This window comes from Occallatibacter gabretensis (assembly GCF_001449115.1).
In the GTDB taxonomy this organism is placed as follows: domain Bacteria; phylum Acidobacteriota; class Terriglobia; order Terriglobales; family Acidobacteriaceae; genus Telmatobacter; species Telmatobacter gabretensis.
On sequence record NZ_LAIJ01000001.1, the window covers coordinates 1 to 115,343 of the forward strand.

Consider the following 115,343-nt stretch of genomic DNA (forward strand, 5'->3'; position numbering starts at 1 on the left):
TCCATATGACGGAGGCCGAGTTCGAGCAGACCGGCCGTGCCGGTGCGCACATCTGCTCCTGTCCCACAACCGAACGAAATCTCGGTGACGGCATCTTCCCCGCCGATCGTGCTGCACGTCTCGGTATTCCTATCTGCCACGGGACCGACAGCCAGGCCCAGATCGACATTCTCGAAGATGCCCGCCAGACCGAATATCATCTACGCTTGCTCCATCATGAGCGCGGCATCCTCGATGCCAACGGCAACATAGGCTCGTACCTGTTCCATTGCGCCACGGCATGGGGCTACAGTGCCCTGGGCCTCAATGGAGGGCTGCTTCACCCCGACTTGGGCCAGCCTGCCGACTTCTTCACCGCAGACCTTAACGACCTTGCACTCCTCGGTGCAGACAAGCAATCGCTCGCCGCGCAAGCCGCATTCGCTCTCGGCCGCCCCGCCATCCGCGACGTCGCAGTCGCCGGTAAACTCGTCCTCGTCGATGGCCATCACCCGCACGAAGAAGCCATCCGCACCCGCTACCAGTCCATTCAGCGTCAATTCGCGCAGGAGGCCCCATGAATCTCACCGAAGCTCGCATTATCCGTGCCCCTCGCGGAACCCAACTCCGCTGCAAAGGCTGGCAGCAAGAGGCCGCGCTCCGCTGCCTCATGAACAACCTCGATCCCGAAGTCGCCGAGCGTCCCTCTGATCTAGTCGTTTATGGTGGCATCGGCCGCGCCGCGCGCAACTGGGAGTCCTATCACGCCATCGTCCGCGAGCTTGAGCAGCTCGGCAACGAGGAAACTCTCCTCGTCCAATCCGGCAAGCCCGTCGCCGTCTTCCCCACGCACGATCTCGCCCCGCGGGTCATCATCGCCAACTCCAATCTCGTCGGCAAATGGGCCACTTGGGAGCACTTCCATGAGCTCGACCGCAAGGGCCTCATCATGTATGGCCAGATGACTGCCGGCAGCTGGATCTACATCGGCACGCAGGGCATCCTGCAGGGAACATTCCAGACCTTCGCCGCTCTCGCGGACCGTCACTTCGGCGGTTCCCTGAAAGGCAGGCTCGTCGTCACCGGCGGTGTAGGGGGCATGGGCGGAGCGCAACCACTCGCCGTCACACTCAATGACGGCGTCGTCCTTGCCATCGACGTGGACCGCTCGCGCATTCAGCGGCGCGTAGACACACGCTATTGCGACACCCTCACCGAAGATCTTGACGAAGCCCTTACTCTCTGTGAAACCGCCCGACGCGAAGGCCGTCCGCTCTCCGTCGGTCTCGTCGGAAACTGCGCCGAAATCCTTCCTGAAATCGTTCGTCGAGGCGTAGTCATTGACGTCGTCACCGACCAGACCTCCGCCCACGATCCGCTCAACGGCTATGTTCCGCAAGGCTTCTCGCTTGAGCAGGCCGCACAACTCCGCACCGGCAATCCTGAAGAATACGTGCGCCGCTCCACCGAAACGATGGTCGTTCACGTCAACGCCATGCTCGCCTTGCAGCGCGCCGGTGCCATCACCTTTGATTACGGCAATAACATCCGCCGCTTCGCCTTTGACGCTGGCTGCACTGATGCATTCCTCATTCCCGGCTTCGTGCCCGAGTACATTCGTCCGCTCTTCTGCACCGGCTCTGGTCCCTTCCGCTGGGTCGCACTCTCTGGCGACCCTAAGGACATTGAGCGCACCGACCAACTTGCCCTTGAGCTCTTCCCGGAAAATGAAATCCTTACTCGCTGGCTGCGCCTCGTTCGAGGCCGCTTCGCTTTCCAGGGTCTGCCTGCGCGCATCTGCTGGCTTGGCTACGGCGAACGGCAGCGTATGGGCGAAGCGATAAATGACCTTGTTCGCAAAGGTGAGCTTGCTGCCCCCGTTGCTATCGGACGCGACCATCTCGACACCGGCTCGGTAGCCAGTCCCTACCGCGAAACTGAAAAGATGCTTGATGGCTCTGACGCTATTGCCGACTGGCCGCTCCTCAACGCGCTGCTCAACACGGCATCCGGAGCCACCTGGGTCAGCTTCCATCACGGTGGAGGAGTCGGGATGGGCTATTCGCTTCACGCCGGCCAAGTCACCGTCGCTGACGGCACAGACAATGCTGCCAAACGCATCGCCCGCGTTTTGAACAATGATCCTGGCATCGGTGTCGCCCGCCACGTCGACGCTGGTTACGATCTGGCCAAACAAACCGCCAGCGAACGCGGCATCCACATACCCATGGCAGGGAAGTGACGTGTCCCAAGCGCTCGCCATTGTCAACATCGGTCAGCTCGTCACGCTCTTCGGGCCATCGCATCCGCGCGTGGGAAGGGAGCTGGGCGAGCTTGGCATCATCCCCAACGCTGCCATCCTTATCGAAGATGACCTCATCACGGCTACAGGTACATACGCCGACCTCAGGCTGCAAATTCCGCCCGACGCAGCCATCATTGATGCCGAAAGCCGTTGTGTTACGCCCGGTTTCATTGACGCTCACACCCATCTAGTCTTTGCCGGCAACCGCGCCGCCGAATTTGAGCAGCGTATCGCAGGCGAGACCTATCAGCAGATCGCAGCCGCTGGCGGAGGCATTCTCTCGACTGTCCGCCAGACTCGCGCATCCAGCGAAGAAGATCTTCTCGCCGCTGCCTGCGTTCATCGCAACTGGATGCTTCGCACAGGCACCACCACCATCGAAGCCAAGTCCGGCTACGGCCTTGATCTCGACACGGAACTCCGCATCCTCCGCGTCCTAAAGCGCCTCCACGAAGAAGGCCCCACACACATCCTGCCCACACTCCTCGCCGCACACACCGTGCCGCCGGAGTTCACGCAGAATCGTGCTGAATACATCCAGCTCGTAGTCGAAGAGATTATCCCCGCAGCCGCATCGCAACGCCTCGCTCGCTACTGCGATGTCTTCTGCGACGATTATGCTTTTACCGTCGAAGAATCCCGCATCATTCTCGAATGCGCTAAGCGTCACGGTCTTGGCCTTCGCATTCACGCCGAGCAGTTTCGTCCCGGCACCGGGGCCTCTCTCGCAGCCGAACTCGGCGCAGCTACGGCCGATCACCTTGAAACTGTTACTGAAAACACACTCCAACAACTCAAAGCAGCAGGCGCGCAGCCTGTCCTGCTTCCCGGCTCTGTCTTCGCACTCAGCCGCACGCAATACCCGCCCGCTCGTGCCATGATCGAGCTCGGCCTTCCAATCGTTCTCGCCACGGATTTTAACCCCGGCTCTTCGCCCGTCACATCCATGCCGTTTATTCTCTCGCTGGCTTGTCTGCAAATGCGCCTCACGCCTGCGGAAGCCCTCACCGCCGCCACCATCAATGCCGCACACAGCCTCGACCTCGGCGCACGCATCGGTTCTCTCGAAGCTGGCAAGCAGGCCGACCTTCTTATTCACGGATTTCACGATTATCGCGAACTAGCCTACTTCATCGCCGCGCCCGCACGCCCTCGCGTTTTCATCGCAGGCAAGGAAGTCACAACATGAATGCCGCAGAAATTCTCCGTGAGCTTGTAGCGATTCCGACTCCCTCTGCTGTTTCTAATCTTCCGCTGATCGATTGGGTGGTGAATTATCTTCAAACGCGAGGCTGGCAAGCCAGCCTCTTTCCCTACACAGATGAAAGCGGAATAGATAAGGCCAATCTCGTCGCGCGCCCATCGGGAACGTCGACGCAGGCGGCCATCGCTCTTGCATTCATCTGTCACACTGACACCGTACCGTTCTCAACTTCCTGGACTGAAGCGCTTCAACTCCGCCAGGAAGGCCAGTTTCTTCATGGCTGTGGCGCTTGTGATGTGAAAGGCTCTCTAGCCTGCTTTCTCGCAGCTGTTGATTCCATCAGCGCACAGCAAACGCGTTACGATATTGCTCTCATCCTCACCGCCGACGAAGAAATCGGCTGCAAAGGTATGGAGCGCCTGCTTGCACAGACAAATTTGCACATCCGCTCAGCAATCGTAAGCGAGCCTACCTCTCTGCGCCCCGGTATTGCCGGCAAAGGCTACGGCCTTGCCCGCATCACTGCTCGCGGAGCCGAAGCTCACTCCGCTTTTCCATCTGAGGGCAGTTCCGCCATTGTTGCAGCTGCCGAGCTTATTGTCCGTATTCAACAACTTGAAACCGTCCGCCAGCAGCCGCCTGACACCCTCTTCGACCCGCCCCACACAACGATCAACGTGGGCACCATACATGGCGGCACGGCTAAGAATATTGTTGCTGGGGAATGTACATTTCTCGTCGAGTGGCGTCCCACGCCCGATGATCCGTCACAAGCAGTACTGCAAGCTTTGCAATCACTCGCCGCATCTGCCGAAACCGCGAACCCCCGCATCCATATTCAAGTTGAACTGCTTCGCGCCGAGTCGGGTTTTTCTCCATCTGCGTCAGGTCCGTTACGCCAGCGTCTCGAAGCTCTTGCCCCTCGTACTGCTATCGGTATCAGCTTCGGTTCAGAAGCCACCCGAATCGCCCGCGTTGCGCAGGAAGTTATCGTCATCGGTCCGGGCGACATGCACACAGCGCATTCCGATCGCGAATGTGTTCCAGTGGCAGAGCTTGATGAGTGGACTGCAATCCTGCGCTCATTGATTACACGCGTGGAGTCATAACACCGCACGTCAAGCCGCAGACACAGCCTTCCTTTGTTTTCGCTGCTCCAGCAGAAACACCACCACGCCCGCACCCATCAGCACTGCACATCCGCCGACCACTTTTACGACTGCCAGAAGCTTGTTTGGCTCATCTTCAGCGGGAATCGCAGAAAGCACGATCGTTGCCGCTGTACTCACTAGCCCAAGTCCTGCCAGCGCAATCGCTACCGGCTTTCCGCCAGGTACGCGTCGCACCTCCGGCCCTGCGGGCCTCGCCTGCAGCCGGATCATGGCGCCGAACAGAAACAAATACGGCACAAAATAGGAGAGAAATCCCATTGCTACCAGCACGTCATAAGCCCCGCGAACACTGGTTCCCGCTTGCCCTAACAGAGCCACCACAATCCCTGCCAGTCCGTACACCCCAATCGCTACCCACGGCGTCCGGTATCGCGGATGAATCTTTGCGAATGCCTCCGGTAGATACCGGTCAATCCCCGCCACAAATGGTAACCGCGAAGTTGACGAGAGATACGCTGCTGCTCCTCCCACTGCATTCAATGCCACCAGCAGAGCCACCGGCGCTACGAGCCATCCCATGCCCAGCTTTCCACTCAGCATGTGAATTCCATTCACAAACCCATCTGGTCCACCTACCGCATCGCTGGGTAGAGCCACCAGCAGAGCGGAAGTTCCCGCCATGTATGCAAATGCCAGGATGCTTCCCCCCGTCAGGATCGCCAGGGGAATGGTCTTTCGCGGATTCACGATCTCATCGCCCATCGAGGAGGCCGATTCGAATCCACCAAACGCAAAAAACACGCTGGACCAGAAGATTGCATTATTCAGGGTCCAATGTGGTATCAGCGCAGCACGGTTAAAGTGCGTTACCGAGCCAAACCGCAGATACGCAATCACACCCAGCACGAGCAGAATGCCCATCGGAATAAGGGTGCCAATTGCGGCAGTGTTGTTCAGCCACTTGCCCACATTTACACCGACAATGTTCGCAAGCGTGATCACTGCCAGCCATACTGCAGCAAAACAAAGATAGTAAACCGCACTTGCACGTAAGCCCTGAGCCCGAGTTCCAAACGCAAACAGTACGCTCGCCGCGCCAAAGTACAGCACGCCGGAAAAATACGGCAGGTTGCTCATCCAGTAGGTCCAGGCCGTAATAAATCCTGCGAAGTCTCCAAAGGCCTCGCGAGCCCAGATATAGATTCCACCTTCTTCCGGATGCCTGGACGAAAGCTCCATCACGCTCGCTGCCAACGGGACAAAAAATCCAACCAGCGCTGCCACCCAGACGATCAGAATGCTCGGCCCAGCGGCCGCTGCTGTCGCCGTCCAGCGGATGCTCATTCCGCTCATTACATAAAACAGCACCAGGTCGCGGAAGCGAATGCCGCGTTTCAGGGTAGGAGCCGTGGCCATATATTCAGCGCAGCATAGCAGAGCGAGCTTAGAGCGCGAATCTAGATCGTATGAAGATCCTTCAGAACCGCCATTGCCGCATTGCGCCCATTCACGCCGATCACGCTTCCACCCGGATGCGTGCATGCCCCGCAGAGATAGAACCCCGACATTGGCGTTCGTGCCGTCAGCCGCCTGTGCCACATGTATGCAGGCAGGCACTCGCCCTGAAAGATATGACCACCTGTCAGACCTACCTTCTCTTCAATATCAGGTGGTCCCATCACCTGCGCGTCAATCACCGCTGTATCGATATTCGAGCAGAATCGCCCTAGTGATCCTAGAGCCAGTGCCCGCACTTCATCGCGCCGCGTATTCCAGTTACCGCTTGCAAAGGTGTATGGCACATACTGCGCGAAGACGCTCATGGTATGCGTTCCTTTTGGCGCGATGCTCGCATCATGCACGCTCTGGAAATACAGCTCACACCACAACTGCTCCGGCAGTTCTCCACGCTTTGCCGCTGCGAAGCCTGCCTTCCACTCATCCTTCGTCAGCGGCGCATTGATCTGGCCATAATGATGCGCCTCATTTGTTCCGGGTCTAGCTGTAAAGTTCGGCAGTTCGCGCAAGTGCACATTCAGTTTCACCGTGCAGCCTTCAATGGGGACCTGTTCAATGCGTCTGCGCCACTCTGCATTTGCCTGCGCGCCCAGCAGCGACAGGGTTCTCACCGGGTCTGCATTCGATACGACCGTTCGCGCTGCAATCCACTCGCCGCCTTCGAGGCGGACTCCCTCGCCGGGCACAATCTCCGCGACTGGTATGCCGGAAATTACTGTCGCGCCCGCTTCCTGTGCCGCATCGCAAAAGTAGAACGACACCATTCCCATGCCGCCCTTGACGTAGCCCCACATTCCCGGCATTCCGCCCAAGCGGCCCGACGAATGATGAAACCGGATCGATGCCGTCCCTTTATCGAACGGGCTTGCATTCGTGCCAATCACGCCCTGTCCCAGATAGGCGGTCTGCAGCCGCTCATCGCTGAGGTACCGTTCTACAAGCTCTGCCATTGACCAGTCGAACAGCAGCCCGCGTGTCTCTTCGTCGGAACCCAGCCGTTGCTCAATCTCTTCCTCGGTCGGCGCATCGTTCAGCCAAAGATCACCATCGCCGGCGGGTCGTAGTGTATCTCTCAGCCTGCGAATTATGTCGTTCATTGCTTTCCAACCATCCACATCGCCGGGAGCAAGCGCGCGCACCTCTGCTTCGCAGCGTGCGTCATCGTCCCACAGCTGGATGCTTGTTCCATCCAGAAACGGCACAAAGAGACCATTCACCGCCGGAGTCCAGTGGAACCCCCGTCGCATTAACCCAAGATCTTCAATCACGCGCGGATGCAACAGTCCTGCCAGGTAGGCGCACGGCGACATCCTCACGCCGGGAAATGGTTCTTCAATCGTGCAGGCGCCACCGACGCGCTTTCGGCTTTCAATTACCAGCACGCGCTGCCCCGCCTGGGCGAGATAGGCCGCACATGCCAGGCCATTATGCCCAGCGCCAACAACGATTACGTCCCAGGTTTTCGCAGCCAGTTCGCGCACTGGGACCGGCAAGCCGATTTCGCCCAGGACTGCGGCAGTCGGTGAACCCATCTTTCTCCCCGTTACAGTCTGCAGATCAGCAATTCGCGCTCGTAAATCATTTCCGGCGGTAAGTGATCATGCAGATCGATAAACAGTCCTTCGTGATCGATCACTTCCTTGCGCCACGCAGCATGGTCTACCTTCATGAGCTCGTCAAATTCCGCCCGTTCAAACTTTAAACCGCTCCAATCGATATCTTCATATCGCGGAACCCACCCGATCGCTGTCTCACGGCCATGGGTGTGTCCTTGCACCCGTTCCACGATCCATCGCAGGACGCGCATATTCTCGCTGAATCCCGGCCATAGAAACTTGCCGTTCTCATCCTTGCGGAACCAGTTCACATGAAAGATTCGCGGCGTTGTGTCGAGCCCTCGCTGCATCTTCAGCCAGTGCCGGAAATAGTCCCCCATGTGATATCCGCAGAAGGGAAGCATTGCCATCGGATCGCGCCGCACACGTCCCACAGCGCCAGTTGCAGCTGCTGTCGTTTCTGATCCCATCGTCGCGCCGATGTAGACGCCACTGCTCCAGTTGAATGCCTGGTACACCAGCGGCAGCGTGGTGCTTCTACGGCCGCCAAAAATAATTGCACTGATTGGCACGCCCACCGGCGACTCCCAATCTTTATCCATCGTTGGGCACTGTGCAGCCGGCGCCGTAAACCGCCCATTCGGATGAGCGGCTGTACGCCCGGTCGTTTCGCCGATCTCGGGCGTCCACCGTTCACCGCGCCAGTCTTCGCATTCCGCGGGAGGCTGGTCTGTCATGCCCTCCCACCACACGCCGCCTTGCGGCGTGAGTGCCACATTGGTAAAAATAGAGTTCTTGCTCAGGGTTGCCATTGCTGCCGGATTGGTCTTCGCGCTCGTGCCCGCTGCGACGCCGAAAAATCCTGCCTCCGGATTGATTGCTCTCAGTTGCCCGTTGGCATCCGGCCGGATCCACGCAATATCATCGCCCAGCGTTGATACTTTCCAGCCCTTCATGGCTTTGGGCGGAATCATCATTGCGAAATTCGTCTTTCCACACGCCGAAGGAAACGCCGCTGCTACATACGTCTTCTCGCCATCAGGGCTCTGCACGCCTAGGATCAGCATGTGCTCAGCCATCCAGCCTTCGTCGCGAGCGATATTCGAGGCAATGCGCAGCGCAAAACATTTCTTGCTCAGCAGCGCATTGCCGCCATATCCCGAGCCAAACGACCAGATCTCGCGCGTTTCCGGAAAATGTGCAATGTACTTCTCGTCGTTGCAGGGCCATGGCACATCTTCGTCGCCCGGCTCCAGCGGCATGCCTACGCTGTGCATGCAGGGGACTACGCGCTTGATATCTTTATCAATCTCTGCAAAGACCGGCGAGCCAATCCGCGCCATGATCCGCATGCTCACCACAACATAGGGCGAGTCCGTCAGCTGCACGCCGATTCCTGACATCGGCGAGCCCACTGGCCCCATGCTGAAGGGCAGCACATACATCGTTCGCCCGCGCATGCAACCCTTGAACAACTGCTTCAGCTTCCGACGCATTGCATATGGGTCTTCCCAGTTGTTCGTTGGTCCCGCCGCGTCTTTAGAGAGGGAACAGATGAACGTGCGGTCCTCCACCCTTGCTACATCGCTCGGAGCAGACCGCGCCAGAAAACATCCGGGCCACAATTTCTGGTTGAGCCGGCGAAACGTCCCGGCCTCTACCAGGCGGTCGCATAGAAACTCATACTCAGCCTGAGAGCCATCTACCCAGTGGATCGCGTCGGGGCGGCAAAGCTCTGCCATCTTCTCCACCCAGCGGATCAGATGTTTATTGGTTGTGAGAGTTTTTGTTCCAAAAGAAGGGCGGCGGGCAGGGGAAGCAACTTTCATTGGTGCGATAAGCTCCTGCAGAGCATTTTACGCGCCGCGCCGTCGTCTTATCGCGAGCCCGAGGCTAGCTCTTCCATACTGTCAGCGATCACGATGAACATGCGCGACTATGGCTGTTGTCCAATAGGTGCATCGCAATGTGATACGCAGGGCAATGCAGGGCGGGGAATGTGGTTCCTTGTTGGCCGAAGGCGCCGGTACAGAAGTACAGAATTACAGAGTTAATACTCAAAAAATAGCGTTTTTCTTTTAATTTTTCGTTTTTAAGTATAATTGAATCAACTATTTAAATGCGAAATTAAGTGTGCGAAAATACGTCCAAATCCCGGTGAAACTGCATCTTTTGTGACGGTTTTCAGGCTACTTCCTGACGAATGAGAAGGTTGTGGAATTTCGCTATGGTTTTAGTGTGGCAGAATCCGCGAATTAATGTGCAAATTATCTGAAAGAAAATTTGAGTGAGACAGTCTCTGACGAACCGAGTGGTTACTTTCTCGATTCGTCAGAGATTGACTAGTACCGCCAGCTCGTCAAATCTGACCCTGCTGGAGCTGTCTTCTGAATTTGCTCCAGTATCTTCGGCAGATACATGGTGTTGTAGTGCAGACGCGAAAGCGCGTTTGGCAGCGTGGGATCGCCATTCCAACAATGCTCAGCCCGCGGCCCATACGTCACTTCGCCGCCATAGGGAGGGTTCTTTGTGTCCTTGAGGAAATCCTCCATCCGATATACCGCGTTATTCAGAAAATAGGTATCGTCTGACCCCACATAGATGTGAATCTTGCCTGTGAGCTTCGGTCCGTTCGTTGCCCACTCCCGCTCAAGCTTCGCCTCCAGGTCATAGTGCTCGCGCCAGTAGTCAGCTACCTTGTGGTCGATCTCGCCTGTCTCTTTGTTAAAGATCGGCTGCGGATAGCCATCCTCGCCTACAGGTCCATAGACCGCCTGCCATATATCGAACTGCTCTCCGCTGCGCCCGTGGTCGCCCAGCGCCAACTCATAAGCGTTGTTGTCTTCTGTGGTGATCAAGGTGTGTCCGAGATAGTCGCGCATGGCGGGCTGTGCCACGCGCTTATGTGCGCCCTGGAGATAAAACGCATTCTTGTCGTTGTAGAGGTCGATATTCATATATTCGTGAAAATCAATCGGGTCCGGGCAGGCAGCAAATGCGCCGTTGTAGTGGTCCGGATAAAACTCCTGCACCGCCAAGGCCTCCCACCCGCCTGTGGAGCCGCCATACGCAAACCGCGCCCAGCCTTGACCGATTCCGCGAAACTTCTTTTCGATAGCAGGAATCAGCTCATTCTCGATTGCGTCGCCATACGGTCCAACGTTTGCTGAGTTCACTGCATACGAATCGTCATAAAACGGGTTTGCATGTTGGATCTTCACGATCAGCACGCGAGGAAATTTTGGCGAAATCCACTGCTGATAAAACTTGTACGCTTCTTCCTGCTGAATCCGGTTGTACCCGGCCAGGTGAAAGCGCTGGCTGTAGTCCGGCTTCAGATTCGGGTCTGGTGGCGTGGTGCGGAAGTCATCGAAACCGCTCACAAAATGATCGTGGAAGATGATCAGCGGAAAATGCGCTTCCGAGTGCTGATCGAAGCCTTCAGGCACCAGCACAACTGCGCTTACAAACATGGGTCGGCCCCAAAACTTTGTCAGCGCCTCGCTCTGGATGCGAATGTGGCGGATGTACTTGGTGTCAGCCTTGTTCGGAATTGGCGGAATCGTCTCCGTAAGCGCAACAGAAATCGGCGCTCCGTCTCGTCCAACGTGCACCTTTACTGGCTTCGAGTAGAGATTTCCCGGTGAAATGTTCCAGTGCTGTCCTTCGCCCTGGTCCATGTGCAGCTTTACTGTTTTTCCGTCGGCGCGATGAAAGGTTTCGTACTTGTTCAGCACGGCCTGCAGGGTGTAATCGCCCGGTGGCACATCCTTCAGGCTTTGTATCGGATAGCCCCATGCTGTTGCATCGACCGTTGCAGCCTCGCCCGGCTTCCATGCATCTACCGTCAGCCCGAAGACCATCTGCGATCGCGGCGTATCGTTGATCTGGTTACGCGGCTCATCGCTGGGATCGGTCGAAAGCAGTAAAAGCAGCCGCCCATCGAGCGGCTGCGAGCTTACTTCTTTGGGAAATGTCACGGTGAATGTTTGCGCCAAAGCAGAAAGCGGCGCAATCAGAAGCATCAGGGCCAGTGCTGTGCGATTCATGCTCGCTACTATACACAACGCTGGCCCATTTGCTTCAGATCCGTCGTGCTTAGTTTGAAAAGCATACCTCAGGGGCTAAAGCCCCATCATTTTTGCTCCCTGGGGAGCCGAGGATAAATCCCCGGCCTACCTGCCGAGCTTGTTACAGAACAATTGAAATTTTTATGTCTTACTTTGTATCCGCTACTGTGCGGCGGATGAAGTCAGCCACTCTGTCATGCAGCTGCTTCAGACTCGGGTCGTTCACATAGACCATATGTCCTGACTCATACCAGGAGTATTCAATGTTCTTTGCCAGGCTTTGCGGAATCGGTAGATGTTTATCCTCGTACTGCGCAATAAAGAACGGCGTAGCCAGGTCGTAGTAGCCACCATTCACCATCACCTTGAGCCGCGGGTTTGTCTTCATCGCCTCAGCCAGATCGTTCGCCACATTCACGGCCACAGGATTCCCATTGTGTTTGAAATCCCACTGCGCGCCGCCAAACAGCGCCGATGGCAAATATGTTTGATCTTCCCCATACTTCAAATCGCGCCGCACGTAATCGTTGAAGAGTGACACATATGCCGAAGAGATCGCCGAGCTTTGCGGATCGTACTCTGCGCCTTCACTTAGCGGATTCAGGTTTGGCCCGGAGTAGCGTGTATCCAGCCGCCCTGTCGTGAGGTTCTCATCGTCCTGCAGCGTCTTCTCAAACTGTCCGCCACTCACGCGCAGATTCGCCTTGATCCAATATGCCGCCGGTATCCCTGTATAACTGTGCAGCTTCTCTGCCACAGCCTGCTTCTCGTCCTGCGTTATATCTGTTCCCAGAGCCAGCGCGTGCTGATAAGGCCCCATCGCAAACTCTTCCACTTCCTTCAGAAATGGTTCCAGCGCCGCAGGCTGAGAAGGAACCTTCTTGTGATACCAGGCCGTCGCCGCGTACGTCGGCAGTCCCAGGGTGTAGGGTAAATCCACTCCCGGGTTTCCAGATGGACCATCAATATCCGTTGTGAAGTTGAAGATCTGCGAGAGGAGAATCACGCCGTTAATGTCGAGTGAGTGGCTATTCTCCAGAATGTCTACAAGCACCGACGACCGCGTAGTTCCATAGCTTTCGCCGAAGATGAACTTCGGAGAGTTCCACCGGTTGTACTTTGTGATGAACCGTTGAATGAATCGCGCAAACGCATTTCCATCCTGGTCGATGCCCCAGAACGCTTTCTCCGGATCCTTGCCCAGCAAGCGCCCAAAGCCCGTTCCCGGCATATCGATAAACACCAGATCGCTTGTATCGAGCAGCGTGTATGGGTTATCCGCCAGCTTGTACGGGGCTGCAGGCAGATGCTGGTCTCCAGGTGTCGGCACGTGCTTGGGCCCGAGCGAACCCATGTGCAGCCAGACGGTCGAGCTGCCCGGGCCGCCGTTGTAGAAGAAGGTAATCGGGCGGTCTTCGGCCTTGGCGTCCTTCTTGAAGTAGGCCACGTAAAACATGCGTGCTGTTGGCGGTGCGTCTTTTGGTTTCTCCGGCGCATTCAGCGCGAGCGGGCTGCCTGGCTCAGGCTTGCCGTCCAGTCCAAGCTGCGCGTCTTCGATATCCGTGGCACCCACGGTGATCGTGCCGGCTACGGAGCTATAGTTGATCTGCTGGCCGCCTACGCTGATGGTGCCGGTCGTCGTGACCTCAGTTGGCGCAGGCTTGTCGGCAGGTTTGTCAGACTTCGATTTATCATCCTGCGCGCATAGCATCGCAGGCACAGAGAACAGGGAAGTGGCGATTGCAGCCACTTGAAAAGCGCGACTTACACGCATCAAAAATGCCTCCACGAACAAAATGCTGAAATACTAATTGGCGTTACGGCTCTTCTTCGGCAGGAGTTCCCTTACTTCTTTACCGGTTTATCGAATGGCTGCTTGTCTGTAATCTTTGGCCGGTCCTCTGCCTGCAATTGCTTTGAGACTTCCTGCACCTGCTTGAACACTCGGATCAGATTGCCGCCCAGAATCTTGCGGCAGTCTTCTGCCGAGTAGCCCCGCTTCATCAGCTCCGCAGTAATCTTCGGCAGATCGGCCACCGAATCCATTCCCTCCGGCAGCTGTCCATCTACGCCGTCAAAGTCTGAGCCGATGCCCGTATGATCGACGCCCGCTACCTTGGCTATGTGATCGATCTGATCGATCAGTGCCGACAGCGGCGGCCGGGGAATCCGGTCAGCGTATTCGCGTTGAATCTTCGAGATCTGCTCGTAGTTCACTTCTTTGCCTTCAGATTTTGCCTTGTCTTTGAAGTCCTGGATTGCCTTATCGACTTCGGGTTTCTGCGCTATCTGCGCATCGCGATAGGCCTGCGAAACAAAGGCAGAGAAGAAGTTCACTTGCACCACGCCGCCATTGATGGCTACCTGGCGGAGCATATCGTCTGTCATATTGCGCGGCGCATCGCTGAGCGCCCGAGCGCCGGAGTGCGAAGCAATCACTGGAGCCCGCGTAATCACCAATGTGCGATAGAAGGTCTTGTCCGCTACGTGCGAGATGTCCACCATCATTCCCAGGCGGTTCATCTCATACACCACATCCTTGCCAAGCTCTGTAAGCCCGGAATCGGTATGCGGAATTTTCGGATCGTCATAATCGCCTGAGCTGTCTGCCCAACTTGTTGAATTCGACCAGGTCAGCGTCATGTAGCGGACGCCGAGCGCGTAATACTGCCGCAGGAGAGCCAGCGAATCCTCAATGGAGTGTCCGCCCTCAATGCCCATCAGGATTGCGGTCTTGTGCTCCCGGTGCGCTTTCTCAATGTCCTCGGGAGAAGTCGCAAACATCAGTTGATCCGGATGCTTGTCCACCTGCTGCTTCACAGCGTCAATCAGCACCAGGGTTCGCCGCGCAAACTGACCCTTATATAGCGAGGGCTCTACCCAGATCGAAAAGAACTCCGCGCCCAGGTTACCCTTTTTCGCGGATTCCAGATTCCAGTTGCCGCCCTTGAGGGCATCGCCAAGGTCGTAGTTTTCATCCACAAACCGCTGCGGCGTGTCGGCATGCGAGTCGATCACGATTGCGGAGCGGTGTACTTCTTCCGGCGTCAGTTTCGTTGTCATCTTTTTTGTGGTGGTGGGTGTAGGGGATTGGGAGGCAGGCTTCGCAGTGTCCTGGGCCATCATCATACCCGGCAAAGCTGCAAACAATGTAAGAGTCAATACCTGGTTGCGCATAGGCTTGGCGTAAGTATAGCCCGCCGTCGCACAGACTTGGCCCGGATAGAGGTAATACGCGGCTATTCTCGTCTTTTCCGCGCGGACTTCTTATGCGCCGCCGTTGCGTGTCCTTTTTTCAGGCTGGCCTGTCGCACCGTGCCGCCGCTTGCCCCACGCCCGTGCCGTCTGGGTGGCCGCAGCACTGCACTTATTCGACGCTCTGCGCCTGTTGGGCTTGTCGCGTAGCGTGGGTCGAACATTGCAATCACTGCTGTTGCCCGCTCACGGTAGAGCCGCGCCCACTGGCTCTCTACCAGGCTCTTCTGCACATCGTGCCAATACTCGGCGCCTGGTCTAACCGCAACGGGGTTGCCAAGCTCATCCAGGCTCTGCCGGTTGATCAGCCCAAGAAACGTGCTGAACTCTTCCAGATTCACGCCCATCTGATACACCAGCTGCGTTAATCCCATCTGCTGCGCGGCAGTCAATCCATCAAAATACCGGCAATACGCCCTGGCATTGATTGCCGCCTGGATAATCCCGATGCGGAGCAGCGCATTCGCATCCCCAGGCGTAATCTGCGGTTCCATTGCTGTCATCTGGGAGCGAAACCCGTACTTTGACAACGTGTCCAGGCGCCCATGAAACTCCCCGAGAACTACTTGCAGCCGCTCCGGTGGAAGTCCCGCTGCCTGCCAGAGGTCTGCCGAGGACGGTTCCAGAAACGCATTCGCATTCAATGGGTCATGCTGCAGGTGCTCGCGGGCAGGAAGATCCAGGCTGAACCCCGCGCCGATCAGCGGCTGCGCTGTCTTCGGATCGGGATACGCAGTGAGCACCCAGCCCTCATGCCGCTTGTCGCGCAGAATGTCCATCAACTGCTCAACGCCAAACTTCACGTCCGACTCGTGAAAGGACAGTAGCCGCTCCACATCAGCTGAAGCCGTAGCTTCCCGCGCGGTCGTTTTCGCAATCTGTGCAGGTATTGTCGGAGCCTGAGTTGTAGCTGGAAGCGCGGGTGCAGGGATCGCCGGATTCTGTGGGGACGTGGGCGGAGTGTTCGGATACGACGGCAAGGACTGCCCACGGGCGGGGATGGCTGTCGCTGCCATCAGAACGGCCGCTGCAATCTGTACTCGTCCTCGCGTAAAAGCTGCCTTCACGCATCTCCCCTTGCAATAACGATGCCGCAAAATCAGCCCTTAGACAACCTGTAATTCAGCGAACACTCATAAAGGTAATCAGAAAGACCACAGGAAGCTGACTCGATCTTAAACCAATTTCGTCCCCTGATTTCCTCATCCCGCTCCGCCTCCTCCAATCTCGAAGAGAACTAAAATCGATATATCGCCATGTCTGAGTTCACTCATCTCCATCTGCACACTGAATACTCCCTCCTCGATGGCGCTTGTGATATCACCAAGCTCATTGACCGCGTCGCTGCCCTTGGTCAGAAGTCCGTTGCTATGACGGACCATGGCAACATCTACGGCGCGGTCCACTTTTTTGGCGCTGCAAAGGCCAAAGGCATCAAGCCTATCCTGGGCTGTGAGCTCTACGTGTGCAAAAACGAGGATCATCGGGCCCCCGCACAGGGCGATGATTACAACCACCTCCTCGTCCTGGCCGAAAACGAAGAAGGTTATCGCAATCTCATCCGTATTACGTCGGAAGCGTCGCTCCACGGGTTTTATCGCAAGCCCCGCATCTCCAAGCGCTATCTCGCGGAAAACTCCAAAGGTCTCATCGCCACCTCAGGCTGCCTCTCCGGCGAGCTTTGCGAAATCCTCTCCGGTGAAGCACCGGGAGGATACGAAAAAGCAAAAGCAGTTGCACAGCAATATCAGGACATCTTTGGCCGTGGCAACTTTTATCTGGAAATCCAGGACCAGGGCCTTGAAGCCGAACTCAAAATTCAGAAGGATCTCTTCCGGCTTGAGCAGGAACTTGATATTCCCATGCTCGCCACCAACGACTCGCACTATCTCTGCGGTGACGACTCCCACGCGCACGATGTGATGCTCTGTGTGCAGACTGGCGCAAAGGTACATGACGCGAACCGCTTCAAGTTTGACTCTGATCAGTTCTTTGTCAAAAGCGCAGATGAAATGGGGCGGCTTTTTCCGGACCACCCCGGCCTTCTCACCCGCACGATGGAGATCGCCGAGCGCTGCAACCTGAAGCTCAACGCCGTCGAGAATCCCTTCCCGCAATTTGACGTCCCCGCCGGAGAGACCATTGACAGCTTCTTCGAGCAGGTCTGCCGCCAGGGCCTGCAGAAACGCATCGATACATCGATCCGCCAATTACAGGAACGCGGCCAGCTCCGCAAATCCATTGCCGAATACGAAGCTCGTCTGAACTACGAGATTGGCATCATCAAGCAGATGAAGTACGCCGGCTACTTCCTCATCGTCTGGGACTTCATCAAGTATGCCCGTGATAACGGCATCCCCGTCGGGCCCGGCCGCGGTTCCGCCACCGGTTCCCTTGTTGCCTACTGCATGGAGATCACCAATATTGATCCCATGCAGAACGTTCTCCTCTTCGAGCGGTTCCTCAATCCCGAGCGCGTCACGATGCCTGACGTTGACGTGGACTTCTGTATGAACCGCCGCGGCGAGGTCATCGATTACGTCACACGCAAATACGGCCGCGAGCAAGTAGCGCAAATCATCACCTTCAACACCATGGCCGCCAAGGCTGCTATCAAAGACTGCGGACGCGCACTTGACATGCCTTATGGCGATGTCGATCGCATTGCCAAGCTCATCCCTGCCACCGTGGGCATGACCATCGACAGGGCGCTCGAAGATGTTCCCGACTTAGCCAAGATTTATAACAGCGAGCCACAGGTTCGCGAGCTGATCGACACGGCGAAGAAGCTGGAAGGGCTGGTGCGGGGCGCAGGCGTGCACGCCTCAGCGGTGGTCATTGCGCCGCGGCCGCTCACGGAGCTGGTGCCGCTGAACAGGACTAAGAATGACGAAATTGTAACCGCGTACGACATGAAGGCCGTCGAGAAGATGGGCCTGCTCAAGATGGATTTCCTGGGTCTGGCCACGCTGACAGTCATCAACGACGCGGTCAAGCTGATTGAGCAGACACGCGGCCAAAAGGTCGACATTGAGATGATCCCCGTGGATGACTCGGAGACATTTCGGCGAGTCTTCCATACCGCTCTCACCTCAGGTGTCTTCCAGTTTGAATCCTCCGGCATGCGAGACATTTTGCGGAGATATAAGCCGGACACGGTTGAGGAACTGACGCAGTTGAATGCGCTCTATCGTCCCGGGCCGATGGATATGATCGACGACTTCATCGAGCGCAAATGGGGGCGCAAGAAAGTCGAGTACCTGCTACCTCCCTTAGAGGAAATCCTGAATGACTCCCTCGGCGTCATCGTCTATCAGGAGCAGGTGATGCGCATTGCGAACGTGCTCGCAAGCTACTCTCTTGGCGAAGCCGACCTGCTGCGCCGCGCTATGGGAAAGAAGAATGCGCAGGCAATGGCGGAGCAGCGCGAGCGATTCTTGAGCGGCGCAGCAACGCTGGGTTATGCAAAGGGGCCGGTGGAGGAAATCTTCGAGCTGATGGCGAAGTTTTCCGGCTACGGATTCAACAAGTCGCATTCGGCGGCCTATGCGTGGGTCGCATACCAGACGGCGTACCTCAAGACGCATTACCCGGTCGAGTTCATGGCAGCGCTGCTTACCTCGGAAACCTCAAAGCCCGAAAATGTCGTCAAGTATATCGGCGAATGCAGGGAACTGGGTATCCACGTTCAGCCGCCGGATGTGCAGCTCTCGGGCGCGCAGTTCACCCCATACGGCGACGCCATCCGCTTCGGCCTTGCTGCGGTCAAAAATGTCGGTGGCAATGCTATCGACTCGATCCTGCAGGCACGCGAAGCCGTCGGGGGCCAATTCAAAACTCTCTGGGAGTTCTGCGAGAAGGTCGATCTGCGCGTTATGAACAAACGCGTCATTGAATCTCTCATTAAGTCCGGCGCGCTTGACTCCCTCGGCAAGCGCGGCCAGCTCTTCGCCGCCGTCGATAAAGCCATGGAGCGCGCGCAGAAGGCTCAGAAGGACGCCGCGCAAGGGCAGGCCGGCCTTTTCGGCCTCTTTGATGACGCACCGGCTGCGCACATTGCCGATGATCTACCAAAAGCTCCCGACTGGGAAGAATCCGAGCGCCTTGCCAATGAAAAAGAGGTCCTCGGCTTTTTCGTTTCCGGCCATCCGCTCGACAAATACGCCGAAAAACTTCGCAACCTCTCCGGCGTCATCCCGATCTCGGAAGCCCTTGAACGCAAACCCGCTGAGCGCCGCTGGGGCAGGGAATCGGACCCCGCTGACGAGCTTCAGATCGCCGGCATGATTCACGGCCTCAAAGTGCAGAAGAGCAAGCGCGATCAAAAGCTCTATGCCCAGGCCGGGCTCGAAGATGCGACGGGCAAGATCGAACTCATCGCATTCAGCCGCGACTATGAGCGACTTGCTGAGCAACTCAAAACTGAAGCTCCCGTTCTCATCCGCGGTACGCTCATGGGCGAAGAAGACTCCGCGCCCAAGCTGTCCATTATCTCCATCCAGGCGCTCGATTCCGTGCAGGTCAAGCTTCCCTCCGGCATTCGCATCCGTATCAGCCTGGACCGCGCTACGGAAGAGATGCTTTCCACGATCCGTTCAGCAGCCGACGCCGCGCCTGGCCCCGGTAAAGTCATGCTTCATCTCGAGAAGAAAGGCGAGTACGCGATCATCCTCGAGCCTGAGCAGATGTCTGTCGCCGCCGACAAGGGATGGATCGAGCGCGTCGAGGAACTCACCGGCAAAGGAACTGTCCAGATCGTTGGCTAGTTATTGCCGGCCCCAAATTTCTAGCCAGCCTCTCGAAGACGTGAGATAATTTGCGCGCTGATGGCTTAACTCTGGGGCTTGCCATCAGTACGTTTCGCTACAAACTGTTCCGCCACAAAATTTTGCCGATTTCCTCATAAGGAAAGGTCGAAGGCATTTCTATGCTCCGTTCGCGTCTTGTCTCTCTGGGTGCAATCGCTACAGTTCTGTTTGCTTCCATGCTGCTTAAGGCTCAGCAGTCCGTGGTTTCTCCGCGTATAGTCGCGCCCATCGATGAGTCAAAACTCATTGCGCTTCCGGGCGGCGTGCCATTGCTCGCCCGTTCAGAGTTTGATCTCGGACGTGCGTCCGCCAGCACGCAGATGACCTCCGTGCGCCTGGTTCTCTCTCTCTCGCTTCAGCAAGAGGCAGCACTCAAGAAATTTATGGCAGAGCAGCTCGATCCGGCCTCGCCGAACTACCGCAAATGGCTTACACCGGATCAATTCGGCAAGCTCTATGGGGCTTCGGACACGGATATTCAGGTCCTCGTTACCTGGCTTGAGTCGCAGGGCTTCACGGTGCAGCCCGTTCCCCAGGGTCGCGTGAGCATTTCCTTTTCTGGTTCCGTCAGTGAGATCGAGGCTGCGTTCCACACGGAGATTCACTCCTTTCGTGCGAACGAACAGGAGTTTCTGTCCAACATTTCCGCTCCCAGAATTCCTTCCGCGCTCGCGCCGGTTGTCTCTGGTATTGCGGGGCTCAATACGATTAAGCCCCGCGCGCACAACGCTTCAGCCACCTCTGGCACATATGATCCAAAGCAAAAGCGTTTCATTCCAGCGGATAGTGACGCCTCAGGGCCCAGGCCTTTCTTAACCATTGGAAGCGCTACTTCCGGGTATAGCTTCTATGTTGTTCCCGCGGATGCGGCCACCATTTACAACACGCCCAACAGCTTCAATACCAGCTTTAGTAGCGGAAGCAGCTATACAGGGTCGGGCGTTACCATCGGCATCGGCGGAGATGCGCCCATTCAAGCGGGCACTGTCGCCAGCTACCGCTCTCAATTCCTCGGCAACTCTACCCAGATCACCATTACGACCGTAGGCACTGCTCCTACCAGCACAAACGACACGGATGAAGCCTACATCGATACGGAGCTTTCCGGTGGCCTGGCTCCCGGAGCCACTATCAACTTCTACACTGCCATTAACCTCAGCGATGCCATTAACCAGGCGATTGAGGACAACAAGGTAGATATCTTCAGCCTCAGCTTCGGCAATTGCGAGGCCAATTTAACCACCGCCGACAATCAACTCATCAACAGCTGGTGGCAGCAGGCTGCCTCTCAGGGGATTGCCGTTACGGTCTCCACCGGCGACTCCGGGGCAGCAGGTTGCGACAACGACAACACTGAGGAGGTCGCGCAGTTCGGCCTCCAGGTCAATGGTTTTGCCTCCACGCCCTTCAACATTGCTGTTGGCGGCACGGATTTTTCAGCCCTTTTGAGCAATTTTGGTTCGTATGTAAGTACCAGCAATGGAACTTATTACGAAAGTGCTGTAAGTTACATTCCGGAATCCACCTGGAACGATTCAGCGGTCACGGATGGCCTGCTTGCGCAAAATACGCCCTACGAAAACTCCAAATTACAAACCGACATTGGCGGCGGCAGTGGCGGCGCAAGCTCCTGTTCCACAAACGCGAATAATGCGACAAACACGACTATCGCCACCTGCACCAGCGGCTACGCCAAGCCGTCATGGCAAACCGGAGCCGGAGTGCCTTCGGATGGCGTTCGTGATCTGCCTGACATATCCCTTTTCGCCAGCAATGGCTTTGATGGAGCAGCCTGGCTTGTGTGCACAGACGGCACTTTTACTCAAAACGGCGTCACCTACACGACGAATTGCGAAACACAGAGTGGCGGGGGTTTTTCTTTCACAGGCTACGGCGGAACTTCCACCTCGGCGCCCGCCTTCGCCGGCATTCTGGCTCTTGTTCAGCAGAAGACAGGCAGTCGCCTCGGTCAGGCTGCCAAGAACCTGTACGGCCTCTATAACGGGCCCAATGCCTCTGCGGTCTTTCACGACACCACCACCGGCAATATTTCAGTGCCATGCAACTCTGGCACGCCCAACTGCAGCAAGAACACCGCGGGCTACTACTTCCTTACTGGATACAACACCACTACTGGATACGATCTCGCTACAGGTCTTGGCAGCGTGAATGTGACTAACCTTGTTAACTACTGGGGCGCGGCCACCGGCACCAACAAGGCCACGGTCTCGGTGACGCCGGGGTCATCTTCCATCACAACAAGTCAGTCTCTGACTGTTACAGGCTCGGTCACTGGTACCGCGGGCACGTCTACGGGCACCGTCACACTCACCTCCGGGACCTACACTTCAACAGCAGCCACGCTCAACGGTAGTGGTAACTACAGCATCACCGTTCCCGCCGGCTCGCTGATTGCCGGTACGGATACGCTCACGGTTAGCTATAGTGGTGACTCCAACTACGCCACTGCCACGGGCACGGGCAGCGTTACGGTCGCCAAAGCCACTCCTGCGCTGACGGTATCGCCGGCCAGCACAGTCGTCACCGGTGCTATTACCAACCTGAGCGTCACTATCACGGTGAACGGAGGTTCGGTCACACCTACGGGCACAGTCACCCTCTCCGCAACCGGCGGATATTCCGGCAGTCCATGCACTCTCGCCGCTGGAGCCTGCACCTTTTCTGTTCCCGTCTCCTCGCTGCCGCAGGGCACGGTTACTCTTACCAGTTCGTACAGTGGCGACAGCCTTTTCAACTCCACCTCAAATACCGCAACCATCACGGTAAACATCTATCAGCCCAAAATTAGTTTTACCCTGCCTTCAAACGTCACCACCACTTCTACATTGCAAATCCCCGTCACAGTCACCGGGGTTTCCGGCGAGCCAGTTCCGACCGGCGGGGTGATCTTGTCTGGTTATTTCGGCGACTACGGAGATGGCGTCAATCTCGCCAACGGAACTGCTACCTACTCTTTTGCTCCCGGCAACTTTGACGGTGGCACACTCACGCTCAGCTTCGCTTACTCTGGCGATACTTATTACAGATCAACTACTGTTACCGGAACCATGACAGTGAGCAAATCCGCTGCTACGCTCACCATCGTTCCAAGTTCCACGGCTATCCAGACTAACCAGGCTCTTACTGTCACAGGCAGCATTTCCGGAGGAGCCGGAATCCCGAGTATTCCCGGCACCGTCATCATTTCCGGAGGGGGCTATACATCTTCGGCAATGACCCTCCTTGTCACGAACGGCACGTACTTCGTCACGATCCCTGCAAACAGTCTCAAAGCCGGCGCAGATACATTAACTGCCACATTTAGTGGCGATGACTTCTACAACTCTGCCACTAGCTCCGCAGCTGTTACTGTTACTACTCCACCTACACCCACGATCACCGTTACCCCCGCATCCTCCACCGTTGACAGCGGACAGTCCCTGGCGGTCGTCATCAATGTCGCTGGAATTTCCGGTTTAGCTGCACCTACCGGCACGGTTATCCTCACCGCAGGCAGCTACACCTCCAGCGCAACGTCGCTTTCCTCGGGAGCGGCCAACTTCACCATCCCTGCAAACAGTCTTTCCGCCGGTACCGACAGCATTTCTGCTGCATACAGCGGAGATGCTGTTTACTTATCCGCCAGCGGTTCAGCTTCAGTCACAGTCACGGCCTCGGCCTTCTCGCTCAGCAGCACTACGCCGAGTTCTGTTTCGCCTGGCACGGTGACCCAAGCCACTATCACTGTCAGCAGCAGCACCAATTACAGCGGGAGCATTTCTCTTTCCTGTTCTCTCACCACCTCGCCCACGGGTGCGGCCAATGGGCCCTCCTGCTCGGTCACGGGGTCCCCGGTAACACTGAGTTCTTCCACGACCAGCGGCACTGCCACAGTCAATTTCTCCACGACGGCAGCCTCCGCGGTTCCCGGCCAGGTCGCAAGACTTGGCTCCGGCAGGCCGGACCCAGGGAAGTCAGGCTGGACTAAAGCAGGAGCGGCCACATTGCTCGCCTTTCTTGTGTTTCTGGGCATTCCTGCACGTCGCCGGGCGTGGCGTGCTGTCGTTGGAGTGCTCGTCCTTATTGCAGCTCTCGGAACCCTTTCCGCTTGCGGCGGCGGAAGCAGTAGCGGAGGAGGGGGTGGTGGCGGCAGCACTGGAACCACGGCTGGCGCGTATACATTCACAGTCACAGCCACTGGAACTCCGGCCGTGTCCCCAGCGCCCACGGCGACCATTACCCTCACGGTCAACTAATCTCCAAACGCAAATCGGCCCGTCCATTGTGGACGGGCCGATTTATTTTTGCAGTACTTCAAGAACATGAGAGAGCAGGGAATCGGAACCAGTCTTCTGGTTCCAGTGCCCGGATCTCTTTTCCGGTTTCTACTTCACGCTTCGCAGTTTATTCAGCAGATCCTGCGGATGCACAGGCTTGGCAAGAATCTCAAAGTCGTATCCTTGCGCTCGCGCCTTTTCCAGCAGATCGGCCGTCGCCGCCTGGCCGGAAAAGAGCAGAATCTTAATGCTGGGCAGAAGCTCGCGAATCTTGATTGCGGCGTCAATACCGTTCAGGTCCGCCATAATTACATCCGAAATCAGCATCTCCGGCTTAAATTCCGGCGCGAGTTCCAAGGCCTTTTCGCCGGTATATACCGCGCGCGCCTCAAAGCCGCTCTGGTTCAGAATCATGGCCAGCGTATCGGCGATAACTCGTTCGTCATCGGCGACAAGAACTTTGGGTTTGGGGGATGGTTCGGGCATAGTCTCCTGTATTTCGGGTCGATTTGCTGTCCACTTCAGAATCAATCAAACGCAAGCGGAATCATGGCGGATGTCCTGCTTTGACAAACCCGTGCAGCGAATGAGACGTTTAACCCAATGATACGCTGATTCCAGGGAACGCAAAGCAAAAGGTTCGGCAACGCAAATTCACAATCTGGCAAACGCAATCCATCCGGGGTTTCTCCCTCGTGATGTCTAAATTCACTCGTCTGCAACTCTGTCATTCTACACTCGCAACATCGTTTGCAGTTGAATTTTCATCTTGAATGCTGACACCCCCACCGGGCCTCCTGAGGGCTCTGCAATCGGAGATTCGCGTATGACCTCAGCCACCACTCCCGCGCTCCCCCAGGCTCCGGCCGGCGAAGCGATCATTCGTGCGGAAAAGATAGAGAAATACTATTCGCAGCCCAGCGAAAATCGTATCCAGGTCATTTCCGCAACCGATCTTGAGATCGTTCCTGGCGAAATTCTCGCTCTCCTCGGCCCCTCCGGCTCCGGCAAATCCACCATGCTCCGAATGCTTACCGGCCTTTCACGTCCCTCCGCCGGCCAGGTCTACTGGCATGAGAAGCCCATCGCCGAAGCCCAGATCAACGTCTCCATTGTCTTCCAGAGCTTCGCACTCTTCCCCTGGCTTACCGTTCTTGAAAACGTAGAAGCTCCGCTCCAGGCCCGCGGCGTCTCGCCTGATGGGCGCCGTGAGCGCAGCCTCCGCATGCTCGATACCGTCGGGCTGGCCGGTTTTGAAGCGGCTTACCCCAAGGAACTTTCCGGCGGCATGCGCCAGCGTGTCGGTTTCGCCCGAGCGCTCGTCGTCGAGCCCGAAGTTCTCTTCATGGATGAGCCATTTTCAGCCCTGGACGTCCTCACCGCCGAGAACCTCCGCTCCGAACTCCTTGAACTGTGGGCTAACAAAACCATGCCTACCAAGGCCGTCTTCATCGTCACCCACAACATTGAAGAAGCCGTTCTTCTGGCCGATCGCATTATCGTCCTGGGCCGCAATCCTGGGCATATCCGCACCGACTTCCGCGTGCAGATCCCACAGCCTCGTGACCGTAAAGCCGAGGCCTTCACGCAACTCGTCGACTACATCTACAAGGTCCTCACTCGTCCCGACGTCGTGCCGACGGAAATTCCCACCCATCCTGACGGCAAAAAAGTTCGCGACCAGCGGCAAATGCGCTACCAGATGTTGCCGCATGCCCGGCCCGGGGGCGTCGCGGGACTCCTCGAACTGGTCCTCGACAAGGGCGGGCGCGACGACATCTACCGCCTCGCCGATGATCTCGCCTTCGAAATCGACGATCTGCTTCCTATCGTCGACGCCGCTCAGCTTCTCGGTTTCCTCAAGGTTGAGGAAGGCGACGCTGCCATCACGGAATCCGGAGCTGAGTTCGCTAACTCTGAAATCCTCCATCAGAAGGAGCTCTTCCGCGAAGCAGCCACAGCCAACGTCCTGCTTCTGCGCCAGATCGTGCGGGCGCTCGAAGCCAAAAGCGACCACTCCGTGCCGGAAGACTTCTTCCTCGACATGCTCGACGAACAATTCTCCGACGAAGAAAGTCTCCGCCAGCTTGAAACCGCCATCACCTGGGGCCGCTACGCTGAACTCTTTGACTTCGACGCAGCGCGCCGCCGCTTCTTCCTGCCAAAAGAAGAGGAAGAGGAAGCCGAAGCCGCCGGAGGCGTCGAGTGAAGATTTACCATCCCTTCGCCCGCTCGCTCGTCACCGTTCGCAGCTGGCCTTTTTTCATTGATCTCGGGGTGGCGTTCTGCGGCCTCGCGCTCTTCTTCTGTGTTCTGAACACGGCTCGTTACTGGATGACCACGGCTACCCCCGTCATCCCCATCTCGCACTCCATCAGTGCGCTGCCGATGTACGCCGTCTACTCCGTCGTGCGTATCGGCATCGCATATCTGCTCAGCCTGGTGTTTGCCATCGCCTATGGCTACACCGCTGTCTATAACCCGCGCATTGAAGGCTGGATGGTGGCTGTCCTCGACATCCTGCAGTCGATCCCAGTTCTCAGCTTCCTTCCACCCATTGTTCTTGCCATGGTCAGCCTCATCCCTGGCCGCCAGCTCGGTATTGAGTTAGCAGTTATCTTCCTCATCTTCACTGGCCAGGTCTGGAATCTTGCGTTCAGCTTTTACTCCTCGCTCAAGAGCATTCCGAAGGAGATGACCGAGGCTTCGCGCATCTACCGCTACTCGCCCTGGCAGCGCTTCTGGCAGCTTGAAATGCCCTATGCCGCTATAGGCCTGGTGTGGAACTCCATTGTCTCGGTCGCCGGTGGATGGTTCGCCCTGATGCTCTGCGAAATGTTCACCATGGGTGACCGTAACTTTCAGCTTCCCGGCCTCGGCAGTTACATGCAGTCTGCGGCAGAATCCGGCGATATAACTGCCCTTTTCAGCGGCATCGGCGTAGTCGTTCTCATCGTTGTTGCCACCGATCAGCTTGTCTGGCGCCCTCTTATCGTGTGGAGCGACAAGTTCAAATTCGAGCAGGTAGAGTCCGCCGACCGGGCCACCTCGCCCATCCTTGAACTTCTCCGCCGCTCGCGCCTCTCTTTGCTGCCGGGTCAGCTGTGGGCTCGTATTGAGGAACCGGTCTACCGCCGTCTCGCCCACACCCGCGCCTGCCAAGTTGTAGAACCTATCGACGACGACAGCAGCAAACGCAAAGGGGCCGTTCTTTTCTGGGCTCTCGTTGTGGCTATCGTCATCGCCGGCGCGTGGGCCGTCATGCAGGCTCTCGTGATGCTTCGCACAGTCAGCTGGGCGGACCTTCGCGGCCTGCTGGCGGGCGCTCTGGCCACCTTCCTGCGCGTCAATGCCGCTCTGCTCATCTCCGCTGTCTGGACTATCCCCGCGGGCGTTGCTATCGGGTTCAACCAGCGGCTTGCACGCATCGTGCAGCCCGTCGCGCAGGTTCTCGCTTCTGTACCCGCTTCAGCCTTTTATCCGGTGCTTCTGCTGGGCCTGATGAAAATTGGCGGAGGGCTCGGCATCGGCTCCGTTGCGCTCATGCTTCTCGGTACGCAGTGGTACATCCTGTTCAACGTCATCGCCGGAGCCATGTCCATTCCGTCTGATCTCAAAGAGGTCACGCGGCTTTATGGCTTTACGCGCTACCAGCGCTGGACGCGTCTCATTCTGCCGGGAATTTTTCCTTATCTCATTACCGGCATGGTCACAGCCTCTGGAGGCGCCTGGAACGCCTCCGTAATGGCCGAATACGCGCACGTAAAAACAGGCATCATCCAGACTGTCGGGCTGGGCGCAGAGATCAGCTCAGCCACAGATGCGGGCAAGTTTCCGATCATCCTACTGGCCACCATCCTGATTTCGCTCATGGTTGTCACCATGAACCGTCTGATCTGGCGCCGTCTCTATCGCCTGGCTGAAACCCGCTACAAGCTCGAAGGCTAAGCTCCGGCAGCTGGGCTATTTGCCCTTGTAATCGAAGAAGAGGTCAGGGAACTCCTTCTTCAGCGCTTCGATCTTTGGCCGGTCACAGACCAGGATGTAAGGGTTGTTGGGGTTATTCAGCGCATAGTCCTGGTGATAGGACTCCGCATCGTAAAAGCCCTTCAATGGCGTCACTTGCGTCACAATCGGTTTCGGAAAGACGTGGGCCGCATCGAGCTGCGCAATGTACGCGGTGCTGATCTTCTTCTGCTCGTCTGTCAGATAAAAAATCGCGGAACGATAAGAGCTTCCTATGTCCGGTCCCTGCCGATTCAGCTGCGTCGGGTCATGCGCCACCGAGAAGAAAATCTGCAGCAGCTTTCCATACGTAATCTTCGAGGGGTCATAGATGACCTTGACTGACTCCGCGTGCCCAGTCATCTCTGTACCCACCTGTTGGTAAGTCGCAGTATCCGCCGTGCCACCTGAATAACCAGCCGTCGTCGAAGTCACGCCCTTGACCCGCTCAAAGACCGACTGAATGCCCCAGAAGCATCCTCCAGCAAAAACAGCCTCCACTTTTCCACGCGCATTGGCAAGCGGCGCGTCCTGCTGCGGAGCCGGAACCCCGAGGCGGGTTTGTGCCGGCGAGCAACCTGCGAGGGCGAGCACGAGGACGGCAGTTGAAATGGTCCAGCGGACGGAAAGGGAGCGAATCATGAAAACCTCCAGGCACTGCATCTTATATACGCTTCAACAAGCATAGAAGTTACGCCAGGTCATGTCTTTGGCTGGTTTACTCTTTCTTCAGAGGGCCTTCTCCATGATTCGCGTCGGTTTAGTCGGCTTTGGTCTCGCTGGCCGTGTTTTTCACGCCCCGCTACTCGCCTCAGTCGATGGCTACGAACTGGTTTCTGTCGTTGAACGCACCACCAACGAGGCTGAAACCCGTTATCCAGGGATTCAAACGGTCCGGAGTTTCGATGACCTGCTGGGCGATTCCTCGCTCGACCTCGTCGTCATTGCCACGCCCGGCGGCACGCACTTCGATTTCGCCCGCCGCGCTCTTGAATCCGGCAAGCACGTCGTCGTCGACAAGCCGATGGCGCTTCATTCGGCGGATATAGCCCGGATCGCCACCTTCGCTACTTCGCGAAAACTGCTCGCCGTGCCGTTTCAGAGCCGCCGCTGGGACAGCGACTTCCTGACACTTTCTCAAGTGATACATGAAGGTTCGCTGGGCCGTATCGTGAGCCTCGAATCCCGCATGGACCGCTGGAGTCCCGGCGCAACGCGCAAGCCCTGGAAGAACATACCGGAAGAAGGAGGCATTCTTCTCGATCTTGGCACGCACCTCGTCGATCAGGCTCTTGTCCTCCTCGGTAAACCTCTTGGAGTCTCCGCGGAAGTCGACCGCGAACGCTCGGGCGAAGGTTCAAACGACGCATTCACTATCCGCCTCCGCTACGCCACCTACCGCGTCACCCTCGGCTCCAATGTGCTGTCCTCGATCCCTGGCTTCCGCTATAGCCTGCGCGGCACGAAGGGGAGCTTCCGCAAGCACGGTATCGATCCGCAGGAAGCTGCTCTGGGCAAAGTCACTCGCATTGCGAGCGCCACCTGGGGACATGAGCCGATGCATGACTGGGGAGTGAAGCATATCGACCTCGATGGCGGCATTGACACGGAAACCGTCGAATCCATCCCTGGGGACTATCGCCAGTTCTACATCCGGCTACGGGAGGCCATTGCCAATGGTGCTCCGCCGCCGGCTATTCCGACTGAAGCCTGGCGCACTGCGCGCGTGCTTGAGTGGGCTGCGCAAAGCTCTGCCGAACGCCGGGAAGTTGAATGTGACTGGGATGGCGAACCGGCCTGAGAAACCTTACAGCTCCCGTCGCCCTTCCATTGCTCGCGCCATTGTTACTTCGTCGGCGTATTCAATGTCGCTGCCTGCTGGAACTCCTGTTGCAATCCGCGTGATTCGCACCGGTGTGCTTTTCAGCGCGCTGGCCAGCCACGACGCCGTTGCTTCACCTTCGAGGGTTGGGCTAGTTGCCAGGATGACTTCGTCAATCTCTCCGGCTTCCACGCGCTTTACCAGTCCTGCCGCTCGCAACTGATCCGGTCCCACGCCGTGCAGCGGGGAGAGTGTCCCATGCAGCACGTGATAAACGCCCATGTATCCACGCGTGCGCTCAACTGCCGCGATGCTCGTGGGTTCTTCCACTACGCAGACCAGCCGTTGATTGCGTGCAGGGCTGGCGCAATACACGCATGGGTCCACATCCGTCACGTTGTTGCAGATGGAGCAGAGGCGCAAGCTGTTCTTCAGGCCCTCGACGGCTTCGGCCAATGCTTTGGCGTCTGCATCTGAACCGCGCAGAATATGAAACGCGAAACGCTGAGCGCTCTTGGTGCCCACGCCGGGCAGCTTCTTCAGTTCCTCAATGAGCCTCGCCATGGGTTCCGCGTAACGTGACACGCCGCGCCCCTATCCCAATCCCGGTATGTTCAGCCCGCCGAGCAGGCTCTTTGCGCTGGCCTGCATGGCATCCTCGGCGCGGCGACCTGCGTCGTTGACTGCAGCTACGACCAGGTCTTCGAGCATCTCCACATCGGCTTTGGAGCCGCTCAGGCTCATGACAGCCGAGGGATCGATCCGGAGCTTGAGCAGCTGTTTCTTGCCGTTCATGGATGCCGTGACTGCGCCGCCGCCACTTGAGCCTTCTACGACGATCTGCTCCAGCTTATGCTGCATCTCGTCCTTCATTTTGTTGGCCTGCGACAGCATCTCGGCCATCTTCAGCGGATTCATCATGGCAAATACTCCCTACTTGGTCCGCAAATCCACTACACTGCGAACCTCGGCGTTGAAAATCTCCTTCGCCTTCTGCACCAGAGGATGATTCATGGCCTCTTCCTGGATGCTTCCGGCCAGCGGTACGGCTGAAACCGGCGCCCCAGCGGATCCGCCTTCGCCCGGCACCACCATGAAGCGGGCCGGTCCGCCAAGCCTCTGGAGCTCTCCGCGAATAATCTTCTCTGCCGGCTGATTCACTGTCAGCGCCAGCATCTTCTTGCCGAGACCTGCTGCTTCGATGCGGAGATTTCCTGCATCGAGAATCCAGTTTGCCGCGCCCAGCAGCGTGGCCGCCGACTGGTGCCCGCCACTGGCCAGCGCCTGCACGACCGCGCTGCGAAGCGCGTCCACGCTCGGTGCTTCTCCGGTTGTCGAAACCGCTTCTGGCCGCACTGCCGGCGCGGGTGCCTCTTCCACTGCTTCTTCCGGAACTGCCGCACCTACCAGGAATGGCATGGGCGCTTTGGCAGGCTCTGTCGCAGGCTCTTTGGGAGCGGTTACGGCAGCAACGCTGCTCACTGCAGTTGTCGTCGCGCTCTGCTTCATCACCGATCCGCTGTTACCCCAGCTTCCACTTCCTCCAAACGGTGAAAGGGAAGGCGTGGCACTTGGAGCTGCGGTTGGGCTCGAAGCTGGAGCGGAAGATGCTGGCCTTGGAGTCGAGGCGGGAGCAGGTCTGGATGTTGGACTGGGTGCTGAACCTTTTACCGGGATGCCCGCTGCAACGCCGCTCAGGAACTCTTCGAGCGGCAAGAGGCGCTGCGCGTGGACGAGCTTTAGAAGGCCGAGCTCGAGGTGGAAACGCTGCTCTTGCCGGAAATTCAAATCATCAAAGGTCCGCAGAACAATCTGTAGATTGCGTGTGATCTCTTCTTCTGTAAACAGCGCTGCTGTCCGGGCCGCGCGCGTGCGCTCGTCTGCTGAAATCTGCAGCAACTCCGTCTCCGCGCCGCCCAGCTTTGCCATCAGCGCATTGCGCAGGTAGCGGACCATCTGACGCGCGAGCGAGAGCGGGCTATGGCCCGCATTCAGCAACACATGCAACTGCTCCATCAGCGGCGCGGCCTGTCCTTCGGAAACCGCTTCCAGCAGTCGCTCAAAGACGGCATTCGGAACCGATCCCATCAGGTCCCGAATCTGCTCCGTCGCCAGCTTCGGCTTCCCATTTTCCAGGGGAGCCGACGCAATGGCCTGATCCATGATCGAAAGCGCATCGCGCATCGACCCGTCGCCTGCCTCGGCGAGCAATGCCAGCGCTGGCTCTTCGGCATCTACACTTTCGGCGGTGGCGATGGTCTTGAGCTGGGTGAGAATGTCTTCAAACTTCACGGCATGGAAGCTGAAGTGCTGGCAGCGCGACCGTATGGTCTGTGGAATATTCTCCGGCTCCGTCGTCGCCATCATGAAGACCACGTGCGAGGGGGGCTCTTCCAGCGTTTTGAGCAGGGCGTTGAAGGCTGCGTCTGTGATCTGATGGGCTTCGTCGAGGATGTAGATTTTGTATTTATCGCGCGCCGGGGAGTAGCGGGCGGCATCCCGCAGTTCGCGGATTTCGTCGATGCCGCGGTTGGTGGCTGCGTCGATTTCGATCACGTCGACGGCGTTGCCCTGGCGAATCTCGATGCAGGAGTCGCAGGTTCCGCATGACTCCGGTGTTGGCCGATTCTTGCTCCCAATTGCCGTGCGGCAATTCAGCGCACAGGCAAGAATTCTCGCGATTGTTGTTTTCCCGATTCCGCGATGTCCGCTGAAGATGTACCCATGGGCAATGCGGCCCTGGCTGAGCGCATTCAGAAGCGTCCGCGTTACATGGTCCTGGCCCGCCACATCGGCAAACCGCTGCGGACGATACTTTCTGGCCAGAACCTGATACCCCATAGCACTCGCTCCCTGTCATGTTCTCAAGCGATTGTATCGTTCCAGCCTAAGCGAATTTTTCACATGATTGCTACCATGCCGAGTGCGGCGCAGGATCTGCTGCCAGTCTTACTTCTTTGCTTTTTTCCGCTTTTTCACTTCTTCCACGGAAAACATTGTCCCCTTGCACTTTGGCGCTCCGCAGTTGCAGATCTGCTCATCGTCGTCGCCGTCGTAGAGGTGGTAGTCGTAGGTAATCTCGGTCCCCGCAGCAATCTCCTTGATGGCCTTGATCCACACGCGGCCCTGCACTACTTCCGTCTCGCAATTTGGCTCACAGCTATGGTTAATAAACATGGCCGTGCAGTGGCCGTCTATAACGACATCGCCTTTTCCGAGTCCAAAGAGATAGGTGAGCGGCGCGTCCTGGTACATCTCGTCCGCCTCGTCTTTGCTGATGCGCGGGCCAGTGTACTCGGCAATGCGTCTGCCCCTGCCAATGCGTGTTGTTGTGTAGCAGCCGGCGGCGTGAATTGCGGATGAGCGGACGATGAGTGCCATGCGATTGTGCGATGCTTTCCTTAGGGTGAATTTTCCGGTTGCAGACTGGACCGTATGGAACGCATCCTAACATTGATTCGCTGGTTGTAAAGGAGCAGTTGCAGTTGTCATGAATCAGCGGCATACACATCGCGCCGTTTTTGCCCAAAGATCCTGTGTATCTTTGATCGGCTTTGCGTTGTTTTTGCTGGCCGCAGGGAAGGGAATTGCCGCACAGCAGGCGCCCGCGCCCGCGCAGCAGCCCCAGCAGGCTCAGCCTCAAAAGCCTGCCGGCAACAATGATTTCCCTGAGGACACGAATAGTGTCCCCGTTGTGCCGTCGAATGGCATCAATCCTGCGGGCAACGCGTCGAACTCCGCGCCCGGCTCCGCTTCTGCTCCAGTCCCCGTTATGGCTCCGTCTGCGCTGCCCGGTGAGGATGCCGATCCTGTCCGCTCCCCCGAGGACCCGGTTGCTGAGGGACCTGCTGCGACGGGAGATGCCTCCAGCTCCAGCAGCACTGCGGGCTTAGGCCGCGCCCTTAGTCCGCCCGACGAAGATACTACCCCCCTCAACCCGGATATTGACCAGGGGAAACGCCGCCGCGGCCGCAACGCGGCGCCCCAGCCGGCTGAGCACAAAGAAACCGCTAAGGAAGACATCGACGTCGGCAATTACTACCTCAGCACCAAAAACTGGAGAGCCGCGCTCTCGCGCTTTCAGTCCGGCGTGATCCTGGCTCCGGAAGAGCCTGATGTCTACTGGGGACTTGCGGAAGCGCAGCGGAATCTTAAGGATTATGCCTCCGCCAAGGCTAACTACGAGAAGATGCTCGACTACGACCCGGATAACAAGCACGCTAAAGATGCCCGTAAGGCGCTGAAAGATCCCGATGTGGCTAATGCTACGCCGCAGAAGTAGCTAGAAGCCTGCCCATCGCAGATATGTTGCAATGATCTGCTGGCCCCACAGGCTGCTTACGATTCCGCCGATGCACAGGAAAGTTCCCAGCGGTAGTTTGCGGGTGGCCCAGGCTTCGTCATTACGCTTTGGCATTAGCAGCATTGTTACTCCCATCCCTGCGCCTATTACTACGCCGATGAAGAGCGCCAGCAGTGCTCCCGGAAGCCCGAGCCATGCTGCGAGCATTGCCATGAGCTTGACGTCGCCGAGGCCTAGGCCTTCTTTGCGGCGGATTAGCCAGTAGAGCCAACGGATGAGCAGAACCAGCGCTGCGGCAAGAAGGGCGGCGAGCAGCCGACTCAAAAGCTCTCGAAGTGGTCGAGCGGGCGTATCAAAATGCCATGCCAGCTCTTCATAAGTTGCCGCATAGACAAGCCCCAAAAGGATCGCTGGATACGTAATCAGATCGGGCAGCCATAGATGTTCGGCATCGAGTACAGCAAGGCCGACAAGAATGAAAGAAAAAATAGCGCTTCCGAGAGCGGCGACGATTGCAGCATTTTGAAATTTAGGCAAGTCGGAAATATGGACGAAGAATCTGCTGCATGCAATGCCCCACCCCCCCCCCACTGCCAGCTCCACCACCACATACCGCGCGCCAATCCACGCTCCGCATATTCGGCACCTGCCGCGCAGTGCCAGCCAGCTTACTACCGGCACATTTTCCCACCACGTCAGCGTTCTTCCGCACGCACGGCAGCGAGAGCGCGGCTTTACCACGCTCTCGCCTTCCGGCCAGCGGCTCAGGCAGACGTTGAGAAAGCTGCCAAAGACAAGTCCGAAGAGGCCGGCAAAAATTGTTCCCAGAATTCGCATTGCAGAGAGTCGAGTATAACCACCCCACGCGACAAAGTTCATCGCGTGGGGACCCCGTCTACGTTCTAACGACGCATACCCGTCCTCATCCGCTTAGCTTTACGGCTCGATGTGTAGCTTGGGTTGCTTGGCCGCAGGCAGGTTCACGCCCATAATCCCTGCTACTGTCGGCGCAATCTGCCGCATGTCGATCACGCCCAGGTCGCGCCCCTTCGCTAAGCCCTGACCCATCGCGAAAAACGAGGCCCGCATCTCCGGCATCAGTGGCCAAAAGCCGTGTGTTCCATGCACCGTCGTCTGCTCCACCACCATTCGCCCGCTGGTCGCCGCGCCTGCCACATATCCCGGCTTCATGACCACGAGAAAGGACGCGTTCGGAAACCCGCCGTGTTCGGAAACCTGTTTGTCATCGAACACCTGGTCAATCCCGTTTGCCTGGTCCGCGGCCAGCTTGTCGAGAACAGCTTTTACCTGCTCGCGTGTTGCCGTGTCCATCTTGTCCTTAAGAATGACTGCAGTCATTCCGCCGGAAGACCAGAACTGGGCTTTCCACGTAGCTGCTGGCCCAGCTGGCGTTAAATCCATCAATCCGGCCTGCGCAAAGGGGATTCCGAGATTCACGCTGTGGGTTACGTTCAGAAATCCGTGGTCGGAGACAATCACAATCTTCGTCGTTGGATCGTTCTTCAGCGCTGCTGCCATCAGTCGCGCCACCATTCCGTCTACTGCCTCTAGCGTCTTTGCCGCTTCCGCACTGAAAGCCCCGTGCTCATGTTCGGAATCATCCATCGCGCTGAGATGGATGGTCATGAATCCGGGCTTGCGGCGCCCTATAATATCGAGCGCGTACTTGGTGCGGATCTCGTCGCCGCCCTCGACTGTCGTGTTGTTACCCAGCATGTAAGGCCCAAGCCGCTGTTCCATCTCATCTAGCGCGCCCACCGGGCGAGAAATAGCGTTCATCAGGTAGCGGTCCTGTGGGTTCGTACCGCCGCCCACATTTGTTGCCCGCCAGTACTCGGGAATCAACGAATCCACGCTCGTCGCATTCACGCTGACCGGCCAGCTCACGCTGGCTGTACCGATGCCTGCCTGGTGCGCTACATCCCAGAGTGTGGCTACCTTGATGCTTTCGGCGTACCAGTACCACGCTCCGGAAAACTTCTTTTCAGGGTCAAAGAGCTGATTGTTCAAAATTCCATGTTCCGCCGGCCAGACGCCCGTAATCAGTGTTGTGTGGCTTGGATACGTCACTGTCGGCAATACGCCCACCACGCCGTCCGCGTACACGCCCTCGGTCATGAAACGCCGCAGTGTTGGAATCCGCAGCCCATGCTCATCCGCGTGGGTCACATACTCGGGCTTCAGACCGTCAATGGAAATCATCAGGACCGGAGCGGCGGCCCATGCCGTGCTGGCTGCAAATACGGCGTAGGCGAGCGCAAAAAGACGAACCACACGAAACAGCTGGCTTTGCATCATGAGACTGATTGAAACGTCTGTGATCCCTGGTTCGCTTGAAAGCCGGATGAAAAAAGTTTCGTCAACGTCTCTCTGCGGCTCCGATGGTTAGGGCTTGACGTCAAGATGGATTAATAGGCTCGGGAGGATGGCAGGCTATAAGAAATTGCACTGCGTAGGAGGACAGGTAGAAATGTTCTCCTGAGGTACGGCCGCGTTCGATACTCCACATCTGGAAGCGGGTCAGCTCATCCATGATGAGGGCGAAATTTTGTCTGTCTAATTCGTCCTGAGCAATCTCTTCCGGAAGGGAACTGCTGGTAATGAGCGTGTCCGGCGGGAACACAGTTGCTCCGATTTGTCCAAAGAGGTTGAAGAGGCCGTCGTAGTTGCCCAGATCACTCAGTGTGACTGTGCGGATACGCATGCTGCGAGGTGGGACCGCGAAGATTCCTTTGCCGGTGTATTCAATGCCCAATTCGCTTGCTTTTGCCGTGATGGCCGGTTGCTTGCTGGCTTTTGAAAACACGGCATCGAGAAATCGCGCAACCTCCGGAGTCATGAGCTTGAGCGTATCTGCAAACGAAGGACGCACGGAGCCTTCTGCGTCTGGATTTGCGGCGTTGGCCAGTAAGGCAGCCCATTTGTCGTGCAGGTCTTCGTTTTCTTCAAGCGATGCGCCTTCAAGGAGCGAAAAAAGCAGCTTGGTTGAAACTGCCTTTGGTGTAAAGCCCGCGTCAACAGCCATTTGCTCAGCTTTCTTCAAAAGCGATAGCTGTCGTCCATAGCGGTAAATGCGGATTTCATCGCGCACACGTTCTGCAATCTCGTCCGCCGCCGGCCCGAGAATTTTCTTCACGACAGCCGTAAAGGGGATCGCCATGCCAACCGCCGAGCCTGCTTTCACGAGGTCTGCGCTGTGGCGAAATATCTCGCTTGGGTCCATAGTTTTTTAATCATACGCCGAAGGTTAAGAGCGCCAGCCGGCCCGCTTCGATCGCAAGTTAAAATGAAACCAATGGACGATGTACGAAGCACAGGTAGTCCAAAACCTTCTCCTGCTGCATCAGATTCCCCACTGACTACAGATCATGGGCGGGCGGCGGCTTTATTTGAGGAATCTGTCTCCATCATGGCGCGGCTCCGTGCGCCCGATGGCTGCCCCTGGGACCGCGAACAGACTTTCGACACCATCCGCAAGTACACCCTCGAGGAAACCTACGAGGTTTTCGACGCTATTGAGCGGCGCGATTTTCCGCATCTGGCTGAGGAGCTTGGCGATCTCCTGCTACAGGTGCTCTTCTACGCCGAAATGGCTGCGAATGAAGGGCACTTCACAATCGCCGATGTGCTGGATCACCTGAACCGAAAGCTGATTCGGCGGCATCCGCATGTCTTTGGTGAGGAAGCGTCTCGCGCTGCTGGGAATCAAGCCTCTGTGGACTCCAACGCTGAGAATTCCACGCAGGTTCTGCGGAACTGGGAAGAAATTAAAGCTGCCGAAAAGGCCGCTGCTAACAAAGCCGAAGATTCTCGCCTCGACAGCGTCAATCGAGGGCTGCCGGCACTGGCTGAGGCCGCTAAACTCGGCTCTAAAGCCGCAAAATCCGGTTTTGACTGGCCTAACTGGCGCGATCTGTTACCCAAAATTGCTGAGGAGACTGCGGAGCTTGAGGTCGAAGCCAATGCCAATCCGTCCGACAAACAGAGGGTCGAATCCGAGCTGGGCGATCTTCTCTTCACCGCCGTCAATCTGGCCCGGCATCTTGGCGTCGATGCTGAGATGGCCCTTCGCGGCTGCAACCTCCGCTTTCGTCAGCGTTTTGCGGAAATGGAGCGCACTGCCTCCGGGCCTTTAGAAGAACTTTCTCCTGCAGAACTTGAAGATCTCTGGTCTAACGCAAAGAAAACATTGGCGAAAGCCAAAATCGAGCCATGACCCAACAAGCAGACTCTATCCTCATCCGCTCCTGCCAGGGCCGCGATGAATTCGAAGCCTGTGTCCGGCTCCAGATTGAGATCTGGGGCTACGACCCTGCCGACCTTATCCCCAATCGATCCTTCATGCTGGCCCAGAAGATCGGCGGGCAGGTGATGGGAGCCTTTGATACCTCGCTCCCTGGCGCGCCCGAGCAGGGGAGTGCCGCTTCGCTTATCGGCTACGCCTATGCCATTCCGGGAATCAAACCCAATAGTGAAGGCCCGCAGAGCTATCTTCATTCCCACATGCTGGCTGTCAGTGCCGCGTATCGCAACCGTGGACTCGGGGTCAGGCTCAAGCTCTCCCAGCGTCAGGAAGCCCTTTCCCGCGGTCTTCGCCACATGGAATGGACCTTCGATCCATTGGAGATCAAGAACGCTTTCCTCAATATCCACAAGCTAGGGGCCATCATTCGCCGTTATTATCCAGATTTTTATGGTGTATCCTCATCTCGTCTCCAGGGTGGGCTCCCAACTGACCGCCTGGTGGCCGAGTGGTGTCTGGATTCGCCTCATGTGATGGCAGCCGTTGAGGGCAAAGCCGGTGCCCAGTACAGAGTTGAGGAACGCATCATCGTTCCGGCTTCCATCTACCAGTGGAAGGCATCGGACAAAGACCGGGAACGCGCCGCGGCGGTTCAGCTTGAAAACCGTGGCAGGTTTCAGCAGGCCTTTGCGCGCGGGCTGGCCGTGACTGGCTTTGACCGCGACGCCGAAGGGAACGGAATCTACGAGCTTACGCAACTATCCCAAGTTGAAACGCGTATTCCATCTGTATAAGGACTTATCCAGATCATGAAAATTGACGGCATTGTTCTCCGCGAACTTCATATTCCCCTTCTTCGTCCCTTTGAAACCAGTTTCGGCGTGACGCGCGATCGTCGCGTGCTGCTTGCGGAAATCCGTTCGGAAGGCCTGACCGGCTGGGGCGAATGCACCGCGGGTGAGCATCCGCACTTTTCCTACGAATCCACTGACACTGCGTGGCACATCTTACTCCACGAGCTCGGACCTTCACTCGCCGCGGCCGAACAGGTTGAGCATGGTGGTGAAATTCCAACGATCTTCAAGCTTGTCCGCGGCCACCGCATGGCCAAGGCCACGCTTGAAAACGCCATCTGGGATCTCGAAGCCCAGCGTGAAGGAATTACGTTGGCGAGCCTTCTTGGGGGCGTGCGGGATATCATCCCCTGCGGTGTCTCGCTCGGCATTCAGAAAAGCATTCCCGATTTGCTCGCCGTCATTGAAAAAGAGCTCGCCGCCGGTTACCAGCGCATCAAGCTCAAGTGCAAGCCCGGCTGGGACGTGAAGGTCTTCGAAGCTGTGCGCAATCGATTTCCGGGGATTACTCTCAGCTGCGACGCCAATTCCGCTTACCGCCTCCGCGATGCCGATCACGTCGCTACCTGGGATGCCTTCGACCTGCTGATGATTGAGCAGCCGATGTGGCACGACGATTTCTTCTATCACTCCATTTTGCAGAAAAGACTCAATACGCCCATCTGCCTCGATGAGTCCATCAACAACCGCCGCGATGCTCTGGCGGCTATCGAGAATGAGTCCTGCCGCATTATCAACATCAAGCTTGGGCGCGTGGGGGGATTCTCTGAGGCTATCGCTGTTCACAACGCATGCCTCGAGCGCGGCGTGCCTGTCTGGTGCGGTGGAATGCTCGAGTCGGGTATTGGTCGCTCGCACAATATTGCTATTTCTTCGCTTGAGAACTACTCGCTGCCTGGGGATGTTTCGGCTTCTGCGCGGTACTGGAAAGAAGACATCATCGAGCCCGAGGTGACTGTTACGCCGCAGGGCGAGATTATCCTGCCGGATACGCCAGGGCGTGGGTATGAGGTTCGGTACGACCTGATTGAAAGGCTTACCGTCCGTAAGGAAATTGTACGTTCCTTAGTCACCGTCTAGACAGGCCATTTCTGTTCAGTGTCACTCGTAGCCTGCGGAATGGGAACCTTCGGTTCCGATTCCGCGTACACTATCCCGGCAGGGCAACTTCCGCCGCAAATCTGCGTCTCAATCCGGAGAGGCAGATTGTGCAGCAAGTCAGTATCTGCCGGAGGAAAACCTTAAGTGACTCCCCAGGAACAGCAACTCCTGACCCAGCTTACCCAGCGCATCAACCAGACCCAGCTCCAGGACAAGGATCCCGACGCCCAGAATCTTTTGGGCAAGGAGCTTGGCGCCAACCCTGACGCGCTCTATATCCTGGCGCAGACCGCCCTGATACAGGACATGGCGCTGCAGCGCGCCAACTCTCACGTTGCCGATCTCGAGAAGCAGATACAGGATCTGCAGCAGCAACTTGAGGAAGATGAGCAGCAGATTGACCAGCTTCAGCAGGTGCAGCAGCGGCAAACTCCGGCGAAGCCGACGAGCTTCCTTGGCCGGCTATTTGGTGATCCGCAGCCCGCTCCTGCGCAAGCTCAATATCAGCCCGTTCCGCAGCCCCAGCAGGGTTCACCTGCATATCAGCCTGTGCAGTATGCGCCTCAGCAGGCGCAATACGCTCAGCCGCAGTATGTTCAGGCCGTACCGATGCCGATGGGCGGTCCTATGATGGGCGGCCCGATGATGGGTGGTCCTGGCATGATGGGCGGCCAGCCGAGCTTCCTTCGTTCTGCCATGCAGACGGCGGCGGGTGTTGCTGCCGGAACGCTGGCGGTTGAAGGCATCGAATCGCTCTTCCATGGCGGGCATTCCGGCTTCGGCGGCTACGGCGGTGGTTTTGGTGGTGGCTTTGGTGGCGGCGAGCGCCCTGTTGAAGAGGTCGTCAACAACTACTACGGCGATTCTCCTGAGGACGAACGCCACGAGGGCGGCGGTGGTGATCGCTACGAAGGGGAACATCGGGAAGGCGGTGAGCGCTTCCACGACGCCAGCTATGAGACTTCGGGCAACTATGACCGGGGTGACGATCGGGGCAACGACCGCAACTACGACAGCAGTCTCAGCGACGATACTGCCGCCGCCGACGACAGCGTCTCCGATGTGCAGCTGGACGACAGCGGCAGCTACGACGACAACAGCAATGTGCAGTAGGCTTGTCGCAACAGCACTGCTTCGATAGCGTCGCAGGCGGAAGCTCTACCATCTTCCGCCTGCATCGCCTGCTGCATTTCGCCGGCCCGCCGCGTAAATGATTCCTCTTCCAGCAATCGTTTCAGCGCCTTTGCCGCTCGTTCCGCTGAATAATGTTTACGCGAAATCGTAAGCCCCGCGCCGGCGCGCACAATCCGTGCCGCCTGATCCGGCTGATCCCATCCATACGGAACAATCAGCATCGGCTTTCCCATGCGCATCGCCATCCCCGTCGTTCCCGCGCCGCCCTGGTGCACGATTACCGCGCAGCGCGCAAACACCTGCGAGTACGGCGCGTATCGCGTCACAAATACGTCCGGCGCCGTGGCGTGCTGGGACTCATCTGCCCCCACCAACAGCGCGCGCCGTCCAAGCTTTCTGGCAGCCTGAATGCTCTCCGAGTAAAAACTGCCGGGGTTATACACCGCTGTCGATCCCTGCGTAAAGGCAATCGGCGGCGCGCCATTTGCAAGAAAGCTCTCCAACTCACTTGAAAGCGTCTCTCCGGCGCTCGATTCGTCATGAAACATAAACCCCGGCTGCACCGTATTCACAGGCCAATCCGGCTGCGGCGCGGCCAGCTGCTGCGAAAACAGCGCCAGCACCAGCTCCGACGAAAACTTGTCCGCAAACAGCGGATTGCGTCCCGGCCGCAGGCCTTCCTGCTTGCGCAGGTCGCGAATCGGCTTCCACCAGTGGTTGATCGCCACCGTGCCCATACGCAGCATCGCGCGATGCGCTCGCGGCCCCATCCAGCGCAGATATTGGAGCTCCGGCACATTGGGCAGCACGGGAGGGTCATACACGGAGAAGAGTGTGCAGGGCGAAAGAATCACCGAAGCCCATGTCAGCCGCAGTTTTTCCGCTACCAGCGGAGCGGGGTACACCATCTCGCCCGCAATCATCATGTCCATCCCGTCGGCAGCTGCCAGCAGATCGGCGTATGTATCGCGCAAATGCGGCAACACCAGCTTGCGCAGCAGAATCTCCGTTCCGCGCCGCATGTCTTCGCATTGCGCTATCAGCTCCGTGTCCTGCGGATTCCAGTCTGGCCGCAACGGCCGGAATCCAAGGCCTAATCCCTCGATCTTCTCGCGGTAAAACGGCGTGCTGGCAATGTAAACGATGTGGCCACGCTGCTTCATCTCCAGTGCTATTCCAATCACTGGATGCAGATCACCCAACGAGCCAAGGCTCGTGAACAAAATTCGATATTGAGATCTCTCTATGGTCATAGCTAATTCAGTGCGTGCTTGTCGTTGCGTCCGTTGCATCAGAGCTTGTAGTCACAGCCCCTCAGTTCCGGCGTCGCCCAGTCCCCGTCCTCTTTGTTATACTTAGAGGGTTTGGCGCACAGCTGCGCTTCATATAATTACCAACACGTACTCGAGGTTTTCCCATGTCCGGCCATTCGAAATGGGCGACAATCAAACACAAAAAGGGCGCGCTCGATGCCAAGCGCGGCAAGACCTTCACCCGCCTGATTAAGGAAATCACCATTGCCGCCAAAGGTGGCGGCGGAGATCCTGACGGCAACCCGCGACTTCGCACAGCCGTCCTGGCGGCCAAAGCTGAAAATATGCCCGCCGACAACATCAAGCGCGCCATTCAGCGCGGCACAGGCGAGCTGGAAGGCGTCAACTACGAGGAAATCACCTTTGAGGGCTACGGACCCGGCGGCGTGGCCGTTGTCGTTGATACTCTCACCGACAACCGCAACCGTACCGTCAGCGAAATCCGCCACACGTTCTCGAAGAATGGCGGCAATCTCGGTTCCACCGGTTCGGTTCTGCACATGTTCTCGAAGAAGGGTCTCATCGCCATTGAAAAATCCGCGGCGGATGAAGATGCCCTGATGAACATCGTCCTTGAGCACGGTGGCGAAGACCTTAACGATGAGGGCGATAGCTGGGAGATTCTTACCGATCCCGCCTCCTACGAGTCCGTATCGGAAGCCATCAAAGCTGCCAAGATTGCCACTGTCGCCAGCCAAGTCACCATGATCGCCTCCACCTACACCAAGCTCGAAGGTGCGCAGGCCAACGCCATGATGCGCCTGCTCGACGCTCTTGAAGACTTCGACGACACTCAAAACGTCTACTCGAACTTCGACATGGATGAGGTCGAGGTCGCAGACTGAGCCGTTTCTTCAAACCAGTGAAGAAAGGCCGCCTGCATCCCCGGGCGGCCTTTTTCATGAGATGCTGAGGTCCATACCTTGCGGAGAACTACGTTGAAACCATTTCGAAATCTGCTTCTGCTCGTGCTTGCGCTTCTTCCCCTGAATCTCGCCGCTCAGGCCGCTGATCCCGTGAATCCCGTCGCAGAGGTTCGCTCGGAGAAGCCCTGGGGATTTACCCCGTTTCTCAACTATGGCAACGGCGTTGCTGACCGCTCCGACTACCGCTTCCTCATCGGCGGCGTTGAAGTGACAAAGCCCATTACGCCCGTCGTCCATGCCGGGCCGCTCAGTGGCCAGTTTGAGTTCGGCGGCAGCATTATTCCGCTTTGGCAGGCTTTTACTCCTGCGCCGCATGTGCAGACTTACAACCCGTGCCCGATTCCACTTCCTACAAACCCACAAGGAGGCTGCGAGCTGGAGGTTGGCGGCGGACATTACACCGGTTTCAGTGTTGTTCCTGTCATCTTCCGCTGGGATTTTCTGACTCATTCGTCGCGGTTTCAGCCGTGGTTCCAGGCTTCTGCGGGTGTCATCTACACCACGCACAAGTTTCCGCCGGATTACCTGGTGCCACATGGATACACCGCCGGTACTTCCGTCTGGAATTTTTCGCCTCAGGGCGGCATCGGCATCCGTTACTTCACGCGTTCCCGTCGTTCGATCGACTTTGGCGTGAATGCCGTGCACATCTCCTCCTCCTCGCTGGGTGACAAGAACCCAGGCGTCAACGCCAGCATCCAAGTTCAAGTTGGTTACACCTTCTGGAAATAGAGAAACAGTGATTCGTGGTCAGTAAACGCACTGGCATTAGCACTGACCACGAATCCCTAAGCACGCATCACTACCCACTGTTGATGAGCGAAGCGAATCCTATCGTCGAGTGTGTCCCCAACTTCTCTGAGGGAGCGGATTCGCGCAAGGTCGAGGCTATTGTCTCCGCCATGCGCGTCGATGGCGTGCATCTACTCGACTGGTCTCTGGATCCCGACCATAATCGCTCTGTTGTTACTATTGCCGGTCCGCCTTCAGCAGTTATCGAATCCGCCGTCCGTGGAGCAGGGAAGGCTGCCGAGCTCATTGACCTCACTGTCCAGCAGGGCGTTCACCCTCGCATTGGCGCGGCAGACGTCATCCCTTTCGTCCCCATCTCTGGCATCAAGCTTGATCAGTGTGCTTTGCTTGCCCGCCAGGCCGGTATGGAGATATGGCGGCGTTTTGGCGTTCCCGTCTACTTCTATGAAGCCGCCGCTTCGCGTCCGGATCGCTCCAACCTTGAGGATGTCCGCAAAGGTCAGTTTGAAGGCTTGCGCGATGTCGTTCGCAAGGATTCCTCGCGCCGTCCCGACGTCGGCGGTCCCACTCTCCATGCCACCGCCGGAGCCTCTGCAGTAGGCGCTCGCAAATTCCTTGTCGCCTACAACATTTTCCTCAACACTTCAGATGTCGCTATCGCCCGTGCCATCGCCAAAGATATCCGCGCCTCTGCCGGCGGCCTCAAAGGCGTCAAAGCCCTCGGAGTTCTGGTCCATGGCCGCGCCCAGCTCACGATGAACATCACGGACTTTGAGGTTACGCCGATCTCGCGCGTCCATGCTCGTGTTACTGCCCTTGCTGCACGCCATAAAACCGCCCTTGCTGAAGGCGAAATCATAGGCCTGGTCCCCAACGCCGCTTGCGAGCATAACTCCGACTGGATGGGGCAACTCGGCCACTTCGATCCCGCCACTAAAATTCTCGAGCGGCGCCTCGAAAACCCGCTCCCATGGCCAAATGGCGCCAGATAAACCTTTCCGCGGCAGCATTTATGAGCGGCTAAAGTAGCCGTCGCGTCTTATTTGGTAGAACGGTACAATAAGTATCAGAAGGAAACCTGCTCTTGCGTAACTCTTTTAAAATCATTCCCGCCCTCGTCCTCGCGCTGTGTGCTGCAGCTTCTCATGCCGCCCAGCTCTCCTCGGACGCGCGCGCTGCCATTCCCCGCGACGTTCGCCAGCTCGTTGTCATTGACTATCGCGCCATGCAGAACTCCGACACGGCCATGCAGCTCCGCGACCGTGTCATGCCCCCCGAACTCAAGCAGTTCGACGAGGCGCTTCGCAAGTCCGGCCTCAATGACAACCACGATGTCGATCAGCTTGCCTTTGCGCTCTTCCATGCCGCCAGCAGCAAGGATGCCGACGAAAATGTCACCCTAGGCATCGCCCAAGGCCAATTCGATACGGATACCGTCATTGCCGGCTTCAAAAAGCGCGCGGTCAAGCCCCAGCTCATCCGCACGAACAAGATCTACCCCATGGCCAAGTCCGGCATGATGCTCTGCTTCCTCGATCAGTCCACCATGATCTTTGGCGGGATTGACGCCATCAAGGCATCTCTGGATGCGCATGACGGGAATCAGCAGAGTCTGCTTGCCAACCAGGCCCTCATGGATGCGATGCACTCCACTGACTCGGAAGCTCTGTGGAGCGTCCTTGACGCAGCGGGCACGCAGAACATGATGAAATCGGTTCTCGGCGAAGCCGGGTCCGTCGCTGACTACGAATCTGTCCGTAAGCGCCTTCAGGTCTCCTGGTATGGCATGGACTTTACCCATGGCGTCAAGTTCAATCTCACTATTGTGACCGGCGACAGCTTTGCCGCCGCAACCATCTCCTCGCTGCTCAACGCCGCCGTCCTTTACAAGAAGACCACTGGCGATACCACGGAAAAGGTAGCTCTGGCCGACACCAACGTCACCTCCAGCGCCGGTAAGCTCCTGGTCTCGTTCTCCGCTTCAGACTCGGACTTCGCCAGCCTGCTTAAATCCTCTCTCTTCCAGAGCATGGTTCGATAAATCCGAGAGAACGGAATCGAAAACCCAAGCCTCGCGGATCATGGTGAGGCTTTGGTTTTTTGTGTCTGGGATGGACTTTATGGTTTTGTTTTTATCTATAGCGAGATTTCCATTTCTTCGGTTCCTCGCCTCGCGTGTTACTGTGATTCCTTAGATACATGGGCGCCGAATTCGACACTAGATTCTTGAAGCAATGAGCTCACCTGCGGAGCAGCTTTTCAGCCAGGCCATCGATATGTCTCCCGAGCAGCGCGCGGAGTTTCTCGCAGCCGCCTGTCAGGGTGATCCTGCGCTCCGCCAGACTGTAGAAACTCTCCTCGTCGAAAATGATCGGCGTGAGAATCCTTCCGTTACTCCGCTGCTTGATAGCAATGCCACTGCGCCTCCGGTCGATTTTCTCGCCGACGGCAGCCGCATCGGCCGCTACACCATCGTCCAGCCGATCGGCATGGGCGGCATGGGCGTTGTCTATCGCGCCCGCGATGAAAAGCTCGAGCGCGAAGTTGCCATCAAAATGCTTTCTCCCGGCGTGCTGTCGAATAGTGAAGCCCGCCGACGCTTCCGCATTGAAGCTCTCGCCCTGGCCCGTCTTAATCATCCTCATATTGCCGCCGTCTATGACGCGGGCGAACAGGACGGCCAGGATTACATCGTGATGGAGCTGGTTCACGGCGAGACGCTCTCAAACCGCCTTCGCAGCCGTGGCCCACTCGACATCTACACTGCCTCGCAGATCGTGCTCGAAGTTTTGGACGCTCTTCGAGAAGCTCATGCTCAGGGCGTCGTGCACCGGGACCTCAAGCCGGGCAATATCATGGTTAACTCCCGCGGCCATGCCAAGGTCCTCGACTTCGGCCTGGCCCGCATACTCCAGGCCGACCCGAGCGCCACGCAAACCCAGGGCATTGCCGGTACGCCGATGTACATGTCGCCCGAGCAGGCCCTTGGGACGCCAGTGGACGCCCGCACAGATCTCTGGAGTCTGGGCGTTATCTTCTACGAAACCCTCACCGGCCAGCCGCCCTTTCGCTCAGAGAGCACTCTCGGCCTTCTTCGCGCCATCACGCAGTCCCCGCTTACCCACGCGCGCCAGCTCCGCCCTGATCTCCCGCCCATTGCCGACGCCATTCTCACCCGTGCGCTTGAAAAAGATCCCGGTAAGCGCTATCAGTCCGCTGAAGAGATGCATCGCGATCTCGCGTCTCTGGTCAAGCCGCCTGAGGCTGTAGCCCGTCCTCGCTGGCAGCAGCCGAAGTGGATGCTTGCGGGCTTCGCGCTCATTCTTGTCGCAGCAGCCATCGGCGGGTGGGTCCTTTGGCGTCACGTTGCAGAGCAGCGTTGGGCGCGCGACGAGGCTCCTGCACAAATCGAGGCTGAGTTCTCCGCCTGGCATCCGCTCGAAGCGCAAGCCTTGCTCGCACGCGCGCAGAAGGCGCTGCCCTCTGATCCCGTGCTTCAGCAGATCGAAGAGAAAAACACGCTCCTTGTAACTGTTACTTCCGATCCCGCCGGAGCCACCGTCGCCATCCAGGACTACGTTCTTCCGCAAAGTCCATGGAAGACACTCGGACCCACGCCGCTCACGAAGATCCGCATCCCCAAAGCACAATTCCGCTGGAAGCTGACCGCGCCCGGTGGGCAGGAAACCATCCTCGCCCCGCCAACGGATGAAGCGATGAACTTCCCGCTTGCCAGGATCTCCGCCGCGCCTGCCGGCATGGCTTACGTCCCGGCTGGAAACTTCGCGGACTACGTTGTATTTCTCGGCTGGCTTGCTCCAGCACCGCTGCCCGCCTTCTACATCGATCGGACAGAAGTTACCAATCGTGCTTATCAGCAGTTCGTCGATGCCGGGGGCTACTCCAACGCAAAGTACTGGCCCGTGCAGATTGAAAAAGATGGCCGCTCGATCCCATGGAGCGTTGTTGCCGCTGATTTCACGGATGCCAGCGGCCGCCCCGGTCCCGCAACATGGACCGCCGGTCACTACCCGGAAGGACAGGCCGATAATCCCGTTGCCGGTGTCAGTTGGTATGAAGCCGCAGCCTACGCCGCATGGGCCGGCAAGAGCTTGCCCGTGCTGAGCCAGTATTACCGCGCCTCACCGCCGGAACTCACAGGCCCCACAGCCGCCATGAGCAATCTCGGCGGATCCGCAGTCGCACCCGTCGGCACATTCAAAGGCCTCGGTCCGTACGGCACCCTTGATATGGCCGGCAATGTCCGCGAGTGGATCGCCAATACCGTCGACGACCAGCTGCGCTTCGCCCTCGGAGGTTCATGGCAGTCCGCGGCCTACATGTCGAACGAGCCGGAGGCTTTCTCGCCTCTCGATCGCACTGCGGGCACAGGATTCCGCTGCGTGCGTAACCTCGGGCCGCTTCCCGATTCCGCAGTCAGGCCTTTCCACCGCACTTTGCGTGATTTCTCCGCTTACAAGCCTGCCAGTGACGACGTCTTTCGCGCCTACAAAGTCATGTACGACTACATCAAGACGCCGCTCACCCCGCAAGATCTCGGCATTGTGAAAGAGACCGCCGACTGGCGCGAAGAGAAGATCGTTATCGACACGGCGTACAACGGCGAGCGCATGGCCATCTACCTCTTTCTGCCCAAGCGCGTGCAGCCGCCCTATCAGACTGTGCTCTTCTTTCCCAGCGCGCGCGTCTACTTTCAGCCGCCGGATTCTGCTGACCTCGGAGATATCCAGTTCTTCGATTACGTTGTGCAGAGTGGCCGCGCTGTCGCTTATCCCGTTTATGAAGATACCTATGAGCGCCGTCTCAAGTACTCGATGCCGGGCGGCTCACAGGCCCTCGCCCTCACCGCCGATTGGTACAAGGACGCGGCGCGCACCCTCGACTTTCTCGAAACCCGCAAAGACATCGATTCCAGCCGCCTGGCCTATCTAGGCGTAAGCATGGGCGCAGCAGATGGCGTCATCGTATCCACGCTTCTGCAGGACCGGCTCAAAGCCGTCGTCTGGCTCGACGGCGGCTACTTCATCGAGCATCCACCTGCCGGCGGCGACCAGGCCGACTTCGCCCCGCGCATGAAGAAGCCCGTGCTCATGGTCAACGGCAGGTATGATTACGACTTTCCGCTTGATCAGGCGCAGACCCCGCTCTTCAACATGCTCGGCACGACTGCCTCGGATAAAAGCCATGTCGTTATGGACACTCCGCACGATGTCACGGAAAACCGCCCCGTCCTTGTGCATTCGGTGATTGCCTGGCTGAATAAATACCTCGGCAAGATCTCCGAGTAGTCGCCGTCCCTGCATTGATCTGCAAAAAATTCGGCGGACTGCAAATCAAAGTGATTCGCAGCCCGCTGAGTCGAGTACCATCCTGCCGTTTATTTTGAAATCAGCAACAGGAGCGACTGGCCGCACTGTCCGTAGGTTGTGCCCGCAGGGCCAATCAATGTTTCGTTGCCCGGCGTGACAAACGTGTTAGGCCCGTCATTCCAGTCGCAGGTATCGGTCACGCGATACCAGTTGGTGCCCGTAGGCGGCTGGGGCAAAGTGAAATTCATTGAAGCGGACCAACCGTTATACGCGATGTACATCGCGTTCGAATCTCCGAAGGACGACCCGTTCACGGTGTAAGCAATCGCGTAGTTTGAAGTGTTGTTCCAGTAGCTGCTGTTAGCTTGCGTGCCACCTGGCTCCCACCACTCCACCTGGCTTGACGTGTACCAAGTCACAGGCCGCAGCGCCGGATGCGCACGCCGGAAGGCGATTAGCCGCGACGCGTAGTTATCGAAGTTCTGCTGATTCGTGCTCCAGCTCCAGTTGAGCCAGTTGCCGGGCGAGTCTAGATTGTAAGCATTGTTGTTGCATTGCAGCGTGCGCAAGAACTCATCGCCGCCCTGCATAATAGGTGTTCCCGCAGAAAGCATCGTAAAGGCTAGTCCCGTGCGTGCCGCGCGGCGTTGATCATACGCAGTGCCGGTTCCAGCGCTCAGGCCCTGGTCCCAGCTGTAATTCGTGGTGGTGCCGCCGTCAGATGGTCCCCACGGCCACGCCTGTGAATTATTTGAGCCGTTGCAGGAGTACACATCATTCAGCGTCAGCCCGTCGTGAATATCGATAAGGTTGGTCGAGTTCCATGGCGAGCGGCCGCTTGCCTGAAACAGATTCGACGATCCTGTGAAATCATTCGCATCCTGCGTAATGTAGATCGTTGTAGTACCTAGTTCGTTCTGCGCCTGGCGCAACGAGTCGCGGAACTGGCCATTCCACTCTGACCAGCCGTACGGAAAATCTCCGAGCTGATAAGCGCCGTTGCCGCTCGCAGCCCACGGCTCTGCGTAGAGATCCAATCCGCGGCCGCCCGCAGCCGGACGCACCGTAAAGTTGGCGAGAATGCGGTTGATGGCGACATTCGGATCAGAAGCATCAAAGTTGAATCCACCACCCGGACAGTTGGGCGCAGCCGCTTCATACGATTGATTAAGGCAGTTGTTGCCAAGCACCGCGCCCAGATCGAAGCGGAAGCCATCCACTCCCATGGTCTGGTTCCAATAAGCCAACGAGTCGATAATTAGATTCTGCGCAACGGCATTATAGGTGTTGTAATTCGCGCCCGTTCCCGTGTTGTCGTAGTAATACTGGTTGTCCGATGTCAGCTCGTAGTACGTAACGTTATCCAGCCCACGCCAGGAGTAGACATTGGCGGTCGTCGGGTCCGATGAGTTCCACAGCGCGCCCTCGCCCGTGTGGTTATAAACCACATCCATGTACACCTTGATGCCCACGTTGTGAAAAGCCTGCACCATCGCCTGAAATTCCTGCGTTGGTCCGCCCGCAGACTTGTTATGAGCATAGCGGCGGTCTGGAGCGAAGAAGTCTTCCGTCGCATAGCCCCAATAGTTCTGATTCGCATCGGAGTTGGGCGTCACATCGTTCGCATCATTCTGCGTTTCCATCACGGGCAGAAACTCCACTGCCGTAACGCCGAGGCCCGCGAGGTAGTTGGCCTTCATTGCAGCGCCCGCGTATGTTCCCTGGTATGCCGTCGGAACCGACGGGTCCTGCTCCGTCAATCCGCGCACATGCACTTCATAAATTACGTCGTCTTTTTGCGCCCGGGTCGGTTTGGTCCCGGTGCTCTGGCTGCTTACTGCAAGCACAACTCCTTTGGGGGCATAGGTTCCGCTGTCAATCGTCCGGTAAGTTGCGCCGGAGGCAAAGATGCCGCCGTTGGTCGGGTTCTGTGGATTCAGCGGGTCCTGGCTGATCTCGCGTGCATATGGGTCCAGCAGCAGCTTGTTCGGATTGAATCGATTACCGTTCGCATCTACATCGGAAATAAATCCAGCCGACGATCCCTTCGTCCAGCTCGGGCTGTAAGGCCAGTTAGGTCCCCATGCGCGATAGCCGTAATACACTGCGCCGGTAATCCCCGCATTTTGAATGTCGGAAACTGAAACCGTGGTCTGCCACACCAGATCGCTGCCCTGCGTCATCGGATAAACCGCGAATTCCTGCGCGCCATATCCGGAAGAGTAAAGGTAAAGACTCACTTGCGTGGCCTGCGAGGAATACACACGGAAAAGAATGCTCGATCCGCCTGTACTATATTGCGCGCCCAGGTTCATGCTGTTGATTTGGGCATGGAGAGGACTTGCGGCTGCTGCCAGGCCTCCGCATACGAGCGCAGCGGCTAAAAGGCCCTTCCAGATTCGCGTTACTTTGCGTTTCATTTCCGTTTCCCTTCTCGATGGACTGGATAGCACGCTTGTAGAGCGGCAGCACGGAGAGTCCTCCGATTAGTGAGATCAGGGCAATCGTTATTTCATCTTTTTCTTCACAATTTGTGTTGAACAGATATATGGTTTGTTTTCAGTTCGCTGCTGGCATTCTTCTTCAGCTCTGGAACTGTGCATAATGAAGGATGCAGAAAGGGCCTAATGAACAACATGCCTGACAACTTCGAGAACGAACCTGTGGAGCAAGCCGGCGATGATTGCATCCTGCTCGACCGCAGGAGTTTTTTGCGGCTTGGCTCCGCCGCCGCCGCAGTTTCCGCATTGGAGAAGAATCGCGCACACGCGCAGGGAGGCGCACAGATGGGTAATGTTCCGCGCGAGAACTGGAGCAGCACTTTGCGTTATCACACCGACCACGTCTTTCAACCGGAAGACATTGCCGCAGTGGTCAAAGACGTCACCTCAACTGCTCACCTCCGCGCGTTGGGAACCCGGCACTCATTCAACGCGATTGCGGATTCCAACTCTGCGCAGATTTCCATGCTGGGTCTCAAAACAGTCGAGGTCAATGCCGCTGCTCACACTGTTAGGGCCGGCGCAGGGGTTCGCCTCGGTGATCTCGCCATTGAAATCGACAGACAGGGCTGGGCTCTGCATAATCTACCCTCGCTGCCGCACATTTCGCTCGCCGGCTGCATCTCTACCGGCACTCACGGCTCAGGCATTCATAACGGCAATATCTCTACGGCAGTGCGTGAGGTCGAATTCGTGGGTGCGGATGGCAAGCAGCACAAGCTCTCACGCGAGCATGACCCTGCAACCTTTCCCGGCGCGGTCGTGGCCTTGGGAGCCATCGGCGTGATCACGCATCTCACGGTGGACGTGCAGCCTCGATTTGAAGTAGCGCAGGTTCTCTATGAGAATCTTTCGTTCGACGCCCTCGAATCGCATTTGACTGACATCATGGGGGCAGCTTACAGCGTCTCGCTCTTCACACATTGGCAGGGCAACAAGGCAGATCAGGTGTGGCTCAAGCATCGCGTTGCTCAGGGAGCTAAACCGCCCATGCCCGCCACTTTTCACGGCGCAACCTTGGCGGACAAAAAGCTGCATCCTGTGGGCAGGGAAGTGGACGCTACCCCATGCACAGAGCAGGAAGGCGCCATCGGCCCATGGTATGAGCGGCTACCGCACTTCAAGCTGGCTTTCACGCCCTCCGTCGGACACGAAATTCAAACTGAATACTTTGTTCCGCTCGACAAGGGTTATCAGGCTATTCGTGCCGTCGAGACTCTACGCGACCGCATCACGCCGCATCTTCTCGTCACTGAACTTCGTACCATAGCTGCCGATGATCTCTGGCTCAGCATGGCTTATCAGCGTCCCTCGCTGGCAATTCATTTCACATGGAAGCCCGAAGAAGCTGCCGTGCAGGAACTGCTTCCTCAGATTGAAGCCAAGCTTGCGCCGTTTGATCCGCGACCGCACTGGGCCAAGGTCTTCACGATTCCGAAAGAGCAACTCCAACGTACTTACGTCCGCTCGAATGACTTCCGCAAGCTCGTGCAGACCTACGATCCGAACGGCAAGTTTACGAATGAATTCCTGCGGCGGTTGATTCTTTAACGAACAGAATCATTCTTCTGATGCGTTCAAGACTGAGTGCTCAGGAGTGTCGCTGTGAAAAATGCGTGCCCTAGCTCCGTTATCCTGTATGAGCCAGAAAAATCTATGGTTTATAGCGATCCCCAAAGCATGATTCATCTTTTAAGTTTGATCCAGAAGAAATTTAGTTCACATCTGCGGATTCGGGATTTTGCAATATCATGCTATATTTCGTGTGCCGCAAGTTGGCAGGCTCTCTGTCATTCTGAAAAAATCGACTCTATCGGGGTAAGGCGTTGGCCAGAATTGTGAGGTTCCCATGTGCACTTCTTTCACGGGCCCCAGAATCGTCCTTCTGCGTTCGTCTCTCTTCAAGAGCTTTTTTGTTATAGCAGCTTTTGCGCTGGCGCTCGCGATCAGCAGGCCAGCCTTTGGTCAGGCTGTGACCACCACGACGTTATCGGTGACCACCGGCGGCAGTGCGACCACGTCCGTTCAAGCTGGTACAGTGATTACCCTGACGGCGACGGTTGTGTCAGGATCTACACCGATTATGCCTGGTCAGGTAGCATTCTGCGATGCGTCGGTGAGCTATTGTACTGACATTCACCAGGTTGGTATCGCGCAACTCACAACCAACGGGAAAGCAGTGTATAAGTTTCGTCCCGGCGGCGGTAGCCATAGCTACAAAGCCGTATTCCTTGGCACCCATATCTATGCGGGAAGCTCTTCCAGTGCCTCATCGCTCGACGTAACAGGGCCGTTCATAAGTGTAACGAGCATCTCGGCCGCTGTAACCAATGGAGACGATTGGGTTCTGAATGCCAGGGTATCGGGCGGCGTCTCGTTTTCGGGATCATCTTCACCCACAGGCACGATATCTTTCCTGGACACCAGCAATTCTGATGCTGTTCTGGCAACTGCGCCACTGGCTGCGAGCACACAGGAACTGGGCTTTGCCTCAAGCTACTCTCCGTCGCCACAACCAGAGGCGATAGCGGACTTTAATCTCGATGGAATACCGGATATTGTGGATGCTTACGGCAACGTCTTACTGGGTAAAGGAGACGGAACATTTTCTCCAGACCCCGGCGAGAGTAGCTTCAATAGTAACTTCTATGGCGTGAATGCTATCGCGGTTGCGGACTTTAACCTCAAGCGGCAACCCTGGAATAGTCGAGACGCTTGGAACGGAAAGTTACAACCTGCTGATGCTTCCCGGCAATGGAGATGGAACATTTGGCGTGGGCCAGATGACAGATATCGGGTGTGAAGCCAACAGTCAGGGTTTGGGTTGTGGCCCGTTGTCCATAGCCACGTCTGATTTCAACGGAGATGACATTCCAGATCTGATTCTTGCTTACGGTGGCTACCCGTATGTCTATAACAGCGAGATATTGGTCATGCTGGGCAACGGCGATGGAACATTCAATGGCTCGTGGGGGCACTCCTTGGCCATCGAGAGCAGCCCCATTTACGTTGCCATCGGGGATTTCAATCATGATGGCATTGCTGATCTGGCGGTGACGGATTTTTTCAGCAATGCTATCGATATTTTTCTCGGGAAAGGGGACGGGACCTTCCCCGATTCTCCAAATAGCACTCTTCCATTTTTCTCAACTGGTGTTACGACGAATCCGGCGCTCGTCGTCAGTCCTCAATCCATCGCAGTCGCGGACTTCAGAGGAAACGGAATACTGGATCTCGCCGTGGCCAACGGCGGCAACAACAGTATTTCCATTTTTCTGGGCCAGGGAGATGGAACCTTCACTGCGGGGCAGACGATGCCAGTCAGCGCCGGCGTGGACTCCGTTGTTGCGGGGGATTTCAATGGAGACGGCATCGTGGACCTTGCCGTCGGGACTGGCAGTAGCACCAGTGTAACGATTCTTCAGGGCAAGGGCGATGGCACGTTTATCGCGGTAAACGTTCTTGGACCAAGCCAGAGCGTAAGTGGTTTGGTCTCCTCAGCTGACTTGAATGGCGATGGCGTGTCTGATCTAACCAGCGCGGGTGCAGTCGTGTTGACGCAATCAGGTCATACAGCGGCAGCGTCCAGTTCTGTGGCCACCGGTAGCGGAGTTCATCTGGCTGAGGCCAGTTTTCCCGGAGATAGCAATTACGGTCCCAGTACGTCAGGGACCGTCAACGTTGCGCCGGTACAGCTTGCTGCGATGATTTCGCCCGTGCCGGGCAGCGTGCTTCCGGGGTCTGCCGCCCAATTCTCCTGGACTGCGGGCAGCAATGTGACCGCATACTCACTCTCTGTCGGAACTACAGGACCGGGCTCCAACAACATCATAGGCCTGCCTCCTCTTACCTATACTTCCACCCATGTCTCAGGCCTGCCGGAAAATGGAGCTACCCTCTATGTAACACTGAGCTCGGAGGTCAACGGGGTCTGGGAACCCCAATACTACACCTATACGGAAGCCACATCTGTTGTGCCTCCGATGCTGACATCTCCCGTGCCCAGCAGCCAACTCTCCGGATCTACCGTCACCTTTACGTGGGCTGCTGGAACTGATGTAACAAACTATCAGCTTTATGTTGGTTCGAAGTGGCCCGGCAGCTATGACATCTATGCTTCGCCGATCAGTGCATCCACTTCGGTCACAGCGACCGGCCTGCCCGCGGATGGAGTCATTCTTTATATCACTCTCCGGTATCAGATGAATGGCACCTGGGGCGCGATCAATTACACCTATACGGCGTCTGGTTCTCCTACACCTCCAGCGCTGACAACGCCTGCGCCGAACACTCACCTTGGGAGTTCTACTGTTACCTTCCAGTGGTCGCCAGGCAATGGGCCTACCGCGTATCTGCTGAACGTAGGAACCAAATGGCCGGGTTCAGATGACATCTTCGGATCAGGTGTTACGACGGCGACCTCAGCTACTGTTTCGGGCCTGCCTACCGACGGCGTCACCATATATGTGATGCTGCGCTATGAGATCCAGGGCGTCTGGAGCACTCTCAACTACACCTACACAGCAGAGGGTTCTACCGCTCCGCCGGTGATGACGACTCCCGCGCCGGGCAGCGTGCTTCCCGGTTCCAACGTCACGTTCCAATGGACACCGGGCAGCGGCGTTACGGCATACGCGCTCTCTGTAGGGACATACGGGCCGGGCTATTTCAACATTGGTGGTTCGCCAACCCTCACAACGACTTCGTTCACGGTGCCCAACATTCCAACAAACGGCAAGCCTGTTTATGTCACGCTCCGGTATCAAATCGATAGCGTTTGGCAAACTACTTCTTACACCTACACCGCGCAATGAGGCTTGCGCGGGTGCCCATATCCCTGTTTTTGAGGACATAGTGCACCACAACAGCCCATTTCTACCGCAGACGAAAATCCGCCTTGTCACCCGGCAGTAGCACAATCGCGAGTGTGCCTTCCTGCTTCTCTACAAGTGCAGGTCCTGTAATTTGCGCCTGGTGCCGATCCGGAGCTGTGTACTCGATCTTCACTTCTCCCGAGCCCTGCACCTGGATGCTCGAATGCACTATCTGCCCTGCCGCCATAGAGTTCACGCCAAAGCTTGCACTTGGGTAGTCCACCTCCAGCAACCGAATCTCCGCTCCGCTCCGGTTCTCCACTGTGATCTCAACGTGATGCGACCTGCATCCCGCAAAGCCCATGAAGAAGGGAAGGGAAGCTACGGCAAACAGAGTTTTTATATAAATTTTCAAGCCTTTTCTCCCAGCTTTTTTTCCAACCTGTCCAGCCGCTTCAAAAGCTCCGGCAACCGCTGGAAGACCGTGACTGCTCGCAGCCAGAGCCGATTATCAAACGCCGGCGACCCGGAAATCATTTTTCCCGCCGGCACACTATGGGAAACCCCCGATTGCGCCGTCAGAATTACCCCGTCGCCCAGTTCACAGTGGCCCGCCACGCCCGTTTGCCCGGCCAGAATTGCTCTTGAACCCACGATAGACGACCCGGCTAGTCCCGCCTGCGCGCACAGCATCGTGTCTTCACCAACCCTCGATCCATGGCCGACCTGGACGAGGTTGTCTACCTTCGTTCCCGCGCCGATCTCCGTCGCGCCCACCGTTGCACGGTCGATACAAGCGTTGGCCTGCACATCCACCCGGTCACCGATCAGCACCGGCCCCGACTGCGGGATCTTCTCCCACTGGCCCAGGTCGTTCTTGGCAAACCCGAAGCCGTCCGCTCCGATGATGACTCCATTTTCGAGCGTTACGTGATCGCCCAGCACGCATGCCTCGCGCACTACGGAATGAGCATGAGCAAAGAAATGGTTTCCGGCCCGCACTCCCGGATAGAGCACTACGTGCGGCAGAAGCGTCGCACGCAAGCCAAGCTTCACACAGGCTCCGATAACGGCATACGCACCAATATGCGCGCCTTCGCCGATTTCGGCCGTCGGATCAATGACAGCGGTCGGGTGAATTCCCGGCGGATACGCTGGAGGCTGGTAAAAGAAGCCCAGTGCGCGGGCAAAAGCATAGTAGGGATTCTTGATTCGCAGCGTTGCTGTTGCAACCTCTGGAAATTCCGGTTCGACCAGAACTGCTGCCGCACTCGTCGTCTTAGCCAGCCCCGCATAACGCGGGTTGGCTACAAAGGTTATCTCCGAGGGGCCTGCTTCTTCTATTCCGCGTACACCTGTGATTTCAAGCAGAGGATTGCCGCGCAGTTCCGCACCGAGCCGATTTGCCAGTTCGCCTAATTGCATCGTGCTCGATTGTAAATGGCCGGTAGTAAAGATGAGGATCAGCCGCGGCTTGCCGGTTTAGTCGTACTCAATCTCAAAGCAGTTCTGATAGGTCTCCACGCGGTTACGTCCCGCGCGTTTGGCCGAATAGAGAGCCCTGTCTGCGAATTGGATGAGATCTGTTTCATCTTTTCCAGCGTCCGGAATCATAGCGGCTACGCCAATGCTCACGGTAACGATTCCCGGCGTGTAGGGCATATGAGAGATCTGCGCGTCTGCTACAAGCTGCCGTACGCGCTCGGCCAGTGTTACGGCTCCCTGCGCAGAGACGCGCGGCAGAATTACGGCGAACTCCTCGCCTCCATAGCGGGCTACCAGATCGCTGGTTCGCAGAGATGCACTGGCGAGAATGGATGCGATGCGCCGCAGGCAGTCATCGCCGGCCAGGTGTCCGTAATGGTCGTTGTACAGCTTGAAGTGGTCGATATCAAGCATCAGCAGCGCCAGGCTGGTTTGCTGGAGCGCAGCGTTCTGCCATTCCAGTGCAAGGTGGCGGTCAAAACTGAACCGGTTCGCAAGACCTGTGGCATGATCCTGAGTTGCCAGCGCATCAGCTTCATGAAACGCCGCTGTAATTTCCTGGTGCATTTTGTCGCGCACGCCGAGCGCGGTATTCACGGCGTAGACAATCACCAGATTGACGCAGAGAAAGAGCTGCAGGATGAAAAATCCGTGCTGCGCGAGCGTTGCGCCGGAGAGCATGAATGCGCCATGCGCCCGTTCCGTCATGTAAACCGCAGGAGCAGCCATGAGCAGGATGCCAATTGCCGCCCCGGTAGCGCGCAGCCGGAAGACCGCCACTAGAAGCACGGGAATGACAAGGAAATCGATGGGCAGGCCAGTCTGTGTGAAGATAAGGATGGAGACGAGCGTAATCGCGGTCCAAATAGCAACGGTCTCCCATCGCTTTTGGGGCGCGAAGAGCGCTTTCAGTTCCGTTTTATCGATGGCCAGGAATAGCGGCGCCATCAGAGCCATTCCCATCACATCACCGGTGAACCAGTTTGCCAGCAACTCTGGATGCCGCGGATAGGTCCACACAGCCAGAATCATCTCCAAAAAGCCTGTAGAAGCGAGCGGAGCAAGGAACACTCCGAAGAATAGAAATCGCCCCAGAGTGCGGAAATTTGTCAGGTCCGGCTTGCGATTGTCCTTAGTGGCCAGTAGAGAAACGGCGATGATGACTTCAACTGTATTCGCCGATGTAAACAGGATGGCGCGGCCCGGCGAAAAGCCGAATGACATATGCACCGCGATGTTTACGAGGATGCTCGAAGTCAGGTAGACGGACCAGTAGCGCCTGGATGTGGATAGCAGGAATGCGAGCAGCATTCCATTCGCAGGCCAAATCAGGTCCGCCACTGCGGGCGTGCGCGTAAGCGCATTCCCGCCCCAGGAGGCGCCAATGTAGAGCAGCATGACAATAGCAAAGCGGGAAATGGAGTCAGGGAGGACCACTTCAAGGGCGCGCGCCAGGAATGGAGAATCAGAAGGACTGGCTGGGTCCGCATCCACGGCGGGGGAGAATGCCTTCATTGGGAGCTGTCAGCCTCCGCAGCAAGATATGCTGCGCCTGGCAGCATTTGTTAATAACCAAGGAAGAGCATGTGTCCAACCTACCTTGCAGGCTAATCGTTTTCGAAGTTCAAACATGACGGTTCGAGTCACGATCCCAGTGGCTAACCTCGCCATGTTCCTGGTTTTCAAGTCCTGTATTTACATTCAGGATAGCCGGAATTCATGCACAATGGAAGGCAAATCGGCAAACAGGTCTCATCCGAAAGCGACCATAGCAAAACGTTGTTATGCGAAATGAATACGGCCCTTTTGATCGCTGCGATTACCTCGGCGCCGGTTCTGCGGAGTCAGCCAGTGCATATGCCAGTACTGTCATCACGGTCGCGTTCTGGTTCAGGTGGACGAAATCGATCTTGTCAAAGGTGTCCGCCGGCGTGTGGTGGTAGTTGAAGTAGAACCGGCTATCCTGAATCGGCGCGAAGCTCGGTACGCCGTTCTCGGTCAGCCCGTTGATATCCTCGCCGGTCTCGGGCGAATCCTTCAGGACTTCTGCTCCGATTGGTTCCAGGATCGCTGAGAGCGGCCGTAGATACGCTCCCAGTGCTGGTTTGCCCGCATAGTAGATGCCCGTAGGATGATCAGCGCCCAGATCGCTCTCAATTGCGCCAATGTGGTTGCTGAATTCCGCCTTATGTTCTGCCATATATGCGGCAGCGCCCTGCGACCCTTCTTCTTCACTCATCCACGCCACGAAACGGACCGTCCGCTTTGGATGAATTCCGAGCTCTTTGAGCATGTGAATCGCCTGCATGGAAACCGCAACGCCAGCCCCATCGTCAATCGCGCCTGTGCCGAGATCCCAGGAGTCCAGATGGCCGGAGACAATGACGACCTGCTCGGGATGTTCGGTTCCTTTCCAGTCGGCGATGACGTTAAAGCTCGGCGCGTCCGGCAGGGTCTGGGGCGTCAGCGTGAGGTGAAGCTTGATCGGTCCCTGGCCGGCCAGATTCTTCAGCAGCTCCGCGTCCTCGGCGGTGACTGCGGCGGCGGGAATCTTTGGCGTTCCCGGGGCGTACTCCGTCATGCCTGTGTGCGGAATGCGGAAGTCAGCGCCGCCGACCGAGCGCACCAGCACCGCCGCGGCTCCGGCGGTGGCTGCGAAGATGGGTCCTGCGCCGCGATAGACGACTCCATTGCCGTATGCGTTCAAGCCATCGCCATTTGCTGCCAGTTCTTTATCAAACTTGTGGTTGAAGAGCAGGATTTTGCCCTTGACGGCTCCGGCGGGCAGAGCCTGGAGCTGCTGGAAGTTCTCGACTACAACAACTTCAGCGGTAATTCCATCCGCGGGTGTTGCTACGCTGCCGCCGAGCGCAGTTAAAACTACCTTCTGCGTGGTTCCGGGAGTCTGGCCCGGCCAGCTTACCAACTGGGCGGTTTCCTCGCCGCGAACCCAGTGAGGCACCATTGCTTTTTCGAGCGTTACCTCTGCGCCTAGCGCGCGCATCTCTGCCGCTACGTAGTCCACTGCCTGCTGAGCCTGCGGAGACCCGCTCAGGCGCGGGCCGATGTTGTCCGTCAGGTGATGCAACTCGTTGTATGCGTACGGGTCTTTCATCGCTGCATCGCGCAGCCGTTCCATCGTGGCCAACTGCTCAGGAGTCCATGCGCTCTTTCCGCCCGTTCCAAGGAAGGCGTTCAGGCGGTCCATCATGCTTGTTGGAGCGGCGGGAGATGGCTGCTGCTGGGCCTGTGCCGGAACGCAAGCCAATGCGGCGGCAGCACACATGGAGGCAGCTGCAAGTGCAGGTGTCCTGAAATGGAAGGTCATGCCGGATGTTACCACGTAACCTCTGGGTGATTCAGCCGTCGCAGAGAGGTGGGCGGATTTTCGATTTCGGTATAAATGCATGAGTCATCTGTGCAGGGGTGATTTCGAAGTGGTTTAGTTTTAGCGTGTTGCGGACTTCCGCACAGTTCTTACGTAAATCTTTATGCGATCTTTATTTCGGGGCTGTGCAACCGGACTGTACTGCATTACGGCTTTTGCACTGATTCTGGTGCAGTGGGGATGGGGGAGGGGGAGGGGTCCTTCCCTTACAAAAACGGCCACGGCCCGAACCAGTGGAGGCTCGAGCCGTGGCTGTTCTTCTCTTGATTATAAGTAGAGCACAAACGAGGTTAATAGTACGCAAAGTTTCCGCGAGAGATGGGGTTACGAAAGGACAATGGACGAAAGTAATGTGCGGGTGGAGCGGGGACAGGAAAAGTGAAGGCGTACCCGTCCATTACGTACAGAGATGCTTCTGAGGAAATGCGTCCGACCGGATGGAGAATTGATACGTCTATAACATTGTGGGTAGTGGGTCAGTTCGGATAAAAATCTTCCCCTCAGGGGCTAAAGCCCGATTGATTCAGAGGCGTTTTTTGATGTACAGGCTGAAGCCCGTACCCTTCAAACTGAATCACTATCTAATAAGGCCGTGCGACGGACAGCAAAGGCGCATGCTGGCTATACTGATGAAATGACAGACCCAGCCGCAGGCTGGCAATAGAACGAGGTTCTGACACTGATGAAATCTTTTCTTGAACGGCTGCGCACACGCCGTCTCGCAACGGCATTTGTGGTGTTGGCCGGTCTTTCGGCGGCAATTCTTTGTATCTCCTATGCCGCGCATGGTGTCAGTGGGCAGGAGATGCAGAACGCGAGCAGCGATGCGACACCACTGAAAGTGTCCAACTCGCCTGTCGCTGCGCCGAATGAGTTTGTCAAGATCGCCAAGCAGGTTGGTCCGGCTGTGGTGAATATCAATACGCAGACCCTTCCCAAGCAATCCAGCAGCCGCATGCCGCATCGCCTTCCGCATGGCAGGACTGCGCCCCAGCCGCAGAACCCGGACGATCAGGACAGCCCGGACGGCGGTCAGGGCGGAGGGCAGGATGGCCAGGGCGGCTTCCAGGACTTTTTCAATCATTTCTTTGGCGGACAGGGGCAGGATGGCGAAGGGGATGATGGCCAGGTGCGCGAGTCGCTAGGATCGGGCTTCATTGTCGATTCCAAGGGATACATCATTACCAACAACCATGTCATCGAGAAGGCCGACAAGATCTTCGTCAAGCTCTCGACCGACCCCGATACCCAGGACCTGGGACGTCCGGCGCGCGTGATTGGCGTGGATAAAGCCACCGATATCGCGGTCATTAAAATCGATATGAACACGCCGCTTCCGACTGTGAAGCTGGGCAACAGCGACAATACCCAGGTGGGTGACTGGGTTGAGGCGATTGGCAGCCCCTTCGCGCTGGCGCAGACGGTTACCGCGGGCATCATCTCCGCCAAGAACCGCACCATTGAGCCCGGGCAGCAGGGCCAGTTTCAGCACTTTATTCAGACCGATGCCGCGATCAATCCAGGCAACTCCGGCGGACCGCTGCTGAATATGAACGGCGAAGTGATTGGCATGAATACTGCCATTTACACGCAGAGCGCGGGCTACCAGGGTATTGGCTTCGCGATGCCTTCAAACACCATCGTGGACATTTACAACGACCTTGTCAGTCCCAGCCATAAGGTGGTGCGTGGTTCTATCGGCATCAGCTTCAAGCAGGGACTCCCTGGCGCTGTGAACCGCATGTATGGCTTCAAGAGCGGAGTGTTGGTGCAGTATGTGCAGCCGGGCGGTCCTGCGGAGAAGGCCGGGCTGCAGCCGGGCGACATTATTGTGACCATTGATGGCCGCTCCATCAAGGATGGCGATGACCTGGTCAACGACATTGCCGCGCGCCGGCCTGGTTCAAGCGCGCGCCTGGGCTATATTCGCGAGGGCAAGCAGGCTGATGCTACTGTGACGATCGGCGACCGCGATAAGGTCTTTGCCGAGCAGGCTGCCGCACCGGCAGGTCCTGAGCCGGATCAGACCGTGAATCCGGGAGAAAGCAAGCTTGGCATTGTGGTTCGCGAAGCCACGGCTGACACTGTGGCCAAGCTCCATCACCCCGGCGTGGCTGTGCAGTCTGTGGTGAATGGGGCATTTGCGGATTTGCAGGGAATGGAGCCGGGACTGGTGATTATCCGCATCAACCGGCAGCCCACGGGCAACCGTGACCAATTCAATGCAGTGGTGAGCAAATTGAAAACTGGCGACGATGTGGTTTTCGAGGTTATGGACCCTCGTCACCCGAACGATGGAATTAACTATATTGGCGGAACTTTATAACGATGGACGGCGACTGAGGCGCAATGCACTTTGCACTGCGCCTTGTCCCGTTTTGATACAAGGATGGTTCGAAAGCAAAACTTTTGTGTCGCATTGGCGGGGGATTCCAGTACACTTGCCCCGGTTGATACGCCGCAAATTTTTATCGCAGTCTTAGCGGAGGTATTTGTTTCGTGCGTTTTTATCGTAATCTGGGCCTCATACTTGTTACGGCTTTTGCAACCATTACGCATGCGGTTGGAGTCCGTTCCCAACACACAGCATCTACGACTGCTCGCGGCTCATCGCATGTGAAGAGCGGGCACAAGTCAACCGCGACTGCTGCGAAATCACACAAGCTTCATGGCCAGCAGGCCATTGCTCCGGAGCGCGTGAGCGAGATTCAACAGGCGCTGATTCGCGAGCATTATCTTCCCGGTCCGGCTAACGGTGAGTGGGATGAAACCACTGTGAATGCGATGCAGAAGCTTCAGTCGGATCAGGGCTGGCAGACCAAACTGATGCCGGACTCTCGCGCGCTGAAGAAACTAGGCCTTGGGGCTGACTATTCGAATGCGATCAACGCCAAGGGATCATCTTTTGCTGCTCCACCTCCCGCCAGTACGATTCCCGCGGCGCAGGCTGCGGGCTTTACTGCGGCTTCGGGCGTGCATCAGTAATCTGCCGGTATTTGCATCACAACAAAGCCCTCGCATTGGCGAGGGCTTTGTTATTTCCAGTGCATATTTTTAGCGAAACGCTGGAGGCACGGGGTTGGCTTCCAGGAACTCATAACGGGCGCGAAGCTGATCTGGTCCCGAAGTGATTGTGGAGTTGAGATGAATCAGCGGGAAGCTGGCGTCGTTGTACTTTGGCCACGCGGGTACGCCGGGACCATTTGGATCGCCTGTTTTGGCAAAGTTGGTCCAGTAGGTCATCATCTGATCGCTTAATGTACGGTCTTCCGGGCGAACGGTTTCGCCGGGACGCGTATCGAGCGTGCCGAAGACATATTCGATGTCATCGGAGTGGAATGCGTATGTTTCCGGATGGAACTTACTGGGCAGCGCAGCCAACTCAAAGTGATAGCGATAGACGGGCGACTGGCCGGTCTTGCGATGAGCCTCGATCCAGCGCCACGTGCTGAGCGCGATGAAGGTATCGCTTCCATAATCGATGGCGGAGCGCAGCGCCTGAGCATCGTTATCAGCGGGATACAGCTTGAGGAAATTGGGCGCCTTGTCCTTGAAGAGAGTGGCTGCATAGGCCTTGTACTGATCCACCGTTGTGCCGCGCATGGCGACGAAGCTGCCCTCGTCGGAGTTCCATCCGGCCAGCAACGGCACGTGGAACTGATTGCCGATTGCATAGGTTTCCGCGATGGGTTCGACCACTACTTTTCCATCGATATTCGGAGGGAAGTTTACGCCTGGCTTGACGGCTGCAAGAATTGTGGCTGCTGGCAGAGCGCGCAGATCGGCCAGAGAATTGACGTTGAGCGTTGCAACCCACTTGTCATCTTTGGTGGCACGAACGGTCAGCGGTTCATAGGTAAGCGCGCCGGTGCCCAGTGCTCCTCCGCTTTCGCCGATGGCCTTCTGAAAGAGCCCTTTCGCGGGCGGTGCCACCATGAGTGTGCTCACTGCAAACGATCCTGCGCTCTCGCCGAAGATGGTCACGTTGTCGGGATCGCCGCCGAACTCCTTGATGTTGGCTTTTGTCCAACGCAGAGCGGCGATCATGTCCATCAAGCCGTAGTTGCCGGCCGTGCCGCTTGTTTCTTTCGCAAGATCAGAGCTTGCAAGGAAGCCGAAGACGCCGAGCCGATAGTTGATGGTGATGAGCACGACACCCTTGAGCGGGAGGAAATCTCCGTTGTGGCGTGGCTCATTGCTGCCGCCGCCAGAGAAGCCGCCGCCGTGAATCCAGAACATGACGGGAAGCTTACTCTTGGCTGTTGCGTTGGCGGGCGCATAGACATTGAGAAATAGGCAATCTTCGCTGTCGCCGTTATCCTGAAAAATCATGTCATCGAAGACATGATTCTGCGCGCAGTGCGCGCCAAACTTCGTCCCGTCGCGCTCGCCGGGCCATTTTGCAGCCTGCTGGGGAGCTTTCCAGCGTAGATCGTTTACGGGCGGAGCTGCGTAAGGAAGTCCCAGCCACGCGTTTACTTTGCCGTCGTTGAGTGTCTTGCCGTGAACCTTACCCTGCTCGGTTTTAATGGTGAGCGAGTCAGCATGGGCAAGGGAAGAGAGCGTAAGCAATGCCGCGGCCGCTGAGGCGCGCAGCATTCGAGAACCAAAATGCATTGAAAATTCCTCCCGGAACACGGTAACAGCAAGGGGTTGTGACGCGGGAGTGGCTCTCGATGAGAAAGTGAGCGGCTTAAGGAAACTTAAGAGATGCGGGACGCGATGGGCCTCAGATGATTTCTGTAGCCAGTAGGTCCGCGATTGTTTCCCGACGGCGAATCAGGCGGGCTTTGCTTTTTTCTACGAGCACTTCGGCTGGGCGGGGGCGTGTGTTGTAGTTGGAGCTTTGCGCCATGCCGTATGCGCCTGCATCTAGCAATGCGATTAGATCGCCGGGCTGTATGGGGCCGAGCGCGCGGTCGCGTGCGAAGAAGTCGCCGGTTTCGCAGACTGGGCCTACGACATCCACGGCGCGTGGCTTGCCTGCGCGTGGTTTTACCGGGACGATCTCGTGATATGCCTGATAGAGCGCGGGGCGGATGAGGTCATTCATTGCTGCGTCGGTGACCACGAAGGTCTTTTTACCGTTGCGTTTTACGTTTACTACGCGCGTAAGCAGCGCGCCGGCCTGGGCTACGAGAAAGCGTCCGGGTTCGATGAGGAGCTTCCCTTGGAAGCCGTGTAGGGCTGTGTTGACGGCCTTTGCATAGGCCTGGACGCGTTTTTCCGGGTCGAAGGCGCGAGCATGGTAATCGATGCCGAGGCCGCCGCCGGCATCGATTGCGTTGATTGCGATGCCTGCACGTTCGAGTTGGCGAACCAGCGTGTGCACTCGGTCGAGCGCTGCGCCGAATGGATCTGCGGAGGCAATCTGCGAGCCGATGTGAACGCTGATTCCGTGTGGTTCGAGCCAGCGGTTTTGGGCTACGCACTTGTACATTGCCAGTGCTGTCTTCATCGAGACGCCGAACTTGTGTTCATGAAGGCCGGTGGAGATGTAAGGATGTGTTTCGGCGAAGACGTCGGGATTGACGCGGATTGAGAATCGCGCTTTTTTGCGGAGCTTTCGCGCGCGGTCTGCGAGGAGGTCTAATTCGGCTTCGCTCTCTACGTTGAAGGAGAGAATTTCTGCATTCAGAGCGAGATCGATTTCTGCCGCTGTTTTGCCCACGCCGGAGAAGACTACGCGGCATGTGGCCTGAGGGGCTGCGGCGAGCACGCGCTCAAGTTCGCCGCCGGAGACGATGTCAAAGCCTGCGCCGTGCTCTGCGAGCAGCTTTAGAATTGCCAGCGATGAGTTGGCCTTGACGGCATAGCAGACGAGGTGTTCGCGCTGCGCGAATGCAGCTTGAAACATCTGCAGACGCTCGATGATCTGGTCGGCTGAATAAACATAGAGCGGGGTACCGTATTTCTTGGCCAGCGTCTCCAGCGAGACCGCGCCGCAATGCAGCGAGGAGCCTGGACGGGGATAGGAAAAGGGGCGTGCAGAGGAGGTGCGATCAGTGGCGGCGGGTGCGGTCAACGGTGGCTTCCCAGGAGAAATTTCTCTCTTGAGCGTATCGCATTTGCCTGCTGGGTCGAATGATCGGGCTTATTGCGCGAGTTGCCTTTGACGCATCCATGCCAAAAAGATTTCCGCGACTTGTTGCGGCTGCTCGTATGCGGCGAAGTGTCCTACGTCCGCGAGGAGATGAAAATAGCATCCCCCCGGTGCTGCTTTGAGCGCTTCCATTTCTGCTGCGGTTACGGCGGGATCTTCTCCGCCGGCGATTGCGAGGACTGGGACGGTGATGGACGCTACGGTGGGAAGGGAATCGGGGCGTGTGGCTAATCCGGCCTGCACGGCTATGAGCGCCTCTGTGTTGAGCGTCATGTGGGAGCGTACTTGAGCGACGATTTCTGGGTGCGTGGTTTGTGCGGTTTTTCCAACGAGAGATTTGGCCATGCCGTCAAAGAGTGCGGCGACACCTTCTGCGCGTGCATGTGCAATGTTTTCGGCGCGCTTCGCTTGACCTTGCGGCGTGTCGGGCTGCGGCTTGGAGCAGATGAAGGCCAGCGCCTGAATTCGCTGTGGAATCTGCCGCCACAGCTCCAGCAGGATGTACCCGCCGATGGAGCAGCCGGCGAAAATTGCGCGGTCAAGTTGCAGGTGATCGAGTAGCGCTATGATGTCCGCCGCATACTGCGCCATGGAGAGCACCGGCGCATCCGGTGCGAGGGAGAAACCGCCCCTTGGCAGATCTGTTCCGAGTTCGGAGGCGCCGTGGCCGCGAAGATCAGGGATAATTGCGCGTATGCCGGAAAGCTGCTCCGTAAGCGGACGCCAGTAGTCGTGATCTAGAGGCGTGGGGTGCAGAAAGACGACGGGAAGGCCTGGTCCCTGATCCCAGTAGCTCAGGTGCGCGGTGCCGGAGGTATATGCGGCTCTCATGCGTTTGGTGGAGGCGGCGAAAACGGGCCGGCAACTGGGCCTGGAACAGCTCCGGGCATGTTTCCTGGCATTGCCGGGAATTCTTCCGGAATCCCGACCCAGCAGGCTATGTATGCCACTGCGACCGCTCCGCCGGAAAAGATGAGGCCGAGGACGGCGAGCACACGAATCAGGCTCAGATCCCAGCCATACGCCTGCGACAAGCCGATGCAGACTCCGGCGACCTGCCGTCCGATGATCGGGCGCACCAGCGGGCGCGCAGCCGCATAGGGGGCTGCGATGGTTGCGCCGCAGCTGGAGCAGAATCGCGCTCCTGCAGGAAGTCCTGTACCGCAACGAGTGCAGAAAACACCCACGTTTTGCCTCCTCTCAAGTCCACTCAAGCATACGTTGGAATCGAGCGCATGGTTCCATAGAGCGTCTAGTTTCGTAAAGCATATGGATCCGTGCGATCTTTAGCTTCCGTGGTACGGGGACCGCAGATACTTCCGCGCGGTATCGGCACGGCTGGTCTCAGGTCCCGCATCAATCGCCATCTGGTAGTCGCGCACGGCAAGCTGCCGCTCATTCAGCAGATCGTGGCATTGCCCGGCGGAGAGCAGGGTGCGTATTTTGAGCTCCAGCGAAACGCCCTGAGACGCGGCTGCTTTTTCATAGGCATCCGCCGCCTCTTTGTACAGGCGCTGGCCGCGGAGGGCATCGCCGAGGCCGAAGTATGCCAGCTCCAAACGCGCCGAGGCGAAGTAACCGGGCTTATCCGCACTGGCCAGAAGCTCGCGATAGGCATCGACCGCGGCCATCCCTTCCCCGGCGTCCTTGCGGAGATTTGCCTCTTCCAGGCAGAAGAGAAAGTCGCGGGGATATTGCGCCTTGAGGACGCGAACTACCTGAATCGCGTCCTGATATTTGGATTCGCGCCGCAGAAAGAGCGCAATCACGGTGCGCGATTCCACGCTGGTGATCGTGCCGTGTTCGCCGGCATCGTGCAGCATAGCCAGACCTTTGGACTTTGAACCGGTGATACCTGCGAAGCCGATGAAAATCTTGAAGGGAAACGGCAGCGCACCGACTACGTATTCATAGACCCCTGCGACTAGATTGGCGTCAGCGTAATTGGGGTCGAGCCGGAGGACCTTTTCGTGATCCTCCCTGGCCTTTGTGGCCAGTCTGAAGCCCGCGCTGTAGGAACGCTCGACCATGCCCATGTAGGCCACGCGCAGAGCACGCACCCAGCCGCGCGCAAACAGCGCATCTATGTCATTTGGGTTCTGCTGGATGCGCCAGTCAGCTTCATGTACTGCTTCATCGGCGAGTGCGAAGATGCGATCGCGGACTTTGGGATCTTCCTGTGTGGCGTGCTTGCCGGAGAGAAAGCCATCGTTGGCGTAAAAGGTTGTGTCCAAGAGGTCCTGGCGGTAGAGCTCCTGAAAGACCACTGCGTCGAGCAGGAGGGCGGTGGCTTGCGGGTCGCCGGGGTGCAGCTCGTGGAAATGCTCAAAACGGGAGACAGCTCCGGGATAGTCCAGCAGGTAAAAGTGCTCAAAGGCTTCCCGGACCAGAGGGTCGAGGTTGAGTGGATTGGTGTGCGCAGGCGAGGCACTAGGGCTGGCGAGGGCGTGCAGAGGCTGGGTTGCGTTCCATAAAGCTATGAGAACTGTAAGGGCTATAACGAAACGCGATGCCTTCATGCCTGAGAGACTCCCCTTGTATTGCACTGGTTTAATTTTAGGGGAACAAGGGACCGAGGGAGCCTGACCGTTTTCTCTTGCTGCTCACAAGGCGTCTGACAAAAGTAAGACAGAATCAACGAAGGCATTAACATCCTTGACTAACGATGACTCCTTGCGCCAAGCCGAAGATGCCGTGACAGAGCGAGTACTCGAGTCAGATTTGACTCAGGCGAAAGGCTCGCTCCAATTCGTCCAAGGCGAGCGCGACAACCAAAGTGAGGCGGTGAAGCGTTAGGATGATGTCCGCAGTGCCGAACGATGATTCTTGTCCGAACAATACGCGGTAGGTAGCCTTTCCCTGATCTTTGACCTTCGGGTTCTTTGCTCCCCGGATGGGGTGGGAGGCGATCTTTCCGGGCACAACCAGCCAATCATCGACGAGGTACAAGCCTTTGTCATCCTCAATGCTGATTCCGCTCACGAATCTGAGTTCCGTACTTGCAATCAGTAACCTATGCTTGTCTTCGATGTCGAGTTCGTCAAGACACCAAATGGCATCCCCGTTCCCTCTCTTGTAGGGCTGGATTATGTCCACGATACAGTCTATGACCTGTTCGGGGACTTTCTTTTTCAGTCCGCCATTGATGGCTACCACAAGCCCATCCTTGGTGTCATGAATGGGGAACTTCGTGTACTTTGTCCGTTTGTTTCCGATAATAAATTCGATTTCATTTATGGCGTAATCAAGAGCCGTGCGAAGGTTGTGCAAGGCATCCCCCAAAACGAGGACGAAGCTATCAGTAAGGTTTTTGGTCCCTTTGACCTTCAGCAAATCATCGCCACCATTCGGGTCGTGATCGATAAAGACGAGGTACGTGTTGTCATTGACGAAGTCGCCAAAAAGGCGATTAAGATCGTTGATGTGCTTTTTGGCCCGCTCGATCTTTAGCCTTGCCTCTTTGAAGAGAATATCCACTGTTTTGTATCCCCAATCAAAAACTACGCTATGATAGCGCCATGAAGGCGAAGCCACAGTCTCCCGAATGCGAGGCCTTTGAGAATCTGCTCGGCTCTGTCCTTAGCGTTTCCAATTAAGCGGCAAAAATCTCCCACAGAATTGTCAATAAATTTTCAATGTGGCCTACGATATAACTATGGCCATTCCCGGAGTTCATTCCTATCTGCACCATGCGGCTCCTCAGGATGAGGCCCGCGAGCGAGCCCGTCAGCGGCTCATTGTGGCACTGGATGCGCCGGATGCCGCCTCCGCACAGGCAATGGTTGACCGGCTGGAAGGTAGATGCGCCTGGTTCAAGGTCGGTCTGGAGCTTTTTGTGGCTGCCGGTCCTGCCGTTATTGAGCCGCTGCAGAAGCAGGGCCATCAGATCTTTCTCGACCTGAAGCTGCATGACATTCCGAATACCGTGGCGGGAGCTGTGCGGTCAGCCGCTGCGCTGGGTGTAAAGCTGCTGACGGTTCATGCCGCCGGAGGGCCGGCAATGCTGGCCGCCGCGCAGAATGCGCTGGCAGGCGTAGCCAATCCGCCGGACCTGCTGGCTGTGACGGTGCTGACGAGCATGGATGAGTCGCAACTGAAGGCGATCGGGGTGCACCGGTCGGCGGCGAATCAGGTGGAGTTAATGGCCAAGCTTGGACTGGAGGCGGGGATTCGCGGGTTTGTATGCTCGCCGCTGGAAGTGGCCACGCTGCGCCAGATCACCGGCCCGGAGGGCGTACTGGTGACGCCCGGCATTCGACCAGCGGATGGCGCGGCCGGCGACCAGAAGCGCATTGCCACGCCCACCGAGGCGCTGCAGCAGGGCGCCAGCTACCTGGTGGTAGGACGCCCGATTACGCAGGCTGCGAATCCGGCGCAGGCGGCAGAGGCGATTCTGGAAGAGATGGCACAGGTGGTTTGAGGCGAAATCGGAGTTTTGCTCCGGTTCTGCTGAAGGAAGCCGGCTTCACGATACGAATTGTCCAGCGATGTTTTCGAGCAGTTGATGGATGCGGTACGCCGCGTTGATTCACAGTGCAGGGTACAATTCCTCCATTTAGACGGTATGAATCCCCGGAGGATGAATGAAAAAATGTTCGCTCTGCGTTGTTGTGATCTTCCTCTTAATTGCGTGCGCTCATGCGCAGAATAAGACCGATGAGGCTGCCGTCCGCGCGATTCCCCAGGCGTTTGTAGCGGCCTGGGCCAAGCATGACGGACATGAGCTGGCAAAAATCATGTCTGAAAATGTGGACTTTGTAAACGTGGGCGCCGATTGGCTGCATGGCCGTCCTGATTTCGAGCTCTATCACACGCGTTTGCTTTCAGGCCGGTTTAAGCAGTCCTCACTGACGCTGCTTGATACCGCTATCAGCTTCCTCCGTCCTGATCTGGCGGTTCTTCATTGGACATGGCGCATCACGGGGGATGGGCACGAAGACCCAGCCACGCATGAGCCGCAGGGGCATGTTTACGATGATCGTTGAAAAGCGAGGCGGCGTTTGGCTGGTCGCGGTGGCGCAGAACACCAATCAGATGACTGGACCGAACGCCGAACTGGAGGGAATCAAGCCCCCGATCGCTTTTCCTCCAATGACGAAATAGATCGCACCTTGAAAGACCGCCTCGACTCATCGCCCGTCAGCGGTGTATGGAGATGTTAACTGGAATCCGGAGTGAACGATGGACTATAGCCATCTATACGAGTTCCTTTCGCAGCGGCGTCTTGCGTGCTTGTGACGACCTCCGCGAATGGAACTCCGGAGTCTGCATTGATGGGTATTGCGGTCACGGCTGAGTTGGAGATTGTCTTCGATACGCTTACGTCTTCCCGCAAGTATCCGAACCTCATTGCTCGTCCAGCATGCTCATTGGTAGTTGGATGGGAGAACGAGGAGACAGTGCAGATAGAAGGAATCGCCAGAGCGCCGCTTGGGGCAGAGCTCCAGCGATATCAAGAGAGGTACTTTGCAGTATGGCCAGATGGGCAAAATCGAATGAGCTGGCACAACATTGCTTATTTCGTGGTTAAGCCGCACTGGGTTCGGTATAGCAATTTCGGAAGCAATCCTCCGCAGATCAGCGAGGGCATTTACTAATTTGTAATTGTGCTGTCGGTTGAAGCCTGCGGACTGGTCACTTGCCAACCACTGTTCGTCTTTACCAGCGTAGCGGTTGCGCTCTGTTGGCCTGAGGTGTCATTCGCGACCTTGGGAAATGCCGTCTTCATCTCTGCTGAATTAGCCCAGTCTGGAACGCTCGCAACATCATAGTGGTAAGTCACTGTGAACTGCGTGGCATCGGGATTATCCGCAGGGGTAAAGCTATCGACAGTGGTTACCTCACGGTGGCCGAAACAGAAGTTACCGTATCCGGGTTGCGTCTGATCCGCTGTCCAGGTGGTGCGGCCCTTGTCGGAGAGATCATAATCGTTGACCTGCTTGGAGCCGATGAGGAAGCGTTTCTTCTCCGCTGACTTACGCACCAGGAGGCCTGCATCGGTAAGTGCGTCGAAGCCCTTGGTCTGGTCGTCATTCGATGTATCGGCCTGTGCCGGGAACTTCTTCGGGCTCGACCACACGCACGCCTGCCGTGCCTGGTAATAGTCGTTGATCGCCGACTTGAATGCGCTCTTATCTACCATATTTGTCTTGCGGCATCCTGCTGCGATCAGCATGGCGCCGCATGCTGCCAAGCCAAGAATATATTTTGCTTGCATTGAGAAAATCTCCCTGCACGCTATGATGCAAAACCGGGCGTGGTGGCAGTCCGCGATGAAAATACTCAAAATAACAGCGCACTGACAGATCTGATCGTAGGTATCCTTCACGCCGCGCTTTCGCTCTTGAAGTACACTGCTTACGAGCAGGTCAGATCGCTTATGGCGGTTTGTTAAACGGGAAGCTGGTGAAAATCCAGCGCTGTCCCGCAGCGGTGATGGGAACGAAATGTTGCACGGCGCAAGCCAACGCACTGCCTTTTGCGAGGTGGGAAGCGGCAACAGAGTAGGCAGCCCAGAGTCCGAATACCGGCCTGCCGCCACCACCACGGAAGCGCTGGACGCTGACCGTGGGTGCGCTGAGGATGCCGTTCTCGTGGACTGGGCCGGTGACCACTGCCTGCTTGTGCGCGTTGCTGCGCCGCCAAGCATGCCTGCGCATGGGTGGTTCTTTCATGCAACAAGGAGAGAACCAGATGCCTGCAGATACCGCACTTGATATTTCTAAACTTAAAACCGCAAATCTTGGATTTCCTCGCATGGGCTCACAGCGTGAGCTGAAGTTTGCACTGGAAGGCTACTGGGCAGGCAAGCGTACGGAGGCTGACCTGCTTGCGGTGGCGAAGGGCCTTCGCGAAGAGCACTGGAAGCTGCAACGCGATGCGGGAATCCATTTCATTCCGTCGAATGATTTCTCCCTCTATGACCAGGTGCTGGATACGCTTGTGCTGCTTGGCGCAACGCCGGAGCGCTTTGGAACGGGCGCTGTGACGCTGGAGCGCTACTTTGCAATGGCGCGCAACAGCCGCGAACAGACGGCAATGGAGATGACGAAGTGGTTCGATACGAACTACCACTACCTGGTGCCGGAGTGGAGCGCGGGCATTTCGTTTGCTGTGGATACGACGAAGCTGGTGAACGAGATTCATGAGGCGCGGCTGCTTGGCATTGAAACACGGCCAGTGCTGATTGGACCGATTACGCTGCTGCTTCTGGGCAAGGCTGCGGATGGATTTGATGCGTTCTCTCTTGCCGACAAGCTGATCGAAGCATATAAGAAGGTGCTGGCGCGACTGGTGGAGGAGAAGATCTCATGGGTGCAGATCGATGAGCCAATTCTTGCCACCGATCTGCCGGAGGGAGCGGTGGATCTTTTCCGCAGGGTTTACAGGCAGCTAGGATCGGTTCCGATCAAGCTGATGCTGACGACGTATTTTGATCGGCTGGCGGAGAATCTGCCAGTGGCGATTGATGCTAATACAACGGGGCTGCATATCGATGTGGTGCGCGCTCCGCAGCAGCTTGAGGAGGTGCTTGCGGTTCTGCAGCCGCATCAGTTGTTGAGCGTGGGATGCGTGGAGGGCCGGAATATCTGGCTGACGAACTTTGCGGAGGCTTCTGCGATGTTGTCTCGCGCAGTGGATGTGCTTGGCGAGAAGCGCGTGATTGTGGCGCCGTCGTGCTCATTGCTGCATGTGCCGCACGATCTGCGCAGTGAGACGAAGCTGCCGGCGCGGCTAAAGAGCTGGTTGCGTTTTGCAGAAGAAAAGCTGGGCGAGATTGTTGCGCTGGCGAAGGGCGACGACGCGATAGCAGTACAGAATGCGGCTGCGATTGCGGACAGAGCTGCGGCTGAGTCATCCACCAATCGCGAGGTGCGTGCGCAGCTTGATGCGCTCAAGGAGATTGATTTCTCCCGCGAATTTCCTTATGGCGAGCGGGCGGGAGCGCAACGCGACGCGCTGGGATTGCCGCTGTTTCCGACGACGACGATTGGATCGTTTCCGCAAACGGCTGATGTGCGCAAGCATCGCGCGGCACATAAGCATGGACACGAAACAGATGAGGCGTACGAGGCATTTCTGCGTGAGGCGATTGAGAGCTGCATCCGGCGGCAGGAAGAGATTGGGCTGGATGTGCTGGTTCACGGTGAGTTTGAGCGCAACGACATGGTGGAATACTTTGCCGAGTTTCTCGAAGGCTTTGCGTTCACCGAGAATGGATGGGTGCAGAGCTATGGTTCGCGCTGTGTAAAGCCGCCGATTATCTTTGGCGATGTTTCGCGCCCGCAGCCGATGACGGTGCGATGGAGCGAGTATGCGAGATCGCTGACCGAGAGGCCAATGAAGGGAATGCTGACGGGGCCGATCACGATTCTGCAGTGGTCATTTGTGCGTAACGATATTCCGCGCCGGGATACTTCATGGCAGATTGCGCTGGCTCTGCGCTCAGAGGTGCAGGATCTGGAGGCAGCGGGGATTCCGATCATCCAGGTGGACGAGCCGGCGCTGCGCGAGGGATTGCCGCTGAGGCGGAGGGAGTGGGAAGCGTACCTCGACTGGGCCGTGAAGGCGTTCCGGCTTTCGACGAGCGGCGTGCGCAACGAAACGCAGATTCATACGCATATGTGCTACTGCGCGTTCGAAGACATTCTTCCATCGATTGCTGCACTCGATGCGGATGTGATCTCGATGGAGTCGGCGCGGTCAAAGATGGAACTGCTCGATGTTTTTCGCGCAAACAGCTACCCGAATGAGATTGGGCCGGGCGTGTACGACATTCACTCGCCGCGTGTGCCGGATGCGGATGAGATGTATGCGTTGCTTCAGCTTGCGGTGCAGGTGATTAAGCCGGAGCAGCTTTGGGTGAATCCTGATTGCGGACTGAAGACGCGCGGCTGGCCGGAGACTGAGGCGGCGCTGAACAATATGTGTGCGGCAGCGGTGCGGCTTCGTGCTGAGATGCAGGTATAAGTCGTCGGGGTCTGATGGCTCCGACTTCCTCTGCATGCGAGAGGGAAAGCGGAGCCAGCTACCGATTTCCGCGGTTGTTTTCGGAGACGCTTGCGATGAGCTTTTCAAGTCGGGAGAGAAATAACTTCAGTACGGGAGAGTGATTGGCTTTGCGATAACCGATCGATAGATCGATCTTTGGGCCGGGACCTTGCAGCGGGCGGGTTGTGACCGATTCAGGAAGAAAGGTTCTTGCATAGCGAGGCAGGAGGGCAATGCCCTGAGTGGAGGTGATGAGAGACATTACACCGCCGAGATTGTCGACTTCATGACTTGGTCTGATTTCGACGTGATTGTCTTTGAGGTATCGGTCTATCGTTCGGCGGAGCGCCGGCTGTTTTCCTGAAATGCTGAGAGCTGTTCCGGAGATGCTGATGAATGTTTCACGAATAATCTCTTCAATACGGATGGTGCTTTTGGCAGCGAAAGGATGATTTGAAGGCAGGAAGACCTCGAATGATTCTTCGACGAGTGTTCTGAATTCGAGATCGTTGCTGCCGTCTTCTCTGCGCAGGAACGCCACATCGATTCCGCCATGCAGGAGAGCTGTTGCGAGCTGGGGGGAATTCTGGGTGGAGATCACTACATGGATGTTGGGTAGTTCATCGCGAAGAATTTTCAGAGTCTCGGGGAGCCACGTTGTGTCGTGGCCGATCATGAAGCCTAACGCGAAAGAAGGCTTTGCCGGATGGGCGATTTGCCGGGCGGATTGCACGGCGGTCTCTGCCTGAGAGAGCATTACGCGTGCGTGGTCGAGAAATACGCGGCCCGCAGGTGTGAGTTCTACGCCTCTTGCTCCCCTGATCAGGAGCGGCGTGCCTACCTCGTTCTCAAGATCGCGAATCTGCCGGCTCAAGGACGGCTGAGTCGTATGCAGTTTCATTTCTGCCGCAAGCTTGAGGCTTCGCGCTTCTGCAACGGCCACGAAATACCGAAGATGCCTTAGTTCCAAACTTCACCTCTGCCTGAAAAGCATAACCTGTGAGCTTACAAAGCAATGTTACCGGTGACATTTTCAGGTATGGTCAGGAAGGCTGTCTTTCGCACGGCGACGTGTGGCTGCAGGCAGGAGTCGCGCGACAGCTTTCGCTTTTACTCGCTTTTAACTCAAAGCACACACCATTTGCCTAACAGAAAGGGAAGGTATATGTCTCATTCACTCAAAGGAAAAGTTGCGCTTGTCACAGGCGGATCGCGCGGGATAGGCGCCGCTATTGCTAAACGTCTGGCGGCGGATGGAGCCAACGTTGCTATCACGTATGCAAAGGATGCTGACTCCGCTTCCAGCGTGGTGAAGGCGATTGAAGAGGCCGGCGGAAAGGGTGTTGCCATCCAGGCAGATGCCGCTAATGCGGAAGCAGTGAAGAGCGCGGTGGAGAAAGCGGTTGCCGCGCTGGGCAAGCTGGACATACTGGTGAACAATGCAGGGACAGCGATTCCAAAGCCGTTTGTGGAGGCGACGCTGGAAGAGCTGGACCATGTGATTAACCTGAATGTGCGAGGCGTATTTGTGACGACGCAGGCAGCGTTGAAGCACATGAATGACAATGGGCGCGTCATCATGATTGGTTCCTGCGTGGGAGAAAAGAACATGACACCGGGATTGGCCGCATATGCGGCTACCAAGGGCGCTGTGAAGATGTTTTCGCAGAGCCTTTCGAGAGAGGTGGGCGAGCGCGGAATCACCGTCAACAATGTGCAGCCAGGACCGATTGATACTGATCTGAATCCGGCTTCGGGTGACTGGGCGACGCCTCAACTGGCGGTAACTGCGCTGAAGCGTTACGGGAAGGTGGAAGAGGTTGCTGCGCTGGTGGCGTTTATCGCGAGCCCAGAGTCTTCTTACATCACCGGCGCTAATCTCACTGTGGATGGTGGGACGAACGCTTGAAAGGTTAACTTTTTTGCTCAATTCATCCGGGGCCTGCGGGTCCCGGTTTTCCTTTGGGGATACCGGCGGCAACCCTGTTCATTTCCTTTGCGTCCTAAGATCGCTGGAACGAAGTGCGAAAACGGAAATGGAGGAATTATGGATTCTGCATCATTGAAGGGAAAGAAGATTGCCATTCTGGCAACGGACGGGTTTGAGCAGGCGGAGTTGATGGAGCCGCGGAAGGCGCTGGACGAGGCAGGCGCGACAACGGTGGTGATTTCACCGAAGGACGGTGAGATCAAGGGGTGGAAATCCAAGGATTGGGGTGACTCGGTAAAAGTGGATAAGGCCGTGGCCGATGCAAATCCGAATGATTATGACGCGCTGGTGTTGCCGGGCGGCGTGATCAATCCCGATCATCTGCGGATGGATGCGGCGGTGGTGAACTTTGTGAAGCAGTTTGCAGCCACAGGCAAGACGACGGCGGCGGTTTGCCACGGGCCGTGGACTCTGCTGGAGGTGGGCGTGCTGAAGGGCAGGACGGTGACTTCCTGGCCGAGCCTGAAGACCGATCTGAAGAATGCGGGAGCAACGTGGGTGGATCAGGAAGTGGTGATTGACGGGCAGTTTATCTTCAGCCGCAATCCGGATGATCTGCCTGCATTTAATCGGGCGATTATTGAATCGGTGAGCAAGGGAGTGCAGCAGCGGGCGGCGTAGGTCAGTGGCTACAGCCTGCGTTGCATGAGGAGCAGGTCGTGCCACTCGCCGAATTTGAAGACCGCCTCTGGCAGCAGGCCTGCGCGTTGAAAGCCGAGCGCAGCGTGCAGCGCAACTGAGACAGGGTTGACTCCAAGAATGCAGGCCACCATGGAGTGGCAGGCTCTTTCGCGGCACTGAGAAATCAGTTCCGAGAGAAGCAGCTTGCCGACTCCATGACCGATGCAATCCGGCCGTACGTAAATGGAATCTTCCACGGTATGCTGGTAGGCTTCGCGCGGACGAAACTGTGCGGCGTAACAATAACCGACGATGTAACCCTCAAGCTCGGCGACAAGGTAGGGCAGGTCGCGATCGCGCACGGCATGCCAGCGGCGAAGCATCTCGGACTCTTCCGGGACGGCTATCTCAGAGGTTGCTGTGCTTATGGTGACGAAGCGGGAGTAAATGGAAGTGATGTCGGGAATGTCTCGTGCAGTGGCTGGACGGACCAGGCATTGCGACGAGCCGGATGCATCATTTTCGGCAACAACTGCGCTGCTGCTGGTTCCCATTTGTCCTGGATTCGGTACGGCCTCCGTGTGGAGTCGATTGGGTTCTCACCCTGCATCTGCCGAGCCGGATCATTGCAACAGTTCCAGTAGACTCCGAAACTTGTAAAAAAGGGATAAATCCTGCGTGCGGGTTTTCTTAAGGCGAGATTTACTTTCCGCCAGTGCTTGTTGCATTGTGCGGTGCAGCATTCACCGCGTTGCACATAGAAAGAGCCAGCAGCGGATACGCTGTGCCGCTGTAGGTGATGAACTGCCATCCGTCGCGGTTAAGCGAGCGCGTGTACCACCGACCGGAAGCGCGCTGGTTCACCTCCAGCCAGGCGACGCCCCGCTGGATGTGAGGATCGCTGGCCGGGATGCCGGCTTTTCTGAGTGCGATGATGGCGAGGCCGGTCATGTGGCCGTCGCTGGGTGGGTTGTGGAACTCAGGCTCTGCGCGAAGCTTTTCAGCCCGCTGGCCACTAGCCCATTCTTCCGGTTTGGCGAAGGTGCGGATGGACCAGCCGCCGTCCGGCTGCTGATGGCTGAGGACCATGGCGGTGAGCTCACGCATTCTGGCTGCATCGAGGAGGCCGGGATATTCTGCTGCGGTCCAGAGCAGGTCGGTGCGGTCGTAGTCGCCCTGCATCCTGGCCTGAGAACGGAGGAGGGTTTCAAGCAGACGGATGTGGGGCTCGTTGGGGGTTCCATGTTGTGCACCAAGCCAGCCGGGGGCGTTGGCGGCGGCGCGGGCGGCTACGGTGGCGAGCTGGTAAGAGTTGGATTCGAGCGGGGGATTGTTGGGGTCGTCAATGTACCAGTCGCCGGCGGGCCGCTGGAGCTTGAACATTAGATCGAGGGCCTGCGCGGTTTCTGGTGAGAGCTTGTGCGTGACGTTTGCATCCCAGATGGCGAGGCCGGCAGCGATGTAGACGACCTGCGAGACAGCGGGCTCCCACTTGGGATCATTGGGATCGGGCGTCATCTGCTCGCGGAGCGCGGTAACGAAGAAATCACGCAGCTCCTTTTGCGGCGCGCCGAACTGCGAAGTGAGCATGGGCCGGATGACCATGTAAGTGCCGTTGGTATGGCAGGCTACACAGTGGCTCTCGGCGGTCCAGGCGATGGCGCCCTGCTCGAGGTAAGTGAGGGCGAGCTTTGTGGACAAGGGAATGACCGGCTCGTCGGGCGTGGGGCGGTAATATGTGGCGTCCTGGTGGTGGTACTGGTAGAGGAACGGTACATGCCATGCCTGGGCGGTTTCGGTCTGGTGCAGCTCGACTTTGGAGACGGCGTTGTCGTAATTCAATGTGCCGCTGATGGTATCGCTATTGGGTGAGATGACGGCGTCGAAGGCACCCTTGCCATTGTTCATGGAAAAGTGAAGATGATTGGTGCTCGATGTCGGGGACTCCACGAGGGTGTGGTAGTCGGGGACGAACTCGATGTAAAGGTTCTTGGGCTGCCACTCGCCTTTGTCTGTCTTCCACATCTGCAACACGGCGCGGTGCTGCTCTGCGCCGGTCTGAATCGAACCCTGCCAGGTAGCAACGGGCGATGTAGTGACAACGTTCTGAGCGGTTAAAGTTGCGGCAAGCAGAGCAGGGAACAGGGATGCGGCAGCAAGAATGCGTTTCAAGAGCGATCTCCCATGGATTGCGCGCGGAGGCTTGAATCAACGCTGGAAAATGCGCGGCAATCTGCACGGAAAGGATACCGAATGATGAGAGAAGATGGCTAGATAAAACGTTTGAGTGAATAAAATTCTGTGATTTCTGATGTTTGCTCGAAGCAAACGTTCGTATACCAGAAATATGGTTCTTGTATTCTTCCGCAGCTGGGAGCTTATTGTGGAGGGCGTTACTGTTCCTGAAGCTGAGAGCCGCGTGTATTCTTTGAGGGCTGCGCAAGAAGAAGCAGGCTTGCTGTCCTGCAATTTTCAATCACGTCTCACCAGAGTTTTAGAAGCAAGGGAGAAAATTCGATGCCGATATTTACGACGAGCGATGGAGTGCAGATTTTCTACAAGGATTGGGGTCCGAAGGATGCCCAGCCTGTTGTGTTTCATCATGGCTGGCCGCTGGCCAGCGATGACTGGGACAACCAGACGATGTTTTTCCTGGCGCAGGGCTATCGCGTGATTGCGCATGACCGGCGCGGGCATGGGCGATCGACGCAGACTGACACCGGCAACGATATGGATATGTATGCGTCTGACTTGATTCAACTGACGAAGGCGCTGGACCTGAAGAATGCGATTCATGCGGGGCACTCGACGGGCGGCGGAGAGGTGGCGCGTTATGTGGCGCGGGCTGAGCCGGGGCGCGTGGCCAAGGCAGTACTGATAAGTGCCGTCCCACCGATCATGGTGAAGTCAGAGACGAACCCGGACGGGCTGCCGATTGAGGTCTTCGACGGCTTCCGCACGGCGCTGGCGGCCAATCGCGCGCAGTTCTATCGCGATGTTGCATCGGGGCCGTTCTATGGATTCAACCGGCCCGGGGCGAAGGTTTCAGAAGGCGTAATCGGGAACTGGTGGCGGCAGGGAATGATTGGCGGCATCAAGGCGCAGTATGACTGCATCAAGGCATTCTCCGAGACGGACTTTACGGAGGATCTGAAGAAGATCGAAGTGCCGACGCTGGTGATGCATGGCGACGACGATCAGATTGTGCCTTACGCGGATGCCGCGCCGCTTTCCGTCAAGCTTCTCAAGCACGGCACACTGAAAACATACGCGGGGTATCCGCATGGCATGTGCACGACTCATGCGGATGTGATCAATGCGGATCTGCTGGAGTTTTTCAAGAGCTAGTCTGCTTATGGGAGAGGAAGAGCCTGGCGTATAGCCGGGCTTTTTCTTTGTTTTATGGATTGATGAGGTTGGACATGCGCACCCATCCTTCGATGGTCTTGCCGCCCTGGTCGACTTTGACTTTGGCCACATAGAACGCGGGGGTGTTCTCAGAGAAATCATCGTCCGACTTTGGTGGTGCTTTCTTGCTTTTCGGATCGGCCGGCACGTTTGGCTTACCCGGTATCTGTTTGAACTCTGTGACTTCGACCTCTGTATCGAGCGGAAGCGTAGGCAATTTCTTTGCATCTTTAAGGTCCGGGTTGGGGTAGACAGGAACCTGAGCGCCCGGGCCTCCCGCGATGCGAAATTTGCCCGGGTTCGATGTGCCAAGAAAGTCTGTTGAGGCAGAAGAATCTTTAGCGGCTGCCATGGCCGCTGCGCCCATGGAGGCGGAGGTGGTGACGTAGTGTCCGCCGCCGGGAGCTAAGAAGAAGACGATTGTGGCCTGGTCCTGGCCGCTCTTTTTGTTCTGCACTTTGAGCTCGGATCCGAGGACGAAGCCGCCTGGACGAGGCTTTTGTTTGTCCGAAGTGTCCACTGGCACGTGCACGACATCAAGATCGGTATTGCCTCGGCTATCGATGGCGGCTTTGATCGAATCAAGATTCAAAAACTGCTCCAGGCCGTTGCGGGTATTGCCGCCTGGGCCGCCTTCCGCATTGGAGAGCAACACACGGACGGTTTTGCCCGGAGAGCCGTCCAGAAGCCAGCCCGCGAGTTCGGCCCAACCGAAACCGTAAGTGGCGTCCTGCAGCGTAAGGTCCTGCACTTTGTCGCCGAGAGTTTTTGCGCCTTTGCCGGTTGCGGTGGCTTCGAGAATTCCATGGCCGCCGGCGCTGTGTCCCGCGACGTGGATGTTTTCGGGTGTGAGTGTGATGCCGAGATCTTTCGACAGGGAGTCCAGGGCCAGTTGCACCAGGCCATCGAAACCGCCAATCTTTTGAAGCGCTTCCTGCCACTGGCCGGAACTGGCGCCCCATGTCTTGGTATTTCCATTCCAGGTGTAAGTTTCCGGGGCCTGGGGAGCAATTCCGACGAGAGGCTTACCGCCAACGGCGTTGGCGGCGTCTATGGACTGCTTGAGTTGGGTCATCTCACCGATTTTTTCCGAGCCTTGCGCATTCCCTTTGGATTCCTCACCGTAAGTGGCGCGCATGCCGTGGAAGAAGACAAAGACATCCACCGATGGGCTCTTGATTGCCGGCGGCGGATAGACCAGAACAGGAAGCTGAATGGCGACTTCTGAGCCGGACTTGGTGCTGTCATGCAAATCGGGGTTGTCGGGCAGCTTCTTGGGGTCGAAGGTCTTGTCTGCCTTCTCCTTCTTAATCTCGTCGGCCCGTTGCTGGACGCCGGCAGGCGTCGTCATGCGCTGGCCCGTGTAGAAATAGACAACTGCGCCGCTGCCGCCCGGGCCCTGCGGAAGATCGACATTCTTTCCGTTGACATTGACTGTGGTGGTGGGTGACCGGCGCAGAACGGGACCGGACGGGTGCTGCTGGAGCACGTGGGCCAGCTCATGGGCCAGGAGCTGGGTGCGATCGGGATCGGTGTGGCCGTATTGGCCCGAGGCAAAGACGATGCGGTTGCCGGCGGCGTAGGCGCGCGCCTGGATGGCGTCAGCCGATGCTCCTGCCTGGGCATCGGTGTGGACACGGATGCGGGAAAGATCGTAGCCGAAGCGTGGTTCAAAGAAGGCGCGTGCAGCCGGAGAAAGCGGTTGACCAGGCGAGCGGAGGACCTGGTGCACGATGGGCGGGGCGCTGGCAGAGGCCGCCGATGCAACGGAGCTGCGAGGCATGGGATCGGGGTGCTGCGATGTGCTGAGAGCATTGCCGGCGGCCTTGTCGGCTTCGCGTTCGCGAGGATCGTCTACCGCTCCGATAGTCAGGTTCGAGGGCAGTACGTTTGGGAGGGACGCAGGCGGGGGCGGTGCGGGCTTGGCGGGCGGCGGGTCAGAGCGCGGATTCGACGGCGGAAGAACGGGAACATCCGCGAGGCTGTAACTGTAAGCCGGAGCGTTGATGACCATTGTTTCCGACACAGCTTCGATCTTTGCGGATTCGGACGGATGCGAATCTTTTGCTGAGGAGGAGGCTTTGCGCTGAGGTGCTCGTGCGGGCTGAGCAAACATGCGGACCTGACCTCCGGCTTGCACTGGATCATAACGCAAGAAGAATCAAATTGTGATTTAGTGATTGCGGACCGTTGATGCGTATCAAAGGAAAAGCCCGACCGGAGCCGGGCTTTCTGTTGTGAACCTGGGAATTGTTACAACTTTTCGAAGAAATCGCAGGCCGAGCAGGAAATGTAGACGCCGCCGGGGATGTCACGCTCGCGGTCCTTGACGCGCTTGACGATGCGCGTGGGTTTGGAGCACTTGGGGCAATCTGTGGACTTGGTGGTGTCCATGACCTTCTTGCGGTCGCCTGTTTTTGCAATCTTTGCCATTGCGGATGAATCTCCTTTGGGAATTGTCTCTGCTCACGCGCGTGAGGGATCAAACGCGGCTTCAACGGCGCGGTTGCTCATATCGGCTTGTCTCAAATGACACGGCAGAAGGGAGCGGAACTCGCTCCCTCAAGTTTACACGAAATCAGGATTTTTCAGCCTCGGTTTCCAGTCTTCTTAAGGGGCTGGGGTTGGCTGTTGGTCCGATTGCGGAGACGGCGGCTGCGCAGGCGGCGGATTGGGTGCAGGCTGCTGCTGGGGCGTCGAAGCGGGCTGCGTGGGCTGAGCCGGAGTCTGAGCTGGATTCGTGGAGTCGGGAGCAGGCTGAGCCGGCTTGGCAGGGCGATGAATGTCCAGATCGTTTGGCTTCTGCTGCGGGAACTGCACGGGGCCCATCTCTCCGTTGCCGGTGGGATTACCGGGGGGCTGATCCGCTGGCGCATCTCCGGGGCGTTTCAGGCTGGGCGGAGCGGGCGCGGCCTGCGTATCGGGGTCATAGGTGGTATCGCCCATAGCGATGGTGCGTGTTCTGGTAGGCGCAAGGGGGGTGCCATCGGTCCGCATGAGGCCAGAGACCTCATCCTTGTTGAAGACTGCGACCGGCTCGCCGACTTTGGCGATTTCGAGGCGGATGACGCGGTTGCCGTTGATGCGCACGAACTCGACGGGCTTGGGTGGATCACCGTAGATCCACTCCTCGAATGGCATCTGCTCGTCCATTTCGCGGATCTTTTTCTGAGGCTGGCCCAGGGCGTAGAGCACCATCTCCGTGCTCATGCCGACCATGACGTGATGATTGAGGATGGCGTCTTTCAGTATGGGCGGCAGCGTGTCTGTATATGCCTGTACAGGTGTTTTTACGTCGAAGGAGATCAGCGGCGCGAGCAGTGCTTTGACCTGAGCGCCGGTCAGTTCGGGCAGCTGCTTATCAAAGACCAGCGTGAGACGTGCGCCGACAGGCTCCTGGCCGTCATCCTGCGCCATGGGCGTTACGTCGTTGCCCATACCGCCACCGATTGAAATGTGACGCAGGAAGCGATGCTTCGCGTCAGGGCCGCCGTTGAGAGCGAAGATGATCTTGTTGTGGTCGATCTTGATATCTGTGAGCACGACGCGGTCGCCGGGTTTCGCGGAGACGCCGTATTCGGTGATCATGTTCAGCCATACTTCGCCACTTGGCTCGACTTTTCCGTTGGCCACGAGTGTGAGCCCCTTATGGCCACGAGGCAGGGGGCGCATGGCAAAACCCTGTTCTGCATCAAGGACGCGGATGAGCTCAAGACGGGTCTTGGAATCGAGTACGGAGTTGTCGAGAGATACATTGGTTGGCTGAATCTGCGCGAAGCGGCGGTCGACGGGAGCAGTCGACCCATCCTTGATGCGCCCGGAGGAATCAATGGTGACCTGCGAGAGGAGCGCGACGGGTGTGAGCAGCAGAAGCGCAACGCCAGCCAGAGCGGCGCGGCCGTGAGAGGGGAACTGAGTCGGGTTTAAGGAGGAAACGGGCATACGCGCTCTCCCTGACAACAGCATGGCGCACACTTTAGTCCTGCGCAAGGGAAAAGGTCAAATTCGATTTGATCCGGTAACGGCTGGGAGCGAATTGGAGTGTGACTTAGGGGAGATTGTTGGCTGCGTCAGAGCTTTGTTCCGGCGCGGATGGGGCCGGATACGGGCTGGCGGGCGCGGCGATTGGGGCGATCTGCACCAGCCCGGGTGGGGCCGGAGCGGCGGCCGGTCCCATCGCAGCGTCGTGCTGTTTGCGCGCGGCGGCATCGAGATCGACAGGGATTCCGCCGGGAATGATCTCCGGCGTGTTGTGATGAAAGTTGAGGTCGCGGGTGATGCGGTAAACGAGAGGAATGGCGGCGAGCAGGACGAAAAAGGCGAACCAGCTGCCATCCAATCCGAAGCCACCGCCAGTGAGCCAGAACGAACCCATCGGGTTGCCCTCAACCACACTGGAATGCGAGCCGTTGCCGCTGATGGCGAGGCCGAAGAGCAGCGCGCGGCTGGCCTTCCAGCCGAAGTTGAGGCCCCAGCTTACCCAGAGAGCTCTTGTTCGCAGGTACGCCGCAGAGAGTGCCAGGCTGAAGGCAATGGCCACAAAGATACTGGCGCTGTTTGCTCCTGGCTGGAGGCGTTCGAGCAGGGCATAGAGCAGCGCGTAACCGATGACGGCCACGCCAGAGCCAAGCGAGCGGGAGAGCCGCTGAAATCCGTAGCCGCGAAAGGCGACTTCTTCCACCAGAGCGAGCAGCAGAAAAAATGCGATATCGGCGACCAGCCAGCCCCAGGCTGCCGGTTCGGAGTGAAAACGGATCAAAATGCCGCCAAAGATAGCCATGGCAATGGCGCAAACCGCAGCAATGCCCCATCCAGTGGCCACGCCCAGGCCGAGTTCCCGACGCCAGCCTGGACGAAAGGGCAGGCCCTGCGCACGAATCGGGTGTGGTTGCCGGGCGAGTGAGAATCCCATGCCCGCGTAACCGGCCAGCAGCAGAAACGCGAGCATGGCCTGCTCCACCAGCGGCTGCCAGGAGGCTGAGGCGAATGCGCCGGCTGCGCGGTGTGCCAGAACCCGCGCCGCGATGAAGTAAAACAGCGCGATCACGAACTCCAGGTATGCACGAACCCGGCTGTCTTGTTTACGCAGTTCGGTCATAGTCCTTAGACACGAGAACTGGCTTCTTCGGGACTGGTTTGGCGCGGCTGCGGCGGGGTTTCCGTATAGAACTGCGCGAGGTTGCGGAATTTATTGCGGCGCGTGGCGATCAGCTGGTCGAGTGGCATGGCTTGCAGCTCCGCCAGATGCCTGCGGATGGTGTCACCGAGCACAATGGCTCCGGCTTCGGGATCGGTGTAGATGCCGCCTGCCGGCTCCGGAACGATGCCGTCGACGCAGCCCAGATCGGCGACCTCTGGAGCGGTGATGCGCAGAGCGGCGGCGGCAAATTGCTTTTGGCCGGCGTCACGCCACATGATGGCGGCTGCGCCCTCCGGGGGAATCACGGAGTAGACGGCGGATTCGAGGATAAGGACGCGGTCAGCGACTGCAAGACCTAGTGCTCCGCCGGAACCGCCCTCGCCGGTGATGACGGAGATGGTGGGTACCTTGAGACGCGACATTTCGAGAAGATTGCGGGCGATGGCTTCGCCCTGTCCGCGCTCTTCGGCGCCGATGCCGGGGTAGGCTGCGGTGACATCAATGATCGCGATGACGGGACGGTTGAATTTTTCCGCCAGCTTCATGGAGCGGAGGGCCTTGCGATAACCCTCGGGATTGGGCATGCCGAAGTTGCGGCGGACCTTCTCTTTAGTGGTGCCGCCCTTGCGAATGCCGATGACGAGGACTTCCTGCGTTGTTCCACCCGGCATGGCAAGGCGCGCCATGCCGCAGGCCACGGCTTCGTCGTCGCCAAAGCGCCGGTCCCCGTGAATCTCGCTGAAATCCGTAAAAATCCGGCCAATCAGGTCCATGGGGTAGGGCCGCTGTGGATGCCGTGCCCGCTCTACTCTCTCCCAGGCCGCAGCTACTGCCGCGGGAAGGGGCTTGCCTGCCTGCTCTTCGCTCATTGATACCCTTGGGGCCTGGTGCTAGGAAGCCCTCCAGAGATTCTACGGGGTTGGAGTGCGGGCGACAAATCTCGGGGCGGATCATCGTATCCTTAGCGAGGGGAAAAGGAGAACAGTTTGGCAAACGAGCCGACAACGATCGAAGAGATGCTGCATGAGGCACGCACCATTGCCGTGGTGGGGATGAGCGACAAGACCTTTAGGGCAAGCTACAACATTGGCAAATATCTGCATGAGCATGGGTATCGCGTGCTGCCGGTGAATCCGGCGCTTGAGACGGTAATGGGGCTGACGAGCTACCCGGACCTGGACGCGGCGCAGGCGGCGGCGAAGACTGCGGCCGGGAAGGGAATTGACATGGTCAATGTCTTTCGAGCGTCAGAGAATGTGCCGCCGATTGTGGACGATGTGATCCGGCTGGGAATTCCGTATCTGTGGCTGCAGGACGAGGTGGTACACAATGAGGCCGTGGCGCGGGCTGAGGCCGCCGGTGTCAAATGCGTGCAGAACGATTGCATTTTTCGCCAGCATGCGGCGAGGATTATTGATTAGCCAAGCAGTTTTGCGACGAACATGGACTGAGCTGCGTCCAACGGGTACAGCAAGATGAAGACTTTTCGACACATATTCGCGTTTTTTGTTCTGCTTGCGGCGGGTGTATTCGCCTTTGCTGCGCCTAACGCCGCGCCCAGTTCGGCGGATGTGACGCATCTGCACGTGCAGCTTGTGGTGCCGGCGTCGAATCTGAAGCCTGGCGAGACGGCGAAGGGCGGTCTTTACTTCAAGCTGGAGCCAGGCTGGCATGTCTATTGGAAGAACGCTGGCGATGCGGGTGAGCCGCCACACATCAAGTGGACGCTGCCGGATGGGATTACGGCAGGACCGCTGGAGTTTCCTGTGCCGCAGCGGCTGCCGGTTTCCACGCTGATGGATTACGGGTACGAGGGCGAGGTTCTGTATCCGTTTGAGATTAAGACTGCGGCAGGAGCGAAGGCGGGAGACGCCATTCTTCATGCGAAGGTCGACTGGCTGGTCTGCCGCGAAGAGTGTATTCCGGGCAAAGCAGAGCTGGAGGCGGTGCGGACTGTAGGGCCGGGCGGCAGCAGTGTAGATCCCGATGCGAGCCTATTTACGCGGCTTGGAAACAAGCTGCCGAAGCCGCTGCCTGCGAGTGCGAAGGCGAATTTTCAGCCGACGGCGACGGGTTATCGGCTGACGCTTGAAACTGGCAAGCGGGAGACTGAGGCTGCGTTTTTTCCGGCGGACCAGGATGTGATTGATAATCCTTCACCGCAGAAGGTGACGCCGACTGCGAAGGGCCTGACGCTTGACCTGAAGAAGGATGCAAGTTTTGCTACGAATCCGGCGCAGTTGCGTGGCGTGATTACGCTGGCGGGCGGCAGGTCGTATGAGATTGCTGCGTCGGCAGGTGTTGTTGGGGCTGATTCGGCTGCGGCTCCTGTTACTGCGCAGCAGCCTGCGCCTGCTTCAGCAACTGTGCCGGTGGCGGCGCAACAAGCCGCTCCTGCTGCTCCGCAGACGCAGATGGTCTTTACCGGAAGGCCGGGTTCCGTTCCACCTCCACAGCAAAGAGGCTTAGCGGAGACCATCGGCCTTGCATTTCTTGGTGGCTTGATCCTGAACCTGATGCCGTGTGTCTTTCCGGTGCTGTTTTTGAAGGGGCTTGGCCTGGTGCAGTCGAGCAGCGAGGAGCGCGGCAAGCTGCGTTTGCATGGTGCTGTGTATACGCTCGGCATCGTTGTATCTTTCTGGGTGCTTGTGGCTGCACTATTGGCCTTGCGTGCTGCAGGTTCGCGCCTGGGATGGGGATTCCAGTTTCAATCGCCGATCTTTTTGCTGCTGATGGCTTCATTGTTGTTTTTCCTGGGGCTTTCGCTGGCGGGTCAGTTTGAGATTGGCCTCACGCTTACTAGCACTGGCGGTTCGCTCGCGCAGAAGCAGGGCTACACGGGCAGCTTCTTTACCGGCGTGCTGGCCGTGATTGTGGCCACGCCGTGCACCGCGCCGTTCATGGGGGCAGCGATCGGCTACGCAATTGCCGCGCCTGCACTGGTGACCTTTGCTATCTTTACTGCGCTGGCGCTTGGACTGGCCGCGCCGTATGTGGCACTGACGCTGCAGCCCGCCTGGACGCGCCTACTGCCGAAGCCCGGTGTGTGGATGGAGTATCTGAAGCAGGCCGTGTCTGTGCCGATCTTTGCAACGGTGATCTGGCTGGCCTGGGTGGTTGCTGGGAGTTATGGAGCCGTACTGTTGGCTGCTTTGCTGGCGTGCTTCCTTCTGTTGGCGATTGCGGGATGGTTTTTGGGACGCTGGCCGGCGAAGATGTGGTCGACGGGAGTTGCGGCATGCTTTGGCCTCGGTGTTGTGCTGCTCAGCATTTACGGTGCGAATAATTTTTCAGAAGTGAAATTGGATACGAATACGACAGCAGTTGTGCGCAACAACCTATACATAAGTCCGCTATGGCAGCCATGGTCTGAAGATACTGTTCAGAAAAATCTTTCGGCTGGTCGTCCGGTCTTTGTCGATTTCACAGCAAGCTGGTGCCTGAGCTGCCAGGTAAACGAACGCGTGGCGCTGAGCCGGCCTGAGGTGCAGAAGGCGTTTGCGGATTCGAACGTGGCCCTGTTGCGCGCCGACTGGACGCAGCATGATGAGGCGATTGCGCAGGCATTGGAAAAGCTGGGCCGTAGCGGCGTTCCAGCCTATGCGCTTTATACGCCGGGCCAGTCTGTGCCAAAGCTTTTGCCTGAGGCGCTGACGCCGGGAATTGTGCTTGATTTCCTCAACGGATTACCAAAAACTTCTGCGTCGGCGCGGAAATAGGCGTATAGCTAAGTCAACGGCAGGGCCGAAAGCAAGTCATTTGGCTTCCAGGGCGGGGCAAACCTGTGCAAACTCCGTCGACGCGACCCTGCGCTGCTCAGTGAAGTACGCAGATTAAGAGCGATTCGCAGAAAATTCACATTCCGAGGTGCGGCTGCTCCAACTCGGCGACTGCACGCGGCATCCCACAACTCACGCAGGAGGATGCTCATGAGGCTTGAATACAAACCGCCGTACCGTCCGAACTGGCAGTTTGCAGATGCCAGGGAAACCAGCGAAGAAGTTCTCTTCAACGATTCGATGGGCTCCATTCATCTGGCCGATTCGACTGGCATGGATGAAGAAATGGAAACCGGCGACGCTAAGGTATGTAATTTCCAAACATACGAAGACTGAGCGCCCCTCAGCAGAGCGCATTCATCTTGACTTACTTACATATCAACCTTAGACAACGGCAGCATTCTCCAGCCGGTCCTGCGCCACCTTCAAGGCCGCAGCAACGGCCTGGTCCATGTTGTAGTAGCGGTACTGCGCCAGGCGGCCGACAAAGATCGTGTCACGCTCATCGGCTGCGACCGCCTCATATTGCTTATATAGGGCCTGATTTTCAGCGCGCGGCACCGGGTAATACGGATCGCCTTCGTCGGTGGGGTATTCTCGCACAACGGACGTGCCGCTGTGCTGCTGACCTGTGCAGTGCTTGAACTCCGTGATGCGTGTGTACTCGTGATCGTTGGGATAGTTCAGCGTACACACCGGCTGCAGGCGCTCCACATTCGCAATGTGCTCATGCTCAAAGCGTAGCGACCTGTATGGCAGACGACCGAAGCGGAAATCGAAATACTCGTCAATTTGACCGGTATATACGGTCAGTTTCGGTTGCACGCGCTTGCGCAACTCCACGTAATCTGTGCCCAGCTCCACGCGGATTCGCGGGTGATCGAGGATATTGCGGAACATGGCTGTATAGCCAGCGAGCGGCATGGCCTGATAAGTGTCAGAAAAATAGCGGTCATCGCGGTTGGTGCGCACCGGGATGCGCGCTGCCACGCCCGCGCTTAACTCAGAGAGATCGAGCCCCCATTGCTTGCGGGTGTAGTTGCGAAAGAACTTGTCGCAGAGATCAGGCCCGACGCTGTTCAGCACAACATCTTCACTCGTGAGTACGGGCGAGCGTTCTTCGCGCACGCGCTCCAGGTACTCCGCCACGCCGGCCTCATCGAGATTGAGATTGTAGAGCCGGTTGATGGTGTCCTGATTGATGGGCATGGGAAGCCATTGACCTTCTACCCATGTCCGCACGCGATGCTCGTATTGCCGCCACTCTGTAAAGCGTGAGAGGTAATCGAAGACCGTCTTTGCGTTTGTATGAAACAGATGCGGTCCATAGCGGTGAATGAGAACGCCGTTCGCGTCATACTCATCGAAGGCATTGCCGGCGATATGTTCCCGCTTGTCGATTACCAGCACGTCGCGGCCTGCTGAGGCGAATTGCTCCGCCACCACGCTGCCCGCGAATCCTGCGCCAACCACCAGAACGTCAAGTTGCAGAGGAGTCTCCTTGGTTTGAGCTACGGGTTGAACTAAGCTACTACTGCCATGGCGCTGAGCAATTGCTGTGAGGCCGGAGAAGCCGCAATGAACTCAGCAACGCGACGGCCCATAGCTTCTTCGCCGCACACGTTTTTCCAGAACTCAAGGCTGCGATTGCTCCACTGCTGAAGCGCCTGATCATCGTCCAGCAGCGGCGCGACGGTCTTCTCCAACTCATCCCATGAGTCGATTTGAATCACGGGTGCGCCCTGATAGAAATACTCGTCTGGAAGAGGTTCGCAAATCACGAGGCATCCGCTTTTCAGACCTTCAAAAAAGCGCCACGTGTCGATGACTGTGCCGCGCGGGGTGAGGCAAATCTTCGAATCCATCATGCGTTCGGAATAGGTTCGGTTATCGTTGGCGTCCGTGCTGCCAAATGAACCTTTCTGAAGTACGCGATGATCAAGCCGGAAGCGGGGATTGCTTTCCTTGAGCGCGAGCATGTATTTGACCATGTCGCGGCGCGCAATCTGCTTGGGAGATTCATTGAGCGACGCCAGTCCGCGCGCAGGTTCCATATCGATCTGGCCTGCAAAAAAGCAGTGGTATGGCCGCTCGCTCATGGGCTTTATCGGCAACTCATCCAGCATGCAGGTGCCGCAGGGCGTATGCAAAACGTGCGGCTCTTTGAGCACGGGCGCAATGGGATAACTTGCGCGCGACTCCCGCCAGAGCGATTTCCAATAGAGAACAGTGTTCCGCAGGTACTTCAACATCATGTTGCGCCGCAATCTGTCGAATGGAAACCAGCGGCGGATTCCCAGCAGCGGTTCGGTTCCGCGCGGCGCCTTCAAAATCGTATTCACGAATCGCGCATAGCGCGGCATGCGGCCAAATTCATCGCCGAAAAGGATGACGACGATGTTAGGCCCATACTCAGGTACCGCATCCATATCCCACGTGAGATAGACGCGCAGATCAGGCACAGTGAGGAAGCGCTCCATGTGCTGAAATACCTGCGCATAATAGCGGCAATCCACAGGCCACGTCTTATCCCAATAAGACAGATCCCACTCGCGGATCGAACCGTCGCCCCGGGAATTCACGACAAAGTAGCGAGGCCGTCCAGACGCAGTTATGTATGTAACCTCTGCCGGCATAATACGGGTTTCCTTGTATATGGAGCATTAAAAGTAGGACGCAATGTGAGTACGCAAGTTCATCATACACTAAGCCAACTAAGTGAAATTCTAAGTACTCCGCTTGCCGGCTCGAATGCGCCGAATCTCATCGAGCCTTTGCGCCAGCAGCTTCTCGCGGCCTTCCTGCGTTGGGTTGTAGTAAGTGCGCCCCTTGAGTGAATCGGGCAGGCAGTCCATATCCGCGACCTTGTCCTCTTCATCATGCGCGTAGCGGTAGCCCTTACCGTAGCCAAGGTCTTTCATCAGTCGCGTAGGCGCATTCCGAATGTGCATCGGCACAGGCTCCTGGCGCGTGTGTTCGATCTCGGCCTGCACGGCGCTATATGCCGTGTAGACCGAATTTGATTTCGGCGCGAGGCAGAGATAGACGACGGCTTCGGCCAGCGCGAGGTCGCCCTCTGGTGAGCCGAGAAAATCGATCGTCTCTTTTGCTGAAAGACATAAGTTGAGCGCTTCGGGAGCAGCGAGGCCGATGTCTTCAACGGCCATGCGTACAACCCGGCGTGCCAGATATAACGGATCCTCGCCCGCGGCGAACATGCGCGCAAGCCAGTAGAGTGCGGCATCGGGATCAGAGTTGCGCACGCTCTTGTGCAGCGCGGAGATCAGGTTGTAATGCTCCTCCCCGCTCTTGTCATACATCAGCACGCGCTGCTGCACCGCGTCCGTTGCCAGCGCTTTGTCGATGTGTTGTCCGCCTGCAGCGGCTAACTGCGCGGCAACTTCCAGCGTGTTGTATGCGGCGCGGCAGTCGCCGTTTGAATAGCTTGCAATCAGTTCGAGTGCATCGTCATCGGCGGTGAGATTCATGCCGCCGAGGCCGCGATCTTTGTCTTCCAGAGCCTTTCGCAGCAGTTGCGCGATGCGGTCTTCACTGAGCGCCTGCAGAACATAGACACGGCAACGCGAGAGCAGCGCCGAGACAATTTCAAATGAGGGATTTTCCGTTGTTGCGCCGATGAGGCGGATTGCGCCGCGTTCCACGTAAGGCAGAAAGGCATCCTGCTGCGCCTTATTGAAGCGGTGAATCTCATCGATGAAGAGAATCGTTCGCGCCTGCATCTCCGCGGCACGCGCAGCGTCTACCATCACCTGCTTGATCTCTTTAATGCCGCTCATCACGGCGGAAAACTCCACGAAGTTGGCGCGTGTGGTCTCGGCGATGATCTTGGCCAACGTGGTCTTTCCCACGCCGGGCGGACCCCAGAAGATCATCGAACCCAATTCACCTGTGCCCTGGCTGTCGCGCTCAATCTGCACGCGTAGCGGCTTGCCGGGGCCGAGCAGATGTTCCTGGCCAACGTAGTCGTCTAATGTGCGCGGACGCATGCGTTCGGCAAGCGGCGCGGTTGCGTAGAGCGGCTTTTTGGACGAGTGTTGCCGACCCTCCGGCTCGCCATCAAAGAGACTCATCGCGCACCGCCTTTTGCGGCACGCTGCTGCGCGGCTTCGTAGAGCAGCACGCTGGCAGCGACGGCAGCATTGAGGCTTTCGACGGGGCCGGGGCAGGGAATTGTCAGCGCGTCGTCTGCCATTGCTGCAAGCTCTGGCGGCACACCGTTACCTTCGTTGCCGATGAGGATGGCGATGGGCTGAGTGAGATTCACGCTTGGCGCAGTCTTTGCATCGTGCACTGTAGTTGCCCATATCTTCACGCCGCTTTCATGCAGCTTCGCAACGCACTCGTCTGCACTTACGCTGATCATCGGGACGCGAAAGATGCTTCCAGCTGAAGCGCGGACAGCCTTTGCATTCCATGCGCTCACAGTTCCGGGAAGACTGACGATGCCTGTCGCTCCAAAGGCCTCCGCTGAGCGGACAATCGTGCCAAGATTGCCGGGGTCCTGCAGACCGGCAAGCACGACAATGAGAGCACTGGAGTATTCATCAAATCCTTCCAGCAAATCTCTCCAGATCCAATCCGGCTGCCGAACTAACGCCGCAATCGGCTGCGGAGCTTCGGTCGTCAGCACAGGACTGAGCAGTTCGCGAGGCACAAGCAGCACTTCTGTTTCTTTTGGCAACGCCAGACCGTCCAGCAGCCGTTCCGCATCCTGCGACACGAAGACAGCTTCAATTCCAAGCCGGGCCCGCACAGCTTCTTCAATCAGGTTCGGCCCCTCAATGCCAGCCAGCGCGTCGCCAGGCCGCGGCGGTTTGCTCAGCGCGTGGCGCAGCTCTTTGAGGCGGACATTTTGTTTACTCTGAACAACGCGGACGGGCATTGGGAATCGCTTTCTGCTTCGTTCGATTGTATTCGCAGCGGTCTCTTGTCGGCCTTTCTGTGGCGGCTTCACTTGCACCCCGATTGGTGCTGTGTTAGTTTCCGAACTTGTAGCCTATCGATAAGCACGAACCGAGGTAGAGCTTCTTGTCCGCCGAAATTTTGCGCGTCCATCCCGACGATCCCCAGCCAGACCGGATCGATTACATCGTCTCCTGCCTGCGCAAGGGTAGTGTCGTTGCCCTTCCTACGGATACTTTTTACGGCCTGGCCGTTGATCCGGTGAATCTGCATGCTGTGGAGCAGATTTATCAGCTCAAAACGCGGCAGCAGCATAAGCCGCTTTCGCTCCTGATTGCGAGTCTTGCGCAGGCATATGAGCTGGCGCGCGAAAGCGATCCGATGCTGGACCGGCTGGCAGACAAATTCTGGCCGGGCCCGCTGACGATCATTGTGCGAGCCGGGACGAAGCTACCGCTGCGCTCCACGGCTTATACGGGGAACGTGGCTCTCCGCGTGCCGGATGCTGCAATTCCGCGCGCAGTAGTGGAGAAATTTGGGCTGCCGATCACGGCTACGTCCGCCAATCTGCAGGGCTCAAGCGAATGCACCCACGCGGCGTGCGTACGAGACCAGATCGGCGACCGCATTCCGCTGATTATTGACGGCGGGCCCACGGGGCGCACGCAGCCGACCACGATTGTGGACCTGAGCCTGGGGCCGGGACGGTGGATGATTCTGCGCGAGGGCGCGATTTCTACACACGAGATTGCAATGGTTCTTCAGCGATAAGGGGCTCTACCAATGGGCACACCCCAGATCAACTCCGGCCGTAAGAAGCGCCATAGGGCGTTGCGTCTCTGTTTTTCTTTGCTGCTGATTATCCTGGTTGTAGCTGCTGTGTGGACCTGGTGGGTTTACTCGCAGATCGTCTACTTTGCGCACATGGATCAGGCGGCGCCCTCAGACGCGATTGTCGTCTTTGGTGCTGCAGAGTGGGACGGCAAACCCTCGCCGGTCCTTCGCGCGCGGCTGGACCACGCGCTGACACTCTACCGGCATGGCATTGCGCCGCTCATGATTACATTGGGCGGCGATGGCGGTGACCAGTATACGGAAGGCGGCGTTGGCCGCAATTACCTGATGAGCCAGGGTGTGCCGGAAGCGGCAATCATTGCAGAAACGCAGAGCCGCAACACATCGGAGTCGTCGCGCCGCGTGGCTGTGATTGCTCGAACGAACAATCTGCGGCGGCTGTTGATTGTGAGCGACAGCACGCATCTGTTTCGCATTCATGCGATATGCGCGGCCGATGGGTTGAATGTATTTACTTCACCACGTCCGCAGGCCGTTATTGCGGGCCGTCCGCGAGACTTCTACCGCTACGCGCACGAGATCATCGCGTATACGCTTTGGCGGATGCGGCTGGAATGATTTCTGGGTTATTTCAGGAGAGAAGCCGTGCCTTGTGGCCTTGTTTGGTAAGAAACTTAACCGCGTCCTTGTCAAAGGAAATGAAAGTCTCCGCTCCGACCTGTCGTCCTTCAAAAGCAAGTATCCCATCTGCAAAATCGCCGCCTGCATAGAGCATGGCCAGGCCTGCTTCAACGGCCGGGCGGCTTACAGCCACATTGTTGGCTTGAATTAGCTCTTCAATGGCGGCAGCGATTTCCGCTCTTTGAAACTTGTAGGCGCTTCGCAGCGCCCATGCGAACTCACAAAGACAGGGCAGGGAGACAGTGATCGAAGTCTCATTTTGTAGCAGTTCTGATGCTGCACGGAACTGTTTCAAATCATCGGGAACTGCTGCGCGCAGCAGCACATTCGTATCAACAGTAACTTTCAATCGAATTTCACCTTGCCAGCCCAGCCGTCTGCGATGGCCTGGTTGATTTCTTCAATTGTGGCCTTCTTTCTGGTCTTACCTGAAAGAATGCCAATGAAGTTCTTGATGCTGCCGGATGGCTTGGACCTCGTCACCCTTAGGCTGCCATCACTCGCTTTCATCACTTCGATCTTTTCTCCGGGCGCAATCCCAAGGTGCTGCCGCAAATCCTTACTGATGGTCACCTGGCTCTTCGCGGTGAGCTTGAGGGTTGGCATAGCGGCCTCCTAACGTGCTTATCTTATTGTAATGCAATTTTGCATTACTTTGTAGCTCCACCTTTTCGCTTAAATCGCCACATTTCGCAACGTCCATAGAACGAAGATCACGGTCGAAATTGCCGCGCTTGCTGTCGAGAGAAAATTCACCGCGTCGTTATTGAGCCAGCCTTTGCGTTCCAGAGTTGCGCCGAGCAGGCTGTCGAAGATCAGCCCAAAGATGCCGCCTGCAGAGATCACACATCCGGTAACCAGATTGCCCTGTAGCACCCACACGCCAATCGTTCCTATGATGCAGGCGGCGAGCACACCTGCGAGCGTTCCCGAAGCACTGACGGCGCCATCTGTTCCCGGCTCAACGCGGCGGAATGTTGTGAGCATGAACGGCTGGCCGCCGAGCACCTGGCCGATTTCAGAGGAGACGGTATCGGCGGCGGCTTCGGCAAGGCTGGCGTAGGCTGCGAAGGTGAGCAGAACTCCGAAGAGGTTGTTATCAGGGCTGATCATCTTGCCGCCCGCCATCATCGATTGAGCGCCTGGGCTGCAGACCAGCGCTGCAAAGCCCAGATTCGCGCAGACCTGGGCCGAGACGCGGCCGCGTTTTTCTTCCGCTGTTCCAAGTTGTTCCTTGTACCTGCGCCCGACGCGCGTGGCCAGCGACGTAAGCACGAGCACCGCAAGCACTGGCACGATCGCCGTTTTCCACGGCTCGTACGGATACACAAAGGTTGAGAACATCATGCTTGCGCAGAGCAATGCGCCGGTTGCTGCCGCTGCCGGAGTGCCTGACCGTGACTTCCAGGCAGCGAGCCCAAGAAGCGCACTCAGCCCCAGGGCCCACATTGCCACGCGCGGCTCATGCAATGCCCAGAAGCGCGTCTCCCATACCGCACTTACCGCGATGGGCGCTATGACAATCGCAAGAATCAGCCTGGATTGCCATGCGAGCTTCTGTGGATCTGTTTTCGAGGTCACGCCTGTATGGTAGCCGACGGGTGAAACGGTTTACACTCGCTTGGCCAGCAATTTCCATCCTGTTGCACCACCGTGCGGAGTTTTAATGAAAAGGTTTGCAAGTGCAGTCTGTCTGCCTGCTGTTCTGGTTTCTCTCTCCGCAGTCTCTGCGGCGCAAACCGCGGAGCCGCGCGCCGTCCTGAACAGTCCGGGCGAGACGATTGTTCTTGAGCCCTATGCACCGAATATTCTGCGCGTGACCATCAGCAAGGATGACGCAGCCGCCAAGGGCGCGCCCGGCTACGGCGTTGTAGGCAAGGCCGATGCGACCGGCTGGGCGCTGAAACAGACAGCCGCTGAAGACGAGTACCGCTCCGCCCGGCTCGTGGTCACTGTGCATCGCCCACATCCCAATCCGAATGCCAAGCCTGGCCGCCTGCCGGACACGGCGAAATACTTTTCCGGCTCCGCGCCGTGGGCAAATGTTTCTGTAAAAACGCCTGACGGTAAAACCATCCTGGACATGGTGGGCTGGGAGCAGGCCGACTACAACCACAAGGACGGCACGGCGCAGCTTGCCAACGACCGCAGGCCGAGCGACGGCCCCAGCTACGTTGTGGGCGCAACATTCCGCTCCCCCAATGACGAGCATTACTACGGCCTCGGGCAAAATCAGGAGGGTTTCCTCGATCATCGCGGCCATCCGGTGCGCTGCTGGCACGACTACAACTCCCCGGCCGGCCCAAGCTCCTGCGTGCCCTTTGCCATTACGAACAAGGGTTACGGCCTGCTGTGGGATAACCCCGCCAAGACCACAATCATTCCCGGCTTCAACGAGGTCACGCGCTGGCAATCCGAATCCGGCAGCCGCGTTTCGTACTTCGTCATTGCCGGCGATACCGCGGATGAGATTTACGCGGGCGTCAAGCTGCTGACCGGTCCCACGCCGATGCTGCCCAAGGCTGCGTATGGCTATATCCAGTGCAAGCAGCGCTATTCCAGTCAGGATGAAATTCTGGCGGTTGCCAAAGGCTATCGCGATCGCAAGCTGCCCGCGGATGTGATGGTCGTTGACTGGTTTTATTACACTAAGATGGGCCAGTTCGATATGGATCCCAAAGCGTGGCCGGACCCCAAGGCGATGAACGACCAGCTGCACAAGATGGGCTTTGAGACGATGATCTCCGTCTGGCCGCGTTTTGTGAAAGAAGATCGCTACTACGATCAGATCCTGAAGAATGGCTGGTTTGAGTCGCTGGCAGATGGCACGCCGGAGGACGGCCTGCCTTACGACAAAGCCGGTTCGGACATTGACACCACAAACCCTGATGCGGCGAAGTTCTTCTGGCAGATCTCGCGCGACAACATCCTTTCGCTGGGCTTTGATTCGCTTTGGGCTGACGAGACGGAGCCCGACCTGGCTCCGAACGGCGCTTTCTACCATGTTGGTCCCGGCACGGAGTTCTTCAACGTTTATCCGTACTTCCATACCAAGGCGCTGTATGACGGCTTCCGAGCCGATCTGCCGCAGAGGCGCGCGCTGGTTCTCTCCCGCGATGCCTATCTTGGCGCGCAGTCGAACGGAACCATCTTCTGGTCCAGCGACATTTTCGGCACCTGGGACACGCTCAAGCGCCAGATACCTACCGGCCTCGATTTCACGGCATCCGGTTTCGCATACTGGTCCAATGACACAGGAGGCTGGCAGTATCTGCCGCAAGTTCACAAGTCGGAACATCCGCCGCTGCTTGACCCCTCAGACGCGCGTGATGTGGTGGGACACAACGACGACTATCCGGAGCTCTACACGCGCTGGTTTCAGTACGCCACCTTCCTGCCGATCATGCGCACGCACGGCAGCCGCAAGGCCAACGAGGTCTGGTCCTACGGCAAACAAGCTGAGCCGATCCTGATCAAGTACCTGAAGCTCCGCTATGAGCTTCTGCCATATATCTACTCGCTCGGTTACAAAACGTGGACTACCGGCGCTCCCTTCATGCGTGCGCTGCCGCTCGATTTTCCGAACGACCCCAAGGTAGCCGATCTCCGCGATGAATATATGTTCGGGCCGGCGTTCCTGGTGGCTCCGGTCACGGACCAGGGCGCGACGAGCCGCCAGGTTTACCTGCCGGCAGGAGCGGACTGGTACAACTACTGGACAAATGAGCGCGTCCATGGCGGACAGACCATCACTGTGAACGCCCCGATTGACACCATTCCACTGTTCGTCCGTGCGGGGTCGATTCTGCCCCTCGGCTCGCCTGTTGAAAACACCAAAGAGCAGCAGGCGATTGCGAAGATCAAGGTCTATCCCGGTGCTGACGCGGAGTTCACGCTGTTTAATGACGACGGAACCACCTACGGCTACGAGCAGGGGAAGGGCGTTCTTACGCACCTGCGCTGGAATGACTCCGCCCGCAAGCTGTCTGGAGCCCCCGGCGCAGTAGCCGTGGAAATCGTAGGCCGATGAGTGCCTGCCAAGCGCCGCTCGTCACACGGACGGCGCTTTGGTGCGTCTAAGCATTGGCCGATGTACCCATGGCATCCCTGTTGCCGGGCACGATTCCACCCGTCCCGCACCCCCATTTGCCTCATTTACAATGACGAAGTAAGCAGGAACGAAAATACGAATGAGTCTTTTTTGTATGTCTTTTAAGCGGAAGATTGCCCTTGCAGGTGCGGCTTTTGTGTCGGCGTTTCTGGCCGGATGCGGCGCGGGGTATCGTCCCGTAGTTACGCCCACCAACCCAAGCGGCCCGCCAGCGCAGCCCGCTGCATATGCCACAGTTATTTCATCACCCTCCCTCACCTCCGCGGGAGTGGTCAACGTGGTGGATTACGCGGGTGACACAGTGCTCGCGCAGGCTCCGATTGGGCCCGGTCCGATCGCGTTCACTCTGGATCAGACGGGTGTGAATGGCTTTACCTTTAACAGCGACGGCACCGTCAGCGACTTTCCCGCCAACTCGACTCTCCAGGCGAACAAGGTGGTTCTTACCACTCTTCCAGCCGGCGCACAGCCCTTTGGATTCATGGCGCCAACCGCTCAGCTCTGGACAACGGACCTGACCTCGAACGACGTGGATATCTTCACTGGAGCGCAACCGGCCATCTTTAAGATCGCCATTCCTGTCGATCCCACGCCGATCATGGTGATTGGGCCTACCTCTTCATCGCAGCGCAACTACGCCATTACGCAGGGCGCGGTGGCAAGCTCCACGGCCTGCAATAACTCCCCATCTACGGGTCCCATGGGCGTTGCCGATGCCATCGAAACGGCCAGTGACACCATCTCCGTCAAGCTGCCTTTGGGCAAATGCCCGGTTTACGCCGTGCAAACGCCGGATTCGCAGCGTGTTTATGTGTTGAACCGTGGCGATGACACCATTACCGTCATCAACAGCCAGACCAACACGCTAGATAATCAGTGCCCGCCGCCGACTGGCTGCCTGAACAAGAGTGGGCAGCTATACTTCTCGCATCCCACGCTGCCGGTGTCGACCACCGCTGTTTCCGCCACAGGCATCACGCCGCCTAACGGTACGGCGGGCATGCCTGCTGTTGCCGAGCCGGTTTATGCCGAATACAACCTGGCCACTCAGCAGCTTGTAATTGCCGATTATGCTGGCGGCACCATCACCATCATTGATGTGAGCCTGGACTCCTACGGCAACGACAGTCCGACTTTCGGAACCACATACACCGTCAAGGTGGGCAACGGTGTAACGCCCAACCCTACCACGGTCACAGTTCTCTATGACGGCAGCCGCGCTTATACGGCCAATCAGAACGATGACTCGACCCTCAACGGCTCGGGGAACGGCACGGTGACTATCGTCAATGTCTCCAGTCACACGGTGGAGAAGACACTTCAGGTCAACGGCCACCCGCGCACGGTGGTTTCTACGCAGAATTCGCAGTACGGAAAGGTCTACGTTGCCTCTCCGGACAGCCCGTATCTCACCATTATCCGTACGGACCAGGACATTGTGGACACAACGGTACTGGTGCAGGGCAATGTTGTGGATGTGCGTGTCTCCTCGCAGAACGGCAGCGCGGGTAACTCCAACAACACCAGCCGACAGCCGGGATACGGTGTGCCGTGCAATCTATCGGCGCAGCAGTATGCTACGGCTGGAGTTACGCCCGGCTCGTTGTTGCAATGCGAGGCGCAGTCAATCTCAGCGTTGACGACATTGCCGTAGCCTGATCCGGTTTTACGCTGAAGGCCATTTCCGGTTCGGAAATGGCCTTCTTCTTTTGCGAGATAAAGTAAAGACATGGCTGCCCTAGCCAAAGCACGTATAGATACATTGCTTGTGGAGCGCGGGCTCGCGCAAAGCCGCGAGCGTGCCCGCGCGCTTATCCTTGCCGGCCGTGTTCTCGTCAACGAGCAGAAGATCGATAAGCCCGGCGCATCGGTTTCCGCCGATGCTGCGTTGCGCCTTCTCGGTAACGATCAGCCCTACGTCAGCCGCGGGGGACTCAAGCTGGCCGGCGCCATCCACGCATGGAAGATCGATGTGGCAGACCGCATCTGTCTCGACGTGGGAGCCTCGACCGGTGGCTTTACGGATTGTCTTCTGCAGCACGGCGCGGTACAGGTCACAGCCGTTGACACAGGCTTCGGCCAGATCGCCATGCAGCTCCGCAACGATCCTCGCGTCCGGCTGATGGAGCGCACCAATGCGCGCCTGCTTGAACCACGCTCGCTTATGATCGAACCTTTTCCCACGCTACTCGTCATGGATGTTTCCTTTATCTCGGCCACTCTGGTTCTGCCGGCCGTTCTTGCGGCCGCGCCATCTCTTATCGAGGCAGTCATCCTGGTCAAGCCGCAGTTTGAGGCGGGCCGTGAACATGTGGGCAAAGGCGGCATCGTTCGTGATCCTGCTGCCCATCAGCTTGCTGTCAGCCGTGTGGCGCAGTGCGTTCGCGAGCAGGACGGGGAAGTCGCCGCAGTGATCGAATCGCCTATCACCGGAGCAGAGGGCAACGTGGAGTTTCTGCTGCATGCGCGGTTCAGCGCTTGATTCAGCAGCCATTTATACTGACAGTCATATGTCTTATCTTCTAACCGGAGCGGCTGGCTTTATTGGCTTCCATGTCTGTCAGCGCCTGCTTCAGCGCGGTGAAGCCGTTATCGGGGTCGATAATGTCAATGACTACTACGACCCATCCCTGAAGGAAGCGCGTTTGGCGCAGTTGTCCGGCAAGCCGGGCTTTCAGTTCTATCGCACTGATATTGCCGATCACCATGCCGTGGAGGATCTGGCTGCGCGCCATCCTGAAATTACGCACATCATTCATCTGGCCGCGCAGGCCGGCGTCCGTTATTCGCTGGTCAATCCCTATGCCTATACGCATTCGAACATCGATGGCCAGATTGCGATGCTGGAGATGGCTCGGCATCTCAAGGGCTGCGAGCACTTTGTCTACGCCAGCTCATCGTCGGTTTACGGAGCGAACAAGAAGCTTCCCTTCGCGGTGGAAGATCGCGTCGATAACCCGGTTTCGCTTTACGCCGCTACCAAAAAAGCCTGTGAGCTGATGGCGCATTCCTACAGCCATCTCTACTCGATTCCGACCACGGGGCTGCGATTCTTCACTGTTTACGGACCATGGGGAAGGCCGGATATGTCCGCTTTTCTGTTTGTGAAGGCTATTCTGGCGGGCAAACCGATCAGCGTATTCAACAACGGTGACATGCGCCGCGATTTCACCTATATCGACGACATTGTCAGTGGCATTGTTGCCGTATCCGATCACATTCCAGGCGGAGATGGCCCGCCGTATCGGGTGTATAACATCGGCAATCATCGGTCAGAGCCGCTGATGCGGATGATCGGCCTGATCGAGGAGTCGCTCGGTAAGAAGGCTGAGATCGTCTTTGAGCCAATGCAGCCCGGCGATGTGAAGGAAACATTTGCAGACATTGAAGCACTGCGCAGCGACGTGGGTTTTGAGCCGTCTACGGCCATCGATGAAGGAATTCCGAAATTTGTTCGCTGGTATCGCGAGTTTTATGGCGTATAAGCGGGTCTGAATCCATATGAGCATGCTCCAGACAACGAGTGTTGAACAGGCCTCGGGAATCGGCACGCGACCGCTTTGCGTGGACCTGGACGGCACACTCGTCAAGAGCGATACGCTGCTTGATTCGTTGCTGCTGCTGGTGCGTATACGACCTCTACAGGCGCTTCAAAGCCCTGCGTGGGCCCTGCGCGGCAAAGCGGCTCTCAAGCGAGAAGTCGCTTCCCGGGTCACTCTCGATGTGACGCACCTGCCATATAACCGTCCGCTGATTGCATATCTCAAGGAGCAGAAAGCCGCTGGCCGCAAGATTTATCTGGCCACGGGCGCGGACAGCGAGACCGCGGAGCGCGTCGCAGCTCATTTCGATTTTTTTGACGGCGTGCTGGCCAGCGATGGCAAGACCAATCTCACCGGCGGCAACAAACTGGAAGGCATGCGGAACCGCTTTGGTGAAGAAGGCTACGACTACATCGGAAACTCCTTCGTGGATATTCCGCTGCTGCGTCATGCTGGCTCGGCGATGATTGCCAATCCCGACCGTGGACTTGCTTCGCGGCTTCGGCGCAGTGGCATCGTGATCGAGAGAGAGTTTGACGACAGAGCGGGCGCTCTTAAAACGTTCCTCAGTGCCATCCGGATCCATCAATGGGCAAAGAACGTGCTCGTGCTTGTGCCCTTTCTGCTCTCCCACTCGCTGACCGCCCCGCATATCGCCGCGGCTGTCATCGCTTTTTTCTGCTTCAGCCTGTGCGCCTCGGCCACTTACATCGTCAATGACATGCTGGATATCGATGCCGATCGAAGGCATCCACGCAAGCGCGCCAGGGCTTTTGCCTCTGGAGATATGTCCGCATTCACGGGAGCATTCGTCGCGATTGCGTTTGTTGCCGCTGCGCTCCTTGCCGCTCGGTTTCTGCTTCCCTCGGCATTTCTGCTCTGGCTTCTGCTCTATATTGCTTCCACGCTTGCCTATTCGTTCTATCTCAAGCGCATTGTGCTGGTGGATGTGATTTTGCTCTCCTGCCTGTATACGGTTCGTGTGCTGGCTGGTGGCGCAGCCACGGACGTACCCATCTCGCCCTGGCTCTCGGCCTTCTCCGTCTTTCTGTTCCTGAGCCTGGCAATGGTCAAGCGCTTCAGCGAGCTGCGGAATGCCCTGGAGCGGGGAACGAAATTTGCACACGGCCGAGGTTATCTCTCCGTGGACATCGAGCAGTTGCGCAGCTTCGGCACGGCCAGCGCCTACGCTGCCGTGGTGGTCTTTGCCATGTACATCAGCGGACGTGATGTCACGATTCTGTACCATCATCCTGGCCGTCTCTGGCTGGCAACGCCTCTCATGCTGCTATGGCTCAGCCGCGTATGGCTGCTGGCCTCCCGCGGCGAGCTGAATGAGGATCCCATCATCTTTGCCGTAACCGACCGCATGAGCCTGCTCATCGGCGCTGCGGTGGTGCTCATTGCCGTGCTTGCGGCGCTCTGATACCTGTCAGATTTATCAGGTGGATATTGACAGTAAACGTAAAAAAATGCTCAAGTTCTGTCGTCGTATGGTAGGGTGGTATTGCCATGACGGGGTCCGCTAAAGGATACGGCGTTTCGATCTCGCCGCACGAGCGTTCTTAGAGCGGCTTCGAGCGCCGGGCCACCAAATTCAATTGCCGGAGGATAAAGAGCATGCGCTCATATCTCATCAAAGCAGTAAGCGTGGCGCTATTTTCTCTAGCGCCGTATGCGTTGAACGGACAGGGAGCGGCGAAGGCGCCGTCGTATGGGGATTCGCCGTCGCGGTGGGATATATTTGCGGGCTACAGTTATTTGGGGCCACATGACACGGTGACGGTGTTGCAGCCGGGTGGTCAGTCGACGGTGGATGTGGAGTACAAGGCGATCGACATGGGCGCGATCGCAAGCGTGGCACGGTACTTCAACAAGTATGTTGGCATCCAGGGTGAGACGAGCCAGCATCATTTCAGCGTGAACTCGGACAACGATGATTTCAGCTTTTACCAGGGCGGTCTGATCTTCCGTTTTCCGGGCGAAGAAGTGACGCCGTTTATTCACGGTCTTGTGGGCGGAGCGCTTGTGGGCGGTCCGGAGCATGAGCCGCGGACGTGGGGCGCCAGCCTCACGGCGGGCGGTGGTCTGGATTACGCGACGCCGCTGTTCAACCATCATCTTGCCATCCGTTTGTTCCAGGTGGATTACAACTACACGCACGTGAACTTTGGCCCTGGAGTGTACGGCGGCCGGGCGAACATCGATTCGATACGTGCGAGCGCGGGCCTTGTGTATCACGTGGGCTCGATCCTGCCTCCTCCACCGATCACGCTGGCCTGCTCGGCGAGCCCCTCGGCGATCTTCCCTGGCGATCCTGTGACGGTGACAGGCACGGCAGGCGCGGTGCTTCCAAAGATGACACCGGCCTACACATGGACGGGTCAGGGTGTAACGGGCAGCGGTGAGACGGCGACGGTAGCCACAGCCGGTCTTGCTCCAGGCACGTACACGGTCAACGGCGCAGTGAAGGAAGGCAAGGGCGACAAGCCGTGGGAATCGGCGAGCTGCTCGGCGACGTTCGCGGTGAAGGCGTACGAGCCTCCGACGGTAAGCTGCTCGGTGACTCCGACGACGATCAAGCCGGGTGATTCGGCGACGGTGACGGCAACGGGCATGAGCCCGCAGAACCGCCCCCTGACCTACACCTATGCGGCATCAGCCGGCACGGTGAATGGTTCTGGCACGACGGCGTCGTACTCTTCAACGGGTGCGCCGACGGGACCTGTAACGATCACCTGCTCCACTGCGGATGACAAGGGTCAGACGGCAAGTGGTACGACAAGCCTGACGATCGAGGCGCCGGTTGTTCCTGCGACGCCGCACACGCAGACACTGTGCTCGATCACGTTCACCAAGGACATGAAGCGTCCGACGCGCGTAGACAATGAGGCGAAGGCCTGCCTGGATCAGGTAGCGCTGAGCTTGCAGAGCCAGAGCGACGCGAAGGCGGTTGTGGTGGGCGAGAAGTCTTCCGCGGAGGGCATGCCGAAGAAGGGCAAGCACGCGAAGATGGAAGCTGACTTTGCTGCGCAGCGTGCTGTGAACACGAAGGCATACCTTGTGGAAGAAAAGGGTATCGATGCTTCGCGGATCAGCGTGGCTACGGGCACGTCGGACTCCCAGGCGGTGGAGAACTACCTTGTGCCGGCAGGCGCAACGTTCGGCTCCGACGTCAACGGCACCACGCCGGTCGACGAGTCCGCAATCAAGCCCATCAAGCGCGTTCCCCTCGCCGAAAAACACCATAAGAAAGCCAAAATGTAAAACCCGCCGCAAGGCGTTAACAAAACAGGCTGGAGCTCACGCTCCGGCCTGTTTCTTTTGCGCTGTCTCTTCTGGCCTTCATCGACTGCACGTTACTTTGGTCCCTTGTCCTTTCGTGCAAAATTCTCTTCAGATAGTTTGCGTAGAATTAGGCCCGTTTGTGAAACACTCATAATCAGCAGAGAAAAGACGGCCCGAATCCATCATGGATTCGGGCCGTGGTCGTTAAGGGAGGGGAGGGGACCCCTCCCCCACCCCTTTTCACTGGCACAGTGAAATTCTGTAAATCTGGATTGCACAGTCCTGGAATGAAGACCGCATAAAGATTTTTGCAGGAGCTGTGGAACTGACCGTAATCCCCACAGGAAACATAGCTTCGGGATCTGCCCTGCACAGGATAACTCCACGCAATTCAAAAATTCGGTATCATCAAGCTATGCAGACGGAATCTCAGACCGCCCAACCGCATTCCTTAAGTACCCATTCTTTCCGTACGTATGATCACAAGCTTGAACCCATCGCCGCCAAAGTCTTTGCCGGCGACCGCCTCAGCTTCGATGATGGTCTTGCGCTCTATGGCTCAAAGGATGTTCTCGCTGTCGGCTGGCTGGCTAATTATGTCCGCGAAAAGCTTCACGGCGATGTGACCTACTTCAACGTCAATCGCCATATCAATCCGACCAACGTCTGCGTTGCCGCCTGCAAGCTCTGCGCCTTTGGCCGTAAAAAGGGCGACCCCGCCGGCTACACAATGGCGCTCGACGAGGCCTGGCAAACCGCTGCTTCAGGTTATTCGGAAGCTGTCACGGAGTTCCACATTGTCGGCGGCCTGCACCCCGATCTGCCGTTCGAATACTTTCTCGATCTGGTTAGCGGCCTGAAAGAGCGTTTTCCTAAGGTTCACATCAAGGCATTCACGATGGTCGAGATCGCCTTCCTGGCCCGCCGCGCCAAGCTCACCATTGACCAGACGCTGGTGAAGCTCCGCGAGGCTGGAGTGGATTCTATGCCCGGCGGCGGCGCGGAGATCTTCGCTCCCCGCGTCCGCTCTATCATCTGTGACCACAAGATCGATGGTTCAGAGTGGCTGGAAACAGCCCGTCTGGCCCACAAGCACGGCTTCCGCTCCAATGCGACCATGCTCTATGGCCATATCGAGAACGACGAAGATCGCGTCGATCATCTGGTCAAACTCCGCGAAGTGCAGGATGAGACAGGCGGCTTCCAGACCTTCATTCCGCTGGCATTCCATCCGGAAAACACGCCTTTGGATCACCTGCCCGTGACGACGGGCCTTACCGACATCCGCCAGATCGCCGTAAGCCGCCTGCTGCTCGACAACTTTGCGCACATCAAGGCGTACTGGCAGATGCTTACACCTAAAATCGCGCAGATCGCGCTTCGCTTCGGCGCGGATGATCTGGATGGCACTGTCATCGAGGAAAAGATCTACCATGATGCCGGAGCGACAACGCCGCAAGGCATGACCCGCAAGGAACTTTGCCGTCTGATTACCGAGGCCGGCCGCGTGCCCGTGGAACGTGACACGCTCTACCACGCTGTTACGCGTACGGAAGACAGCTTCGTCGTAGCGGTTTAGTTCATTCCTCGCGGGAGCTCATCTCGGCGAGAGAGGTACACCTGCAATGAACTTTGGTTCGGCAGCACTCATTGGTCTCGCCTGCGGCTTCTTGTGGGGTATTGGCTGTTCGCTGGCGATTCTCTACTCCATCTTCCTGGGTGGCTATCGCAGGGGCGTTGAGGACTCGCTGGCTGAAGTGAAGCCTGATCGCTACCGGCGTACTCTTGAAAAGATTGAAGCCCACCGGACAGAAGTGGACGCGAAGGCGAGGAAGTAGGCTATTCCGGTCTTGCTACCACTCCATTCTTCATCACAAAGCGCACTTTTTCGACAGCCTTGATGTCGTCGAGTGGATTACCTTCAACGGCGATGACGTCGGCATAGTACCCGGGCTTGAGCTCGCCGATCTGGCCCGCCCAGTTGAGCAGCTTCGCACCGTTGATCATGTCCGCCTGTAGTACGGCTAACGGCTTCATCCCGTATTCGACCATAAGCTCCAGCTCGCGAGCCTGTGTGCCATGAGGAAATGGGCCGACGTCAGAACCGACGGCGAATGGCACTCCCGCCGCAAGCTGTTTCTTGAACTGAGCCGCGTGATAGCTCAACAGCAGCTTTTCCTTGTGCGCGCCTTCCTCGCTTTCCGCATGAGCGGCAAAGTATTCCTGAATGGCAAACGTTGGCACGGCATAGATATGCTTCTCTTTCATTAACTGCATGGTCTGCTCGCTCAGCTGGTCGGCATGGTCAATGGAGGCAACGCCAGCTTTGGCAGCGTAAAGCGCGCCGGGTTCGCCTTCGCAATGCACGCCTACGCGCGTACCAACCCGCGCCGTCTCCGCCACGGCGGCTTCCAGCTCTGCCTGTGTGTATTGATAATTCGAGTGAAACTCGCCGTTCTGTGAGCTATCTTCTCCGGTCTCGTAAATCTTGGTGAAATCCGCGCCTTCCTTCAGTTGGCGTCGAATGGTCGTGACAAGCTCCGGAGCGTTATTCGCATAATCCGCGTTCGAAGATATATGTTCCGCGGGATTGAAGTGGATCGCATCCTCATGTCCGCCGAGCACGCTGATTGCGTTGCCACTAATGCGCATGCGCGGGCCAGGAATGATGCCGCGGTTGATCGCGTTGCGGACGGCCGTGTCCGCGGACCCTGCGCCTTCGGTTCCCATATCGCGCTCCGCCGTAAAGCCCCCTAGAAGATCTGCCTTTGCGGCCTGCTCGGCAAGGATCACGCGCCAGGGAACGGATTCGACTACAGTCTGAAGATCCTCTGCGCCGGGATGAAGGAACAGGTGTACGTGTGCGTCGATCATGCCGGGCATGAGGGTGGTGTCTCCGAGGTCGATCACCTTTGCGCCGGATGGATGCTCGACCGAGGAGCCAACAGCACGGATACGCTCGCCTTCGACGAGAACTTCGCCGGGGGCGAGGATTTTGCCGGTGTCGACTTCAAGGAGGCGCGCGGCGTGAAGGACGACGGGCGATGGCGGAGCCGCAGTGGTTTTTTGCGCATGCGAAGCTGAGGAAACGAAGGCCAGACCGAGGCTAAGTGCGAGCAAAGCGATGTCGGGATGCGATGGGAGGAACGACAAATGTTTCTGCATGGATACCAATATGCAGGGGCAGCGGCGAATTGTCGATGGGGAAGTTGCGCTTGTCTGAGCGAGAGACGAGCGGCGACGGCTATTGGCTGGCCGCCGCATCATCACCGTAGGTGGGATACGGCTCAAGCTCTATGCTCGTCGGCATTTTGGCGAGGGTTGCCAGATCGGCCTGTACTTGATTCCACGCAGCAGAGTTGTTCCTGGTGGTAATAGGCAGGCCGGGGTTCGCGTAGTAGGCTTCGATGTCTCGCTTGATATCTGGAGGAATGGGCTGATCGGGTTGGAGGGTGATGCGATGGAGCAAATCAGCATAGGTTGAGTCGGTAAGAGGGTAACCACCGGGCTCGACGATCCGGCCGGTGTCGAGATCGCGGTTGGGTAGCGGGTGGAGAGGGTCATGAGAGCGCAGATCATCGATTGCCGGAGCGGAATTCTGCGCGTGCGATGAGACTGAGGCGAGATTAACTGAAGGCTGGATGGTTGATGTGGAGCCTGAATTTGAGGGTGGCGTGAAGCGGGCCAACAGGCGGCGAAGAGTGGTTTCAGAGTAATTGACGCTGCGCATGTAGTCAGCTTCGGTATCTGCATTGGGGCCTTTGACCGAGACCAGTTTGAGAGAGCCGAACTTGGGAAGAATAAAGAGCAGGCCGGCGAGCGTGTAAGTGCCGATGCCAGCTTTGCGGCGGTAGAGCCGCCAGTTATTCTCAAGGTCTACCTCGGCAACCTGCTTGCGGATTTCGATGGCTTCAGGTGTATCGAGATCGGCAGGCTCGCTATTGTGATGAAGAAGCGTTACCGCATAAGCGATGCGCGGGATGAAGGAACGAGTGGCGAAGCGATAGGCGTTTACGTTGAAGCGGCGACCTTGCGTGGCGGAGAAGTTTTCCGTGAGGCCGTAGGTTTGATAGTAGGCCAGCGCGAGCTGTTTGATGGGAACCTGAAGCCCGATGTGGCGCAGGTAACGCAATGGCGCGAAACGATGATGCGCAATTTCATTAATGTCGAATGCGAATTCGGTTTGCACATGCTGATGCTTGCCTTCGGCATAGTTGACCTGAGGGCCGAAACGGGCGCGGAGCTGGGGAAATTCAATGGGAACGGCGAGATTGGTGGCCTGGGAGTGACCGATCGAATCGCCGACGTAGTGTGAAAGCGCACCAATGGCGAAGGCGAGCTCATTGGCGCTGTGCGCGTTGCGGAAGAGACTGACGACGAAGTCGCCGGAGCGCACATAGTGGGTGAGGTTGGAGAAGGATGCATCGCCGAAAGGGTAGTAGCCGATGTCTTGGATGACGCAGCCACCATAGGCATAGGCACGAGCCTGATCGAGCTGCTGGGGTGAGAGGCCGGGATAGCGGCTGAGGAGCAGAGGGACAATGGAATCTTTCCAGGCGAGGTCGATGAGCTGCTCGTGGGTAAGGAGGGAGTAGGCGAAGACGGGGCGGCAGGCCGCAAGGAGCAGCGAGAGTATCAGCAGAGTGTCCAGGATTCCCAGCTTCAGACGCATGTTTTGTACCCATGTATCAACTGCCTGGTGTGCATAGATGCATCCGGGAACGCAATGCGTTGGTCACCCTAGTATGCTGCAATGCCTGTAATGCTATGGCCGAGGATCAATGCGTGGATGTCGTGCGTGCCTTCGTAGGTCTTGACGGATTCAAGATTCATGCTGTGACGCATGATGGGGTAGTCATCCGTGATGCCGTTTGCACCGAGAATGTCGCGGGCCATGCGGGCTGTTTCAAGCGCCATCCAGACATTATTACGCTTGGCCAGCGAGATGTGTTCATGGCCGACTTTGCCTGCGTCCTTGAGGCGGCCCACGTGGAGGCTGAGGAGTTGCGCCTTGGAGATTTCACTGATCATCCAGACGAGCTTCTCCTGGATAAGCTGGTGGCTGGCGATGGGCTGGTTGTGAAATTGTTTCCTGGTCTGGGCGTATTGCAGCGCGGTCGAGTAGCAGTCCATGGCTGCGCCGATGGCTCCCCAGCTGATGCCGTAGCGGGCCTGGTTGAGACACATCAGTGGGCTCTTGAGACCGCCAGTGCCAGGAAGAAGATTGCTGGCCGGAATATGCACGTCTACGAGCGAGAGGCCGCTTGTGATGGAGGCGCGGAGGGACCATTTGCCGTGGACATCTTTGGCGGAAAAGCCGGGGCGGTCTGTTTCAACGAGGAAGCCGCGTACGCGATTATCCTCGTTTTCGACTTTGGCCCAGATGACGGCGACGTCGGCGATGGAGCCGGAGGTAATCCACATCTTTTCGCCGTTCAGGATGTAACCGTCGCCCGATTTGCGCGCTGTGGTGGTCATGCCGCCGGGATTAGAGCCAAAGCCGGGCTCGGTCAGGCCGAAGCAGCCGAGCTTTTCGCCCTTGGCGAGCGCGGGGAGCCAGGTATTTTTCTGTTCGTCCGAACCGAAGGTATAGATGGGATACATTACCAGCGCTGATTGCACGCTGACGAAGCTGCGGAAGCCGGAGTCGCCCCGTTCGAGCTCCTGCATGACGAGGCCATATTCCACATTCGACATGCCGGCGCATCCATAGCCTTCGAGATTTGCGCCGAAGAAGCCGAGTTCGCCCATCGTTGGGATCAACTCGCGCGGGAATCGGCCTTCGCGGAAGCACTCTTCGATGATCGGGACGAGGTTGTCATCGACAAAGCCCCGTGCTGTCTTGCGGACGAGCAGTTCATCTTCACTGAAGCCAGCGTCGAGATGAAGAAAAT

General features: G+C 57.6%; 91 protein-coding genes and 1 riboswitch (1 of these 92 running past the window's edge). Of the genes, 44 read left to right on the top strand and 47 right to left on the bottom strand.

Features of this window, described 5'->3' with window-relative positions; all coding sequences use genetic code 11:
* From VO84_RS00005 to argE, 4 genes are all read left to right on the top strand, one after another.
* Positions 1 to 560 (top strand): amidohydrolase family protein (locus VO84_RS00005; RefSeq protein ID WP_157439630.1); only part of this gene is annotated, 560 nt, incomplete at its 5' end.
* Positions 557 to 2,221 carry a urocanate hydratase gene (gene hutU, locus VO84_RS00010; protein ID WP_058185187.1) on the top strand — a complete coding sequence of 555 codons (1,665 nt, stop codon included), beginning with the start codon at positions 557 to 559 and terminating at the stop codon, positions 2,219 to 2,221. The genes VO84_RS00005 and hutU, both read left to right, overlap by 4 nt.
* Before the next feature lies 1 nt (position 2,222).
* Positions 2,223 to 3,473, top strand: a complete 1,251-nt coding sequence (gene hutI, locus VO84_RS00015) for an imidazolonepropionase (protein ID WP_058185189.1) — start codon at positions 2,223 to 2,225, stop codon at positions 3,471 to 3,473.
* Positions 3,470 to 4,597: an acetylornithine deacetylase gene (gene argE, locus VO84_RS00020; protein ID WP_058185191.1), complete on the top strand. Its 1,128-nt coding sequence runs from the start codon at positions 3,470 to 3,472 to the stop codon at positions 4,595 to 4,597. Before hutI ends, argE begins: the two co-directional genes overlap by 4 nt.
* 9 nt (positions 4,598 to 4,606) lie before the next feature.
* On the opposite strand, the gene VO84_RS00025 is transcribed toward argE, so the two are convergent.
* The 7 genes from VO84_RS00025 to VO84_RS00055 form a co-directional block, all read right to left on the bottom strand.
* Positions 4,607 to 6,016, bottom strand: coding sequence for an APC family permease (locus tag VO84_RS00025; protein ID WP_058185193.1), 1,410 nt, complete (start codon positions 6,014 to 6,016; stop codon positions 4,607 to 4,609).
* Between the two features lie 41 nt (positions 6,017 to 6,057).
* Complete coding sequence (locus tag VO84_RS00030; protein ID WP_058185194.1) at positions 6,058 to 7,650, bottom strand: phytoene desaturase family protein; 1,593 nt, start codon at positions 7,648 to 7,650, stop codon at positions 6,058 to 6,060.
* Between the two features lie 11 nt (positions 7,651 to 7,661).
* On the bottom strand, positions 7,662 to 9,503 hold the full coding sequence (locus VO84_RS00035; protein ID WP_058185196.1) for a phosphoenolpyruvate carboxykinase (GTP): 1,842 nt from the start codon (positions 9,501 to 9,503) through the stop codon (positions 7,662 to 7,664).
* 513 nt (positions 9,504 to 10,016) lie between these two features.
* A complete protein-coding gene (locus tag VO84_RS00040) occupies positions 10,017 to 11,723 on the bottom strand; it encodes an alpha/beta hydrolase-fold protein (protein ID WP_058185198.1) in 1,707 nt (568 codons plus the stop codon).
* A 169-nt stretch (positions 11,724 to 11,892) separates the two neighbouring features.
* Positions 11,893 to 13,518, bottom strand: coding sequence for a S10 family peptidase (locus VO84_RS00045; protein WP_082661559.1), 1,626 nt, complete (start codon positions 13,516 to 13,518; stop codon positions 11,893 to 11,895).
* 71 nt (positions 13,519 to 13,589) lie between these two features.
* Positions 13,590 to 14,807: a dipeptidase gene (locus tag VO84_RS00050; RefSeq protein ID WP_058185550.1), complete on the bottom strand. Its 1,218-nt coding sequence runs from the start codon at positions 14,805 to 14,807 to the stop codon at positions 13,590 to 13,592.
* 176 nt (positions 14,808 to 14,983) lie between these two features.
* Positions 14,984 to 16,066, bottom strand: a complete 1,083-nt coding sequence (locus VO84_RS00055) for a lysozyme family protein (RefSeq protein ID WP_058185200.1) — start codon at positions 16,064 to 16,066, stop codon at positions 14,984 to 14,986.
* 189 nt (positions 16,067 to 16,255) lie between these two features.
* On the opposite strand from VO84_RS00055, the gene dnaE reads away from it, so the two are divergent.
* Positions 16,256 to 19,765: a DNA polymerase III subunit alpha gene (gene dnaE, locus VO84_RS00060; protein WP_058185202.1), complete on the top strand. Its 3,510-nt coding sequence runs from the start codon at positions 16,256 to 16,258 to the stop codon at positions 19,763 to 19,765.
* 161 nt (positions 19,766 to 19,926) lie between these two features.
* Positions 19,927 to 24,063, top strand: coding sequence for an Ig-like domain repeat protein (locus VO84_RS00065; RefSeq protein WP_058185204.1), 4,137 nt, complete (start codon positions 19,927 to 19,929; stop codon positions 24,061 to 24,063).
* A gap of 129 nt (positions 24,064 to 24,192) precedes the next feature.
* On the opposite strand, the gene VO84_RS00070 is transcribed toward VO84_RS00065, so the two are convergent.
* Positions 24,193 to 24,570 (bottom strand): response regulator, encoded by a 378-nt coding sequence (locus VO84_RS00070; protein ID WP_058185206.1) that lies wholly within the window; start codon positions 24,568 to 24,570, stop codon positions 24,193 to 24,195.
* A 340-nt stretch (positions 24,571 to 24,910) separates the two neighbouring features.
* On the opposite strand from VO84_RS00070, the gene VO84_RS00075 reads away from it, so the two are divergent.
* Both VO84_RS00075 and VO84_RS00080 read left to right on the top strand, forming a co-directional pair.
* A complete protein-coding gene (locus VO84_RS00075; protein WP_058185209.1) occupies positions 24,911 to 26,293 on the top strand; it encodes an ABC transporter ATP-binding protein in 1,383 nt (460 codons plus the stop codon).
* Positions 26,290 to 28,032: an ABC transporter permease gene (locus tag VO84_RS00080; protein ID WP_058185211.1), complete on the top strand. Its 1,743-nt coding sequence runs from the start codon at positions 26,290 to 26,292 to the stop codon at positions 28,030 to 28,032. The genes VO84_RS00075 and VO84_RS00080 overlap by 4 nt, the downstream gene beginning before the upstream one ends.
* A 15-nt stretch (positions 28,033 to 28,047) precedes the next feature.
* On the opposite strand, the gene msrA is transcribed toward VO84_RS00080, so the two are convergent.
* Positions 28,048 to 28,731, bottom strand: coding sequence for a peptide-methionine (S)-S-oxide reductase MsrA (gene msrA, locus VO84_RS00085; protein WP_058185213.1), 684 nt, complete (start codon positions 28,729 to 28,731; stop codon positions 28,048 to 28,050).
* A 103-nt stretch (positions 28,732 to 28,834) separates the two neighbouring features.
* Between msrA and VO84_RS00090 the strand changes: the two genes are divergently transcribed.
* Positions 28,835 to 29,890, top strand: a complete 1,056-nt coding sequence (locus VO84_RS00090) for a Gfo/Idh/MocA family oxidoreductase (protein WP_058185214.1) — start codon at positions 28,835 to 28,837, stop codon at positions 29,888 to 29,890.
* Positions 29,891 to 29,896: 6 nt separating this feature from the next.
* On the opposite strand, the gene recR is transcribed toward VO84_RS00090, so the two are convergent.
* The 4 genes from recR to VO84_RS00110 all read right to left on the bottom strand — a co-directional run bounded on the left by recR (position 29,897) and on the right by VO84_RS00110 (position 33,292).
* A complete protein-coding gene (recR, locus tag VO84_RS00095; protein WP_058185216.1) occupies positions 29,897 to 30,496 on the bottom strand; it encodes a recombination mediator RecR in 600 nt (199 codons plus the stop codon).
* 9 nt (positions 30,497 to 30,505) lie between these two features.
* Positions 30,506 to 30,832, bottom strand: coding sequence for a YbaB/EbfC family nucleoid-associated protein (locus VO84_RS00100; RefSeq protein WP_331458374.1), 327 nt, complete (start codon positions 30,830 to 30,832; stop codon positions 30,506 to 30,508).
* Between the two features lie 12 nt (positions 30,833 to 30,844).
* A complete protein-coding gene (gene dnaX / locus VO84_RS00105; protein ID WP_058185219.1) occupies positions 30,845 to 32,752 on the bottom strand; it encodes a DNA polymerase III subunit gamma/tau in 1,908 nt (635 codons plus the stop codon).
* Between the two features lie 108 nt (positions 32,753 to 32,860).
* Complete coding sequence (locus VO84_RS00110; protein WP_058185221.1) at positions 32,861 to 33,292, bottom strand: SET domain-containing protein; 432 nt, start codon at positions 33,290 to 33,292, stop codon at positions 32,861 to 32,863.
* A gap of 109 nt (positions 33,293 to 33,401) precedes the next feature.
* Between VO84_RS00110 and VO84_RS00115 the strand changes: the two genes are divergently transcribed.
* Complete coding sequence (locus tag VO84_RS00115) at positions 33,402 to 34,193, top strand: tetratricopeptide repeat protein (RefSeq protein ID WP_058185223.1); 792 nt, start codon at positions 33,402 to 33,404, stop codon at positions 34,191 to 34,193.
* On the opposite strand, the gene VO84_RS00120 is transcribed toward VO84_RS00115, so the two are convergent.
* From VO84_RS00120 to VO84_RS00130, 3 genes are all read right to left on the bottom strand, one after another.
* Positions 34,194 to 35,051, bottom strand: a complete 858-nt coding sequence (locus tag VO84_RS00120) for a prepilin peptidase (protein WP_197413836.1) — start codon at positions 35,049 to 35,051, stop codon at positions 34,194 to 34,196.
* A 99-nt stretch (positions 35,052 to 35,150) separates the two neighbouring features.
* Complete coding sequence (locus tag VO84_RS00125; RefSeq protein ID WP_058185228.1) at positions 35,151 to 36,533, bottom strand: alkaline phosphatase family protein; 1,383 nt, start codon at positions 36,531 to 36,533, stop codon at positions 35,151 to 35,153.
* A 100-nt stretch (positions 36,534 to 36,633) separates the two neighbouring features.
* Positions 36,634 to 37,458, bottom strand: a complete 825-nt coding sequence (locus VO84_RS00130) for an Abi-alpha family protein (RefSeq protein ID WP_058185229.1) — start codon at positions 37,456 to 37,458, stop codon at positions 36,634 to 36,636.
* 72 nt (positions 37,459 to 37,530) lie between these two features.
* Here VO84_RS00130 and mazG point away from each other — a divergent pair, with 72 nt between their 5' ends.
* From mazG to VO84_RS00150, 4 genes are all read left to right on the top strand, one after another.
* Complete coding sequence (mazG, locus tag VO84_RS00135) at positions 37,531 to 38,451, top strand: nucleoside triphosphate pyrophosphohydrolase (protein ID WP_082661562.1); 921 nt, start codon at positions 37,531 to 37,533, stop codon at positions 38,449 to 38,451.
* Positions 38,448 to 39,272: an acetyltransferase gene (locus VO84_RS00140; RefSeq protein ID WP_058185233.1), complete on the top strand. Its 825-nt coding sequence runs from the start codon at positions 38,448 to 38,450 to the stop codon at positions 39,270 to 39,272. The genes mazG and VO84_RS00140 overlap by 4 nt, the downstream gene beginning before the upstream one ends.
* Positions 39,273 to 39,287: 15 nt before the next feature.
* Positions 39,288 to 40,412, top strand: a complete 1,125-nt coding sequence (gene menC / locus VO84_RS00145; RefSeq protein WP_058185234.1) for an o-succinylbenzoate synthase — start codon at positions 39,288 to 39,290, stop codon at positions 40,410 to 40,412.
* A gap of 165 nt (positions 40,413 to 40,577) precedes the next feature.
* Positions 40,578 to 41,546 (top strand): DUF2076 domain-containing protein, encoded by a 969-nt coding sequence (locus VO84_RS00150; RefSeq protein ID WP_058185235.1) that lies wholly within the window; start codon positions 40,578 to 40,580, stop codon positions 41,544 to 41,546.
* On the opposite strand, the gene VO84_RS00155 is transcribed toward VO84_RS00150, so the two are convergent.
* The gene (locus VO84_RS00155; protein WP_197413837.1) at positions 41,519 to 42,790 is read right to left on the bottom strand and encodes a glycosyltransferase; all 1,272 of its coding nucleotides are present in this window, start codon (positions 42,788 to 42,790) and stop codon (positions 41,519 to 41,521) included. The two genes, VO84_RS00150 and VO84_RS00155, sit on opposite strands and share 28 nt — an antisense overlap.
* A gap of 194 nt (positions 42,791 to 42,984) precedes the next feature.
* Between VO84_RS00155 and VO84_RS00160 the strand changes: the two genes are divergently transcribed.
* The 5 genes from VO84_RS00160 to VO84_RS00180 all read left to right on the top strand — a co-directional run bounded on the left by VO84_RS00160 (position 42,985) and on the right by VO84_RS00180 (position 49,868).
* Entirely contained in the window at positions 42,985 to 43,725 is a 741-nt protein-coding gene (locus VO84_RS00160; RefSeq protein ID WP_058185239.1) for a YebC/PmpR family DNA-binding transcriptional regulator, read from the top strand.
* Between the two features lie 93 nt (positions 43,726 to 43,818).
* Positions 43,819 to 44,538, top strand: coding sequence for an acyloxyacyl hydrolase (locus VO84_RS00165; protein ID WP_058185241.1), 720 nt, complete (start codon positions 43,819 to 43,821; stop codon positions 44,536 to 44,538).
* Between the two features lie 83 nt (positions 44,539 to 44,621).
* Positions 44,622 to 45,551: a glutamate formimidoyltransferase gene (ftcD, locus tag VO84_RS00170; RefSeq protein WP_058185242.1), complete on the top strand. Its 930-nt coding sequence runs from the start codon at positions 44,622 to 44,624 to the stop codon at positions 45,549 to 45,551.
* Positions 45,552 to 45,643: 92 nt separating this feature from the next.
* Positions 45,644 to 46,600, top strand: a complete 957-nt coding sequence (locus VO84_RS00175; RefSeq protein ID WP_058185244.1) for a hypothetical protein — start codon at positions 45,644 to 45,646, stop codon at positions 46,598 to 46,600.
* 193 nt (positions 46,601 to 46,793) lie between these two features.
* Positions 46,794 to 49,868 (top strand): bifunctional serine/threonine-protein kinase/formylglycine-generating enzyme family protein, encoded by a 3,075-nt coding sequence (locus tag VO84_RS00180; RefSeq protein ID WP_058185246.1) that lies wholly within the window; start codon positions 46,794 to 46,796, stop codon positions 49,866 to 49,868.
* A gap of 89 nt (positions 49,869 to 49,957) precedes the next feature.
* On the opposite strand, the gene VO84_RS00185 is transcribed toward VO84_RS00180, so the two are convergent.
* Complete coding sequence (locus tag VO84_RS00185; RefSeq protein WP_058185248.1) at positions 49,958 to 52,309, bottom strand: alpha-amylase family glycosyl hydrolase; 2,352 nt, start codon at positions 52,307 to 52,309, stop codon at positions 49,958 to 49,960.
* Between the two features lie 207 nt (positions 52,310 to 52,516).
* Here VO84_RS00185 and VO84_RS00190 point away from each other — a divergent pair, with 207 nt between their 5' ends.
* The 3 genes from VO84_RS00190 to VO84_RS00200 all read left to right on the top strand — a co-directional run bounded on the left by VO84_RS00190 (position 52,517) and on the right by VO84_RS00200 (position 57,204).
* Positions 52,517 to 53,941: a D-arabinono-1,4-lactone oxidase gene (locus VO84_RS00190; protein ID WP_231737720.1), complete on the top strand. Its 1,425-nt coding sequence runs from the start codon at positions 52,517 to 52,519 to the stop codon at positions 53,939 to 53,941.
* 298 nt (positions 53,942 to 54,239) lie between these two features.
* Entirely contained in the window at positions 54,240 to 55,193 is a 954-nt protein-coding gene (locus tag VO84_RS00195; protein WP_058185250.1) for an Ig-like domain repeat protein, read from the top strand.
* The gene (locus VO84_RS00200) at positions 55,132 to 57,204 is read left to right on the top strand and encodes an FG-GAP repeat domain-containing protein (RefSeq protein WP_197413838.1); all 2,073 of its coding nucleotides are present in this window, start codon (positions 55,132 to 55,134) and stop codon (positions 57,202 to 57,204) included. The genes VO84_RS00195 and VO84_RS00200 overlap by 62 nt, the downstream gene beginning before the upstream one ends.
* Before the next feature lie 61 nt (positions 57,205 to 57,265).
* Here the strand turns inward: VO84_RS00200 and VO84_RS00205 are convergent, their stop codons facing one another.
* From VO84_RS00205 to VO84_RS00220, 4 genes are all read right to left on the bottom strand, one after another.
* Positions 57,266 to 57,619: a hypothetical protein gene (locus tag VO84_RS00205; protein WP_058185252.1), complete on the bottom strand. Its 354-nt coding sequence runs from the start codon at positions 57,617 to 57,619 to the stop codon at positions 57,266 to 57,268.
* A complete protein-coding gene (gene lpxD, locus VO84_RS00210) occupies positions 57,616 to 58,629 on the bottom strand; it encodes a UDP-3-O-(3-hydroxymyristoyl)glucosamine N-acyltransferase (RefSeq protein WP_058185253.1) in 1,014 nt (337 codons plus the stop codon). Before lpxD ends, VO84_RS00205 begins: the two co-directional genes overlap by 4 nt.
* 57 nt (positions 58,630 to 58,686) lie before the next feature.
* Positions 58,687 to 60,204, bottom strand: a complete 1,518-nt coding sequence (locus VO84_RS00215; protein WP_058185255.1) for a GGDEF domain-containing protein — start codon at positions 60,202 to 60,204, stop codon at positions 58,687 to 58,689.
* A gap of 304 nt (positions 60,205 to 60,508) precedes the next feature.
* On the bottom strand, positions 60,509 to 62,017 hold the full coding sequence (locus VO84_RS00220; protein ID WP_058185257.1) for a M20/M25/M40 family metallo-hydrolase: 1,509 nt from the start codon (positions 62,015 to 62,017) through the stop codon (positions 60,509 to 60,511).
* A gap of 742 nt (positions 62,018 to 62,759) precedes the next feature.
* On the opposite strand from VO84_RS00220, the gene VO84_RS00225 reads away from it, so the two are divergent.
* A complete protein-coding gene (locus VO84_RS00225; protein WP_058185258.1) occupies positions 62,760 to 64,403 on the top strand; it encodes a trypsin-like peptidase domain-containing protein in 1,644 nt (547 codons plus the stop codon).
* Between the two features lie 173 nt (positions 64,404 to 64,576).
* On the top strand, positions 64,577 to 65,062 hold the full coding sequence (locus VO84_RS00230) for a peptidoglycan-binding protein (RefSeq protein WP_058185261.1): 486 nt from the start codon (positions 64,577 to 64,579) through the stop codon (positions 65,060 to 65,062).
* Positions 65,063 to 65,131: 69 nt separating this feature from the next.
* Here the strand turns inward: VO84_RS00230 and VO84_RS00235 are convergent, their stop codons facing one another.
* From VO84_RS00235 to VO84_RS00260, 6 genes are all read right to left on the bottom strand, one after another.
* On the bottom strand, positions 65,132 to 66,694 hold the full coding sequence (locus tag VO84_RS00235; RefSeq protein ID WP_058185263.1) for a carboxylesterase/lipase family protein: 1,563 nt from the start codon (positions 66,692 to 66,694) through the stop codon (positions 65,132 to 65,134).
* Positions 66,695 to 66,806: 112 nt separating this feature from the next.
* Positions 66,807 to 68,102: a diaminopimelate decarboxylase gene (gene lysA, locus VO84_RS00240; protein WP_082661566.1), complete on the bottom strand. Its 1,296-nt coding sequence runs from the start codon at positions 68,100 to 68,102 to the stop codon at positions 66,807 to 66,809.
* Between the two features lie 69 nt (positions 68,103 to 68,171).
* Positions 68,172 to 69,011, bottom strand: coding sequence for an alpha/beta fold hydrolase (locus VO84_RS00245; RefSeq protein ID WP_058185265.1), 840 nt, complete (start codon positions 69,009 to 69,011; stop codon positions 68,172 to 68,174).
* Positions 69,008 to 69,367, bottom strand: coding sequence for a PspC domain-containing protein (locus VO84_RS00250; RefSeq protein ID WP_058185266.1), 360 nt, complete (start codon positions 69,365 to 69,367; stop codon positions 69,008 to 69,010). The genes VO84_RS00245 and VO84_RS00250 overlap by 4 nt, the downstream gene beginning before the upstream one ends.
* Before the next feature lie 99 nt (positions 69,368 to 69,466).
* Entirely contained in the window at positions 69,467 to 70,699 is a 1,233-nt protein-coding gene (locus VO84_RS00255; RefSeq protein WP_058185268.1) for a hypothetical protein, read from the bottom strand.
* 196 nt (positions 70,700 to 70,895) lie between these two features.
* The gene (locus VO84_RS00260; protein WP_058185270.1) at positions 70,896 to 71,657 is read right to left on the bottom strand and encodes a hypothetical protein; all 762 of its coding nucleotides are present in this window, start codon (positions 71,655 to 71,657) and stop codon (positions 70,896 to 70,898) included.
* 178 nt (positions 71,658 to 71,835) lie between these two features.
* Between VO84_RS00260 and pyrF the strand changes: the two genes are divergently transcribed.
* The 3 genes from pyrF to VO84_RS00275 all read left to right on the top strand — a co-directional run bounded on the left by pyrF (position 71,836) and on the right by VO84_RS00275 (position 73,777).
* Positions 71,836 to 72,600, top strand: coding sequence for an orotidine-5'-phosphate decarboxylase (gene pyrF, locus VO84_RS00265; protein ID WP_082661568.1), 765 nt, complete (start codon positions 71,836 to 71,838; stop codon positions 72,598 to 72,600).
* 163 nt (positions 72,601 to 72,763) lie between these two features.
* Positions 72,764 to 73,165 carry an SgcJ/EcaC family oxidoreductase gene (locus VO84_RS00270; RefSeq protein WP_058185272.1) on the top strand — a complete coding sequence of 134 codons (402 nt, stop codon included), beginning with the start codon at positions 72,764 to 72,766 and terminating at the stop codon, positions 73,163 to 73,165.
* A 288-nt stretch (positions 73,166 to 73,453) separates the two neighbouring features.
* Positions 73,454 to 73,777 carry a pyridoxamine 5'-phosphate oxidase family protein gene (locus tag VO84_RS00275; RefSeq protein ID WP_231737721.1) on the top strand — a complete coding sequence of 108 codons (324 nt, stop codon included), beginning with the start codon at positions 73,454 to 73,456 and terminating at the stop codon, positions 73,775 to 73,777.
* Here the strand turns inward: VO84_RS00275 and VO84_RS00280 are convergent.
* A complete protein-coding gene (locus VO84_RS00280) occupies positions 73,774 to 74,397 on the bottom strand; it encodes a hypothetical protein (protein ID WP_058185275.1) in 624 nt (207 codons plus the stop codon). The two genes, VO84_RS00275 and VO84_RS00280, sit on opposite strands and share 4 nt — an antisense overlap.
* 131 nt (positions 74,398 to 74,528) lie before the next feature.
* Positions 74,529 to 74,729, top strand: a riboswitch (cobalamin riboswitch).
* A gap of 144 nt (positions 74,730 to 74,873) precedes the next feature.
* On the opposite strand from VO84_RS00280, the gene metE reads away from it, so the two are divergent.
* Positions 74,874 to 77,150 carry a 5-methyltetrahydropteroyltriglutamate--homocysteine S-methyltransferase gene (gene metE / locus VO84_RS00290; RefSeq protein ID WP_058185279.1) on the top strand — a complete coding sequence of 759 codons (2,277 nt, stop codon included), beginning with the start codon at positions 74,874 to 74,876 and terminating at the stop codon, positions 77,148 to 77,150.
* A 58-nt stretch (positions 77,151 to 77,208) separates the two neighbouring features.
* Here the strand turns inward: metE and VO84_RS00295 are convergent, their stop codons facing one another.
* Positions 77,209 to 78,141 carry a LysR substrate-binding domain-containing protein gene (locus VO84_RS00295; RefSeq protein WP_058185281.1) on the bottom strand — a complete coding sequence of 311 codons (933 nt, stop codon included), beginning with the start codon at positions 78,139 to 78,141 and terminating at the stop codon, positions 77,209 to 77,211.
* A gap of 195 nt (positions 78,142 to 78,336) precedes the next feature.
* On the opposite strand from VO84_RS00295, the gene VO84_RS00300 reads away from it, so the two are divergent.
* A complete protein-coding gene (locus VO84_RS00300) occupies positions 78,337 to 79,080 on the top strand; it encodes a 3-oxoacyl-ACP reductase family protein (RefSeq protein ID WP_058185283.1) in 744 nt (247 codons plus the stop codon).
* A gap of 138 nt (positions 79,081 to 79,218) precedes the next feature.
* Positions 79,219 to 79,782 carry a type 1 glutamine amidotransferase domain-containing protein gene (locus tag VO84_RS00305; RefSeq protein WP_058185285.1) on the top strand — a complete coding sequence of 188 codons (564 nt, stop codon included), beginning with the start codon at positions 79,219 to 79,221 and terminating at the stop codon, positions 79,780 to 79,782.
* Between the two features lie 8 nt (positions 79,783 to 79,790).
* Here the strand turns inward: VO84_RS00305 and VO84_RS00310 are convergent, their stop codons facing one another.
* Together VO84_RS00310 and VO84_RS00315 are read right to left on the bottom strand one after the other, a co-directional pair.
* Positions 79,791 to 80,336 (bottom strand): GNAT family N-acetyltransferase, encoded by a 546-nt coding sequence (locus VO84_RS00310; protein WP_058185287.1) that lies wholly within the window; start codon positions 80,334 to 80,336, stop codon positions 79,791 to 79,793.
* 148 nt (positions 80,337 to 80,484) lie between these two features.
* Positions 80,485 to 81,954 carry a prenyltransferase/squalene oxidase repeat-containing protein gene (locus tag VO84_RS00315; protein ID WP_058185289.1) on the bottom strand — a complete coding sequence of 490 codons (1,470 nt, stop codon included), beginning with the start codon at positions 81,952 to 81,954 and terminating at the stop codon, positions 80,485 to 80,487.
* A gap of 345 nt (positions 81,955 to 82,299) precedes the next feature.
* Here VO84_RS00315 and VO84_RS00320 point away from each other — a divergent pair, with 345 nt between their 5' ends.
* A complete protein-coding gene (locus VO84_RS00320) occupies positions 82,300 to 83,130 on the top strand; it encodes an alpha/beta fold hydrolase (protein WP_058185290.1) in 831 nt (276 codons plus the stop codon).
* Positions 83,131 to 83,182: 52 nt separating this feature from the next.
* Here VO84_RS00320 and VO84_RS00325 read toward each other — a convergent pair whose 3' ends face one another.
* The 5 genes from VO84_RS00325 to VO84_RS00345 form a co-directional block, all read right to left on the bottom strand.
* Positions 83,183 to 85,345 carry an eCIS core domain-containing protein gene (locus tag VO84_RS00325; RefSeq protein WP_197413839.1) on the bottom strand — a complete coding sequence of 721 codons (2,163 nt, stop codon included), beginning with the start codon at positions 85,343 to 85,345 and terminating at the stop codon, positions 83,183 to 83,185.
* Between the two features lie 98 nt (positions 85,346 to 85,443).
* Positions 85,444 to 85,623 carry an Rcat domain-containing protein gene (locus VO84_RS00330; protein ID WP_058185294.1) on the bottom strand — a complete coding sequence of 60 codons (180 nt, stop codon included), beginning with the start codon at positions 85,621 to 85,623 and terminating at the stop codon, positions 85,444 to 85,446.
* A 177-nt stretch (positions 85,624 to 85,800) separates the two neighbouring features.
* Positions 85,801 to 87,132, bottom strand: coding sequence for a dihydrolipoyllysine-residue succinyltransferase component of 2-oxoglutarate dehydrogenase complex (locus tag VO84_RS00335; RefSeq protein ID WP_058185296.1), 1,332 nt, complete (start codon positions 87,130 to 87,132; stop codon positions 85,801 to 85,803).
* A gap of 106 nt (positions 87,133 to 87,238) precedes the next feature.
* Positions 87,239 to 88,288: a CPBP family intramembrane glutamic endopeptidase gene (locus VO84_RS00340; protein ID WP_058185297.1), complete on the bottom strand. Its 1,050-nt coding sequence runs from the start codon at positions 88,286 to 88,288 to the stop codon at positions 87,239 to 87,241.
* Positions 88,289 to 88,293: 5 nt separating this feature from the next.
* On the bottom strand, positions 88,294 to 89,199 hold the full coding sequence (locus VO84_RS00345) for an acetyl-CoA carboxylase carboxyltransferase subunit alpha (protein ID WP_058185298.1): 906 nt from the start codon (positions 89,197 to 89,199) through the stop codon (positions 88,294 to 88,296).
* Positions 89,200 to 89,316: 117 nt separating this feature from the next.
* Between VO84_RS00345 and VO84_RS00350 the strand changes: the two genes are divergently transcribed.
* The 3 genes from VO84_RS00350 (at position 89,317) to VO84_RS00360 (ending at position 92,445) form a co-directional block, all read left to right on the top strand.
* Positions 89,317 to 89,751 carry a CoA-binding protein gene (locus VO84_RS00350; protein ID WP_058185299.1) on the top strand — a complete coding sequence of 145 codons (435 nt, stop codon included), beginning with the start codon at positions 89,317 to 89,319 and terminating at the stop codon, positions 89,749 to 89,751.
* Between the two features lie 54 nt (positions 89,752 to 89,805).
* The gene (locus tag VO84_RS00355; protein WP_058185300.1) at positions 89,806 to 92,049 is read left to right on the top strand and encodes a protein-disulfide reductase DsbD family protein; all 2,244 of its coding nucleotides are present in this window, start codon (positions 89,806 to 89,808) and stop codon (positions 92,047 to 92,049) included.
* A 210-nt stretch (positions 92,050 to 92,259) separates the two neighbouring features.
* Positions 92,260 to 92,445, top strand: a complete 186-nt coding sequence (locus VO84_RS00360; protein ID WP_058185301.1) for a hypothetical protein — start codon at positions 92,260 to 92,262, stop codon at positions 92,443 to 92,445.
* Positions 92,446 to 92,493: 48 nt separating this feature from the next.
* Here VO84_RS00360 and glf read toward each other — a convergent pair whose 3' ends face one another.
* From glf to VO84_RS00380, 4 genes are all read right to left on the bottom strand, one after another.
* Positions 92,494 to 93,582 carry a UDP-galactopyranose mutase gene (gene glf / locus VO84_RS00365; protein ID WP_231737723.1) on the bottom strand — a complete coding sequence of 363 codons (1,089 nt, stop codon included), beginning with the start codon at positions 93,580 to 93,582 and terminating at the stop codon, positions 92,494 to 92,496.
* A gap of 50 nt (positions 93,583 to 93,632) precedes the next feature.
* The gene (locus tag VO84_RS00370; RefSeq protein ID WP_058185303.1) at positions 93,633 to 94,745 is read right to left on the bottom strand and encodes a hypothetical protein; all 1,113 of its coding nucleotides are present in this window, start codon (positions 94,743 to 94,745) and stop codon (positions 93,633 to 93,635) included.
* 90 nt (positions 94,746 to 94,835) lie between these two features.
* Positions 94,836 to 96,200, bottom strand: coding sequence for a replication-associated recombination protein A (locus tag VO84_RS00375; protein WP_058185304.1), 1,365 nt, complete (start codon positions 96,198 to 96,200; stop codon positions 94,836 to 94,838).
* Entirely contained in the window at positions 96,197 to 97,012 is an 816-nt protein-coding gene (locus VO84_RS00380) for a TrmH family RNA methyltransferase (RefSeq protein WP_058185305.1), read from the bottom strand. The genes VO84_RS00375 and VO84_RS00380 overlap by 4 nt, the downstream gene beginning before the upstream one ends.
* A gap of 146 nt (positions 97,013 to 97,158) precedes the next feature.
* Here VO84_RS00380 and VO84_RS00385 point away from each other — a divergent pair, with 146 nt between their 5' ends.
* Both VO84_RS00385 and VO84_RS00390 read left to right on the top strand, forming a co-directional pair.
* The gene (locus tag VO84_RS00385; RefSeq protein WP_058185306.1) at positions 97,159 to 97,803 is read left to right on the top strand and encodes an L-threonylcarbamoyladenylate synthase; all 645 of its coding nucleotides are present in this window, start codon (positions 97,159 to 97,161) and stop codon (positions 97,801 to 97,803) included.
* Between the two features lie 12 nt (positions 97,804 to 97,815).
* Positions 97,816 to 98,445: a YdcF family protein gene (locus VO84_RS00390; protein ID WP_058185307.1), complete on the top strand. Its 630-nt coding sequence runs from the start codon at positions 97,816 to 97,818 to the stop codon at positions 98,443 to 98,445.
* Between the two features lie 13 nt (positions 98,446 to 98,458).
* Here VO84_RS00390 and VO84_RS00395 read toward each other — a convergent pair whose 3' ends face one another.
* From VO84_RS00395 to VO84_RS00405, 3 genes are all read right to left on the bottom strand, one after another.
* Complete coding sequence (locus VO84_RS00395; protein ID WP_058185308.1) at positions 98,459 to 98,857, bottom strand: type II toxin-antitoxin system VapC family toxin; 399 nt, start codon at positions 98,855 to 98,857, stop codon at positions 98,459 to 98,461.
* Positions 98,854 to 99,114 (bottom strand): AbrB/MazE/SpoVT family DNA-binding domain-containing protein, encoded by a 261-nt coding sequence (locus tag VO84_RS00400; RefSeq protein WP_058185309.1) that lies wholly within the window; start codon positions 99,112 to 99,114, stop codon positions 98,854 to 98,856. Before VO84_RS00400 ends, VO84_RS00395 begins: the two co-directional genes overlap by 4 nt.
* Positions 99,115 to 99,183: 69 nt before the next feature.
* Positions 99,184 to 100,089, bottom strand: a complete 906-nt coding sequence (locus VO84_RS00405) for a DUF92 domain-containing protein (protein ID WP_058185310.1) — start codon at positions 100,087 to 100,089, stop codon at positions 99,184 to 99,186.
* An 85-nt stretch (positions 100,090 to 100,174) separates the two neighbouring features.
* Between VO84_RS00405 and VO84_RS00410 the strand changes: the two genes are divergently transcribed.
* From VO84_RS00410 to VO84_RS00445, 8 genes are all read left to right on the top strand, one after another.
* Entirely contained in the window at positions 100,175 to 102,538 is a 2,364-nt protein-coding gene (locus VO84_RS00410) for a glycoside hydrolase family 31 protein (protein ID WP_058185311.1), read from the top strand.
* A gap of 175 nt (positions 102,539 to 102,713) precedes the next feature.
* Entirely contained in the window at positions 102,714 to 104,273 is a 1,560-nt protein-coding gene (locus VO84_RS00415; RefSeq protein ID WP_058185312.1) for a YncE family protein, read from the top strand.
* Between the two features lie 75 nt (positions 104,274 to 104,348).
* Positions 104,349 to 105,101 carry a TlyA family RNA methyltransferase gene (locus tag VO84_RS00420; protein WP_058185313.1) on the top strand — a complete coding sequence of 251 codons (753 nt, stop codon included), beginning with the start codon at positions 104,349 to 104,351 and terminating at the stop codon, positions 105,099 to 105,101.
* Positions 105,102 to 105,129: 28 nt separating this feature from the next.
* Positions 105,130 to 106,104 carry an NAD-dependent epimerase/dehydratase family protein gene (locus VO84_RS00425; protein WP_058185555.1) on the top strand — a complete coding sequence of 325 codons (975 nt, stop codon included), beginning with the start codon at positions 105,130 to 105,132 and terminating at the stop codon, positions 106,102 to 106,104.
* Positions 106,105 to 106,126: 22 nt separating this feature from the next.
* Positions 106,127 to 107,587, top strand: coding sequence for a UbiA family prenyltransferase (locus VO84_RS00430; protein WP_157439671.1), 1,461 nt, complete (start codon positions 106,127 to 106,129; stop codon positions 107,585 to 107,587).
* Between the two features lie 194 nt (positions 107,588 to 107,781).
* Entirely contained in the window at positions 107,782 to 109,428 is a 1,647-nt protein-coding gene (locus tag VO84_RS00435; protein WP_082661569.1) for an OmpA family protein, read from the top strand.
* 436 nt (positions 109,429 to 109,864) lie between these two features.
* Positions 109,865 to 111,028 carry an aminofutalosine synthase MqnE gene (gene mqnE / locus VO84_RS00440; RefSeq protein ID WP_058185315.1) on the top strand — a complete coding sequence of 388 codons (1,164 nt, stop codon included), beginning with the start codon at positions 109,865 to 109,867 and terminating at the stop codon, positions 111,026 to 111,028.
* Positions 111,029 to 111,074: 46 nt separating this feature from the next.
* Positions 111,075 to 111,287, top strand: coding sequence for a hypothetical protein (locus VO84_RS00445; protein WP_058185316.1), 213 nt, complete (start codon positions 111,075 to 111,077; stop codon positions 111,285 to 111,287).
* Position 111,288: 1 nt separating this feature from the next.
* Here the strand turns inward: VO84_RS00445 and VO84_RS00450 are convergent, their stop codons facing one another.
* The 3 genes from VO84_RS00450 to VO84_RS00460 form a co-directional block, all read right to left on the bottom strand.
* Positions 111,289 to 112,614 (bottom strand): metal-dependent hydrolase family protein, encoded by a 1,326-nt coding sequence (locus VO84_RS00450; protein ID WP_058185317.1) that lies wholly within the window; start codon positions 112,612 to 112,614, stop codon positions 111,289 to 111,291.
* A gap of 79 nt (positions 112,615 to 112,693) precedes the next feature.
* Entirely contained in the window at positions 112,694 to 114,121 is a 1,428-nt protein-coding gene (locus tag VO84_RS00455; RefSeq protein ID WP_058185318.1) for a zinc dependent phospholipase C family protein, read from the bottom strand.
* Between the two features lie 68 nt (positions 114,122 to 114,189).
* On the bottom strand, positions 114,190 to 115,343 hold the 3' portion of the coding sequence (locus tag VO84_RS00460) for an acyl-CoA dehydrogenase family protein (RefSeq protein WP_058185319.1). It continues 25 nt past the right edge of the window; only the last 1,154 of its 1,179 coding nucleotides appear in the window; its start codon lies beyond the right edge, outside the window; it ends in the stop codon at positions 114,190 to 114,192.

Bases quoted from the DNA above. Each gene is read 5' to 3' on its own strand.
- hutU (WP_058185187.1), top strand. From the start codon at position 557: ATGAATCTCACCGAAGCTCGCATTATCCGTGCCCCTCGCGGAACCCAA.
- argE (WP_058185191.1), top strand. From the start codon at position 3,470: ATGAATGCCGCAGAAATTCTCCGTGAGCTTGTAGCGATTCCGACTCCC.
- VO84_RS00025 (WP_058185193.1), bottom strand. From the start codon at position 6,016: ATGGCCACGGCTCCTACCCTGAAACGCGGCATTCGCTTCCGCGACCTG.
- VO84_RS00030 (WP_058185194.1), bottom strand. From the start codon at position 7,650: ATGGGTTCACCGACTGCCGCAGTCCTGGGCGAAATCGGCTTGCCGGTC.
- VO84_RS00035 (WP_058185196.1), bottom strand. From the start codon at position 9,503: ATGAAAGTTGCTTCCCCTGCCCGCCGCCCTTCTTTTGGAACAAAAACT.
- VO84_RS00040 (WP_058185198.1), bottom strand. From the start codon at position 11,723: ATGAATCGCACAGCACTGGCCCTGATGCTTCTGATTGCGCCGCTTTCT.
- VO84_RS00045 (WP_082661559.1), bottom strand. From the start codon at position 13,518: ATGCGTGTAAGTCGCGCTTTTCAAGTGGCTGCAATCGCCACTTCCCTG.
- VO84_RS00050 (WP_058185550.1), bottom strand. From the start codon at position 14,807: ATGACAACGAAACTGACGCCGGAAGAAGTACACCGCTCCGCAATCGTG.
- dnaE (WP_058185202.1), top strand. From the start codon at position 16,256: ATGTCTGAGTTCACTCATCTCCATCTGCACACTGAATACTCCCTCCTC.
- VO84_RS00065 (WP_058185204.1), top strand. From the start codon at position 19,927: ATGCTCCGTTCGCGTCTTGTCTCTCTGGGTGCAATCGCTACAGTTCTG.
- VO84_RS00070 (WP_058185206.1), bottom strand. From the start codon at position 24,570: ATGCCCGAACCATCCCCCAAACCCAAAGTTCTTGTCGCCGATGACGAA.
- VO84_RS00075 (WP_058185209.1), top strand. From the start codon at position 24,911: ATGACCTCAGCCACCACTCCCGCGCTCCCCCAGGCTCCGGCCGGCGAA.
- msrA (WP_058185213.1), bottom strand. From the start codon at position 28,731: ATGATTCGCTCCCTTTCCGTCCGCTGGACCATTTCAACTGCCGTCCTC.
- VO84_RS00090 (WP_058185214.1), top strand. From the start codon at position 28,835: ATGATTCGCGTCGGTTTAGTCGGCTTTGGTCTCGCTGGCCGTGTTTTT.
- VO84_RS00100 (WP_331458374.1), bottom strand. From the start codon at position 30,832: ATGATGAATCCGCTGAAGATGGCCGAGATGCTGTCGCAGGCCAACAAA.
- dnaX (WP_058185219.1), bottom strand. From the start codon at position 32,752: ATGGGGTATCAGGTTCTGGCCAGAAAGTATCGTCCGCAGCGGTTTGCC.
- VO84_RS00110 (WP_058185221.1), bottom strand. From the start codon at position 33,292: ATGGCACTCATCGTCCGCTCATCCGCAATTCACGCCGCCGGCTGCTAC.
- VO84_RS00115 (WP_058185223.1), top strand. From the start codon at position 33,402: ATGAATCAGCGGCATACACATCGCGCCGTTTTTGCCCAAAGATCCTGT.
- VO84_RS00120 (WP_197413836.1), bottom strand. From the start codon at position 35,051: ATGCGAATTCTGGGAACAATTTTTGCCGGCCTCTTCGGACTTGTCTTT.
- VO84_RS00125 (WP_058185228.1), bottom strand. From the start codon at position 36,533: ATGATGCAAAGCCAGCTGTTTCGTGTGGTTCGTCTTTTTGCGCTCGCC.
- VO84_RS00130 (WP_058185229.1), bottom strand. From the start codon at position 37,458: ATGGACCCAAGCGAGATATTTCGCCACAGCGCAGACCTCGTGAAAGCA.
- mazG (WP_082661562.1), top strand. From the start codon at position 37,531: ATGGACGATGTACGAAGCACAGGTAGTCCAAAACCTTCTCCTGCTGCA.
- VO84_RS00140 (WP_058185233.1), top strand. From the start codon at position 38,448: ATGACCCAACAAGCAGACTCTATCCTCATCCGCTCCTGCCAGGGCCGC.
- menC (WP_058185234.1), top strand. From the start codon at position 39,288: ATGAAAATTGACGGCATTGTTCTCCGCGAACTTCATATTCCCCTTCTT.
- VO84_RS00160 (WP_058185239.1), top strand. From the start codon at position 42,985: ATGTCCGGCCATTCGAAATGGGCGACAATCAAACACAAAAAGGGCGCG.
- ftcD (WP_058185242.1), top strand. From the start codon at position 44,622: ATGAGCGAAGCGAATCCTATCGTCGAGTGTGTCCCCAACTTCTCTGAG.
- VO84_RS00180 (WP_058185246.1), top strand. From the start codon at position 46,794: ATGAGCTCACCTGCGGAGCAGCTTTTCAGCCAGGCCATCGATATGTCT.
- VO84_RS00185 (WP_058185248.1), bottom strand. From the start codon at position 52,309: ATGAAACGCAAAGTAACGCGAATCTGGAAGGGCCTTTTAGCCGCTGCG.
- VO84_RS00190 (WP_231737720.1), top strand. From the start codon at position 52,517: ATGAACAACATGCCTGACAACTTCGAGAACGAACCTGTGGAGCAAGCC.
- VO84_RS00195 (WP_058185250.1), top strand. From the start codon at position 54,240: ATGTGCACTTCTTTCACGGGCCCCAGAATCGTCCTTCTGCGTTCGTCT.
- VO84_RS00200 (WP_197413838.1), top strand. From the start codon at position 55,132: ATGCTTCCCGGCAATGGAGATGGAACATTTGGCGTGGGCCAGATGACA.
- lpxD (WP_058185253.1), bottom strand. From the start codon at position 58,629: ATGCAATTAGGCGAACTGGCAAATCGGCTCGGTGCGGAACTGCGCGGC.
- VO84_RS00215 (WP_058185255.1), bottom strand. From the start codon at position 60,204: ATGAAGGCATTCTCCCCCGCCGTGGATGCGGACCCAGCCAGTCCTTCT.
- VO84_RS00220 (WP_058185257.1), bottom strand. From the start codon at position 62,017: ATGACCTTCCATTTCAGGACACCTGCACTTGCAGCTGCCTCCATGTGT.
- VO84_RS00225 (WP_058185258.1), top strand. From the start codon at position 62,760: ATGAAATCTTTTCTTGAACGGCTGCGCACACGCCGTCTCGCAACGGCA.
- VO84_RS00235 (WP_058185263.1), bottom strand. From the start codon at position 66,694: ATGCATTTTGGTTCTCGAATGCTGCGCGCCTCAGCGGCCGCGGCATTG.
- VO84_RS00245 (WP_058185265.1), bottom strand. From the start codon at position 69,011: ATGAGAGCCGCATATACCTCCGGCACCGCGCACCTGAGCTACTGGGAT.
- VO84_RS00255 (WP_058185268.1), bottom strand. From the start codon at position 70,699: ATGAAGGCATCGCGTTTCGTTATAGCCCTTACAGTTCTCATAGCTTTA.
- pyrF (WP_082661568.1), top strand. From the start codon at position 71,836: ATGGCCATTCCCGGAGTTCATTCCTATCTGCACCATGCGGCTCCTCAG.
- VO84_RS00270 (WP_058185272.1), top strand. From the start codon at position 72,764: ATGAAAAAATGTTCGCTCTGCGTTGTTGTGATCTTCCTCTTAATTGCG.
- VO84_RS00275 (WP_231737721.1), top strand. From the start codon at position 73,454: ATGGGTATTGCGGTCACGGCTGAGTTGGAGATTGTCTTCGATACGCTT.
- VO84_RS00280 (WP_058185275.1), bottom strand. From the start codon at position 74,397: ATGCAAGCAAAATATATTCTTGGCTTGGCAGCATGCGGCGCCATGCTG.
- metE (WP_058185279.1), top strand. From the start codon at position 74,874: ATGCCTGCAGATACCGCACTTGATATTTCTAAACTTAAAACCGCAAAT.
- VO84_RS00300 (WP_058185283.1), top strand. From the start codon at position 78,337: ATGTCTCATTCACTCAAAGGAAAAGTTGCGCTTGTCACAGGCGGATCG.
- VO84_RS00305 (WP_058185285.1), top strand. From the start codon at position 79,219: ATGGATTCTGCATCATTGAAGGGAAAGAAGATTGCCATTCTGGCAACG.
- VO84_RS00310 (WP_058185287.1), bottom strand. From the start codon at position 80,336: ATGGGAACCAGCAGCAGCGCAGTTGTTGCCGAAAATGATGCATCCGGC.
- VO84_RS00320 (WP_058185290.1), top strand. From the start codon at position 82,300: ATGCCGATATTTACGACGAGCGATGGAGTGCAGATTTTCTACAAGGAT.
- VO84_RS00330 (WP_058185294.1), bottom strand. From the start codon at position 85,623: ATGGCAAAGATTGCAAAAACAGGCGACCGCAAGAAGGTCATGGACACC.
- VO84_RS00335 (WP_058185296.1), bottom strand. From the start codon at position 87,132: ATGCCCGTTTCCTCCTTAAACCCGACTCAGTTCCCCTCTCACGGCCGC.
- VO84_RS00340 (WP_058185297.1), bottom strand. From the start codon at position 88,288: ATGACCGAACTGCGTAAACAAGACAGCCGGGTTCGTGCATACCTGGAG.
- VO84_RS00345 (WP_058185298.1), bottom strand. From the start codon at position 89,199: ATGAGCGAAGAGCAGGCAGGCAAGCCCCTTCCCGCGGCAGTAGCTGCG.
- VO84_RS00355 (WP_058185300.1), top strand. From the start codon at position 89,806: ATGAAGACTTTTCGACACATATTCGCGTTTTTTGTTCTGCTTGCGGCG.
- VO84_RS00360 (WP_058185301.1), top strand. From the start codon at position 92,260: ATGAGGCTTGAATACAAACCGCCGTACCGTCCGAACTGGCAGTTTGCA.
- VO84_RS00370 (WP_058185303.1), bottom strand. From the start codon at position 94,745: ATGCCGGCAGAGGTTACATACATAACTGCGTCTGGACGGCCTCGCTAC.
- VO84_RS00375 (WP_058185304.1), bottom strand. From the start codon at position 96,200: ATGAGTCTCTTTGATGGCGAGCCGGAGGGTCGGCAACACTCGTCCAAA.
- VO84_RS00380 (WP_058185305.1), bottom strand. From the start codon at position 97,012: ATGCCCGTCCGCGTTGTTCAGAGTAAACAAAATGTCCGCCTCAAAGAG.
- VO84_RS00390 (WP_058185307.1), top strand. From the start codon at position 97,816: ATGGGCACACCCCAGATCAACTCCGGCCGTAAGAAGCGCCATAGGGCG.
- VO84_RS00400 (WP_058185309.1), bottom strand. From the start codon at position 99,114: ATGCCAACCCTCAAGCTCACCGCGAAGAGCCAGGTGACCATCAGTAAG.
- VO84_RS00410 (WP_058185311.1), top strand. From the start codon at position 100,175: ATGAAAAGGTTTGCAAGTGCAGTCTGTCTGCCTGCTGTTCTGGTTTCT.
- VO84_RS00415 (WP_058185312.1), top strand. From the start codon at position 102,714: ATGTCTTTTAAGCGGAAGATTGCCCTTGCAGGTGCGGCTTTTGTGTCG.
- VO84_RS00420 (WP_058185313.1), top strand. From the start codon at position 104,349: ATGGCTGCCCTAGCCAAAGCACGTATAGATACATTGCTTGTGGAGCGC.
- VO84_RS00425 (WP_058185555.1), top strand. From the start codon at position 105,130: ATGTCTTATCTTCTAACCGGAGCGGCTGGCTTTATTGGCTTCCATGTC.
- VO84_RS00430 (WP_157439671.1), top strand. From the start codon at position 106,127: ATGCTCCAGACAACGAGTGTTGAACAGGCCTCGGGAATCGGCACGCGA.
- VO84_RS00435 (WP_082661569.1), top strand. From the start codon at position 107,782: ATGCGCTCATATCTCATCAAAGCAGTAAGCGTGGCGCTATTTTCTCTA.
- mqnE (WP_058185315.1), top strand. From the start codon at position 109,865: ATGCAGACGGAATCTCAGACCGCCCAACCGCATTCCTTAAGTACCCAT.
- VO84_RS00445 (WP_058185316.1), top strand. From the start codon at position 111,075: ATGAACTTTGGTTCGGCAGCACTCATTGGTCTCGCCTGCGGCTTCTTG.
- VO84_RS00450 (WP_058185317.1), bottom strand. From the start codon at position 112,614: ATGCAGAAACATTTGTCGTTCCTCCCATCGCATCCCGACATCGCTTTG.
- VO84_RS00455 (WP_058185318.1), bottom strand. From the start codon at position 114,121: ATGCGTCTGAAGCTGGGAATCCTGGACACTCTGCTGATACTCTCGCTG.